General features: G+C 60.5%; 102 protein-coding genes, 3 tRNA genes, 3 rRNA genes and 2 pseudogenes (1 of these 110 cut by a window edge). 47 read left to right on the top strand and 63 right to left on the bottom strand.

The genetic code is table 11. The features are described 5' to 3' along the window. Positions 1–42: 42 nt before the first annotated feature. The 5 genes from LG409_RS02220 to LG409_RS02200 form a co-directional block, all read right to left on the bottom strand. The gene (locus LG409_RS02220; protein WP_096923341.1) at positions 43–1446 is read right to left on the bottom strand and encodes an MFS transporter; all 1404 of its coding nucleotides are present in this window, start codon (positions 1444–1446) and stop codon (positions 43–45) included. A gap of 89 nt (positions 1447–1535) precedes the next feature. After that, the gene (locus LG409_RS02215; RefSeq protein WP_227407519.1) at positions 1536–1922 is read right to left on the bottom strand and encodes a hypothetical protein; all 387 of its coding nucleotides are present in this window, start codon (positions 1920–1922) and stop codon (positions 1536–1538) included. 89 nt (positions 1923–2011) lie between these two features. Continuing rightward, positions 2012–3523, bottom strand: a complete 1512-nt coding sequence (lysS, locus tag LG409_RS02210; protein ID WP_227407518.1) for a lysine--tRNA ligase — start codon at positions 3521–3523, stop codon at positions 2012–2014. A gap of 34 nt (positions 3524–3557) precedes the next feature. Next, a protein-coding gene (prfB, locus tag LG409_RS02205) for a peptide chain release factor 2 (RefSeq protein WP_139790145.1) occupies positions 3558–4656 on the bottom strand; the annotation gives its coding sequence in 2 pieces (ribosomal slippage) (positions 3558–4580 and positions 4582–4656; 1098 coding nt in all). A 235-nt stretch (positions 4657–4891) separates the two neighbouring features. Further along, positions 4892–6247 carry an OmpP1/FadL family transporter gene (locus LG409_RS02200; RefSeq protein ID WP_144984703.1) on the bottom strand — a complete coding sequence of 452 codons (1356 nt, stop codon included), beginning with the start codon at positions 6245–6247 and terminating at the stop codon, positions 4892–4894. A 268-nt stretch (positions 6248–6515) separates the two neighbouring features. Between LG409_RS02200 and LG409_RS02195 the strand changes: the two genes are divergently transcribed. Together LG409_RS02195 and LG409_RS02190 are read left to right on the top strand one after the other, a co-directional pair. After that, on the top strand, positions 6516–6959 hold the full coding sequence (locus LG409_RS02195) for a MerR family transcriptional regulator (protein ID WP_218315029.1): 444 nt from the start codon (positions 6516–6518) through the stop codon (positions 6957–6959). Next, on the top strand, positions 6926–9487 hold the full coding sequence (locus LG409_RS02190; protein ID WP_144984706.1) for a heavy metal translocating P-type ATPase: 2562 nt from the start codon (positions 6926–6928) through the stop codon (positions 9485–9487). The genes LG409_RS02195 and LG409_RS02190 overlap by 34 nt, the downstream gene beginning before the upstream one ends. Before the next feature lie 85 nt (positions 9488–9572). Here the strand turns inward: LG409_RS02190 and LG409_RS02185 are convergent, their stop codons facing one another. The 11 genes from LG409_RS02185 to ffh form a co-directional block, all read right to left on the bottom strand. After that, the gene (locus tag LG409_RS02185; protein ID WP_227407517.1) at positions 9573–10190 is read right to left on the bottom strand and encodes a YitT family protein; all 618 of its coding nucleotides are present in this window, start codon (positions 10188–10190) and stop codon (positions 9573–9575) included. Between the two features lie 70 nt (positions 10191–10260). Next, positions 10261–11979 (bottom strand): single-stranded-DNA-specific exonuclease RecJ, encoded by a 1719-nt coding sequence (locus tag LG409_RS02180; RefSeq protein WP_422822529.1) that lies wholly within the window; start codon positions 11977–11979, stop codon positions 10261–10263. Positions 11980–12057: 78 nt separating this feature from the next. After that, positions 12058–13446, bottom strand: coding sequence for a threonine synthase (gene thrC, locus LG409_RS02175; RefSeq protein ID WP_039183383.1), 1389 nt, complete (start codon positions 13444–13446; stop codon positions 12058–12060). A gap of 2 nt (positions 13447–13448) precedes the next feature. After that, entirely contained in the window at positions 13449–14765 is a 1317-nt protein-coding gene (locus LG409_RS02170; RefSeq protein WP_039183386.1) for a homoserine dehydrogenase, read from the bottom strand. Between the two features lie 84 nt (positions 14766–14849). Then, positions 14850–15608 (bottom strand): DsbC family protein, encoded by a 759-nt coding sequence (locus LG409_RS02165; RefSeq protein WP_227407516.1) that lies wholly within the window; start codon positions 15606–15608, stop codon positions 14850–14852. Between the two features lie 7 nt (positions 15609–15615). Beyond that, a complete protein-coding gene (gene xerD / locus LG409_RS02160; RefSeq protein ID WP_016916000.1) occupies positions 15616–16497 on the bottom strand; it encodes a site-specific tyrosine recombinase XerD in 882 nt (293 codons plus the stop codon). Positions 16498–16601: 104 nt separating this feature from the next. Then, positions 16602–16958: a 50S ribosomal protein L19 gene (rplS, locus tag LG409_RS02155; RefSeq protein ID WP_039183391.1), complete on the bottom strand. Its 357-nt coding sequence runs from the start codon at positions 16956–16958 to the stop codon at positions 16602–16604. A 149-nt stretch (positions 16959–17107) separates the two neighbouring features. Beyond that, complete coding sequence (gene trmD, locus LG409_RS02150) at positions 17108–17884, bottom strand: tRNA (guanosine(37)-N1)-methyltransferase TrmD (protein ID WP_039183457.1); 777 nt, start codon at positions 17882–17884, stop codon at positions 17108–17110. A gap of 89 nt (positions 17885–17973) precedes the next feature. Next, entirely contained in the window at positions 17974–18519 is a 546-nt protein-coding gene (gene rimM / locus LG409_RS02145; protein WP_016915997.1) for a ribosome maturation factor RimM, read from the bottom strand. A 57-nt stretch (positions 18520–18576) separates the two neighbouring features. Continuing rightward, positions 18577–18825, bottom strand: a complete 249-nt coding sequence (gene rpsP, locus LG409_RS02140) for a 30S ribosomal protein S16 (RefSeq protein WP_009098555.1) — start codon at positions 18823–18825, stop codon at positions 18577–18579. Positions 18826–19126: 301 nt separating this feature from the next. After that, the gene (gene ffh / locus LG409_RS02135) at positions 19127–20554 is read right to left on the bottom strand and encodes a signal recognition particle protein (protein ID WP_039183396.1); all 1428 of its coding nucleotides are present in this window, start codon (positions 20552–20554) and stop codon (positions 19127–19129) included. A gap of 257 nt (positions 20555–20811) precedes the next feature. On the opposite strand from ffh, the gene LG409_RS02130 reads away from it, so the two are divergent. Both LG409_RS02130 and LG409_RS02125 read left to right on the top strand, forming a co-directional pair. After that, positions 20812–21609, top strand: coding sequence for a cytochrome C assembly family protein (locus tag LG409_RS02130; protein ID WP_227407515.1), 798 nt, complete (start codon positions 20812–20814; stop codon positions 21607–21609). Between the two features lie 69 nt (positions 21610–21678). Next, positions 21679–22953: an HlyC/CorC family transporter gene (locus LG409_RS02125; RefSeq protein WP_016915993.1), complete on the top strand. Its 1275-nt coding sequence runs from the start codon at positions 21679–21681 to the stop codon at positions 22951–22953. Between the two features lie 5 nt (positions 22954–22958). On the opposite strand, the gene LG409_RS02120 is transcribed toward LG409_RS02125, so the two are convergent. Together LG409_RS02120 and LG409_RS02115 are read right to left on the bottom strand one after the other, a co-directional pair. After that, positions 22959–23564 (bottom strand): 1-acyl-sn-glycerol-3-phosphate acyltransferase, encoded by a 606-nt coding sequence (locus tag LG409_RS02120; RefSeq protein WP_446719097.1) that lies wholly within the window; start codon positions 23562–23564, stop codon positions 22959–22961. A 53-nt stretch (positions 23565–23617) separates the two neighbouring features. Continuing rightward, positions 23618–24232: a TetR/AcrR family transcriptional regulator gene (locus tag LG409_RS02115; protein ID WP_081138819.1), complete on the bottom strand. Its 615-nt coding sequence runs from the start codon at positions 24230–24232 to the stop codon at positions 23618–23620. 199 nt (positions 24233–24431) lie between these two features. Here LG409_RS02115 and LG409_RS02110 point away from each other — a divergent pair, with 199 nt between their 5' ends. Further along, entirely contained in the window at positions 24432–25118 is a 687-nt protein-coding gene (locus tag LG409_RS02110) for an SOS response-associated peptidase (RefSeq protein ID WP_227407513.1), read from the top strand. Beyond that, the gene (locus tag LG409_RS02105) at positions 25118–27961 is read left to right on the top strand and encodes an insulinase family protein (RefSeq protein ID WP_227407512.1); all 2844 of its coding nucleotides are present in this window, start codon (positions 25118–25120) and stop codon (positions 27959–27961) included. Before LG409_RS02110 ends, LG409_RS02105 begins: the two co-directional genes overlap by 1 nt. A 13-nt stretch (positions 27962–27974) precedes the next feature. On the opposite strand, the gene sbcB is transcribed toward LG409_RS02105, so the two are convergent. From sbcB to minC, 4 genes are all read right to left on the bottom strand, one after another. Beyond that, positions 27975–29468, bottom strand: coding sequence for an exodeoxyribonuclease I (gene sbcB / locus LG409_RS02100; RefSeq protein ID WP_227407511.1), 1494 nt, complete (start codon positions 29466–29468; stop codon positions 27975–27977). Between the two features lie 121 nt (positions 29469–29589). Then, entirely contained in the window at positions 29590–29841 is a 252-nt protein-coding gene (minE, locus tag LG409_RS02095; protein WP_016915987.1) for a cell division topological specificity factor MinE, read from the bottom strand. Beyond that, positions 29838–30656, bottom strand: coding sequence for a septum site-determining protein MinD (gene minD, locus LG409_RS02090; protein ID WP_227407510.1), 819 nt, complete (start codon positions 30654–30656; stop codon positions 29838–29840). The genes minE and minD overlap by 4 nt, the downstream gene beginning before the upstream one ends. Before the next feature lie 158 nt (positions 30657–30814). Beyond that, on the bottom strand, positions 30815–31561 hold the full coding sequence (gene minC, locus LG409_RS02085; protein WP_227407509.1) for a septum site-determining protein MinC: 747 nt from the start codon (positions 31559–31561) through the stop codon (positions 30815–30817). Positions 31562–31742: 181 nt separating this feature from the next. On the opposite strand from minC, the gene LG409_RS02080 reads away from it, so the two are divergent. Then, positions 31743–34556 carry a DUF349 domain-containing protein gene (locus tag LG409_RS02080; protein ID WP_227407508.1) on the top strand — a complete coding sequence of 938 codons (2814 nt, stop codon included), beginning with the start codon at positions 31743–31745 and terminating at the stop codon, positions 34554–34556. A 99-nt stretch (positions 34557–34655) separates the two neighbouring features. Here LG409_RS02080 and phbB read toward each other — a convergent pair whose 3' ends face one another. Beyond that, positions 34656–35402, bottom strand: a complete 747-nt coding sequence (gene phbB / locus LG409_RS02075; RefSeq protein ID WP_039183428.1) for an acetoacetyl-CoA reductase — start codon at positions 35400–35402, stop codon at positions 34656–34658. A 276-nt stretch (positions 35403–35678) separates the two neighbouring features. Here phbB and LG409_RS02070 point away from each other — a divergent pair. Further along, positions 35679–35755 (top strand) — tRNA-Met (locus LG409_RS02070). 165 nt (positions 35756–35920) lie between these two features. Here LG409_RS02070 and LG409_RS02065 read toward each other — a convergent pair. Further along, positions 35921–36142, bottom strand: a complete 222-nt coding sequence (locus tag LG409_RS02065; protein WP_035563517.1) for a helix-turn-helix domain-containing protein — start codon at positions 36140–36142, stop codon at positions 35921–35923. Positions 36143–36293: 151 nt separating this feature from the next. Here LG409_RS02065 and LG409_RS02060 point away from each other — a divergent pair, with 151 nt between their 5' ends. Genes LG409_RS02060 through LG409_RS02050 form a run of 3 tightly spaced genes read left to right on the top strand, consistent with a single transcriptional unit; the run spans position 36294 to position 38164 of the window. Then, positions 36294–36533, top strand: a complete 240-nt coding sequence (locus LG409_RS02060; RefSeq protein ID WP_035563516.1) for a hypothetical protein — start codon at positions 36294–36296, stop codon at positions 36531–36533. After that, complete coding sequence (locus LG409_RS02055) at positions 36526–37764, top strand: tyrosine-type recombinase/integrase (RefSeq protein ID WP_227407507.1); 1239 nt, start codon at positions 36526–36528, stop codon at positions 37762–37764. Before LG409_RS02060 ends, LG409_RS02055 begins: the two co-directional genes overlap by 8 nt. Beyond that, a complete protein-coding gene (locus LG409_RS02050; protein WP_227407506.1) occupies positions 37751–38164 on the top strand; it encodes a hypothetical protein in 414 nt (137 codons plus the stop codon). The genes LG409_RS02055 and LG409_RS02050 overlap by 14 nt, the downstream gene beginning before the upstream one ends. A gap of 14 nt (positions 38165–38178) precedes the next feature. Here the strand turns inward: LG409_RS02050 and LG409_RS02045 are convergent. After that, positions 38179–38487 (bottom strand): annotated as a pseudogene (locus LG409_RS02045) (integrase core domain-containing protein); the annotation flags it as partial. A 16-nt stretch (positions 38488–38503) separates the two neighbouring features. Beyond that, positions 38504–39582: pseudogene (locus tag LG409_RS02040) on the bottom strand (IS110 family transposase). A 785-nt stretch (positions 39583–40367) separates the two neighbouring features. Between LG409_RS02040 and LG409_RS02035 the strand changes: the two are divergent. The 5 genes from LG409_RS02035 (at position 40368) to LG409_RS02015 (ending at position 45692) form a co-directional block, all read left to right on the top strand. Continuing rightward, entirely contained in the window at positions 40368–40613 is a 246-nt protein-coding gene (locus tag LG409_RS02035; protein ID WP_319799336.1) for a hypothetical protein, read from the top strand. A gap of 172 nt (positions 40614–40785) precedes the next feature. Further along, positions 40786–43335, top strand: coding sequence for a heavy metal translocating P-type ATPase (locus LG409_RS02030; RefSeq protein ID WP_227407505.1), 2550 nt, complete (start codon positions 40786–40788; stop codon positions 43333–43335). A gap of 72 nt (positions 43336–43407) precedes the next feature. Beyond that, the gene (locus tag LG409_RS02025) at positions 43408–44766 is read left to right on the top strand and encodes a 2Fe-2S iron-sulfur cluster-binding protein (protein ID WP_227407504.1); all 1359 of its coding nucleotides are present in this window, start codon (positions 43408–43410) and stop codon (positions 44764–44766) included. Between the two features lie 23 nt (positions 44767–44789). Beyond that, the gene (gene cueR / locus LG409_RS02020; protein ID WP_227407503.1) at positions 44790–45290 is read left to right on the top strand and encodes a Cu(I)-responsive transcriptional regulator; all 501 of its coding nucleotides are present in this window, start codon (positions 44790–44792) and stop codon (positions 45288–45290) included. 207 nt (positions 45291–45497) lie between these two features. Next, on the top strand, positions 45498–45692 hold the full coding sequence (locus tag LG409_RS02015) for a heavy-metal-associated domain-containing protein (RefSeq protein WP_227407502.1): 195 nt from the start codon (positions 45498–45500) through the stop codon (positions 45690–45692). Between the two features lie 526 nt (positions 45693–46218). Here the strand turns inward: LG409_RS02015 and LG409_RS02005 are convergent. Further along, positions 46219–46776: a hypothetical protein gene (locus LG409_RS02005; protein WP_227407501.1), complete on the bottom strand. Its 558-nt coding sequence runs from the start codon at positions 46774–46776 to the stop codon at positions 46219–46221. 843 nt (positions 46777–47619) lie between these two features. Here LG409_RS02005 and LG409_RS02000 point away from each other — a divergent pair. After that, positions 47620–48564, top strand: coding sequence for a tetratricopeptide repeat protein (locus LG409_RS02000; protein ID WP_227407500.1), 945 nt, complete (start codon positions 47620–47622; stop codon positions 48562–48564). Between the two features lie 23 nt (positions 48565–48587). Here LG409_RS02000 and LG409_RS01995 read toward each other — a convergent pair whose 3' ends face one another. Further along, on the bottom strand, positions 48588–49751 hold the full coding sequence (locus tag LG409_RS01995) for a MalY/PatB family protein (protein ID WP_227407499.1): 1164 nt from the start codon (positions 49749–49751) through the stop codon (positions 48588–48590). A gap of 38 nt (positions 49752–49789) precedes the next feature. Between LG409_RS01995 and LG409_RS01990 the strand changes: the two genes are divergently transcribed. Beyond that, positions 49790–50221: a hypothetical protein gene (locus LG409_RS01990; protein ID WP_227407498.1), complete on the top strand. Its 432-nt coding sequence runs from the start codon at positions 49790–49792 to the stop codon at positions 50219–50221. Between the two features lie 19 nt (positions 50222–50240). On the opposite strand, the gene LG409_RS01985 is transcribed toward LG409_RS01990, so the two are convergent. Beyond that, positions 50241–50600, bottom strand: a complete 360-nt coding sequence (locus LG409_RS01985) for a hypothetical protein (protein ID WP_096921556.1) — start codon at positions 50598–50600, stop codon at positions 50241–50243. 66 nt (positions 50601–50666) lie between these two features. Between LG409_RS01985 and LG409_RS01980 the strand changes: the two genes are divergently transcribed. The 5 genes from LG409_RS01980 to LG409_RS01960 all read left to right on the top strand — a co-directional run bounded on the left by LG409_RS01980 (position 50667) and on the right by LG409_RS01960 (position 53417). Continuing rightward, positions 50667–51473 (top strand): hypothetical protein, encoded by an 807-nt coding sequence (locus LG409_RS01980; protein ID WP_096921557.1) that lies wholly within the window; start codon positions 50667–50669, stop codon positions 51471–51473. A gap of 64 nt (positions 51474–51537) precedes the next feature. Continuing rightward, entirely contained in the window at positions 51538–51945 is a 408-nt protein-coding gene (locus LG409_RS01975) for an acyl-CoA thioesterase (RefSeq protein ID WP_096921558.1), read from the top strand. 39 nt (positions 51946–51984) lie between these two features. Next, the gene (locus LG409_RS01970; protein WP_016915962.1) at positions 51985–52287 is read left to right on the top strand and encodes a hypothetical protein; all 303 of its coding nucleotides are present in this window, start codon (positions 51985–51987) and stop codon (positions 52285–52287) included. 12 nt (positions 52288–52299) lie between these two features. Continuing rightward, a complete protein-coding gene (locus LG409_RS01965) occupies positions 52300–52821 on the top strand; it encodes a DUF501 domain-containing protein (protein WP_096921559.1) in 522 nt (173 codons plus the stop codon). Positions 52822–52871: 50 nt separating this feature from the next. Then, positions 52872–53417: an LOG family protein gene (locus LG409_RS01960; protein WP_039183446.1), complete on the top strand. Its 546-nt coding sequence runs from the start codon at positions 52872–52874 to the stop codon at positions 53415–53417. Here LG409_RS01960 and LG409_RS01955 read toward each other — a convergent pair whose 3' ends face one another. Together LG409_RS01955 and LG409_RS01950 are read right to left on the bottom strand one after the other, a co-directional pair. Continuing rightward, positions 53418–53927: a hypothetical protein gene (locus tag LG409_RS01955; RefSeq protein ID WP_039183447.1), complete on the bottom strand. Its 510-nt coding sequence runs from the start codon at positions 53925–53927 to the stop codon at positions 53418–53420. Between the two features lie 50 nt (positions 53928–53977). Beyond that, positions 53978–54475 (bottom strand): tetratricopeptide repeat protein, encoded by a 498-nt coding sequence (locus LG409_RS01950; RefSeq protein WP_039183448.1) that lies wholly within the window; start codon positions 54473–54475, stop codon positions 53978–53980. Between the two features lie 249 nt (positions 54476–54724). Here LG409_RS01950 and LG409_RS01945 point away from each other — a divergent pair, with 249 nt between their 5' ends. Both LG409_RS01945 and yaaA read left to right on the top strand, forming a co-directional pair. Beyond that, positions 54725–55756, top strand: a complete 1032-nt coding sequence (locus tag LG409_RS01945) for an NADP(H)-dependent aldo-keto reductase (protein WP_227407497.1) — start codon at positions 54725–54727, stop codon at positions 55754–55756. A gap of 150 nt (positions 55757–55906) precedes the next feature. Then, positions 55907–56692: a peroxide stress protein YaaA gene (gene yaaA, locus LG409_RS01940; protein ID WP_227407496.1), complete on the top strand. Its 786-nt coding sequence runs from the start codon at positions 55907–55909 to the stop codon at positions 56690–56692. Here yaaA and LG409_RS01935 read toward each other — a convergent pair. Then, positions 56689–57264 carry an isochorismatase family protein gene (locus tag LG409_RS01935; protein WP_227407495.1) on the bottom strand — a complete coding sequence of 192 codons (576 nt, stop codon included), beginning with the start codon at positions 57262–57264 and terminating at the stop codon, positions 56689–56691. The two genes, yaaA and LG409_RS01935, sit on opposite strands and share 4 nt — an antisense overlap. A gap of 142 nt (positions 57265–57406) precedes the next feature. On the opposite strand from LG409_RS01935, the gene LG409_RS01930 reads away from it, so the two are divergent. Next, positions 57407–58258: a Tim44 domain-containing protein gene (locus LG409_RS01930; protein WP_144984767.1), complete on the top strand. Its 852-nt coding sequence runs from the start codon at positions 57407–57409 to the stop codon at positions 58256–58258. Positions 58259–58386: 128 nt separating this feature from the next. Here the strand turns inward: LG409_RS01930 and LG409_RS01925 are convergent, their stop codons facing one another. The 5 genes from LG409_RS01925 to tyrS all read right to left on the bottom strand — a co-directional run bounded on the left by LG409_RS01925 (position 58387) and on the right by tyrS (position 65472). Beyond that, positions 58387–58575 carry a hypothetical protein gene (locus tag LG409_RS01925; RefSeq protein ID WP_016915953.1) on the bottom strand — a complete coding sequence of 63 codons (189 nt, stop codon included), beginning with the start codon at positions 58573–58575 and terminating at the stop codon, positions 58387–58389. Between the two features lie 247 nt (positions 58576–58822). Further along, positions 58823–58938: ribosomal RNA gene (gene rrf, locus LG409_RS01920) — 5S ribosomal RNA — on the bottom strand. A 153-nt stretch (positions 58939–59091) separates the two neighbouring features. After that, positions 59092–61985: ribosomal RNA gene (locus LG409_RS01915) — 23S ribosomal RNA — on the bottom strand. Between the two features lie 294 nt (positions 61986–62279). After that, positions 62280–63812 (bottom strand): 16S ribosomal RNA (locus tag LG409_RS01910). The 16S, 23S and 5S rRNA genes sit together here, the layout of an rRNA operon. A gap of 460 nt (positions 63813–64272) precedes the next feature. Further along, the gene (gene tyrS / locus LG409_RS01905) at positions 64273–65472 is read right to left on the bottom strand and encodes a tyrosine--tRNA ligase (RefSeq protein WP_227407494.1); all 1200 of its coding nucleotides are present in this window, start codon (positions 65470–65472) and stop codon (positions 64273–64275) included. A gap of 115 nt (positions 65473–65587) precedes the next feature. Here tyrS and LG409_RS01900 point away from each other — a divergent pair, with 115 nt between their 5' ends. Continuing rightward, entirely contained in the window at positions 65588–66730 is a 1143-nt protein-coding gene (locus LG409_RS01900) for an anhydro-N-acetylmuramic acid kinase (protein WP_227407493.1), read from the top strand. Positions 66731–66740: 10 nt separating this feature from the next. Here the strand turns inward: LG409_RS01900 and LG409_RS01895 are convergent, their stop codons facing one another. Next, positions 66741–67781, bottom strand: coding sequence for a type IV pilus twitching motility protein PilT (locus LG409_RS01895; protein WP_016915950.1), 1041 nt, complete (start codon positions 67779–67781; stop codon positions 66741–66743). A 34-nt stretch (positions 67782–67815) separates the two neighbouring features. On the opposite strand from LG409_RS01895, the gene LG409_RS01890 reads away from it, so the two are divergent. From LG409_RS01890 to LG409_RS01865, 6 genes are all read left to right on the top strand, one after another. After that, on the top strand, positions 67816–68514 hold the full coding sequence (locus tag LG409_RS01890) for a YggS family pyridoxal phosphate-dependent enzyme (RefSeq protein WP_227407492.1): 699 nt from the start codon (positions 67816–67818) through the stop codon (positions 68512–68514). Between the two features lie 67 nt (positions 68515–68581). Beyond that, complete coding sequence (proC, locus tag LG409_RS01885; RefSeq protein ID WP_227407491.1) at positions 68582–69409, top strand: pyrroline-5-carboxylate reductase; 828 nt, start codon at positions 68582–68584, stop codon at positions 69407–69409. Between the two features lie 87 nt (positions 69410–69496). After that, the gene (locus LG409_RS01880; RefSeq protein ID WP_144984243.1) at positions 69497–70090 is read left to right on the top strand and encodes a YggT family protein; all 594 of its coding nucleotides are present in this window, start codon (positions 69497–69499) and stop codon (positions 70088–70090) included. A 55-nt stretch (positions 70091–70145) separates the two neighbouring features. Then, the gene (metX, locus tag LG409_RS01875) at positions 70146–71342 is read left to right on the top strand and encodes a homoserine O-succinyltransferase MetX (RefSeq protein ID WP_227407490.1); all 1197 of its coding nucleotides are present in this window, start codon (positions 70146–70148) and stop codon (positions 71340–71342) included. Beyond that, positions 71342–71941, top strand: coding sequence for a methionine biosynthesis protein MetW (metW, locus tag LG409_RS01870; protein ID WP_189464092.1), 600 nt, complete (start codon positions 71342–71344; stop codon positions 71939–71941). Before metX ends, metW begins: the two co-directional genes overlap by 1 nt. A gap of 12 nt (positions 71942–71953) precedes the next feature. Beyond that, positions 71954–72415: a DUF4426 domain-containing protein gene (locus tag LG409_RS01865; protein ID WP_016915944.1), complete on the top strand. Its 462-nt coding sequence runs from the start codon at positions 71954–71956 to the stop codon at positions 72413–72415. Here LG409_RS01865 and sfsA read toward each other — a convergent pair. Continuing rightward, positions 72412–73140 carry a DNA/RNA nuclease SfsA gene (gene sfsA / locus LG409_RS01860; RefSeq protein ID WP_227407489.1) on the bottom strand — a complete coding sequence of 243 codons (729 nt, stop codon included), beginning with the start codon at positions 73138–73140 and terminating at the stop codon, positions 72412–72414. The genes LG409_RS01865 and sfsA overlap by 4 nt on opposite strands. Next, complete coding sequence (locus tag LG409_RS01855; protein ID WP_227407488.1) at positions 73137–74297, bottom strand: aminotransferase class I/II-fold pyridoxal phosphate-dependent enzyme; 1161 nt, start codon at positions 74295–74297, stop codon at positions 73137–73139. Before LG409_RS01855 ends, sfsA begins: the two co-directional genes overlap by 4 nt. A 201-nt stretch (positions 74298–74498) precedes the next feature. On the opposite strand from LG409_RS01855, the gene dksA reads away from it, so the two are divergent. The 11 genes from dksA to LG409_RS01800 all read left to right on the top strand — a co-directional run bounded on the left by dksA (position 74499) and on the right by LG409_RS01800 (position 86788). Continuing rightward, on the top strand, positions 74499–74936 hold the full coding sequence (gene dksA / locus LG409_RS01850) for an RNA polymerase-binding protein DksA (RefSeq protein ID WP_016915941.1): 438 nt from the start codon (positions 74499–74501) through the stop codon (positions 74934–74936). Positions 74937–75056: 120 nt separating this feature from the next. After that, entirely contained in the window at positions 75057–75956 is a 900-nt protein-coding gene (gene gluQRS, locus LG409_RS01845) for a tRNA glutamyl-Q(34) synthetase GluQRS (RefSeq protein WP_016915940.1), read from the top strand. Position 75957: 1 nt separating this feature from the next. Further along, the gene (locus LG409_RS01840; protein ID WP_016915939.1) at positions 75958–76134 is read left to right on the top strand and encodes a hypothetical protein; all 177 of its coding nucleotides are present in this window, start codon (positions 75958–75960) and stop codon (positions 76132–76134) included. Continuing rightward, positions 76124–79075 (top strand): ATP-binding protein, encoded by a 2952-nt coding sequence (locus tag LG409_RS01835; protein WP_227407487.1) that lies wholly within the window; start codon positions 76124–76126, stop codon positions 79073–79075. The genes LG409_RS01840 and LG409_RS01835 overlap by 11 nt, the downstream gene beginning before the upstream one ends. Further along, the gene (locus LG409_RS01830) at positions 79053–80438 is read left to right on the top strand and encodes a sigma-54-dependent transcriptional regulator (RefSeq protein ID WP_189464097.1); all 1386 of its coding nucleotides are present in this window, start codon (positions 79053–79055) and stop codon (positions 80436–80438) included. Before LG409_RS01835 ends, LG409_RS01830 begins: the two co-directional genes overlap by 23 nt. Positions 80439–81258: 820 nt before the next feature. Next, positions 81259–82644 carry a polynucleotide adenylyltransferase PcnB gene (gene pcnB, locus LG409_RS01825; RefSeq protein WP_227407486.1) on the top strand — a complete coding sequence of 462 codons (1386 nt, stop codon included), beginning with the start codon at positions 81259–81261 and terminating at the stop codon, positions 82642–82644. Then, a complete protein-coding gene (gene folK / locus LG409_RS01820; RefSeq protein ID WP_096921572.1) occupies positions 82641–83165 on the top strand; it encodes a 2-amino-4-hydroxy-6-hydroxymethyldihydropteridine diphosphokinase in 525 nt (174 codons plus the stop codon). The genes pcnB and folK overlap by 4 nt, the downstream gene beginning before the upstream one ends. A gap of 147 nt (positions 83166–83312) precedes the next feature. After that, positions 83313–84104 (top strand): 3-methyl-2-oxobutanoate hydroxymethyltransferase, encoded by a 792-nt coding sequence (panB, locus tag LG409_RS01815; RefSeq protein ID WP_096923345.1) that lies wholly within the window; start codon positions 83313–83315, stop codon positions 84102–84104. A 21-nt stretch (positions 84105–84125) separates the two neighbouring features. Next, positions 84126–84986: a pantoate--beta-alanine ligase gene (gene panC / locus LG409_RS01810; protein ID WP_227407485.1), complete on the top strand. Its 861-nt coding sequence runs from the start codon at positions 84126–84128 to the stop codon at positions 84984–84986. A gap of 32 nt (positions 84987–85018) precedes the next feature. Continuing rightward, positions 85019–85399: an aspartate 1-decarboxylase gene (gene panD, locus LG409_RS01805; RefSeq protein WP_016915932.1), complete on the top strand. Its 381-nt coding sequence runs from the start codon at positions 85019–85021 to the stop codon at positions 85397–85399. A 210-nt stretch (positions 85400–85609) separates the two neighbouring features. Further along, the gene (locus LG409_RS01800; RefSeq protein ID WP_227407484.1) at positions 85610–86788 is read left to right on the top strand and encodes an acetyl-CoA C-acetyltransferase; all 1179 of its coding nucleotides are present in this window, start codon (positions 85610–85612) and stop codon (positions 86786–86788) included. Positions 86789–86851: 63 nt separating this feature from the next. On the opposite strand, the gene LG409_RS01795 is transcribed toward LG409_RS01800, so the two are convergent. The 16 genes from LG409_RS01795 to rlmE form a co-directional block, all read right to left on the bottom strand. Further along, positions 86852–88021 carry an MFS transporter gene (locus LG409_RS01795; RefSeq protein ID WP_016915930.1) on the bottom strand — a complete coding sequence of 390 codons (1170 nt, stop codon included), beginning with the start codon at positions 88019–88021 and terminating at the stop codon, positions 86852–86854. Positions 88022–88140: 119 nt separating this feature from the next. Further along, positions 88141–90303 carry a polyribonucleotide nucleotidyltransferase gene (pnp, locus tag LG409_RS01790; protein WP_081193556.1) on the bottom strand — a complete coding sequence of 721 codons (2163 nt, stop codon included), beginning with the start codon at positions 90301–90303 and terminating at the stop codon, positions 88141–88143. Between the two features lie 137 nt (positions 90304–90440). Next, a complete protein-coding gene (rpsO, locus tag LG409_RS01785; protein WP_016915928.1) occupies positions 90441–90710 on the bottom strand; it encodes a 30S ribosomal protein S15 in 270 nt (89 codons plus the stop codon). A gap of 118 nt (positions 90711–90828) precedes the next feature. Further along, positions 90829–91749 carry a tRNA pseudouridine(55) synthase TruB gene (truB, locus tag LG409_RS01780; RefSeq protein WP_016915927.1) on the bottom strand — a complete coding sequence of 307 codons (921 nt, stop codon included), beginning with the start codon at positions 91747–91749 and terminating at the stop codon, positions 90829–90831. Continuing rightward, a complete protein-coding gene (rbfA, locus tag LG409_RS01775) occupies positions 91749–92162 on the bottom strand; it encodes a 30S ribosome-binding factor RbfA (protein ID WP_016915926.1) in 414 nt (137 codons plus the stop codon). The genes truB and rbfA overlap by 1 nt, the downstream gene beginning before the upstream one ends. A 17-nt stretch (positions 92163–92179) precedes the next feature. Beyond that, positions 92180–94720 carry a translation initiation factor IF-2 gene (gene infB / locus LG409_RS01770; RefSeq protein ID WP_227407483.1) on the bottom strand — a complete coding sequence of 847 codons (2541 nt, stop codon included), beginning with the start codon at positions 94718–94720 and terminating at the stop codon, positions 92180–92182. A gap of 27 nt (positions 94721–94747) precedes the next feature. Continuing rightward, a complete protein-coding gene (gene nusA, locus LG409_RS01765) occupies positions 94748–96262 on the bottom strand; it encodes a transcription termination factor NusA (protein ID WP_039181366.1) in 1515 nt (504 codons plus the stop codon). A 68-nt stretch (positions 96263–96330) separates the two neighbouring features. Further along, on the bottom strand, positions 96331–96792 hold the full coding sequence (rimP, locus tag LG409_RS01760; protein ID WP_081138051.1) for a ribosome maturation factor RimP: 462 nt from the start codon (positions 96790–96792) through the stop codon (positions 96331–96333). Between the two features lie 283 nt (positions 96793–97075). Beyond that, positions 97076–97152, bottom strand: a tRNA-Met gene (locus LG409_RS01755). Positions 97153–97275: 123 nt separating this feature from the next. Continuing rightward, positions 97276–97362: transfer RNA gene (locus LG409_RS01750), tRNA-Leu, on the bottom strand. 30 nt (positions 97363–97392) lie between these two features. Further along, positions 97393–97752, bottom strand: a complete 360-nt coding sequence (gene secG, locus LG409_RS01745; protein WP_016915922.1) for a preprotein translocase subunit SecG — start codon at positions 97750–97752, stop codon at positions 97393–97395. 4 nt (positions 97753–97756) lie between these two features. Beyond that, a complete protein-coding gene (tpiA, locus tag LG409_RS01740) occupies positions 97757–98506 on the bottom strand; it encodes a triose-phosphate isomerase (protein WP_227407482.1) in 750 nt (249 codons plus the stop codon). Between the two features lie 77 nt (positions 98507–98583). Beyond that, positions 98584–99948, bottom strand: a complete 1365-nt coding sequence (gene glmM / locus LG409_RS01735) for a phosphoglucosamine mutase (RefSeq protein ID WP_227407481.1) — start codon at positions 99946–99948, stop codon at positions 98584–98586. A gap of 1 nt (position 99949) precedes the next feature. Further along, the gene (gene folP / locus LG409_RS01730; protein WP_096921574.1) at positions 99950–100861 is read right to left on the bottom strand and encodes a dihydropteroate synthase; all 912 of its coding nucleotides are present in this window, start codon (positions 100859–100861) and stop codon (positions 99950–99952) included. Positions 100862–100960: 99 nt separating this feature from the next. After that, entirely contained in the window at positions 100961–102955 is a 1995-nt protein-coding gene (gene ftsH / locus LG409_RS01725) for an ATP-dependent zinc metalloprotease FtsH (protein WP_096921575.1), read from the bottom strand. A gap of 213 nt (positions 102956–103168) precedes the next feature. Further along, positions 103169–103816 (bottom strand): 23S rRNA (uridine(2552)-2'-O)-methyltransferase RlmE, encoded by a 648-nt coding sequence (gene rlmE / locus LG409_RS01720; protein ID WP_016915917.1) that lies wholly within the window; start codon positions 103814–103816, stop codon positions 103169–103171. A gap of 114 nt (positions 103817–103930) precedes the next feature. Between rlmE and yhbY the strand changes: the two genes are divergently transcribed. Continuing rightward, entirely contained in the window at positions 103931–104257 is a 327-nt protein-coding gene (gene yhbY, locus LG409_RS01715) for a ribosome assembly RNA-binding protein YhbY (protein ID WP_016915916.1), read from the top strand. Positions 104258–104386: 129 nt separating this feature from the next. On the opposite strand, the gene greA is transcribed toward yhbY, so the two are convergent. The 5 genes from greA to LG409_RS01690 form a co-directional block, all read right to left on the bottom strand. Further along, entirely contained in the window at positions 104387–104863 is a 477-nt protein-coding gene (gene greA / locus LG409_RS01710) for a transcription elongation factor GreA (protein WP_039181387.1), read from the bottom strand. After that, entirely contained in the window at positions 104860–108090 is a 3231-nt protein-coding gene (carB, locus tag LG409_RS01705; protein WP_144984279.1) for a carbamoyl-phosphate synthase large subunit, read from the bottom strand. The genes greA and carB overlap by 4 nt, the downstream gene beginning before the upstream one ends. A gap of 75 nt (positions 108091–108165) precedes the next feature. Then, on the bottom strand, positions 108166–109311 hold the full coding sequence (carA, locus tag LG409_RS01700) for a glutamine-hydrolyzing carbamoyl-phosphate synthase small subunit (RefSeq protein ID WP_193462163.1): 1146 nt from the start codon (positions 109309–109311) through the stop codon (positions 108166–108168). A 387-nt stretch (positions 109312–109698) separates the two neighbouring features. Continuing rightward, positions 109699–110505, bottom strand: coding sequence for a 4-hydroxy-tetrahydrodipicolinate reductase (gene dapB / locus LG409_RS01695; RefSeq protein WP_227407480.1), 807 nt, complete (start codon positions 110503–110505; stop codon positions 109699–109701). A gap of 113 nt (positions 110506–110618) precedes the next feature. Then, on the bottom strand, positions 110619–110900 hold the full coding sequence (locus LG409_RS01690; RefSeq protein ID WP_227407479.1) for a DUF2218 domain-containing protein: 282 nt from the start codon (positions 110898–110900) through the stop codon (positions 110619–110621). 339 nt (positions 110901–111239) lie between these two features. On the opposite strand from LG409_RS01690, the gene LG409_RS01685 reads away from it, so the two are divergent. Continuing rightward, complete coding sequence (locus LG409_RS01685) at positions 111240–112835, top strand: IS1182 family transposase (protein WP_227407478.1); 1596 nt, start codon at positions 111240–111242, stop codon at positions 112833–112835. A gap of 37 nt (positions 112836–112872) precedes the next feature. Here the strand turns inward: LG409_RS01685 and LG409_RS01680 are convergent, their stop codons facing one another. After that, the gene (locus LG409_RS01680) at positions 112873–113934 is read right to left on the bottom strand and encodes an RNA-guided endonuclease InsQ/TnpB family protein (protein WP_227407477.1); all 1062 of its coding nucleotides are present in this window, start codon (positions 113932–113934) and stop codon (positions 112873–112875) included. A gap of 21 nt (positions 113935–113955) precedes the next feature. Here LG409_RS01680 and tnpA point away from each other — a divergent pair, with 21 nt between their 5' ends. Beyond that, complete coding sequence (gene tnpA / locus LG409_RS01675) at positions 113956–114372, top strand: IS200/IS605 family transposase (protein WP_084812773.1); 417 nt, start codon at positions 113956–113958, stop codon at positions 114370–114372. Between the two features lie 192 nt (positions 114373–114564). On the opposite strand, the gene dnaJ is transcribed toward tnpA, so the two are convergent. After that, a protein-coding gene (gene dnaJ, locus LG409_RS01670) for a molecular chaperone DnaJ (RefSeq protein ID WP_227407476.1) crosses the window boundary here: on the bottom strand, positions 114565–115343 show its 3' portion. Its footprint extends 373 nt past the window's final position; the window shows 779 of its 1152 coding nt (coding positions 374–1152); its start codon lies beyond the right edge, outside the window — the gene reads right to left on this strand; it ends in the stop codon at positions 114565–114567.

Here is a 115343-nt window from a genome sequence, read left to right as displayed (position 1 = left end):
GGGGCGTTCTCCTTCTGTCCGCAACGCCACCATTGTACGCCCTTACTTGCCAGCCGACGATGCCCGCCGCGCCAATAACGCCTGCTGCGCCACGCGAATACGCGACAGGCTGGCCAGCAGCGCCAGGAGCGTGGTAGCCGCCCCCAGCCAAAGGGTCAGTTGAACGGGCGCCCCTAGCGCCAGGGCAGCCCCCACCAGGGCCACCCCGAAAGACTGCCCGACCGTGCGCATGGTGCTCATGACCCCTGACACATTGGCGCTACGCTCCGGCGGCAGGCTGCCCATCATTTCGCGGTTGTTGGGCGGCTGAAACAGGCCAAAACCGATGCCGCACAGCGCCGTGCGCCACAGGCTTCCCGCCACGCCAGTGCCTTCATCGACCTGCGCCAGCGCCACCAGCCCGATGATCAGCAGCACCAGGCCCGTGCTCGACAGCAGGCTAGGGTTGATACGATCTGCCAACCTGCCCGCCAGCGGCCCCACCAGCATGATGGCCAGCGGCCACGGGGTGAACAGCCAGGCCGTCTCCAGCGGTGAAAAGCCCATCTGCTCCTGATAGAAAAACGACAGCGCCACGAAGGTCAGCCCTTGGCCGATAAACGCCAGTCCAGAAGCCGACACGGCCAGGGTAAAACGCTTTTCGGCAAAGACGCTCAGCGGCAGCAGCGGATAAGGGGCGTGCCGCTGGCGGCGGATAAACAGCCCGCAAGCCAGCACGGCCAGCAGTGCCCATCCCCCGCTTTGCCACAGGGGCGCAGCGTGCCCAACGGCGTCCATGGCCACGAAGAAGCTGGCCAGCATCAGCATGGAGTAGAGCGCCCCTAGGGTATCGAAGGCGCCCTGCCGGGGAATGTCGCGTGGCAAGGCCCGACCCGCCAGCCAGAGCGAGCAGAGCCCCAGGGGCACGTTCAGCGCAAACAGCCACGGCCAATCGGCGAACGACAGGATGACGCCACTCAAGGTCGGGCCAGCCGCGTAGCCCCCGGCCACCACCAGCGCACTCAAGCCGAGCGCGCTGCCCAACAGCCGCGACGGGAAGATGGCTCGATAGAGCGATGGCCCTATGGAGAGGGTGGCGGCAGCGCCCAGCCCTTGCAAGGCGCGAAACACCAGCAATGACTCCCACTGGCGGGATAACGCCGCCCCCAGCGAGGCGGCCATGAAGAGCCCGATGCCGAACAGATACAGACGCCGCCGAGTGACCAGCTCGCTGATACCGGCAAACACCAGCAAAAAGGCGGCGCATACCACTTGAAACAGGTTGGTGATCCAGACGGCCCGAGACGCCGGGATATCCAGGTCGGCGGCAATCGTCGGTAACGCCAGGTTGATCATGGTGGTATCCATGACCGCCATCAAGGTACCGGTCACCAAGGCCAGCACGGCCAGCCGTCGCTCCGGCCCGGGCAGGCCGTCGTCACCAGGGCGAGTTTCGAACAGTCGCATGGTCATCACTTCCTGAACAACCCCCTCTGAAACGGCGAAACCGGCCGAAGCCGGTTTCACAGTGCGCTTACGCTAAAAATAATAGCACGCTAATCTTGTTCGTTGTCGAGCAGCAAGGCATCGTCAACGTCAGAGATCTCGAGGGCCGTCTCGTCATCCAGGTCGATGGCCAGATAGCTGTGCTCGACGCGCAGGAAATCCTCGAACAGTGCCCAGTCGAGTTTTTCGGGCCACTGGCGCTCATCCTCTTCCCAGGCGCGCAGCTCGGTTTCCAGAATCTCCACGTGCCGGTCGCGGACAAACGTCTCCAGCGCCTCCGGGGTATCCATTTCGGGAATCAGATACACCGTGCTTTCACGCTCGACGTCGGCCAGGGTCAGGTCGTCGTCTCCCATGATGGGTTCGAGCGCATTGATCCAGTCCACGAAGGTCTGGGTCGGCCTGACGCTCAAGGCAGAGCGATTTAGCAGTTTCATGGGATTCTCCTCGCCGTCGAAACGTTGACCATTATGGGCGCTAAAACGCGCCCTTACCAACTTTTCGTCCGCCCGTGCGACGTTTAACGTTAATCAACCTCGGGGCGCATCGCCGGGAACAACAACACGTCTCGAATGGAGGGACTGTCGGTAAACAGCATCACCAGCCGGTCGATCCCGATGCCTTCGCCTGCCGTGGGCGGCATGCCGTACTCCAGAGCGCGAACGTAGTCGGCATCGTAGTACATGGCTTCCAGGTCCCCGGCGTCTTTTTCGGCTGCCTGCTCACGGAAACGCTCCGCCTGGTCTTCGGCGTCGTTCAGCTCCGAGAAACCATTGGCGATTTCACGCCCACCGACAAAGAACTCGAAGCGGTCGGTGACGAACGGGTCGGCGTCGTTGCGACGCGCCAAGGGGCTCACCTCGGCGGGGTATTCGGTAATGAATGTGGGCTGGTCGAGCCTGTGCTCGGCCACTTCCTCAAAGATCTCGGTCTGCAGCTTACCCAGGCCCCAGCTCTCTTTCACCTTGATACCAAGCTTCTCGGCAGCCGCACGGGCCGCTTCCAGCGTCGCCAGGTCGGCCTCGGTAATGCCGTCGCCGTGATCCAGAATCGCCTGGCGCAGGGTCAGGCGCTTGAAGGGCTGGCCGAAGTCGTAGCTGGCCCCCTGGTAGGTAAGCGTAGTGGTGCCCAGTACTTCCTGGGCTGCCGTGCGCAGCATGGCTTCGGTCATGTCCAGCAGGTCGCGGTAATCCGCGTAGGCCCAGTAGAACTCCACCATGGTGAACTCGGGGTTGTGGCGCGTGGAGAGCCCTTCGTTGCGGAAGTTACGGTTGATCTCGAAGACCTTCTCGAAACCGCCGACCACCAGACGCTTGAGGTACAGCTCGGGCGCGATGCGCAGGTACATGTCGATGTCCAGCGCATTGTGGTGGGTAATGAAAGGGCGCGCCGCAGCTCCACCGGGGATCGGCTGCAGCATGGGCGTTTCCACTTCCATGAAGCCGCGCGCTTCGAAGAAGCGCCGCATGGAGCTGATCACCGCCGCACGGGTTTCGAATACCTTGCGCGACTGCGGGTTCATGATCAGGTCTACGTAACGCTGACGATAGCGCGCTTCCTGGTCGGTCAGGCCATGGAACTTGTCCGGCAGGGGGCGCAGGCTCTTGGTGAGCAGCTGCGCTTCCACCATCATGACGTAAAGGTCGCCCTTGCCGGATTTGTGCACCGGGCCGCGGGCCGCGACGATATCGCCGATGTCCCAGCCCTTGATGTCCTCCAGCACGTCTTCCGGCAGCCCTTTCTTGTCCACGTAGAGCTGAATCTGGCCAGCCACATCCTGAATCACGATGAAGGGGCCACGCTGGCGCATGACACGACCCGCTACCGACGCCTGATGGTCAAGCGCTTCCAGCTCGGCCTTGTCCTTGTCACCCAGCAGTTGCTGTAGCTCTACGGTCAGGCTGTCGCGGCGAAAGTCGTTTGGAAAGGCACTCTTGCCCTGCTCGGCCGCCCGCTCACGGCGAGCTGCGAGCTTGGCACGGCGCTCGGCGATCAGGTGATTTTCATTGTCGAAAGAAGACGCGTCTTGGTTGGCCATCGGGCACCCTATTCAAATTCACACGCTAAAAAGATTACAGACCCTGCTTCAGGCTGGCGACGATGAACTGGTCCAGATCGCCGTCGAGTACCTTGTCACAGTTGCTGGATTGAACGCCGGTGCGCAAATCCTTGATGCGCTGATCGTCCAGTACGTAAGAGCGAATCTGGCTACCCCAGCCGATATCGGCCTTGGAGTCTTCCGCTTCCTGCTTGGCAGCGTTGCGCTTTTGCATTTCGAATTCCCACAGCTTCGCTTTCAACTGCTTCATGGCGAAGTCGCGGTTGGCATGCTGGCTACGCTGGTTTTGACAGGCCACCACGATGCCGGTGGGCTCGTGGGTGATCCGCACCGCCGAGTCGGTGGTGTTGACGTGCTGGCCACCCGCACCGCTGGAGCGGTAGGTATCCACGCGCAGGTCCGACGGGTTGATCTCGACCTCGAAGCTGTCGTCGATTTCTGGCGACAGAAAGACGGAGGCAAACGAGGTGTGGCGACGACCACCCGAGTCGAAGGGGCTCTTGCGCACCAGACGATGGACGCCGGTTTCGGTACGCAGCCAGCCAAAGGCATGGTCACCCTGAATATGCAGCGACGCCGACTTGATACCCGCGACTTCCCCGGCAGAGATTTCGATGATCTCGGTCTTGAAGCCGTGGCTTTCGGCCCAGCGCAGGTACATGCGCAGCAGAATGTTGGCCCAATCCTGAGCTTCGGTGCCGCCCGATCCTGACTGAATATCCAGATAAGCGTTGTTCTCGTCCATTTCTCCCGAGAACATGCGGCGAAACTCGAGTTTTTCCAACGCATCTTGCAGCCCGGACAGCTCCTTGCGGACTTCCTCGACCGTGGCCTCGTCTTCTTCCATCTCGGCCAGCTCCAACAGGTCGCGGCTATCCGCCAGGCCCTGCTCCAGCTCGTCGATGGTGGCCACGATGGCTTCCAGGGAGGCCCGTTCCTTGCCCAGTTTCTGGGCGTATTCCGGGTCGTTCCAGACGTTGGGGTCTTCGAGCTCGCGGGAAACTTCTTCTAGCCGATCTTTACGCTCGGCATAGTCAAAGATACCCCCTAAGAACGTCTGTCCGCTCAGACAGGTCCTTGATCTGGTTGTGAATCGGGTTGGTTTCCAGCATGGATCGCCCTAATCTTGGTCGGTAAATAAAGCTCGCTGACGCGGGGGTCGCCTCGCGCCGCAAAAGAGACAGTCGCCGTTGGGACGGCCTGGCCACCTGAGACGGTGCCCGCCACCCCAACGGCGACATTCTGGCAGGCATTGTAACCAAACCCGCTGCCAATCGCACCCACCCTGAGAAAGCAAAAAACCCGGCCGAAGCCGGGTCAGTCGATCAGTAAGCGCGAGCCGTCACATCAGAACCGATAGGTCAGCTGAGCACCGAAGCCATGGGCTTCGTTCTTGTAGTCAGCCGAGTAGTTCACCCCGCCAATGGGCTGGCCGCCGGTTTGTGCGCTGGCCAGCAGGTCGCGCCGTTCTTGCTCGACGAAGGTGCCACGCTCGGTCAGGTAGGAGTAGGCGAAATCAAGCGTCAGGTCTGGCGTGGGGCTCCAGCCTGCGCCAATCGAGAAAATGCGCCGGTCATCTGACGGAATACGTACGCTGCGGAACTCATCGCTGGTGGGCGTGAAGTCGAGCGTGACGCCTGCACGCAGGGCAAGCTGCGGTGTCAACTGGTACTCGCCACCGGTCGCGAACGCCCAGGCGTTGGAGTAATCCTGCTGCTCCTGGGTAATGGTATCGCCCTGGCTGCCCTGGACCAGAATCTGATCGAAGCGACTCCAGCGTACCCACGAAGTGCCAAACATCAGCTTCAGCCGATCACTCATCTGTTGCGTCAACGAGAAGTTGATGGTTTCAGGCGTGGTCAAATCCAGCGTTGCATTATCATCCGCCCGCACCACGTTGCCCGCAGGGTCACGCGCCACGAAGGTGCCATCCAGGGTGTAGTCCACCTTGGAGCGATAGGTCAGGCCGAACGTGGTTTCAGGAACAGGCTGATAGATCACCCCCAGGTTGTAACCCCAGGCATCGTCATCCCCTTCCACGCGAGAATCGACATCCGTGGCCGGGTCGAACCCAGGCCCCGTGGGCAGCTGACGACGCAGCTCACCGTCGACGCGGTTATAGGTCACACCGGCACCTACCGACCACTGGTCGTTGAAGCGGTAGGAAACCGTGGGCTGTGCACTGACCACGCGGATTTCGGTGTAGTCGCCAAAGTAACGGCCCTGGAAACTATCTTCGTAGTCGGTTTTGGAACCAAAGGGAGCATACACGCCAAAGCCAAAGGCCAAGCGGTCATTGACCGGCTGAGCATAGAAAGCAAACGGTATGAGGGTGCCTGGCACCATGTCGCCATCGTTGGTACCGGGTACGCCACCAATCGGCACCTGCATACCGGCAGGTGCGCCACCCACCGCCACGCCCGCATCAAGTGTGCGGCTGGCTTCCACGTTACGAATGTCGGAGTTCACGTTCAGGTAAGTACCGCCCGCCGTCACCTGGGCGCGATCCAGGAATGACATACCCGCAGGGTTACCGAACACGATGGTGGCGTCGTTGACGTTCGAGCTACGCCCAGCATGGCCATAGCCCTGGCCACTGACGCTCTGTTCGTTGATCTGGTACCCGCCCGCCTGCGCCTGGCCAGTGAAGGCCACCGCTGCGATGGCAGCCGCAAGGGTCAGCTTCTTGAAGTTATTATTCATGGTGGGCCTCTCTCCCGATGATCCGTCGGACGGTGCGTTCCATCCGCATTGTTCTGACACCTAAGTTTTCGCCCAATGTAGGGTTTGGTTCAAGGGCAAACGAGCGTTTTATTTTGTTTTTTACTTATACATTAGTCGCACGGTCGTTTGAAATCAGTGTTTTAGTCATTTCGATGGAGATAAGGGCAGCCCTTGACCTATGGGTTACCCAAGGGTTTTACACTATCTTTTTCGAAAGCGGTGTCAAAAAGGAGGCTTCGTGAGCGCCATCAAAGTCGGTGAACTGGCCAAACGCGGTGGCGTCACGGCGGAAACGGTGCGTCACTACACCCGTGAAGGCCTCTTAACGCCGAGCAGGCATCCAGACAATGGCTATCAGCTCTACACCGCTGGGGACCTGGAGCGCCTGCACTTCATTCAGCGCGCCCGCAAACTGGGTTTTAGCGTAGCCGAAATACGCGACATTCTGGCCCATGCCGACCAGGGCGACTCGCCCTGCCCGCTGGTACGCGACCTGCTGGCCCATCGCCTGCCGCAAATCAGGGCGCGCATTGCCGAGCTGGAAGCGCTGGCGCACCGCATGGAGCAGGCGCTGGAGAGCTGGCAGGCCATGCCCGACGGCACCCCCGATGGCCACAGCCTGTGCCGCTTGATCGAAAGTTTTCCCGAGGATGCAGCATGCCCCAACGCCCCGCACCGCCCACAACGCTGACCCGCACCGTGCCCGGCATGAACTGCCAGGGCTGCGTCAAGCGCATGCGGGAAGCAATTCTCGCCGAGGACGCCACTGCCGAGGTAATCGGCTTCCCAGCCGACAAACGCCTGGAGGTTGCCACCACCCTGAGCATGACGGCTCTGGATGACGCCCTCGCACAGGCAGGCTACCCCCCCAGCGAGCTGGCCCCGCCAGCTGTTGACGACACCAAAACCGAGGTCGAAGGTAACGACTCGACGGCAGCGACCCACACGGCTGACACGCCACGCTCCCGCCAAGGCAGCCAGCGAATACGCTTGGCCATCACCGGCATGACCTGCGCCAGCTGCGTCAAAAGCGTCCAGAAAGCCTTGGAACGCGCACAAGGCGTGGATACGGCCAGCGTCAATTTCGCGACCCATACCGCCCAGGTATTTGGCCATGTCGATGCAGCAACGCTGCTGGCCGCCGTCGATGCCGCAGGCTATAGCGCCGAACCGATTGTCGATATGCGCGCCGCCGAAGAGACGCGTGCAGAACAAGAAGCGCGGCTCTATCAAACGCGCCTGAAGGGTAGTGCGTACTCACTCGCCTTGGCGCTACCGCTCATGCTCAGTATGTTTTTCTATCACCCACACCCGGTGGGGATGGGGCGCTTGTTCTGGCTGGTGATTGGCCTGCTCACCCTGGCCATCCTGGTCTTTCCTGGTCGCCATTTCTTTGTGAATGCATGGAAGAACCTCAAGCATCATCAAGCCAACATGGACACCCTGGTGGCCATGGGCACCGGCACCGCCTGGCTCTACTCCATGGTGGTAGTGGCCTTTGCCCCCTGGTTGCCTGATGTGGCGCACGGCATCTATTTTGAAGCCTCTGCCATGGTGATCGGCCTGATTCTGTTGGGCAATGCGCTGGAGCTCAAGGCCCGCGGTCGCACCAGCAACGCCTTGAAACGCCTGCTGGATCTGCAAAGCCGCACGGCGCGGGTGGTGCGCGATGGTAAAGAGCAAGAAGTCGACATCGACGCAGTCCGTCAAGGCGACCACATCCGCGTACGCCCCGGCGAGCGCCTGCCGGTGGACGGCAAAGTGCTGGAAGGCGAGAGCCATATTGATGAGTCCATGCTCACCGGTGAGCCGCTGCCCATCAAAAAGCGCATGGGAGACGACGTCAGCGCTGGCACCGTGAACGGCAAAGGCAGCCTGGTCTACCAGGCCACCCGCGTCGGGGCCGATACACGCCTGGGGCAGATCACCGAGCAGGTGGCCAGTGCACAGAACTCGCGCCCGCCGATTGGCGAGCTGGCCGACAGGATTTCGAGTATCTTCGTGCCCTCGGTGATGATCATTGCCGTGCTCACTGCGCTGGCCTGGTTCAACCTGGGCGCCGAGCCTCGGGTGATCCACATGCTGGTCACCGCCACCAGCGTGCTGATCATCGCCTGCCCCTGCGCGCTGGGCCTGGCCACACCGATATCCACCATGATCGGCGTGGGCAAGGCCGCTGAACAGGGAGTGCTGGTCAGAAACGGTGAGGCCCTGCAAACCGCCAGCAAACTCACCACCCTGGTGGTGGACAAAACCGGTACGCTGACCGAGGGCAAGCCCCGCGTGACAGACGCCGAGATACTGCACGGCGATGCCAACACCGCACTCGGCTATGTCCTGGCACTAGAGCGCCGCTCGGAGCACCCGCTCGCCGCAGCATTGACCAACTATAGCGAAGCAGCGGGTGCCAAGGCTGCTGAGATTCGCGGCTTCGATAGCGTGACCGGGGGCGGAGTCAAGGCGCGTACCGAGGATGGCCGAACGTTGCTGCTGGGTAACGCACTGCTGCTCGTCAACGAAGGCGTCGACCTGACGGCTGGGCAGGCCATTGCCGGCCCACTGGAACACAAAGCACGCACGCTGGTGTATCTGGCGGTGGACGGCCAATTGATCGCCCTCTTCGGCATCAGCGACCCGCTGCGCAGCGACGCCAAAGCGGCCGTCGCGCGACTGCAGCAAGAAGGCGTCAACGTCATCATGCTGACAGGAGACCATTCCCACGCCGCTGCTGCCATTGCCCGGGAAGTGGGCATCGAGGAGTACCGTGCGGGGCTATTACCAGAAGACAAACACGCCGAAATCGAGCGCTTGCAGCAAGCGGGAGAGATCGTTGGCATGGTGGGCGATGGCATCAACGACGCCCCGGCTCTGGCGCGCGCCAACGTGGGCTTTGCCATCGGCCAAGGCACCGATGTCGCCATCGAGAGTGCGGGAATTACCTTGATGCGCGGCTCGCTGCACGGGGTCGCGGACGCCATCGCCATCAGCCGGGCAACGCTCACCAATATCAAGCAGAACCTGGTGGGCGCGTTCGGTTACAACGTGCTGTGCATTCCTGTCGCCGCCGGTGTGCTGTACCCGTTCACCGGCATGCTACTCTCGCCCATGATTGCCGGGGCCGCCATGTCGCTCTCTTCCATCACCGTGGTGAGCAACGCCAACCGCTTGAGGCGCTGGCGCCCGGCCACTGCCCTATCGCCACAGGAGCCACGATCATGAACCTACTGGTGAACCTGATAGGCCTTGCGCTGATCGCGGCCATCGTCTGGTGGTTCTGGGGCGGCACGCCACGCTGAGCAAGGCATCAGCTCACGCCGATGTAACGCCCTGGTTTATGGTTCAATGCAATGATCAGGTTGAGCGTCAGCGCGCCGAGTACCGAGTACCCCACCCGGTCCAGCGGAAGCTGGGTCAGGGCGATGAGCAGAATGACGGCGTCGATTCCCAGCTGCACAAATCCTGCCCGCAGGCCATGCTTGTCCTGCAGGTAGAGCGCTAGAATGTTGATGCCGCCGAGGCTGGTACGGTGGCGAAACAGCATCAGCATGCCGATGCCCATCAGCGCGCCGCCCATCACGGCGGCGTACAGCGAAGGGACGCTTTCAAAGCTAACCCAGCGCTGGGTCAACTCGGAGAATAGCGAGACCAGACCAATGGCGGCAAAGGTACGCAGCGTAAAGCTCCAGCCCATGCGCTTGATCGCCAGATAGTAGAACGGCAGGTTGATGGCAAAGAACCACACGCCGAACCCCCATCCGCTCAGGTAATTCAGCAGCAGCGCCATCCCGGCGGTGCTGCCTGTCAGCAGCACCGCGTGGGTATACAGGGTGACTCCCAGCGACACGAACAGCGTGCCCAGCAGCATCGCCATCACGTCCTCGTAGGGCTTGTGGGGGTCCTTGGGAAGATCTTCCATACGCATCGATGCGTCCTTTTTAGGATTGTTGGAGCGGCCGGGGCATCGGCCAGGGACGCGAGGATAGCGGAGCGCGTCAAACGGGGCTAGCGTGCTCCACCATCAATTGCAGTGCCTCGCGACCGCGCCAGCGGTTGCGGTTGAGCTTGTAGGCGCAGTGCAGGGTGTCGCCCACCCCAAACGAGGGCAGCTCGCCCGGCGTCAGGGCGCGAAACCAGATCGCCTTGCTGGTCACCGCTCCCATGGAAAGCTCCATCATCAGATGCGAGCCTTCGGCCCCCACCGGGCGCAGCGCCTCCACGATGAAGCGCCCTTCGAACAGCGGAGGTTCGAACTCCCGGCCATAGGGGCCCAGGGTCTCGATCTCTTCCAGCGTGGCCAGGCTAAGCTGGGCCGTCGACAGCTCGCCATCGGTCCATAGGCGAGGGTAGAGCGGCATGTTGCCCAGTTGCTCGCCAACGGCCTGCAGAAAAGCCGCCTTGAAGGCCGCCAACTGCTCCCTAGGCACACCGACCCCTGCGGCACCGCTGTGCCCGCCAAAGCGCGGCAGCGCCTCTGGTGCCAGCTCGAAGGTTCTTTGCAGCGCGTCGCGCAGATGCAGGCCGTCGATAGAGCGGCCAGAACCGGTCAGCATGTTGGGCGCAGCGGCCCGCGTCAGTATCAGCGCCGGACGGCCATAGGCCTGTACCAGGCGGGAAGCGACGATCCCCTGCACGCCGGGGTGTCCATCTTCCAGCAGCACCACGATAGCGGGCTCGTTGGCCTCCAGAGCCGCGACCGCCAGCGCCTTGGCTTCCTCGGTCATGTCGGCTTCGATGGCCTTGCGCGACTGATTATCCTGATCCAGCACCTCCAACTGCCGATTGGCGACGCCGTCGCTCTCGGCCAGCATGAAGTGCAACGCTGCATAGGGGTCGTCCAGCCGCGAGCGGGCATTGATGCGCGGGCCCATCTGAAACGCCAGGGTTTCGGCGTTGAACGGGACGCTGTCGGCTCCCAGCCGCGCGGCCATGGCGCGCCAGCAGGCGGCATCCATGCGGTTGATCAGGGTCAGCCCATGACTGACCACCGCTCGGTTGGCAGGGCTGCCCCCCAACGAGACGCAATCGGCCACCGTGCCCAGGGCCACGTAGGAGAGCCAGGGCGAGAGCTTGGGGGTGGCATCCGGCAGCGCGCCCCACTCCACCAGCACGCTACGGGCCAGTGACATCAGTAGCCACGCCACCATGCAGCCTGCGATGGTTTTATCCGGATAGCGACAGTCGCTGCGGGTGGGGTTGACGCAGGCGTAGGCCGAGGGCGGCGGGCCTTCCAAGGGCAGCGCATGGTGGTCGCTGACCACCACGTCGATCCCCGCCGCTTTCAAGCGCGCGATACGCGGCTCATCGGAGCTGCCACAGTCGGCGGTAATCACCAGCGTGGGCAGCGGCTTCAAGCCGAGCGTACGCTCCACCAGCGGTAGGCTGATGCCATAGCCGTCGTGAATACGGTGGCCAATCAGGCTGTGCAGCTTATGCTCGGGCACGCCAAACAGCTCAACCAGAGTGCGCCGGATAACCACATGGGAAGTGATGCCATCGACATCGTAATCGGTCAGGATGCCGATGGACTCGCCTTCGGCGACGGCCTGGGCGATACGCTCCGCGGCGCGCCGACCATCGGCCAGCTTCTCAGGATGCACCAGATAGCGCAGGCTGGGCGACACCAGCGGCGTTAGCTCGCCGGTATAGCCGGGCAGCCGCGACGCCAACAGGCGTGCCTGCAGCTCGCTTAGCCCTTGCGCCTGGGCGCGCATGTAAACAGCCTCGTCCAGGGGACGAGGCTCGAGGCGAGGGTGACTGGCTGAGAGGGGTGACACTGTCGTCATGCCACCTCAGCGACGGTTGTCGGCAACGAACTGCTGCACCGCACCCAGCTCCGCCGGCAGCACGGTGTAGCGCTCTTCACGCTCCAGCAGGTCGTTCATGTGCGTGGGTAGCGGCACGCCCTGGAAGCCCGCCTTGACCACGGCTTCGGCAAATTTCGCCGGGTGGGCCGTGGCCAGGGTGATCATTGGCGTGGTGGTATCCAGACGCGCCCGCTCCGCCGCGCGATAACCGGTGGCGGTGTGGGGGTCGAGAATCTCACCCGTGCGGTGATGGGCTTCGCGAATGACTTCCAGAATCGTGGCGTCATCCACGCTGTAGCTGGCGAATTTCTCCCGCAGCTTGGCCAGCGGCGCATCGGCCAGCGCCGTGGGCTCCTGCTGGAAGCGCTCCAGCAGGGCGGCCACGGCGTCGCCATCGCGCTCGTAGGCATCGAACAGCAGACGCTCGAAGTTGGACGACACGACGATGTCCATGGAGGGCGCCAGCGTGGCAGCCAGCTCCTTTTTGGAGAAGTCGTTGGCCGCCAGGGTGCGATGCAGAATGTCGTTGGCATTGGTGGCTATGATGAACTGCTTCACTGGCAGCCCCATCTTGTAGGCCATGTAGCCCGCAAAGACGTTGCCGAAGTTGGCCGACGGCACACAGAAGCTCACTTCCCGCTGCGGTGCGCCCAGCGCCACCCCGGCGGCCACGTAGTAGACGATCTGGGCCATGATGCGCGCCCAGTTGATCGAATTCACCGCCACCAGCCGGGTGCCGTTCAGGAAGCCCTGGTTGGCAAAGCTGGCCTTGACCATGGCCTGGGCATCGTCGAAGTTGCCCTCGATGGCCACGTTGAACACGTTGTCTGCCAGTACCGTGGTCATCTGGCGACGCTGCACTTCCGACACGCGGTTGTGGGGGTGCAGAATGAAGATATCCAGGTTGTCGCAGTGGCGGCAGCCTTCGATGGCCGCCGAGCCGGTATCCCCGGACGTGGCGCCCATGATCACCGCACGCTCGTCACGCTTTTTCAGGAAATGATCCAGCAGCCGCCCCAGCAGTTGTAGTGCCACGTCCTTGAACGCCAGCGTGGGACCGTGGAACTGCTCCAGCAGGAAGTGGTTGGCGTCCAGCTGCTTCAGCGGCAGCACCGCGTCGTGGTTGAACGTGGCGTAGGCATCGGTGACCAGGCCATGGAACGTCTCGTCGTCGATCTCGCCGTTGACGAAGGGCTTCATGACCCGGAAGGCGATCTCGGCATAAGAGAGCCCGGCCATGCTGGCCAGCTCTTCACGACTGAAGGTCGGAACGGTTTCCGGCACGTAGAGGCCACCGTCGCTGGCCATGCCGGTGAGCACGACTTCCTCGAACGAGAGCGCGGGGGCCTGACCGCGAGTACTGACGTAGCGCATGCTCACTCTCCTTCGTCCAGGGCTTCCACACGAATGCGGGTGACGGGGCCTGCGATATCGGCCATGGCCTCGATTTCGCGGATCGCTGCGTTCATCTGGCGCTCTTTGGTGCGGTGGGTCAGCAGAATGATCGGCACCAGCTCGCCTTCGGTGGCTTCTTTCTGGATCAGCGCTTCGATGGAGATGCCCTGCTCGGCAAGAATCGTCGCCACACGCGCCAGCACACCAGGACGGTCCACTGCCAGCAAGCGCAGGTAGTAGGCCGTGGTGATCTCTTCCATGGGCATGATCGGCAGCTGGCTGACGTCTTCGTCGATGCCGCTGAACGCCAGGTAAGGCACTCGATAGTGGTGGTCGGTGGCGATATCACGCGCCACGTCCAGCAGGTCGGCCACCACGGCCGAAGCCGTTGGCTCGGCACCGGCACCGGCGCCGTAATAGAGCGTCGGGCCGACGGCATCGCCCATGACCGCGATGGCATTTTTCACCCCGTGGACATTGGCCAGCAAACGCTCTTTTGGAATCAGCGTGGGATGCACCCGCAGCTCCAGCCCTTGATCGGTACGCTTTGAGATGCCCAGGTGCTTGATCACATAACCGAGGTTGTCGGCTTGCTCCACGTCTTCGGCGGTGATCCGCGAGATGCCTTCGGTAAAGGCTTTTTCAAACTGCAGCGGCACGCCATAGGCGATGGAGGCCAGAATGGTCAGCTTGTGGGCCGCATCGATGCCTTCCACGTCGAAGGTGGGGTCGGCTTCCGCGTAGCCCAGCGCCTGGGCTTCGGCCAGCACGTCTTCAAAGGCACGGCCCTCGTCCCGCATGTGAGTCAGGATGAAGTTGCCGGTGCCGTTGATGATACCGGCCACCCACTCGATACGGTTGGCACCCAGCCCCTCACGCAGGGACTTGATGACGGGAATGCCGCCAGCAACCGCCGCCTCGAACGCCACGATCACGCCCTTTTCGTGGGCCGCGCGGAAGATCTCGTTGCCGTGCACCGCGATCAGCGCCTTGTTGGCCGTCACCACGTGCTTGCCATTGGCAATGGCCGTCAGCACCAGCTCACGGGCGATGTCGTAGCCACCGATCAGCTCGACGAGCACGTCCACATTGGGGTTGTTGGCCACTTCGAACACGTCGGTGGTGGCGTTGATGCCGGTAATATCGCAGTCAGCATGAATACTGCGGTGAGCGACCTGTTCGATGACGATGGGACGGCCCGCACGGCGACTGATATCGTCCGCATTACGCGTCAGCACGTTGAACGTGCCACCACCGACCGTACCTAGCCCACAAATGCCTACTCTTACCGGTTTCAAAATACTTCCCCTTTCGTGTTGGGTGCCCTTGGGCACCGCCTCGTGATTCAGTGTCTCAGCGCTATGTTCGTCACTCGGGTGACGTTATTCATCTTCCAAGCCTAACATGGCCACCAGCCGCTCGGCAGGCACAAAACCCGGCACCATCTGGCCGCTGGGCAGCACGATGGCAGGGGTGCCTTGAACCCCGAGCGCCTGGCCCAGCGCATACTGCTCGGCCACCGGGTTGTCGCACCGCGCACTGGCGCCAATGGCCAGCCGCTCCTTGGCCTGATTCATCGCTTCGCTGCGATTGTCGGAGCACCATACCTGCTGAAGCGTTTCCGCAGCGGCACTGCTCATGCCCGCGCGCGGGAAGGCCAGATAGTGTACCGCAATCCCGCGCTCGTTGAGCTCTGGAATCGTCTCGTGAAGACGCTCGCAGTAGGGGCAGGTAGGGTCGGTAAACACGATGACCGTTGCCTTGGGCTCACCGACGCCGCGAAAGATGACACGTTCGTCTTCGGGGATGGCGGCCAGCGCCTCCGCCCGCTGCTGATTGCGCGACTGCTCGGTCAGGTTGACCAGCCCATTATCGGCGTTTTCAAACAGATCCCCCACCAGAAAGTGGCTGCCATCAGCATTGGAGTAGAACGACTCACCGCTCTCCAGGCGCACATGGTAGATGCCCTCCATCGGCGTGACGCTGACCTGCTCCACCGGCATCGGCTGGCCATTGACACTCAGGCTTTCGGCCAGGCGGTCGGCCGTGGCGTCCGCCAGGGCCAGCGAGGGCAGCAGGCTGATTGCCAGCACCCACCAGGGGGCACGGGACGCTACACATTCAGGCATACGTTGACGCATTCTTTTCTCAACCTCTTGGATGGTGGTCGGCATGCAGCTGCTCCAGGCGCGCCTGGGCGACGTGCGTATAAATTTGCGTGGTCGATAGATCGCTATGACCCAGCAGCAGCTGTACGACACGTAAATTGGCACCATGATTCAATAAGTGGGTGGCAAACGCATGACGCAGCGTATGCGGCGACAGTGGCCTCGAGATACCGGCCGTGATGGCGTGGGCCTTGATACGGTGCCAAAAGGTCTGGCGGGTCATGGCACGGTCACCCCGACCGGGAAACAGTGCAGGCCGCGTTGGGTCCTGCATCAAGGCAGGACGCGCCGTGCGCAGGTAGCGCTCCAGCCACTCGGCAGCCTCTTCTCCCATGGGCACCAGGCGATCCTTGTCGCCCTTGCCTCGCACCCGCACCACCCCTTGGCGCAGGTTCACCGCATCGCCGGTCAAACCCACCAGCTCGGAAACCCGCAGCCCACAGGCGTACAGCAACTCCAGCATGGCGCGGTCACGCACGCCCAGCGGCGTTTCGATGTCCGGCGCCAGCAGCAGCCGCTCCACTTCGTCTTCTTCCAGCGTGTTGGGCAGGCTGGGGCGCACCCGTGGCAGCGCCACGCGGGCCAACGGGTCGGCATCGATATGCCCGTACAGCCGCGCCCAGCGATAGAAGCTGCGCAGCGACGACACCAGGCGCGCATTGCTGCGCAGCTGATACCCCTGCTCACGGCGCTGGTCGAGCCACACGCCCAGGCGGTCCGGCGAGGCCGTCAACAGCGTCTCGCCCTCCTCCGCCAGCCACTGCTGCCAGGCCGTCAAGTCTCGACGGTAGGCCGCTAGCGTATGGTCACTGGCGCCCTGTTCCAGCCAAAGGGCGTCCAGATAGGCATCGATCATGCTCATACGCAAACGGTCTCACGGTAGAACGATAAACAAAAACCCCGCTCCGCAAAGCGGTAACGGGGTTTTCCGTATCCGAGCGCCAGGCGCCCGTGAAAGCGTGGCGATTAAACCAGCTTTTCCTTGATACGTGCAGATTTACCGCTACGCTCACGCAGGTAGTAAAGCTTGGCTTGACGAACGTCACCGCGACGCTTGACTTCGATGGAGTCAACCAGCGGGCTGTAGGTCTGGAAAGTACGCTCAACGCCAACACCGTGAGAAATCTTGCGCACGGTGAAAGCGGAGTTCAGGCCACGGTTACGCTTGCCGATGACCACACCTTCAAACGCCTGCAGACGCTCACGAGTACCTTCTTTTACTTTAACCTGAACGACGATGGTGTCGCCCGGTGCAAAAGCAGGAATCTCTTTGCTCATTTGCTCGGCTTCGATCGCCTGGATCACCTTGTTCTTGCTGCTCATCTTCATGCTCCTAAATAACGTAGTGGCTTGCCGCGCAGTTGTGGAAGGGGCAAACCGTGATCCCGGCGCTCGAAGCGAGCCACGCGGGAGTCGTTATGGGTGACACAGGTGCGTTGGCCAACGCCTTCGCCCTGCACCGCCGCCATCCTCTAAGGTGTCGTTGTCGACACGACAGACGAGGCGTGTTCCTCGATGAACTCATCCAGCAGCCGTTGCTGCTCGGCATCCAGGGTACGTCCGCTCAGCAGGTCAGGTCGACGCTGCCAGGTACGCCCCAGAGACTGCTTCAACCGCCAGCGCTTGATGGCGGCATGGTTACCGCTCAACAGCACGTCCGGCACTTTGCGCCCATCGATCACTTCCGGGCGAGTATAGTGCGGGCAGTCCAGCAGGCCGTCGTTAAACGAGTCCTCGATAGCGGAGTCCTGATGACCCAGTACACCGGGTATCAACCTTGCCGCTGCGTCGATCAGTACCATGGCCGGCAGTTCGCCGCCACTGAGCACATAATCACCGATCGACCACTCTTCATCGATGTCACTCTCCACCACACGCTCGTCGATACCTTCATAGCGTCCGGCAACCACCACCAGGGGTCCTGCGGCGGCCAGCGCCTGAACTCCCTGCTGATCGAGCTTGCGCCCCTGGGGCGACAAGTAGATCACGGTGGGCGTCAAACCGGTTGCCTGCTCCGCGCGCTGGCGGGCATCGGCAATCGCAGCCCTGAGGGTATCGACCTTCATCAGCATGCCGGGGCCACCCCCGTAAGGGCGATCATCGACACTGCGATGGCGGTCGGTGGCGTAGTCGCGTGGATTCCAGAACTCCAGGGCAATCTGCTGCTTCTCGACGGCTCGACCGATCACACCCTGCTGGGTAATCGCATCGAACATGTCAGGGAACAGCGATACCACGCCAATCCACATGGCGGGCGCGTCTGTCGCACTTTCCACGGGTGCCGGTGAAGTCATCGTCGCATCCGTTTCCGTTCGTTCCGTCAAAGCGTTCTGGCTCATCAAAACTCGGGGTCCCAGTCGACGACCATACGGCCCTCTTCCAGGTGGATCTCAACGATCACGTCATCGGGCAGGAAAGGCAACAATCGCTCTCGCTTGTCGATTGCGTCGTCGTCTCCACGTACCACCATGACATCGTTTGCGCCGGTCTCGAACAGGTAGCTGACCCGTCCCAGCCGCTCGCCTGACTGAGTAAAGACCGCGAGGCCCTCGAGCTCATGCCAGTAATACTCATCGTCGGAAAGCTCGGGCAGTGCGTCCTTGGGCATCAGAATGTCCGCCTGGGCCAGCGCTTCGGCCGCCGTACGGTCATCGACCCCTTTCAGTTGCACAACCAGTCCCTTGCCTTGCCGACTGCCCTGAACGACGCGCATGGGGGTCAACGTATTACCTTGACGCACCCACCACTCAGGGTATTCCAGAATGCTGTCCATGGGATTGGTATAGGAGTAGACCTTCAGCCAACCTTTGATCCCGTGAGGGCTGGTCAGCTTACCAAGCACAACGTGCGTGTCGTCAGTCGGGCTGGTTTCAAAACGCGTCATTGACGACCACTCCACAACAGCATTGATGAACGGCGATATCTCACACAACGCTCAGGCTTACGCCTGCTTGCGTGCTTCCTTGACCAGCTCGGCAACACGACCAGACAGCTGGGCGCCTTGGCTCTGCCAGTGAGTCACACGGTCCAGATCAACGCGCAGACGCTCTTCCTGACCACGGGCAACCGGGTTGAAGAAACCGATACGCTCGATGAAACGGCCGTCACGGGCGTTGCGAGAGTCGGTCACGGTCAGGTGATAAAAGGGACGCTTCTTGGCGCCACCACGTGCCAAACGAATGGTAACCATACGATAACTATCCTTCGGTTGAGGTTACGCGAGTGGGGCATAGCGCCAATGCGCTATCAGAACACTCGTCATACTGTTTTCTTGGTGCTCCTGCCTCACCAGGGCTTGCGAAACGCTTGCCTGGCCCAGCAGAGGGCACCTTCAGGACCTTCATCCATGGAATATCGCCCAGTGCCAGAGCACTTTTCAGCAACACCCAAACATGAAGAGGCCGCATTCTACGCAAATGCGACCTGCTTGGAAAGCCTGACAGCCAGAAAACTCACAGGCCGTCAACCTTGCAAAGAAGCATCAGGCGGGCTCAGCGCCAGGGCAAACCACCCGGGCCACCCATTCCGCCCATGCCTCCCATACCGCCGGGGCCACCTGGGCCGCCGGGGCCTTTACCGCCCATCAGGCCAGACATGCCACGCATCATCTTCTGCATGCCGCCCTTCTGCCCGGCTTTCTTCATCATTTTCTGCATCTGCTTGTGCTGCTTCAGCAGCCGGTTCAGGTCCGGCACCTGAAGTCCGGCACCTGCCGCGATGCGGCGCTTGCGCGAACCGTTGATGATATCGGGCTTGCGGCGCTCTTTGGGCGTCATGGAGTTGATCAGCGCCTCCAGCTTGCCCAGCTCCTTTTCTGGCCCGGGGCCTTGGGCCATCTCTGCCATCTGACCCATACCCGGCAGCTTGCCCAACAGGCCGCCCATGCCACCCATTTTCTTGAGCTGCTGGAGCTGGTCGCGGAAGTCTTCCAGGTCGAAGCCATCGCCTTTCTTGACCTTGCTGGCCAGCTTCGCGGCCTTGTCCTTGTCGACGGTGCGCTCGGCTTCTTCGATCAGCGACAGCATGTCGCCCATGCCCAGAATGCGCGAGGCTACCCGATCAGGATGGAAGGGCTCCAGGGCATCGACCTTTTCACCCACCCCCATGAACTTGATCGGCTTGCCGGTCACGTGGCGCACCGACAGCGCGGCACCGCCACGGGCGTCACCGTCGGCCTTGGTCAGAATGACACCTGTCAGCGGCAGCGCTTCATGGAAGGCCTTGGCGGTATTCACCGCATCCTGGCCGGTCATGGCGTCGACGACGAACAGCGTTTCCTGAGGAGCAATGGCTTTATGCAGCGCCTGAATTTCGGCCATCATGGCGTCGTCGATGGCCAGGCGGCCAGCGGTATCTACCAGTACGACGTCATGGAACTGGATTTTGGCATGCTTGATGGCTGCTGTGGCGATATCGACCGGCTTCTCGTCGGAGCGCGATGGATAGAAGTCGACCTGCACCTCTTTGGCGAGGGTTTCCAGCTGGTCGATGGCCGCAGGGCGATAGACGTCTGCCGAAACCACCAGCACTTTCTTCTTTTCGCGCTCGCGCAGGTAACGGGCCAGCTTGGCCACCGAGGTGGTCTTGCCCGCGCCCTGCAAACCGGCCATCAGCACCACGGCAGGAGAGCCTTTCAGGGAGAGACCTTCATTGGCCTCGCCCATGATGGCTTCCAGCTCCTGCTGGACGATCTTGACGAACTGCTGACCCGGCGACAGGCTCTTGGAGACCTCCTGGCCTACCGCACGCTCACGCACCCGCTCGATGAACGCCTTGACCACGGGCAGCGCCACGTCGGCTTCGAGCAATGCCTTGCGCACTTCTCGCAGCGTGTCCTTGATGTTGTCGTCGGTCAGGCGCGCCTGACCCTTGATAGACTTCAGCGTCTGGGATAGACGCTCACTCAAATTCTGAAACATGGGGCCTCTGCCTCCGTCGCTGTCGCCGGGTGTCTTCACCGGACGAATGTGGCATTGATTATACGCGCTCACGCCGCGAGTCTCCATGGCCGCAAGCGTTGGCTAGCCATGACTGTGCGACGCTGCCATGATTCGTTATAGTAGCAGTACCGCTCTGGAAGGAGCGGCAGTGACCGGGCCCTGCGGCGTTTTGCAGAAACGTTTGGCCGGTCGCCACGTTTACCCCATGACGCGCTGCCAGGCGCACGGATAGCATCATGCAGGCGCTACCTTTCGCCACGATTGCCTTTGTACTCTACGTTGCTGCTGCCATCTGGCAGGGCATGACGCTGTTTCGCCGCGTGCCGCCACGCCAGGGCATGGTGCGCCTGTTGGGCGCCCTTGGCCTGCTGCTGCATATTACCGTGGTGGTCAAGCTGGTGGGCGCCGCCCCCGGCCTGCTGCTGGGCTTCACCACCAGCGCCACGCTATTGATGGCCGTGGCGGTCAACGTGGTGCTGGTGGCCAGCCTGTTCAAGCCCGTCTTGAACGCCGGTATCGTGCTGTTTCCGCTGGCGGGCATCGCGCTGATCGTCGCCACCTGGCTGCCCAGCCAGGGTAGCCACAGCGGCTTGACCCCCGGCATCCTGCTGCACGCGGTCAGCTCGGCCCTGGCCTTCGCCGTGCTGGCCATCGCCGCCGTGCAGGCGGTATTGGTGGGGCTACAAAACCAGGCCCTGCGCCATCACCACATACGCGGCATCGTGCAGTCACTGCCACCGCTGACCACCATGGAGCGGGTGCTGTTCGAGCTGGTGTGGGCGGGCATTCTGCTGCTCACGGTATCCATCGCCAGCGGCCTGATCTTCCTGGACAACCTGTTTGCCCAGCACCTGGCCCACAAGACCGTGCTGTCGCTGGGGGCCTGGATCATCTTCACGACGCTGCTGGTGGGCCGCTACCGTTTCGGCTGGCGTGGTATGCGCGCGGTGCGCTGGACCCTCGGGGGATGCGCCCTGCTGCTGCTGGCGTATTTTGGCAGCAAGTTCGTGCTGGAAATCCTGCTGAATCGCTAAGCGCTCCTTGACACGCTACCCGCATGACTCTACAAATCGAGCCTGACACGCCATAAAGGAACATTCGACTTGAGCGACGACTTCCCCCTGGGGTTACTGTTCGGCCTGCTAGCCTTGCTGATTTTACTGTCTGCCTTCTTCTCCAGCTCCGAAACGGGCATGATGTCGATCAACCGCTATCGACTCAGCCACCAGGCAAACAGCGGCGACCGCCGCGCCAAACGGGTCATGCGCCTGCTGACACGTCCCGACCGCCTGATTGGCGTCATCCTGATTGGCAACAACTTCGTCAACAACCTGGCCGCATCCATCGCGACCATCATCGCCATTCACTTTTTTGGCGATGTCACAGGGCCAGCCGTCGCGACGGCGTTACTGACCATCACCATCCTGGTCTTTGCCGAGGTCACGCCCAAGACCTACGCAGCCATCAAGCCCGAGCGCATCGCCTACCCCACGTCGGTAGCACTGGAGCCGCTGCTCAAGCTGCTCTACCCGCTGGTATGGCTGGTCAATATGGTCTCCAATGGACTGCTGAGGCTCGTTGGCGTGAAAAGCGTCGACAACGGCGGTGACAGCCTGACCCGCGACGAGCTGCGTACCGTGGTGCATGAAGCAGGCACCCTGATTCCTTACCGCCACCGGGCCATGCTGCTGTCGATTCTGGATCTCGAAAACGTCACGGTGAACGACATCATGGTGCCGCGGCATGAAGTGCTGGGCATCGATCTGGATGACTCCCTGGAAGAGATCCTGACCCAGATCCGCACCAGCCAGCATACTCGCTTGCCAGTCTACAAAGGTGATATCAACAACATCATCGGCATGCTGCATCTTCGTAACGCAGCGCGCTTTTTATCCCGCGACGCAGTCACCAAGGCCGCCATCGTTCAGGAAGCACGCGAGCCCTATTTCATTCCCGAGTCGACACCGCTGCATACCCAACTGCTGAATTTCCAGAAACAGAAACGGCGCATCGGCATTGTCGTCGACGAGTATGGCGATGTGGAAGGACTGGTCACTCTGGAAGACATTCTGGAAGAGATCGTCGGCGAGTTCACCACCGACGTGTCCGAAGACGAAGAGATTCATCAGCAGGACGATGGCAGCCACGTTATAGAAGGCACGGCCAATATCCGCGAGATCAACAAGATGCTGGGCTGGCAACTGCCCACTGACGGCCCGAAAACCCTCAACGGGCTGATTCTCGAACATCTGGAATCTTTCCCGGACGGTCCGGCCTGCCTGCAGATAGGCAATACGCGGATGGAAATTCTCGAGATTCGCGACAACCTGATCACTTCCGCCCGCTGTTGGCAGAAGCACCGCCTGCCGCGTCGTTGACGCGGCTAACGGTGCGCGATGTCGCTATCGGCCGCGGCCTTGAGCGCCCTTACCCGGGTCTCCAGGTAGCGCCGCAGGGCAACGCCCTCCACCTCTTGTACGGTAATGGGCGGGCCAAAGTGCAGGCTGACCGGCGCTCTGAACCGCGACGGCCACTTCTTCAAGGCTTTGCCGCCGTGATGTGACGTCCAGGAACCCCATAGCCCGGCCAGCCCGGCAGGGATCACCGGCACGTTGTCACGGGCCAGAATGGTCTCCAGCCCACGCCGAAAGGTGTGAATCTCGCCATCGGGGGTCAAGCGCCCTTCCGGAAACACCATGACCACGTCGCCATCGCGCAGCGCCTTGCTGACTTCGTCCAGCGTGCGCCGCAGCGCGCCGGGGCTATGGCGCTCCGACTCGATGGGAATGGCACCTACCAGTTGAAACCACCACTTGAGCCAGCGGGACTCGAAGATGGGCTGGTCCATCACGAACCGCAGCGGTCGGGGGCTGGCGCCTCCCAGTACCAGAGCGTCCATGAAACTGACATGGTTGCACACCACCAGCGCAGCGCCTTGTTTCGGCACATGCCCTTGCCCATGCACCGTCAGCCGATAGCAGCCACGCATGGCGAGATAGATCAATCGACGTAGCAGGCGGCGCAGCGCCTTCACCCCTGCTGTCACGTCACCGCCTCCCGGTGCCGCAATCCGGCCAATACCGTGCTCATCAACTGCTCCAACAGCTCATCGACCTTCAACTGCTGCCCCTGCCAGTAGCCCAATCGCTCGTTCAATCCCAGTTGCACCAGGCCATGCACACTCCCCCACAGCGTACGCCCCAGACGGCGCGCTTCGAGGTCGTCCAGCGCAGGCTGGTACTCTTTCAGTGAGGTTTCCACCTGAGTAAACAGCGCCTCGATGAGAGCGCTTTGGCGCTGATCCAGCTCACCCTCCTGGGCCAGCGGATAGTCGAACAACAGCTGCCAGCGGTAACAATCCTGCTCGGCAAAGCGCCAATAGGCATGCGCCAGAGCACGCAACCAAGGTTCAGGGTCATCGGCCGCCAAGCCGGTAATGGTCTGCTGCAACCGGGCCAGGGTCTCAACGTTGACATGCTGCAACAGGTTATTGAAGCTGCCATATAACTTGAGCAGGGTACTGGGCGCACAGCCCACTTCTCGGGCCAGGGCACGCAGTGATAGGCCATGAACTGGCTGCTGAGCCAACCACTCATCACAAGCGTGCATGACCTGCGTATGGAGGGCGTCGGGCGCATGCTGTCTGGGACGGGCCATGGCGATCTCTTAGGGTCAACGGCAAACAGGAAAGATTGCCTCATCGCGCTTTAGCGAGAGCAAGGACTACGATAGGATACCTTACATCGAACACTGTTTTCGACACTAAAACACGACATTTAACGTATTCACACCGCTTACCCCGTTTTGACCTTGCCCCGTGGCAGTCAAGCGACCGCGTTGCACTCGAGGAGACCGCATGACGGGACGCCTACACGTACAGCGCTTACCGCTCGCTCGTCTATTGCCAGCGCTGGCCTCGGCGGCGCCGCTGATCGAGTCGCCGAACATGGCCCCGCGCCAGCCTGTCTCTGCCATTCGCATGGCGCAGGGCCGCATGACGCTGTCACCGCTGTTCTGGGGTCTCACTCCCCCATGGCTGAAAGTGCTCGACCACGCCCCCCACTGCGCCAGGGCCGAAACCTTGAGCAAACGCGCCATGTTTCAGGAGGCGTTCAACGCCCGGCGCTGCGTGATCCCGGTGAGCGGCTTTTATGTCTGGAAGCCTCAGGCGCGCAACAAGCAGCCTTATCTGGTGACCCACGTGCAGCGCGCGCCCCTTCTGCTGGGCGCCCTCTGGTGCCGCTATCACACCACCTTGACGACCTTTACCGACTCGACGGCCTTGATCAGCGTGCCGGCCAATGCCTGCCTGTCACCGCTGACCGACCGCCTGCCGGTGGTGATCGCCCCCGAAGACGTCACGACATGGCTGGACCCGAACACCGACCCCGACCAACTGACACCGCTATTGATGCCGGCCCCTCTGGAACTGTTGGGCGCTTTTCCGGTATCAAGGCATGTGAACAACCCTGCCTTTCAGTCACCCTCCTGCGCGCATCCCGTTGGGCCCATGCTGCGCTGGACCGTGCCACAGGAGCTGTAATGCTGCGACTCATCCCTGCTTACCCGCCGCGCCTTGCTGCGCGGCACATCGCCCTTGGCCTGTCTACAGGGCTACTTTGGGGGGCTCTGCCCGGTGCCTGGGCCGAAGAGAGCCCCATTGCCGACGTGGTAACCCCCACCGTCAGCCCCTTCGACGAGCGTGACTACCGGGTACTGACGCTGGAAAATGGCCTGCAGGCGCTGCTGGTCAGCGATCCCAATGCCGACAAGGCGGCGGCCTCCATGAACGTGCGGGTCGGCAGTGCACAAGACCCGGAAGACCTGCAGGGGCTGGCGCACTTCCTGGAGCACATGCTGTTTCTGGGCACCGAGCCCTACCCCCAGTCGGATGCCTACCAGCGTTTCATTTCCGAAAATGCGGGCTCCCACAACGCCTTCACTGCCCAGCAGGACACCAACTACTTCTTCGATGTCGCGCCCTCGGCACTGCCCGGCGCCCTGGATCGTTTCAGCGAATTTTTCCTCTCACCGCTGTTCAATGCCGACCAGCTGGAGAGCGAACGCAATATCGTCCACTCCGAGTACATGGCGCGCATCCGTGATGAGTCGCGGCGCGAGAACGACGTCCTGAACCAGTTGCTCAACCCAGCGAACGCCACCACCGGCTTTGCCGTGGGCAGCCGTGACACCCTGGCCAATCCGCCAGAGGGCGAGGCCACGCTACGCGAAAGGGTGATCGACTTCTATCATCGCTACTACGATGCCAATGTGATGAACCTGGCCGTGGTCGCTCCCCAGCCGCTGGACGAGCTGGAAAGCCTGGTGGTCGAGCGCTTTGCCGAGATCCCGGATCGCGGTCTCAGCGTGCCGGTAATCGATGCACCGCTGGTGGATTCGGACACGCTCCCCCGCTATATCGAGCGTCAGTCACTGCAGGATCGCCGCCAGCTGCGCTTTTATTTTCCCATCCCAGACCCCACGGACGAATACCGCACCAAGCCTACCCAGCTCATGTCTCATCTGCTGGGTGACGAGAGCGACGGCAGCTTACTGGCCGTGCTCCGCCAGGCAGGATTGGCCGATGGGCTGTCAGCCGGCGTGGGCCGCGGTGACGGCAACGACGCCCTGTTCACCGTCTCCATCAGCCTGACACCCGCCGGGGCCGAGCGGCTGGACGATATCGAGGCTACCCTCTTTGCCGCCATCGAACAGGTTCGCGAAGAGGGCCTGGCCGAATGGCGCTATGAGGAACAGCAGCGGTTGAGCGAGCAAGCCTTCCGCTTCCAGCAGCACGGCGCGCCCCAACAGGAAGCCACGCGCCTGGCCATGAGCCTTTCGCGCTACCCTGTGGAAGACGTGCAGTACGCGCCGTATCGTATGGATGGCATGGATAGCGAGCGCCAGCAGGAGTACCTGGATGCGCTGACGCCTCAGAACATGCTGCGTTTCTACTCCGCCCCGGATATCGAAAGCGAACAGGTCTCGCCCTGGTTCAACACCCAGTGGCGCGAGCAGACGCCCGCCCAGCCGGGCCGGGCCCTGGAGGGCCTGGCGCTGGCAGAACCCAACCCCTTCATTGCCGAAGACCTGACGCTGCAGCCCGGCCAGGACGAGCGCCCCTCCTCGCTCATCGACACGGAGACCTTTGCCGCCTGGCACATGCAGGACAGCCGATTCAACACGCCCAGCGTCGAATGGCGGGTCAGCCTGCAGCACCCCAGCGCCAGCTACTCAGCCGAAGAAGCGGTGCTGACACGTCTGCTGGCCAGCTGGCTGAACGACAGCCTCAATGAATCGCTCTACCCCGCCTGGCTGGCAGGGCAAGCCTTCAGCGCCTACCCCCATGCACGCGGCATCACGCTGTCGTTCTCGGGCTGGCGGGATGGGCAAACGCCGCTGATCGAGCAGGCCATTGTGCAGCTCCAGCAGGCCGACATTTCGGCAAGTGCCTTCGAGCGCGTGCGCTACCAGCTGCAACGCGAGTGGCGTAATGCACCGCAGGCATCGCTCACCGGACAGGCCAGCCGCGCGCTGGGCGAAGCCCTGCTGACCCCGCAGTGGTCCAGTGCCGAGCTGCTGGAAGCAAGCCAGCGCCTGGAGAAACAGCACCTGGACAACTTCCGACGCCGCTTCCTGGGCAATCTGTACATCGACGCCATGGCCGTGGGTAACCTGACCGCCGACCAGGCACGGGAGCAGGCCAGTCTGATCCGCGGCGCCCTGACGCCACGTCTGAGCCGTGACGACATTCCCACCCTGCAGCCGCTGCGGGTGGCCAATGACGCCACCACGCTACAGCCTCACAGCACCCGTGAAGAGTCGCTGGTACTCCGCTACCTGCAAGGGCGCGATCAGAGCCTCGAAGAGCAGGCACGACTCAGCGTCCTGGCGCAGTGGCTGGATACGCCGTTCTACCAGCAGCTGCGTACCGAAGAGCAGCTGGGCTATATCGTCAATGCAGGCTACTCGCCGCTACTGGAAGCACCGGGGGTTGCGCTGATCGTTCAGTCGCCCGATGTGGATAGCGCCACGATCGCCGAGCGCATGGATGACTTCTTGCACCAGGCGCAAGCGCGCCTCGAAGCGCTGAGCGATGAGGAGCTGGCCGCGCACCGTCAGGCCGTGCACGACCGGCTGCGCCAGCGGGACACCAGCCTGCAGGGCATGGCCAACCGCTACTGGCAGGCCACGGCGCTGGAAGAGATTCGGTTTGACCGCCGCGAGCGGCTGGCCGAGCTGGCTCTGGACGTTACCCCGGAAGCGCTGCAGACACTGTGGCCCGAGCTGCTCGGCCATCGTCTGGACATCCGCTTCGACCCAGGTGACGCGCCCAGCGACATCACTGCCTACCGCAACGCACGCGCCTCCTTCAAGGAGCGCTAGCCTGCCACCCCGCTCAGGCGTCGAACGCCTGGGCGGGCATCATGGCCTCCACGTACATCACCAGCTCTTCCAGTATCTGCCGCTCATGGTCACTCAGCGACTGCTGATTGTACCGTTCGATTTCTCGGGCAAACGCTTTCAAGGTAAACCCGGATAACGCCGGATCGTTCATGCGCATCCAGCGAAAAGCTTCCCACTGCTCACGCTCATCGCCTTCCAGCGTTTCCGGATAGCTACGGGCGCGGAAACGGAACAGCATCTCTTCCAGACGCGGATCCTGAAAGGCAAAGCGCTGGCCCACCAGATCCCATGGTTCCATGGCTAGCACGCTTTCCATCTGCTGGCGGTCTGCCGCCGAGAAAAAGCTGCCGGCGTACAGCATCAGGTCAGGATCCTGGGGCGATGCGTCATGCTTGGCATCAAACACCTCTCTGACCTTCTGGGCCACCCCGGCGGCAGCGCGCAGGGTTTTCCAGTGGCCTCGGCAGGCCTCGATATCCACACCCAGCCGGGCAGCAATCGCCCCGTACTCTCCCTTGTGCTCACCCTCGATATCCTTGAGCACCGTGGCTGGAAAGACCACCGGGCAGCGGTTGATGTGAATCACCTTGAGGGGAATACGCGCCTCGCCTTCAGAAAGATCCTGCTGGCTGACGAACACCCGCTCACGAATCTGCTCGGCACTCAATGACAGTAGATCATCTGGAGCCACGCTCAGGTCATAGACGATCACCCCGTTGGGGTTGGTGGGATGCTCGGCCAAGGGCATGACCAGGGCGCTACAGCCACGACTGGCCGGGTAGCGGCGCGAAATATGCAGCAGCGGCTTGGCATTCGGCAAATCCAGCTGCTGGGCCACCGCCCGTTTGCCACGCAGGCCCAGCAAGTAGTCGAACAGCCTGGGGTTGCGCGTCTTGAGCAGCCTTGCCAGGGCAATGGTGGCACGCACATCGGCCACCGCATCGTGGGCACCTTCATGGGCAATGCCGTTGGCCGCCGTCAGATGCTCCAGTTTGAAGCTGGGTGCGCCATCGTCACGAAGCGGCCACTCGATACCCTCCGGGCGCAGCGCGTAAAAAGCCCGCACGACGTCGATCAGGTCCCAGCGAGAATTGCCGTTCTGCCACTCACGGGCATAGGGGTCGAGCAGGTTGCGGTAAAAAAGGTGGCGGGAGACTTCATCGTCAAAGCGCAGGCTGTTGTAACCCGCGACACAAGTGCCCGGCTCGCTCATGGCGCGCTGTACCTGCTGGGCAAACTGGGCTTCCGGCAGCCCTTTGCGACGGGCTTTCTGAGGCGTGATGCCGGTAATCAGACAGGCTGCCGGATGCGGCAGGTAGTCATCGGCGGGCTTGCAGTAGAGCTCGATGGGGTCGCCGATTTCGTTGAGTTCGGCGTCGGTGCGCAGTGCCGCAAACTGGGCAGGCCGATCACGGCGTGGGTCAGCACCGAAGGTCTCGTAGTCGTGCCATAGAAAACTGGCCGGGGCGGCATGGGATGGAGCCATGAGTGCATACTCCCTTGAGCGAAACCCCCTACCCACAGGCAACGCCCATGTGGGTCGGGTGGGAACAAAAGCTCAAGACTAGCACACCCACGACGCCTATCGCCGCTACATCGCCCAGCCTCTAGCTCTTGGGCAACGTCACGTTCAGCTCCAGTACCGAACAGTTGTCTTCACTGTCCAGCGAGATTTGAATGGCATCGTCATCCACGTGCACATAGCGGCGGATGACTTCCAGCAGTTCGCGCTCAAGCAGCGGCATGTAGTCTGGCTGACCACGCTGGCTACGCTGATGCGCCACGATGATTTGCAATCGTTCCTTGGCCACCGAGGCGGATTTCTTGCGCTCACGCTTCAAGAATTCCAGCAGTTTCATCGACGACTACCCCCAAACATCCGGCTCAGCAATCCCTTACGCTGAAGCTCATGAAAACGCAGCGGCACCTCTTCACCCAGCAGCCGAGACACAGTGTCGGTGTAGGCTTGCCCAGCATCACTGGCCGCATCGTGGGTCACCGGCACCCCCTGGTTGGAAGCGCGCAGCACCGCTTCGGATTCCGGAATCAACCCCAACAGGTTGATGGCCAGAATCTCACGAATGTCTTCCAGTGTGAGCATGTCGCCCGAGGTTACCCGTGACGGGTTGTAACGGGTGATCAGCAGGTGCTCCTTGACCGGCTCCCCGCCCTGCTCGGCGCGCTGGGTTTTCGAACCCAGCAGGCCCAGAATACGATCCGAATCGCGTACCGACGACACCTCGGGGTTGGTCACCACGATGGCCTCGTCGGCAAAGTACATGGCCAACTGGGCACCGCGCTCGATACCTGCCGGGGAGTCACACAGGATGAAGTCAAAATCCTCTTTCAACTGCTCAAGGATCTTTTCCACACCTTCCTGGGTCAGCGCATCCTTGTCGCGGGTTTGCGAGGCGGGGAGGATAAACAGGTTTTCTACCCGCTTGTCACGAATCAGCGCCTGGTTCAGACCAGCCTCTCCCTGGATCACGTTGACCAGATCGTAGACCACCCGGCGCTCGCACCCCATGATCAAATCCAGGTTACGCAGCCCCACATCGAAATCGATCACGACGGTTTTCTTGCCGCGTAGCGCCAGCCCCGTCGAAATTGCCGCGGCGCTGGTAGTTTTACCGACCCCCCCTTTACCAGAGGTCACCACAATAATCTTGGCCAAGAGTCACTTCCTTCTTGAAGTCGTTTATGGCGAGCGCCGTAGCGCTATTCGCCTAACGGGAACATCAATGTCGTCAAAAGCGGTACTGTAACGGATCGCGAGGGCGGCGTCGCTAGGCAGAAAACATCAGCCTCTGCCCGGCGGTTCAGCCACTCGGCTCAGTCCAATGGTTTGATATCCAGCTGTTCCGCAATGAAATGCACCTCAGCTGACCGCCCCAGCAGCTGAGAGTCGATATCTTCCAGGCGCTTGTAGTTGCCCGCCACGGACAGCAGCTCGGCTTCCAGTTCCCGGCAGTAGATGCCGGCATCGGTATTGCCATGGATGCCCGCCAGAGCGCGCCCTCGCAAAGCGCCGTAAATATGAATACTGCCTGCCGCCAGCACTTCGGCGCCCGCATTCACCGCACCAATCACGATCAGGTCGCCTGCGGCAGAGCTTACCTGCTGCCCAGAACGCACGGTGCCACGGTAGAGACGCGTCACCCCCGACGGCTGGGCGGGAGGGAGCGCTTCCTCATCGGCCGCTGGGGTCGGTTCAGCCAGCGGCGCGACACTTTCCAACGCCCTTGCGCGCCCCTCTTCTACTGGGGCAAACCAGCCCAACCCCAGCGCCCAGGCAGACTGGCGTATTGGCTCGGCGCCTCCGCGTACGGCCACGGGCAACAGCTTGTGATCGCGACATACGGCACAGATACGCTCCAGCGCCAGGTGCGGCTCATCGAGTTTTTCCACGCTCAACACAACCGGTGTATGCTGAAAGAACGCGGGGGATTGCGACAACTTGCCAGCCAACTGCCGCCGGATGCGCTCCGGGTCAGCACTGGTCAACTCCATGACGGTCATCGGCAGCATGCCGCCTTTGAAGGTGAAGGCTATGTCGGCACTGTTGGCGTTGAGGCTCATGGCCGAACTCCATGTCTTGTTCAGGTAAAATAAGGGTAGCGCAATCTCGCGCCTTGGGTTGTGATTGACTGGAAAACTCACAACCATAGGGCAAAGCTAAGCGACAGCGACGATGACTGCAACCGCCTACTCATCGATGGCTGATTTTTTTCATGTTACGCACCTCTTGGCAGGATGATCCATGCACGGACTGTTACGACGCCTGTTCGCTCCTCGGTGGCAACACCCCGATCCCGAGGTGCGTCTCAAGGCACTTCACACGCTGGACCCGCAGCATCCTGAGCAGCGCACCGCGCTTGTCACGCTCGCCCGGGACGACAACGCCGACGTCGCACTGGCCGCTTTGCTGGCGCTGGATGACCTGAAAGGCTTGATGGCAGGCTACTCCGGGCAAGCCGCTAATGAGGCGTGGTTCAACGCGCTTTGCCAGCGACTTGCCGGGGCCGAGGGCCGCACCGACCTCACCACGCGCCAAACCCTGGTGGCCGAGCTGAGCGACCCACGAGTGTTGAACGCGTTGGCTGGCCAAGGTGACAACCTGAGCTTGCGCCTGGCCGCCCTGGAACGGATGACCGATGAGCAGATGCTGGTGGAGCACGCCTGCCATAACAGCGTGGCGGCCGTGCGTCAGCAGGCGGCCGAGCGTATCACCGACGAAAACAACCTCAAGCGCCTCCTGAAAGAAGCCCGGCGTGACCGGCAAGTGGTCCGGCTGGCCAGGGAAAGGCTCACCCAGCGACGTGACGATGCCGAGTGGCTGGCCGGGCAGCAGGCTCAACGCGAGCACCTTCTGGCACAAATGGAAAAGCATGCCCACGCCCCCTGGGAACCACTCTATGGCGGTCGCTTTCGCCACCTCGAGCGGGAATGGCGTCAGTTGGATCACCCGGCCACTGCCGAACAGGAGCAACGCTTCCAGCAGGCCGTACTGGGTTGCCGCAAAACGCTGCAAGACCATGAAGCACAGGAGCAGGCACGCCAGCAAAGCCTGGCTCGCCGGGCCGAAGTCGAGAACACTCGCGATCAGCTTTTGAGCGGGCTCGAAGAAACGCTGGAAGGCCTGACCCACGGCACCGACCTGACGGCTCAGGATATCGATAGCCTGCGCGCCCAGCGACAGCTGCTGGACCAGCGTTGGCAAGCACTCTCCGATCAACACGCCCCTCACGAGACTGCCCAGCAGCGCTATTTCCATGTGCTGCAGCAGTACGAACACTGCCTGGAGGCCTGGCAGCGCTGGCTGGCGGTACGCAGCGCGCTGGAGCAAGCGGTGGTCCAGCACGACACGGCGGCGCTCAGCGCACTGATGACCCAGTGCGATTGGCCAGCCACCTTGACGCCTCCCGCCCTGCTGGCACAGGCGCAAACACAGCTGGCACATACGCCCCAAACCAGCACCACACCACCCTCGGGGCCTTCGCTCGAGGCCCTGGCCGCCGACCTGGACAGCTTCGAGCATCTGCTGGAGCGCGGCTCGTTCAAAAGCGCCAGCCGCCAGCACCAGCGTCTCAAACCGCTGATAGAAGCGCTGTCCGGCGACGAGGCCCAGCCCCTCAAGCGGCGGCTCAAGCAGCTAGGCGCCCGGTTGGCCGAACTACGTGACTGGCGTGGTTTCGTGGCAGGTCCCAAACGTGAACAGCTGTGCGCCAGCATCGAGGCCCTGGCCGATGACCAGCACATGGCCGAAGCGGCACTGGATCGCCATCACCGCCAACTGGTCAAGGAATGGAAAGCACTGGGAGATGCCGCCGCCAATCGCGAGCAATCCGCACGCTTTCGCCACGCCTCCGACCGGATTCACGAGCGCCTGGCCCCTTGGCGCGCTCAGCTCGACGCCGAGCGCGACGCCAATCTGCGTGGCCGTGAAGCGCTCTGCGAACAGCTCGAAACCCTGTTGGCCCAGCCGGCCGAGGATGCCGACCCGGACGCGCTACGAGAAATTCGTGACAAGGCACGTCTTCAGTGGCGCCACTACTCCCCCGTGCCACGCGAGCATGGCGAAGCGATTGGCCGACGATTTGGCGCCATTCGCCATCGCCTCCAGGCCTTGATCGATCAGCGTGCGGAGCAGATTGCCAACCAAAAGCGCGATCTGATCGAACAGGTCAATGCTCTGCAAAGCGATGACGCCCAGCCGCTGGAAGCGCGCATTGCGCGCACCAAACAGCTGCAACAGCAGTGGCGAACCCTGGGACGTGCGCCAAAAGGTGAAGAACAGACCCTCTGGAAAGCCTTCCGCAGCGCCTGCGACCAGCTGTTTGCACAGCGGGAAGCACGCAAGCAGGCCCAAGCCACGCGACAACAGCAGTCCCTGGACCAGTTGCAGGAGATCATCGATGAAATGGAAAGCTGGCAGCCCACCCGTGCCAGCGATACCCGCACCCTCGAAGAGTATCTCTCTCGTATCGAGCAGTGGGAACCCCTGCCCAGGCATCGGCGCAGCGAGGGCATGCAGCGCCGTTTGGGCGGCATCGTGCGCGCCAAACGCGAGCGTCTGAACCGGCTGGCCATGACCGAGGCCGTGCATCAATGGCAAGCGCTGATGCCACTCGTCCATGCGCACCTGCAGGCCGATCAGCAAGCGTTGCAAGGCGGGCCTGCTGCTGACGTCGAGTTGCCCGACATGCATGACAGGCCGCTACCCGAGCCCTTTGCACACGCTCATCAACAGCGCAATCAGGCGCGACAAGCACTGCTTGCCGCCGGCACGCCCGCGCAGGATAACGCTCTGGAAGAGCCACTGGCCCGCCTGAGGGTGCATCTTTCGTTGCTGGCGCTAGGAACCGTCAATCAACGTGACGAGCCGCTGCGCCTGGCCATTCAGGTCGAGCGGCTCAACAGCGGTATCCATCAAACGCGCAGCCCCGTCGATGAGCTGAATGACGTCTTGGCCGAACTGCTCGCCCTGGGGCCGTTACCCAGCCCGTTGTGGCAAAAAGAAGCGTCTGAAATCGACCGCATGCTTCAGCGGCTGGCCAGACCGCCCCAGCCTTGAACTAACCGCACACGTCGTTCGGCACGCATGCAAACGGGAGGCGCATGGCCTCCCGTTTTCCACGTCGCTCTTGTGGAGCGCCGCGCTTGGCAGCAGGGCTTAACCCATGAACTGACCGCCGTTGATGTCGATATTGGCGCCGGTAATGAACCCTGACTCCTTGTCCGCCAGGAACGTCACCAGGCGACCAATCTCTTCCGGTGTGCCGTAGCGCTTCACCGGAATGGTTTCGCGGATCGCCTCGCGCACCGACTCGGGGATCTTCATGATCATATCGGTGGCGATATAGCCCGGCGACACGGTATTGACCGTAATCCCCTTGGTGGCCGTTTCCTGCGCCAGCGACATGGTCAAACCATGCATACCGGCCTTGGCCGCCGCATAGTTCACCTGGCCAAACTGGCCTTTACGTCCGTTGATGGAAGAGATGTTGATGATCCGGCCGTAGCCATTCTCCAGCATCATCTCGATCACGCTGCGACACGTGTTGAATACCGTATTGAGGTTGGTATCAATGACTTGATACCACTGTTCGTAGGACATCTTTTTCATGGTGCCATCGCGAGTGATACCGGCACAATTGACCAGCACACTGATGGGCCCATGCTTTTCGTGGATCTCGCGGGCACCTTCGACACAGGCATTGTGGTCGGACAAATCCACACCGGACAATGCAATATTGTCATAGCCATCGGCCTGCTGCGCTTCCAGCCACGTCTTGGCCTTGTCAGGGTTGTGATACCCCGCCACTACCAAATAACCCGCATCTGCCAACGCGCGGCAGATTGCCGTTCCGATTCCACCAGTTCCACCAGTTACCCAGGCGACGGGGGCTTGATTGGCCATTGACTACCTCCCTGATAAGACAAATGGCTTGGACCTTAATCGCTGTTATGGCGTCGCAAGCCACTCTGAATAAACGCATTCGCGCCTCTTTCACTCACAGCACGCCGCTTGTTCTATTGGGCGACACACCGACAGTAAGCTTTTTGTTATGCTGATTGAAAGCATAGCTTTACTCTCTCAATGTTGCAGCACGATGAAGATGACTACCAGCAAGGAAGCGTTTTATATTAGGGGTTGACTTAACGTCAAAAATACGTAGAATACGCCACACGTTGATGCGGGGTGGAGCAGTCTGGTAGCTCGTCGGGCTCATAACCCGAAGGTCATCGGTTCAAATCCGGTCCCCGCTACCAATATTTTGAAAGGCAGATCAGTTACTTACTGGTCTGCCTTTTTTTGTTTCTGTTCGTCTGCAAACTTCCTGTGACACATCTGTGACGTATATGTGACACATTCGCTCCGTTGCTTGCGTCAGTAATTTATTCTTACGACCTTCAGTCAACGACTGGCAGTATTAATCACCTCTCATTTTTCTCATGATTTTCTTGAATTTCTAACAAATCCCCCACTTCACAACTGAAAAGCTTGCATAGCTTATCCAGTGCATCAAGCTCGATTCGCTGAGCAGTTTCTTTATAAAGAAGCGTAACAGTATTGCGGTTAAGCCCTGTTTCACGCGCAACATCCACGATCTTCATTTTGTGCTCACCCATCAAGCGCGCGAGATGACAACGAACCATCAAAACCTCCTGTGAATGCTTTTTGTCATCCTGAATGGCAAAAAATGCTTGCAAATGGCATTTTGCTGCCTAAAATGTCATTCAGGGTGACATTCTGATATTTGGAATGCCTTTTAGTCATGCAGAATACCACTCCTTTTGGAGGTTTTCGATGGAATCATCTTATACCTATCTCACGACCGAAGAGCTTGCCCAGCGCATCAAGTACGACTCCCGGACTATCCGACAGCAGTTAAAAGACAGCGTCCTTATCGAGGGCACCCACTACATCAAGCCATTTGGCCGACGGAAAATTTTATTCTTGTGGGAAGCCGTTGAAAAGGAAATGCTTAAAGCCGCTCATGGCACTATTTCCATTCCGATGGCACATGGAGGCTATAGCCATGGGTAAGGTTCGCCAACGAAAAGAGACGGGTAAGCTCTATCTGGATTTTTTCTACCAAGGCCTGCGGTTACGTGAGCAAACTGCACTGAAAGACACGCCTACTAACAGAAAAAAGGTGGAGCAATTACTGGCAAAAGTAGAAGCAAAGATTTTACTAGATGATCTCGACTATGCTGAGTTTTTCCTAGGCAGTAAAAATTTGCAGAAGCTGGGGTTAAATAAGGCCGCTAAAAATCAATCTCTTCAACCTGCACAGATCGAGAACACTCAACCAGCTGTGGAAACACCACTCTTCAACGACTTTGCGGAACAGTGGTTTGAGGAAAGCAAAATCCAGTGGCGAGCCTCCCATGTACGCAATGTGCGCTCAATTCTTGATAGCTCGCTTAAGACTGCATTTGGAAAAAAGCCCATCGGAGACATTTCCAAGGCCGACATCCTGGCGTTCCGCGCCAAGCTCGCTAAACGCAGGGGACGCGGTGCGACTGGGGTTGTTGCGCCCAAGACGATCAATAGCCATATGACCATTCTGCGCATGGTGCTTGATGAAGCAGCCGAACGTTTCGATTTCGAGACGCCGTACAAGAATATTAAGCCGTTAAAGCTACAGAAGACGCATATCGAACCGTTTTCGCTACATGAGGTGCAACGCATCATCGATAACGTCCGCGCAGACTATTGCAACTATTACACAGTGCGGTTCTTTACCGGCATGCGCACCGGTGAAGTCGATGGGTTGAAGTGGAAAAACGTTGATTTTGCTAAGCGGGAAATTTTGGTACGCGAAACATTGATCAACGGCGAAACAGAATACACCAAGACCGATGGCTCGCAGCGTGAAATCCCCATGTTTGGTCAAGTGTACGACGCCCTCAAAACGCAGTACGCCGCCACTGGGCATATGAGCCAATATGTGTTCTGCAATCAGTTGGGGCAGCCGCTTGATCACAATAATGTGACGAAGCGCGTGTGGTATCCCTTGCTCAAGTCTCTTGGGCTGACCAAACGCCGCCCTTATCAAACACGCCATACTGCCGCGACACTCTTTTTGGCTTCTGGCGAAAATCCAGAATGGGTGGCGCGAATGCTGGGCCACAGCTCCACCGAGATGCTGTTCAAGGTCTATTCCCGTTACGTCCCCAATGCCACCCGTATGGATGGCTCAGCCTTTGAGCGTTTGCTCGGCAATACCACGCCTACCAAGCCCCAGAAGGAGCATCGTCATGAAACGGCTTGATAACGTCCCTACTCACCTGTCTCGCACCTTCACGGGCACTTACCGCCTTACCGGACGCGTAGTGGAGTTTGATAACGCGAAGACCCCCTTCTTAAAGCTGCGGCTGAGCGATTGCATGGGGGACCATATTGCGATGCTCAACCTGGATAAATCGCTTGTACCTGAGCGCATCGGTCATTTGGACTTTGTTACCGCTTCCGGAGTGAAGTGCTTGTCAGGCCAATTCGTTCTTGATGAATTCCGCAAGGCGCACCGTGAGGAAGTGGCTTCACTGGATACGCTACAGTCACTGCCACGTGTATATTGCCCGGTACCGGAAGCATTTGACCGGCTGGTTGGCACCGCGCAATCGTTAACCTCTCATCACCTGCGTACTGAACCGCCCCGGTTATTCCGGTGACCGGTTTGTTTGAGTCAGGCAGCTTCACCCGACTCCTCCAGTTGACGATAATACGTTCTTTCTCGTTCTGCTGGTGGAACGTTTCCGATGGGTTCAAGCAGTCGGCGATTGTTAAACCAGTCAACCCCCTCCAGCGTGGCATATTCAACGGCATCTAGCCCCTTCCTTGAACCACGATGGTGAATCACCTCCGTTTTGAATAGGCCGATTATGGTCTCGGCCAGCGCATTGTCGTAGGAGTCGCCGGTGGTGCCGACTGAGGCATCGATACCCTCTTCAGCCATACGCTCTGTGTAGCGGATCGAGAGATATTGGCTTCCTCGGGCGCCCTTCTAAGTGTCAAGTGGCGATTTGCGTCTGGTTGATCTCCCGATGACGGCTGCGCATCACATAATAGAGCTCCCGTGCAATATAGCGTTTCAGGCATCGAATGGCTTCCAGCTTGGAGTGGCCCTCTGCTACCCGCCGGGCAATGTATGCCTGAGTGTCGGCATCCAAGCGTAGTCACCCGATGGCGATGATATGCAGCGCACTATTGGCGGCCCGATCGCCACCCCGGTTGAGCCGGTGCCGCTGCGTCTTGCCTGACGAGGCAGGAATAGGACTAACGCCACATAGCGCCGCAAAGCTGGCTTCTTAGCGAAGACGGTCCGGATTGTCGCCTGCTGTGATCAGTAGCTGTGCCGCCGACTCGTAGCCTACTGCCGTTCGCGACACCAACTTTGGTGCCAGATCATCGACGATAGCCTTGATCATGACGTCCAAATCGGCAATCTCGTCGTGTAGCTCCAGGTAGCGGCGCGCGAGGGATTTCAAAGCGATGCGGTAGGCCATTGTGACTTCCCGACATCCAATCAGTCAGGGCGCCATGCGGCCGGCGTTCGGATCAACTTCATCCGCGACATGTTGCTCAACTGATCGCGCAGCTCCTCTAGTGCGGAGATAACCTGGGTCTGGATCATCTGAAGCGCCACACGGCGAGCTGCCACGGTAGTCTTCCGGCAGACCTTGAGTGCGCGCAAGGCCTCGATCATGCCATCACGGGTCTTTGGAGTGACGGTGCAAACGCCCGCATAGGCTACGTGAGCGGCATTCTCTGCATCGATGGCGTCATCCTTGCCACGCTTGCGCCGTACGGTCTTATCGGGTGTCGTGACCTCCAGGATAGTGATACCGGTGCGCTGCAAGCAGCGCAGCAGTCCAGCTCCATAGGTGCCGGTGCATTCGATCCCTACCCGGCTGACCTCGCCGAAGGAGCGCATCCAGGTCAGCATGGTCTTGTAGCCATGCCGGGTGGTCGGAAAGCTGGCGGTGCCAAGCACGCGGCCATGGGCATCCACGACGGCGGCCACATGCAGCTCCTTGTGGGTATCAGCACCGCCGATAATGACAGAGCGATCACTGGGTTGCTGACTCATGGTGGGTCTCCAAGCTATTGATTCAGGATGGCTTCACCGAGTTCGATAGCCTGGACACGACAGTAATGAAAGGCTGTCAGGCCCTTCTTGAGTCACACGCTTCGACGAGGTGAGCCCTCGCTGCCAGATGTTCCCGGGTCACCGACAGGTCCGTGGAAAGACACACTACCCGGTCGATCAGAGTGAGGGTCAGGAGACCCTAGAACCCTGGCGGCACCAGGTCTTTCAGCATAGGTCGATCGCTGTGTGAGTCAGGTCGACCCTGAAACACCCGGCATCTCTCAGTATTACTGCGCCCTTCTCAATATCACTACACGGGGCCAGGACGATAACGGTAAATCCATTACTAAATCCGCTATCAAGCTAGTAACGCCGTTTCAAGCGGGACAGATCCAGCGACTGATTAGCCAATGGCCCGCCACGACCCAGGAGTGGTTCAGCGGTAAATACGGTTCAGCCGTGCAAGTCCCCCAGGCTGACTTCGACAAGCTACGTGCATCGCTCGTGAAACGTGCCGTTCAATAACGTGCCAATGCCCCCGTTAAAAAGGAAGCCCTATGCAACTGCTGACAGTGGCGCAAGGCTCCCCCGAACGGCCGTCTTCGTGCTGGTCCCGTCCTCCTTGGCCTAGGTCATGCCGCCAACGCACTGGTCATCCTCCTTGGCGAAGCGCTCCAAGTCTTCCGGTTACCTGCGGTTACGCCTAAGCGTGTATTGCTGGCCGTTAGAACAATCACCGCTAGCGAGCCGCGCACCCAAGAGGCCTTGATCGTCTAGACCGAACCGTGTTGCGAGCACTGCAGGAAACCGACAATGCCTTCAAAGTCTATGGCACAGCGGGCAGCACGCTTGGACTGTATTTGCTTGAGTCAGCAGTAAATCGCGAGGTGGCTCGTCTTGCCCGCGTGCGGTTCTCAGCAGGTGAAAGCATCTACATGGATGTGCTCAAAGCCGAACGGTCCGACTTTGTAAGTCGGCGCGCACCACCAGTCTTTCGCACCAAGCAATGGCTTGCGATTGTCAGTATCTAAAAAGCGCAGGACGGCTGCTGGGAGATTTGCTGGCAAACGGATTACGACTGCGGCTAAGCCGACGGAGGCCCAAACCAGTGCTTCACAAAATAAATTCGCCCAGGGCTTGACCTTCCCATTGTGGGAAGGTCCAAGCTCTTTTTTTCAACAGAAACATTACAGGAGTAGTTCCATGGCTACCGTCACACACCAACAAGATACTAAATCATCAATATCCTTCGACACTCGTCTGAGCCTGCCGGTCGAAGGCATGACGTGCGCATCGTGTGTCGGCCGTGTAGAAGCGGCATTGAAAGCTATACACGGCGTCGAAGGCGCAAACGTTAACCTAGCAACAGAAAAAGCGGAGATAACATTGACGGCCCCGGTCGCGCGTGAGGTGTTGGCAAAAGCGGTTCGGGAGGCTGGCTATGATGTTCCGAAAGCGTCGATTGATCTGGCGATCACCGGCATGACCTGCGCCTCCTGCGTCGGCCGGGTCGAAAAAGCACTGAAGGCGGTGCCCGGAGTAACCACGGCCACAGTCAACCTCGCAACCGAGAGTGCTCATATAACAGGCGGCGCAGACCTAGCCACACTGATTGAGGCGGTCGCACAAACCGGCTATGAAGCCAAACCGATCGATCGGAGCAGCGACGAACATGCTGAAACGGCCGCTCGCAAGGATGCAGAGGAAGCCGCTCTCAAGCGCGACTTGACGCTGGCAGCTGCATTAACGTTCCCTGTTTTCATCCTTGAAATGGGCAGTCACCTCATTCCCGGCATGCATGAGCTGATCATGAACACAATCGGCATGCAGACCAACTGGTATATTCAGTTCGGCTTTACGCTTCTGGTGCTCAGCATTCCTGGCCTTCGTTTCTATACCCACGGCTTTCCGATGCTGCTGCGCGGCACGCCAGACATGAATAGTCTCGTCGCGGTGGGCACGTCCGCCGCGTTTCTCTATTCGGTCGTGGCAACTTTCACACCGTCACTGCTCCCAGCAGGCACCGTGAACATCTATTTTGAGGCGGCCGCGGTCATCGTCACCCTTATTCTGCTGGGTCGGTATCTCGAAGCGCGCGCTAAGGGCCGTACATCGGAGGCGATCAAGCGTCTCGTCGGTCTCCAGCCCAAGATGGCTCGGGTGCGCCGTGACGGCCAGACCACCGAGATTGCCGTCGCCGATGTCGCACCTGGCGATATCATTGAGGTGCGACCCGGCGAGCGTGTGCCGGTCGATGGCACGGTGATCGAAGGAAAAAGCTACATAGACGAATCCATGATCACCGGCGAGCCGGTTCCGGTCGCCAAGTCGAAAAGCTCGGAGGTAGTGGCTGGCACGGTCAACCAGACCGGAGCGCTAGTCTTCGAGGCGACCGCCGTCGGAGCCAATACGATGCTCGCGCAGATCATCCGTATGGTCGAGGAGGCGCAGGGATCTAAGCTGCCAATCCAGGCCGTGGTTGACCGGGTGACTATGTGGTTCGTGCCGGCCGTCATGCTGGCTGCCGCGGCAACCTTTATCGTCTGGATGATCTGGGGTCCCGACCCTGCTCTCACCTTTGGCCTCGTCAACGCAGTGGCCGTGCTGATCATAGCCTGCCCTTGTGCCATGGGTCTCGCTACGCCGACCTCAATCATGGTAGGCACCGGGCGCGGGGCTGAGATGGGCGTACTCTTCCGCAGAGGCGAAGCCTTACAGCTTCTTAAAGAAGCGAAGGTCGTTGCACTCGACAAGACCGGCACCCTCACTGAGGGCAAACCGGCTCTGACGGATCTCCACCTAGCCGAAGGCTTCGACCGACAAGACGTTCTTGCCAAGATTGCGGCTGTTGAAGTCCAGTCCGAGCATCCCATCGCACGTGCCATCGTCGAAGCGGCCAAGGCCGAAGGGCTGGATCTACCGCAAGTGAAGGGGTTCGATTCCGTAACCGGTTTGGGCGTCGAGGCCGAGGTAGAAGGCGTACGTGTCGAGATTGGCGCCGACCGCTTCATGACCAAGCTTGGTCTCGATACGGCCCTGTTCACCGAGACTGCCCACAGGCTCGGTGACGAAGGCAAGACCCCGCTTTATGCGGCGATCGACGGAAAGCTCGCCGCCATCGTGGCGGTCGCCGATCCGATCAAGGAAACGACGCCCGAGGCGATCAGAGCGCTGCATGATCTGGGGCTTAAGGTCGTGATGATCACCGGCGACAACCGCCGCACGGCCGAGGCCATCGCACGCCACCTTGGCATCGATGAGGTCGTGGCTGAGGTGCTGCCCGGTGGAAAGGTGGACGCGGTCAAGCGGTTGAAAGCTGAGTATGGTCGACTCGCCTTCGTGGGCGACGGCATCAATGATGCACCGGCATTGGCAGAGGCCGATGTCGGCCTTGCCATCGGCACCGGCACCGACGTGGCCATCGAAGCGGCCGATGTCGTTCTGATGTCCGGCAGCCTGAAAGGGGTGCCTAACGCAATCGCGATCAGCCAAGCGACGATCCGCAATATCAAGCAGAACCTGTTCTGGGCCTTCGCCTACAACACAGCGCTGATCCCAGTAGCGGCGGGAGTGCTCTATCCTACCTTCGGCCTGCTGCTGTCGCCGATCTTTGCAGCCGGCGCCATGGCCCTCTCCAGCGTTTTCGTCCTTGGTAATGCCCTGCGGCTGCGCCGGTTCAAGGCGCCGATGCACGGCGATGTGGCCTCCCATAGCACTAGTGTCAAACAGCCGCGCCTCGCCGCAGCGGAGTAAGCGCTCAAAAATAAGCGGGCTCCATGTTCTTTTAGATCCGGAGCCTGCCCAACAAACACAATGGAGGACATCATGGTCTTCGAAACAAATGCAGTCATACCCACTCTACTCACGATCTATACAACGCCGACCTGCCCAGATTGCCACGCCCTAAAGGCATGGCTCCATCGCGAAGGTATTCTCTACGATGAACGCAATCTGACCGAGCAGGCCGTCATGCAGGAGGCGCTGGAGCGCTACGGCGTGCGGGTTGCTCCGATTACCGCCGGAGAAGGCTGGTTCACTTTCGGTAGTTTCGCAAAGCAGAAACCCGAGATCGAAGCAGTACTTCAGGCACGGGCGCGAGTCATCACACAAAATCAAGCACCCCCCTCCCCCTCAAGCAAGGTTTGGATACAACAAGCGAACCGAACCATTCAGGTTCTCGCAACCCAGACCGTTTTGGACGCAGCGCTCGAACAAGGTATCGACTATCCGCATGGATGCCGATCTGGACGATGTGGCACTTGTAAATCGCGTCTGATCGACGGCAAGGTCGATTTTCTTGAACATAGCCGTTTCGCGCTCACGGATGCAGAGAAAGCGCAGGGGCTGATTCTCGCCTGCTGCGCGATTCCGACAACAGATGTGGTTGTCGCGTGGCTAGGCGCCGATGAGGAGTTCCCATCCCATCCACATCGCCGTCTAAACTGTCGAGTGACCGCAATCAAAGACGCTACACACGACATCAAGGATATCCGGCTTGCCAACGACGGCGTCGAACCACTCGCCTTTACGGCCGGACAATACGCTCGGCTTACCTTCCCTGGCGCTCCCTCCCGAGATTATTCAATGGCCTGCCAGCCAGGCGGTAGAGAACTCGAATTCCATATCCGCCAGGTGCCGGGTGGGGCCGCGACCCAGCACATCCATGCGCAGTTGAAGGTCGGTGATCCGGTAAAGGTCGAAGGGCCATTCGGCTCTTCCTACCTGCGCGAGCAGCATACAGGGCCGATCCTTTGCGTCGCCGGCGGCTCGGGCCTTGCGCCGATCAAAGGGATCGTCGAGTCGGCAATCGCTCGCGGTATGAAGCAACCTATCCATGTTTATTTCGGTGTTCGCAGCGTCTGCGATCTCTATCTCGTAGACCATTTTGAGAGTCTGGCGGAACGGCACCCCAACCTCGCTTTCACCCCCGTCCTTTCCTATGCTTCTTTGGATGCCGATGCCCCTTGGCGCACAGGCCTCGTGACCGATGTCATTGCCACGGATCTGGAGGATTTCGACGGCTGGAAAGTCTATGTCGCTGGCCCGCCACCGATGGTCGAAGCCGCTATACAGATCGTTACGGAACGCGGGTTGCAGTCCTCCAACCTGCATGCCGATGTGTTCTTCACGCCTGGAGAGACATCGGCACGCCGGTACGTCCCTGGTTCTTCGTGTGCTAGTTAATCAGTTCTTAGAAGGTGAGAATTATGAATATCGGTGAAGCTGCCAAAATGTCCGGCGTCTCAGCGAAAATGATTCGCTATTACGAACAGATTGGCTTAATCCCGAAAGCTATTCGTTCTGATGCCGGCTACCGACATTACAGCTCGGCGGACGCGCATAGCCTTCTCTTTATCCGTCGCGCACGCGACCTTGGTTTTTCTGTCGAACAGATCTCAGCACTACTGGTCTTGTGGCACGACCGTGGCCGCGCGAGCGCCGACGTCAAGGCGATGGCGCTGTCCCATGCCGCCGGACTGAAGGCGAAGATCGCCGAACTGCAAGCGATGGTGCAAACGCTCGAGCACCTGGCCGATCACTGCCACGGCAATGACCGTCCGGATTGCCCGATCCTTGCAGATTTGGCCGAGCCGACTGCCGCAGAGGTGGCAGAGCAACGATTACAGACTCCACATAAGACGCCTCGGTTTGGGGTCGATACACCTGCCTCGTCACGCCATCGCGCTGCCAAGGGGACTTTTTCGTGAGCTGAGGTGAACGCGCACCCACTTGCTCAGGTTCTTACCCACCAGAGTTTAGCGTTCTTCGATAGTCCTCTCTTCTCGGATTCGCTAAGACGCTGGCGCAAGAATTCGCCATTGAAACCAAAGTAAAAAAATTGCTGAAAAGCGGTTGACCTTACCACGCTGTCAAACCTCATATTAGTCAGACACATTACCCACCAGGAGAACAAGATGCTTCATTTCGATATTCCAAGCATGACTTGCGGCGGCTGCGCCAAGTCCGTCACCAAGGCGCTGCTGAGCGTCGACCCGCAAGCCCGCATCGAAACCGACCCGCCCATGCGTAAAGTTCGGGTCGATAGCGCCTTGGACGAGAGCGCTTTCCTCGCGGCACTCCGCGAAGCCGGATACCCCGACAAGCGATGACCGATTGATCGGGGAGCGGGGCTCATGCACATCAAGCACTTTTTTCCGGGAGACGGGTCTGTTCCCACGTGAGTTGCTGATCGCTTTTGCCGACAAGGCGACGGGTCAAGCTTAAGTCTGGTGTATGGGAGGAGGAAGGAAGGATGGCGTATCCTGTTGATTGATCACGACCAAGACCTCAAAAAACATGAGTGGATACGCCATGCTCAATCCTAATGTGTGGGTTCTTTCACAACCAGAACCCCAGACTGCTGACCCGCTGTACCAAGGCCGTCGAGGCTGAGCTAGCCACCTTTCTGATGCAACTTGTCGATCAACGGCTCGACGATGGACGCCAAGTTGTTGTCTGCAAAACTACCTGTCCGACGCTCTGCCTAGACCGGAATCGTCGATGTCAGCGTGTAGGTTCAAGGTGCGTGACTGCAGTGGCCGTGCCGTTCGCTTTAACAGTCGCCTGCTACCGCCCTACCTGAAGCGCTCCCTCAGCATCGATGAACTGATCCCTTGGTTCTACTTGAACTGGCGATTACCACGAGGCCTTGGCAACGCTGCTGTAATGCTTGCGTTTCCTGGTCATTATCAATTCTCCTATCGGAATGAACAGAGCATAACGTCTGGTCCGAAAGTTGGTGACCACTTCATAGCCTTCGGTCGCCTTCACTTTACTATCAGCCAACGGGTTAGTGATCAGCGTAATCAAAAACGTTTTATTCTTTACGCCCCCTTCCTGAAACTGACGTTTGTTTTGTTCTACGGTGCCGACATGAGGTACCTGTGAGTAGTCACGAGAGATGTCTGGCGATGCATTAAAATGGTTAACAAACCGCTGAAGTTCATCGACTATCGAGTCGCCCGCCCAAAGCGAGAGAATCTCGACCGATTCAGGGTGAGAGCACTCCCTTACAAGATTGGCAATCGCGTCATTGCGGGGGCTTAGTCCTAGGGCGTGATAAATGACCTGTAGCACATCAAGTAAATTCTCCTCGTGCGCCCATGCTATTAGCTTGCGGTACCGCTTCCCGAGACTTACGGTCACTGCTTCAAGTTGCTGGCTGTGACAATCCCCAATGTCTTCTCGTGTCATTAATAACCCTTACGTCCAGAAGCGGTATTTGCCGAAAACCGCTCTATCATAAGGTTTAAAGCCATTTTTCACCATTTAAGGACAAAATAAATGTCCTTATATCATCAGTCTCATAACCGTCATCGGTTCAAATCCGGTCCCCGCTACCAAACATAGAAAAAGCCGATTCTTTCGAGGATCGGCTTTTTGTGCCTGTGCGGTAAGTGCACAGGGAGGCAGCTCGTCGGGCTCAGCTCTTGGTCACCCCGGGAAGGTCATCGGTTCAAATCCGGTCCCCGCTACCCAACATAGAAAAGCCGATTCTTTCGAGGATCGGCTTTTTTGTGCCTGTGCGGTAAGTGCACAGGGAGGTAGCTCGTCGGGCTCAGCTCTTGATCACCCCGGGAAGGTCATCGGTTCAAATCCGGTCCCCGCTACCAAACATAGAAAAGCCGATCCTTTCGAGGATCGGCTTTTTTGTGCCTGCACGGTAAGTGCACAGGGAGGTAGCTCGTCGGGCTCAGCTCTTGATCACCCCGGGAAGGTCATCGGTTCAAATCCGCTTCCCGCTACCCAACATAGAAAAGCCGATTCTTTAGAGGATCGGCTTTTTTTGTGCCTGCACGGTAAGTGCACAGGGAGGTAGCTCGTCGGGCTCAGCTCTTGATCACCCCGGGAAGATCATCGGTTCAAATCCGCTTCCCGCTACCCAACATTGAAAAAGCCGATTCTTTCGAGGATCGGCTTTTTTGTGCGCATCACTTTTGCAGCCAACGTTTTATTTCCAACGCATTGCTTGAATCCTCCGCCTCGCGCCTGCATATCCAAGGGTAATCCCTTTTTCACGCGATGCAGAGTTTACCCATGTCGATTATCGATCCACGCACCGGCAACCCTTTGACGGCCGACCCCGCGACCAGCCAGAGTGCTACTGCACAGGGCGAGCGCCCCTCCGTTACTCGCGAAGAGGTCATCATCGAACTGAACGCGGGCAATATTCAGCAGGTGCTGGAAGCGTCCATGCAGGTACCGGTACTCCTGGATTGCTGGGCACCCTGGTGCGAGCCGTGCAAAAACCTGATGCCGGTGCTCGAGAAGCTGGCCGTCGAGTATGCCGGGGCGTTTCTGCTGGCCACGCTGGACGTGGAAGCCAACCCGGAAATTGCCAGCCAGCTTGGCGTGCGCTCGGTGCCAGACGTGAAGCTGGTGAGCCAGGGTGGCCTGGTGGATAGCTTCCAGGGGGCGTTGCCAGAGAAAGAAGTCCGCGAGTGGCTCAATCGCTACTTCCCTGCTCCCGGTGATGCACCGCTCAGCCCCGAAGAGCAGGCAGAGGAAGCCTTGGGGGCTGGCGACGCCGCTGGCGCACGGGAGATCTACCAAACGCTGATGGGCCAATATCCCGAGCACTACGCGTATCAGGTGGGGTTGGCCAAAGCGCTGGTCGCCGAAGGCCGCGGTGAAGAGGCGCGCAGTGTGTTGGACAATTTGCCCCCCGAAGAGCGCGATGCCGCGCCCGCGCGCGGCGTGCGCGCCAGCATCGAGTTCAGCGAACAGGCGCTACCTGCCGAAGAGATCGCTGCACTGGGCGAGCGCACGGATAGCGAAGCTCAATACCAGCGGGCGCTGCGCCAGGTGGCCGATGGCCAGTACGACGCAGGCCTGGAAGCCCTGCTGGCGCTGATGAAGCAGGACCGCGCCTATAACGACGACGCGGCCCGCAAAACGCTACTGCAGGTATTCGATGCGCTGGGAGCCGACCACCCGTTGACGGTCACCTACCGCCGCAAGCTGTTCGCCCTGCTTTATTGATGCTGTACAACCAGCACAGCGCATCACGCGTTTAGCAGCGTATCCATCCGCGATAACGCCGCTTCCAGCTGGGAAGCGGTGGTTCCAAAATTGAGCCGTACGAACCCCGGGCAGCCAAACGCGGCACCGTCCGACAACGCGACGCCTGCCTGCTCCAACAGCACCTGAGCGGGAGACGCCCCCAGACCCGCCTCACGCATATCCAGCCACGCCAGATAGGTGGACTCTGGCGCGCTCAGCGAGACACCGGGCCACGTGGCCACGCGTGCTTCCAGCGTTGCCCGATGGCTGCGTAGCACCTCCAGCAACGCCTGCCGCCACGGCTCCCCGTCACGGTAGGCAGCCTCGGCAGCCACCAGTCCCAGCACATTGCCATCGGGCAAGAACCCTTTGGTGGCCGTGGCAAAGCGCTCTCTCAGTTCGGCATCGGCGATGACGGCACAGGCGCTGGTCAACCCGGCCAGGTTGAAGGTTTTGGACGGTGCCCACAGCGTGATGGTGCGCTTGGCCAGGGTGGGAAACATGGCCGCCAACGGGCGATGCTTGTCGCCCTCTCCCAATAGCAGGTCACAGTGCAGTTCATCCGAGACCACCCACAGGTCATGGCGCTCCACCAACGCTGCCAGGGCTGTCAGTTCCTCTGTGGACCAGACGCGCCCCGTTGGGTTGTGGGGATGGCACCATAGCAGCAGCCGCGTTTGTGGGGTAATGGCCGCTTCCAGCGCGGCAATATCCAGCGTCCAGGGCTCGCCAGGGGCGGCGGGCTCGGCTAACATCGCCTGCTGCGCCACGCGCCCTGTACGGGCAGCCACCGCCATGAAGGGGGGATAGATCGGGGCGACCGTCAAGATGCCTTCGCCTGGCTGGGTCAGCGCCATGGCGGCAAAGTGCAGCGCCGGCACCACGCCTGGCAGCCACTGCTGCCAGCTCGGCTCAATCGTCCAGCCATAGTGCTGGGCGCTCCATTGGCAGAGAGTATCGGCCAAACTGGCGGGCACTTCGCCGTACCCGTAGACGCCATGATCGACCCGTGCCCGCAGCGCGTCTATCACGGCAGGGGGCGAGCGAAAGTCCATGTCGGCCACCCACAGCGGCAACACGTCGGCACCAAAGCGGTGCCATTTTTGGGATGCATAACCTCCAGCAGGGGCGCGTCGCTCAACAGGCGTGGCAAAATCGAATGCCATGATCGGTCTCACTTATGTTTACGAGGTAGTCACGCAGCATGCCGCAAGATGACTTTTATACCAAGGTGCGCAGGGGGCTCCCGGCGCTGCTGCATCAGTGGCTGTCGCTAGGCAGAGCCGATGGAGACCAGTTGGCGCTGATTCTGGCGGAAACGGCTCGCGTCGCGAAGTTGGGCACGCCGGAATCGCCCCCCAATGGCGCGACACTCCGGCAGTGGAGCCTAGAGAAGAGCGCTGAAATACCGCTCTGGGCGCCTCGTACGGCGGTGTTTCTGCTCAACCAGATGCCTGCCCGCCCTGCGCCGCAAAGCGAAGAAGAGGCGTGCGCCTGGGCCTACTGCTGGCTGCGCAACCGTGACTTCTTATCGCTGAACGATGCCCATGCCGCACTGCCCGAGCACCTCAAGGCGCCGCTCGAGCAAGCGCTGGAGGCGGCCTGGCAAGACCAGCAGGGGCTGCGCCTGGTTTAGGCTCCGGATGAACACGGGTTCAGCGGCGCTTGCGCACCGGCGATTTGGGCTTGAAACCAGCAGGTTTGGTAGCCAGCCACGTCACGAAGGCGTGAATCTCCGGGTCTGCCTGCAGCGCTTCCAAGCTGGAAAAGCGGTCGGCCAATTCACGCTCGCTATAGAGGCGGTGGATATGCTTATGGCAGGGGTGGCAGATCCAGACGATCGCCGTCAGCCGCTCTTCACGGCTATGCCGCTTCTGGTAACGCGGCTTGTCATGCAGCGTGCGGGGGATCAGGTGATGCTTGGTCAATGCGGTGTCGCGCTGACATAGCTCACAGCACGGCGGCTTGGGGGGCGGTGAAAGCGCATGCTGTTTTGAGGGGGTCGTCCGCGTCACGGTCTGGAGCCTCGTACGTTTGTCACACCACTAATAAATCACATAATAAAGCAAGGAAAACGCCGCATGATAGAAGTTCCGCTCACCTGGCAACTGGCCAAACTGGGGTTGTCAGTCAGCATGGTATTGGGGCTGGGGGCGGTCGCCGTTCGCGCCAGCCCACGCGTGGCTGGACTGCTCTCGGGCTATCCGCTGGGCACGGCACTGGCGCTGTTTTTCATCGGTTTGGAAATCTCACCCGCCTTTGCCAGCGAAAGTGCCGTTCACACCCTGGCGGGCTTTACCGCCACCATGGCCCTTGGGGCTGGTTATATCGTGGCGGGGCGCCGACCCGGCATGCCGGGCGTACTCGGCGGCGTACTCGGCGGTTTCGCTGCCTGGCTGGCCGTCAGTACGCTGCTGGCACAATTCAGCTTCACGCGGGTCACTGGTACGCTGGTCACGCTGTGTGCCATCGTGCTGTTCAGCTGGCTATTTCGCACGGTGCCCGATGTCAAAAGCTCGGCAGGCAGAGCGTTTTCCTGGTCAGCGTTATTGGCACGCGCCACGCTGGCCACCGTCATCATCTTCACCATCACTCGGATTGCCCATTGGGTGCCCCCTCAGTGGGCGGGAACCTTGGCGGCTTTCCCCGTCACCATGCTGCCTTTTTTGCTCATCCTGCACTTGAATCACGGACATGCGCCGGTGGCCACGGTCATCAAACACTACCCCATGGGCTTGGGCTCACTGCTGTGCTATGCGCTGTGCGTTTCCTATACCTATGACACGCTGGGGCTTTTCTGGGGCACACTGGCCGGGTTTGCCGTGGCGACGCTCTGGCTGCTGGGCTGGATGCAGCTCACTGCCTGGTATCATCGACGCCGCGCTTGACCAAGCGCTCGCTTGGGTGAATGCTGACAAGGTGTTTTGACGCCTCCATAACAAGGATAAAACGATGTTTACACGTATCATCGAGCCTGCCTTTTACGACACCGACGCTCTGGGCCATATCAACAATACCCGCCTGCCCGCCTGGTTCGAGCTGGCACGCAACGATCTGTTCAAGCTTTTCACCCCCAACCTGAACCCACGCCAGTGGCGGCTGATCATGGCCCGAATGGAAATCGATTATCGTGCTGAACTGTTTTATGGCCACGATATCGAAATACGTACCTACCTGACTCGGCTGGGCAACAGCTCCTTCACCGTGACACAGGAAGCACGCCAGCGCGAAACGTTGACGAACCTGGGACACACGGTCATGGTGCACTATGACCATCATGCCAAGCGTGCCGTCCCCCTCGAAGGAGAGCTGCGTCGGGCACTTTCCACCCATTTAGTCGCCGAGCCCGCAACAGCCTGATCCGCTTGGGCCACCCAGGGCAGGGCATCAGGAGTCCTTATGGCTATCCGCTACAATCTCTGGATCGATCCCGACAATACGGCGCAGCACCGCGCCGTCGAGGCCGACCTGGAGCGCTATTTCATGGAGCGTTTTGCCGATTACCCGCACATCCGCTTGTTTGGCGCAGACCCCTACGATTATGATGCCCCGTTCAATCGGCTCTACGACGCCCTGATGGCCCGTGCGGCGGAATACTGTGAAGAGAAATGGCGCTACGTGGCGTCACCGGAACAGCTGAACCGCTGCTTTTTCAGAGCCGTAGGCCGTTCGACCAAATTCGTCCAAGACGACCAACAGTGAGACCCCTCAGCAATGGTTATTCGTACCGACCAAGCACCCGACGAACGCCAACTGGCGATTATCACCCAGCAGCTCGGGCGTGCCCCACGCGGTATCGAAGCCGTTGCAGCCACCGATGCGCATGGCACCCCTCTCGTGCTGCGCATGGCCCCCATCGTTGACGACAAACCGTTTCCTACCCTGTACTGGCTCTGCTCGGACCTGCTCAAGATCGAGATCTCGCGTATCGAGGCCGTGGGCGTCATCAAGTCGCTGGAGCAGCGCCTGCAGGAGGAACCCGAGTTTCTCGCCGCCTATCGACAAAGCCATGAGGATTACGTGGCCACGCGTTGGCATTTCATGAGCGAGGCCCAGCGGGAAGCAGTCGCGCGGCTTGGCTATACCGATGTGCTCACCGAGCGTGGCGTTGGCGGCATCAGCAACTGGCAGCAGGTACGCTGCCTGCACACGCAGTATGCACACCACTTGTGCGGCCACAATGTGATCGGCCAATGGATGGATGAGCATTACGACGTGCAACGCTGCCTGGCTTGATACGGCAGCAAAATATCGCCCCTACCCGTTTACGATAAGGACTCGTCACCATGTCACGGATATGTGTCTACCTCGGTTCACGCGAGGGCAGCAGCCCCGCCTTTCGTCACGCTGCGAATACGCTGGGAAGCGCACTGGCACAGCGCGGCCACACCCTGGTATATGGTGGCGCACGGGTTGGTCTGATGGGGGAGCTGGCCAATGCAGCCCTGGCTGCGGGCGGTGACGTCATCGGCGTCATGCCGGACCACCTGGTGGAGCGCGAACAGGCGCACTTCGGGCTGACCGAATTGATTCGCGTACCCAACATGCACGAACGCAAGGCGACCATGGCGGCCAACGCCGATGCATTCATCGCCCTGCCCGGCGGCATTGGCACGTTTGAAGAGCTGTTCGAGATATGGACGTGGGGCTATCTGGGTCTCCATGACAAGCCCATGGGCCTGCTGGACACCGACGGTTTCTATGCCCCGCTACTGACCTTCCTGGATGGCACCGTTGGCCACGGATTCATGGCCCAGGCAACGCGGGACATGCTGCTGGACGCGCCCACGCCTGCTCACTTGCTGGACATGCTGGAAGCGCAGCTCCGCTAATCAGGACGCGCGAACCAGCTGGGCGAGGGTGCGCTGATACGTCAGTTGCAACAGGCGCGCATCCTCGCCTGCCCGATGGCGATGGATACTGCGTTCGGCCACGATGGCTTCCTTGGTGGCACTCCAGATCGCCTGCTGCTCTTCGCTCATCAGAATGCGTAGCGCCTCCAGACGAAACCGAGGCAGCATGCCCGCATGATGGAACAGCAGCGACAGCCAGGTATTGTCGTAGCCCCAGCTATCACTGTATGCCTTGCCAAGCCCGCGCAGCTCGTCGTTGAGCCAGTGGGCCACCTGGCGCACCGGGTAGCCCTCCTTGATCAAGCGATCACGGGAAATACCATGCAGCAGTTCGGCCTTCGGATCCCAGTGGGTCCACTCTTCGAGGGGCTGAATCAGAAACGCGCAGCAGCTGCCGTCGGCACGCGCGATGCCAACCTCGATCGGGTAGCTGCCACGTCCAAATCCGGACGCTTCAATATCCAGCACTGTTGGTAGCGTCTCGGACACTGCATTCCTCATCAGTCTATCGTCGGGCAAACGACCTGCTGCAAGCGCACTCACGCCGCAGCCCTGCGCCCTGCCAGTAAAGGCTGTTCAGCCAGGCGCAGCCAGTAGGCTGCCTGAGCCTGGTCCACCACCAGCCCTAGTTCACCTCGGCTGTAAGCACGTGCCAAACGCTGTGCCGCTAGATAATGGCCTGCTTGAGCCGCTCGTGCATACCAGGTCACCGCGTAATCCTCGCGCCGCGGATACTGCACGCAGCCATGCTCGTAGATATGCGCAACCTGATACTGTGACTTTACATCACCCGCCTGGGCAGCTTCCAATACATAGCGAGCCCCGCGCGCTTTATCCTGAGGCGACACGCTACGGTGAAACAGCATGTGTCCGTACAGCGACTGCGCATCGGGGTGGCCCGCTTCGGCACAACGCTTGAAAAGACGCATCGTCAGCCGTTGGGTACGCGGCGAGCGCGGCAACAGCCAACGCGTGTGAAACAGCTGCTCGGCCAGACGAAACTCCAGCCGAGTCAACAGCGATGATACTTGCGGCATGGCAAACCACCCTGCCTCTTTTGCTTGGAAAACTTCGGCTAGCGCCGTTCAGGAGCCGCTAACCACGCGATAAATCAGCGCTGGGCCGATCAATGGGCTGGCAAGCATACGCTTGCCTTGGCGCCGACTCAACCCTATTGATTTGCTGCTTTTGTAGCGCCTCGTTAACATGGCTGCCAGTGGTCGAATATGGCGCTTCTCAGCGCCTTGCCACCCGAGCACATCACGTCTCAATTAAGGAGAGAGTCAATGCAAACGCGCCCCTTGGGTAGAACGGGCATCGACGTCAGTCGTCTGTGTTTAGGCACCATGACCTTTGGTGAGCAAAACAGCGAAGCCGAAGCTCACGAACAGTTGGATCGCGCCGTTGCGTTTGGCATCAACTTCATCGACACGGCGGAAATGTATCCGGTTCCCCCCAAGGCAGAGACGCAGGGGCTCACCGAACGCTACATTGGCACATGGCTGCGGGCGCGCGGCGCCCGTGATGACGTGATCATCGCCACCAAGGCAGCCGGCCCGGGCCTGGATCATATTCGCGGCGGGCCCAAGATGAGCCGGGAGCACCTTCATCAGGCCATCGACACCAGTCTCGAGCGGCTCCAGACCGACTACGTGGATCTTTATCAACTGCACTGGCCCGAGCGCAGCACCAACTTCTTTGGCAAGCTGGGCTATGTGCACGATGCCCAGGAAGAGACCACATCGCTCGAAGAAACACTGTCGGCACTGAAGGAACTCGTCGATGCAGGCAAAATTCGTGCCGTGGGCCTTTCCAACGAGACCCCCTGGGGCGTCATGCGCATGCTGCATCTGTCGGAGCAGTTGGGCCTGCCCCGGGTCGCCTCCATTCAGAACCCCTACAACTTGCTGAACCGCTCCTTCGAGGTCGGACTGGCGGAAATCGCTCATCGTGAAGACGTCGGGCTGCTGGCCTATTCTCCACTGGGTTTTGGCGTTCTGTCAGGCAAATACCTCAACGGCGCCCAGCCTCCCAAGGGCCGCCTGACGCTGTATGAGCGTTTCAAGCGCTACACCTCGCCCGAAGCGGAAGCAGCGACACAGGCTTACGTGGACCTGGCCCGAGAGCACGACCTGGACCCCGCGCAGATGGCGCTGGCCTTCGTCAACTCGCGCAGCTTCTTGACCAGCAACATCATCGGCGCGACGACCATGGACCAGCTGGAAAGCAACCTCGCCAGCGAAGGGCTCAAACTGGACGAAGACGTGCTCACGGCCATCGATGACATTCATCGCCGCATGCCGAACCCCTGCCCCTGATGCCCCTGCGCCCGATAGCCCTGCCGCTATCACCCCGATAGCCTTGGCACACCCCAAGGCTTGATATAATAGCTGCACGATTTCTCGTCACTGCCCGCACGTTAGCGTAGGGCAGTGGCTTATCCTTGGTCACGGCAAAAGGAGCCCGCCATGCTGAGCGTCATTTCCCCGGCCAAAACGCTGGATTTCGAAACGCCATCCACTACCGACCAGGTGACACAGCCTGATTTTCTGGAGCATGGCCAGCCGCTGATCGATATCTTGCGTGGTTATTCACCGCAACAGCTGAGCGATTTGATGGGCATCAGCGACAAGCTGGCCGGGCTCAATGCCGCGCGCTTTGCCGAATGGCAGCCCCCCTTCTCCCTCGACAACGCCAAGCCCGCCGTTCAGGCATTTCAAGGGGACGTGTATACCGGCCTGCAGGCCGAGACCTTCAGCGAGGCAGACAACCGCTTTGCGCAGCAGCACCTGCGTATCCTCTCAGGTCTCTACGGCTTGCTGCGCCCGCTGGATCTCATTCAGGCCTACCGTCTGGAAATGGGCACCAAACTACCCAACGATGCTGGCAAGGACCTTTATGCCTACTGGAAACCTGTGGTGACTCCCGCGCTCGACCAGGCAATGGAAGAAAGTGGTTCCAGGGTACTGGTCAACCTGGCCTCGAACGAATACTTCAAGGCCATCGACACTCGGAAGCTGGATGCACGCATCATTACGCCAGTGTTCAAGGATGAAAAGAACGGTATGTTCAAGATTATCAGCTTCTATGCCAAGAAAGCCCGTGGCTTGATGAGCGCGTGGATCATCCAGCAACAGATCAACGACCCCGATGCCCTGGCATCGTTCGATGTGGCAGGTTATCGCTTCGACTCGGCTGCATCGGAAGGCGATACGCTGGTCTTTACACGCAAGGAAGCCGACCGGGACCGCTAGAAAAAGGTCACCGGCTGTGCTGAGCGTGGTTTGAGGAATCGCTGGTGCACCTCCTTGAAAAGCGGGGTGTCACAGCGGTGCAGCCATTCATACGCCACCATGTCGGCGCTGACGGCCACCGCGCCTGCCGCACAGGCACGCGCTTTGGCCAGTTGCGCCTCTTCGCGGCGACGGCTAGCCGTTGCTTCGCTCAGCCAGAACACCTCGTAGCCCGCCTCTCGCAGGCCCAACACACTTTGCAGTACGCAAATATGGGCTTCCGTGCCACACACGATGATCTGATGTCGCCCCAGCGCTTTGAGTGCCTGTGCAAAATCTGGCTCTTCCATGGCGCTGAAATGCGTTTTTTGCCATCGTTCATGTGTGCCCACGGCCTTTACCAGCCCCGCCTCCGTGCCGCCTAAACGCTCCGGGTACTGTTCGGTCAGCCAGCGTGGCACCTGCAGCATCTCGGCTACTCCAGCCAGCCAGGCCGCTTCGCGAATGGCCAGTTCGCCACCCTCGATGACGGGCAGCAATCCGGCCTGGAAATCGATCAGCAGCAGCAGACTATCTGTCTTTTGAATACGCACTTTTTCACCCTACTTTTGTCTTTATAGTGAGTGTCAGCATAACCCAGACAGGACGTTACACGGTACACTGGCCATCGCTTATGGATTGGGAGCTGGGTTCCCAGCGCCTTCCGTTTTCTGCATCCTGAAGGGAGAAACCTCAATGTTACGACAGTTTTTTGTCATGCTGCTGGTCAGCGTGATGGGTATGAGTGCTGCCATCGAGCATGCCGAAGCACGACGCATGGGCGGTGGTGGTAACGTGGGCAGCATGTCTCGCTCGGCGGACCGCCCTGCCAGCACGCCCGCACAGCAACAGGCACAGCCTGCCCAGCAGGGCCAGGCAGGCGCTGCCGCAGCACGCCGTGGCGGTATGGGAGGCATGATGGGCGGCTTGCTGGCCGGTGGCTTGCTGGCAGCGCTGTTCTTTGGCGGTGCCTTCGATGAGCTGCGCATGATGGACCTGCTGGTCATGGTAGGTGTTGCGGCGCTCGCCATCTTTGCGTTCCGCGCCTTCATGCGCCAACGTCGTCCTGCCACGCAAGCGGGTTACCAGCGCGAGCAGCATGGTAACGCTGCCCCCGCTCCCACCAGCTTCTCTTCGTCTGCGGCTCCCGGCAGTTTAGCCAGCGGCCTGCAAAGCACGCCTGACTGGTTCGACAAAGAGCGCTTTCTCGGCGGCGCCAAGGAGCACTTCATGACGCTGCAGCGCGCCTGGGACAATAACGACTTCAGCCAGATTCAGGAGTACGTGACCCCCGAGCTCTACAACCTGCTGCGCGAAGAGCGCGCACAGGAGCCTGCCAACAACCGCACGGAGGTCGTGCGCCTGTTCGCCGAGCTTGGCGATATCAATGAGTACGACGGCGTTGCCGAAGCCACGGTCATCTTCCATGGCCTACTGGAAGAGAACGGCGAACAGACCGAGTTCAACGAAACCTGGCACCTCACACGCGCCATGCGTGACCAGGCTCCCTGGTACCTGCAAGGCATCGAGCAGAACCCGGGTGCCTGATACGCGGGTCATTGACCGCTGCAACGCAAAACAGCCGCTGATTCAGCGGCTGTTTTTTTATGCTTGACCCGTCATGTTCGGATAGCGGGTAGTGCATTGCCTAGTTTTTCAGATTTAGTTTTTCAAATTTAGTTTTCGGCAGACTCTTCGATGCTCTCGCCCATCTCTTCCAGGCTTTCACCGGCGCTTTCGATGCTGTTATCAATGCTTTCGCCAGCCTCCTCGGCGGGGCCCTGATTATCACAGGCCGCCAGACCACCTACCATCAGCGCAATGAAAAGCGCAGTCGCCAGCTTCTTGATGATCGTCGTATTCATGTAGTTCTCCTCCTGAGCCATAACTCCAGATCGTTCAGTCATATCCTAAAAGAGCACAGGGTTGTACACCAGATGAGAAGGGTAAGGAGTTGTTATAAATTATGTTAAGCCAGCCAGCTTTGAGCAAATATCGTGCATTGATCTGCGATACATTGATCAGCGATAAGACGTATTCAGCACCTGAGGTATGCAACGCACAGCAAAAAGCCCCGAACACAGTGTGCTCGGGGCTTTCTACGATATAAGTGCCTGACGATGACCTACTCTCACATGGGGAGACCCCACACTACCATCGGCGCTAAGCGGTTTCACTTCTGAGTTCGGCATGGGATCAGGTGGTTCACGCGTGCTATGGTCGTCAGGCGTAACAGGTAATGCATATCATGCTGAGATGTTTTTGACGTGTATTGTGTGCGTCTCTTGTCAGCAAGCCCTTGGGCTCACTGCCGCGTATCCGGTGTTGCGAGTGCGTTCACACTCTTCGTTATCATCACGACCAGACCCCTTGGGTGTTATAGGGTCAAGCCTCACGGGCCATTAGTACACGTTAGCTCAACGCCTTGCAGCGCTTCCACACCGTGCCTATCAACCAGCTGGTCTCGCTGGGCCCTTCAGGAGGCTCTAGGCCTCAGGGATGTCTCATCTTGAAGGGGGCTTCCCGCTTAGATGCTTTCAGCGGTTATCCCGTCCGACCATAGCTACCCGGCAATGCCACTGGCGTGACAACCGGAACACCAGAGGGTCGTCCACTCCGGTCCTCTCGTACTAGGAGCAGCTCTTCTCAAACATCCAACGCCCACGGCAGATAGGGACCGAACTGTCTCACGACGTTCTAAACCCAGCTCGCGTACCACTTTAAATGGCGAACAGCCATACCCTTGGGACCGACTTCAGCCCCAGGATGTGATGAGCCGACATCGAGGTGCCAAACACCGCCGTCGATGTGAACTCTTGGGCGGTATCAGCCTGTTATCCCCGGAGTACCTTTTATCCGTTGAGCGATGGCCCTTCCATACAGAACCACCGGATCACTAGAACCTGCTTTCGCACCTGCTCGACGTGTCTGTCTCGCAGTCAAGCACCCTTATGCTCTTGCACTCATTGCACGATGTCCGACCGTGCTGAGGGTACCTTCGTGCTCCTCCGTTACGCTTTGGGAGGAGACCGCCCCAGTCAAACTACCCACCACACACTGTCCTCGATCCGGATAACGGACCTGAGTGAGAACGCCAATGATGCCAGGCTGGTATTTCAAGGTTGGCTCCCCTCGAACTGGCGTCCGAGGTTCAAAGCCTCCCAGCTATCCTACACAGGCAACATCAGCGTCCAGTGTGAAGCTATAGTAAAGGTTCACGGGGTCTTTCCGTCTAGCCGCGGGTACACCGCATCTTCACGGCGATTTCAATTTCACTGAGTCTCGGGTGGAGACAGCGTGGCCATCATTACGCCATTCGTGCAGGTCGGAACTTACCCGACAAGGAATTTCGCTACCTTAGGACCGTTATAGTTACGGCCGCCGTTTACCGGGGCTTCGATCAAGAGCTTCGGACGAATCCTAACACCATCACTTAACCTTCCGGCACCGGGCAGGCGTCACACCCTATACGTCCTCTTGCGAGTTGGCAGAGTGCTGTGTTTTTACTAAACAGTTGCAGCCACCTGGTATCTTCGACCGGTTCGGGCTTGGAGAGCAAGTCTCGTCACCCTACGCCGGCGTGCCTTCTCCCGAAGTTACGGCACCATTTTGCCTAGTTCCTTCACCCGAGTTCTCTCAAGCGCCTTGGGATTCTCACCCTGACCACCTGTGTCGGTTTGGGGTACGGTCGCACATGATCTGAAGCTTAGAGGCTTTTCCTGGAAGCGTGGCATCAATGACTTCGACACCGTAGTGTCTTCGTTTCGTGTCTCGGCCTTGGAGGGTCCCGGATTTACCTGAGACCCAAGCCTACTCACTTTCACCAGGACAACCAACGCCTGGCTCACCTAGCCTTCTCCGTCCCCCCATCGCAATCATGTCCGGTACGGGAATATTGACCCGTTTCCCATCGACTACGCCTTTCGGCCTCGCCTTAGGGGCCGACTCACTCTGCTCCGATTAGCGTCGAACAGAAACCCTTGGTCTTCCGGCGAGGGAGTTTTTCACTCCCTTTATCGTTACTCATGTCAGCATTCGCACTCGTGATACCTCCAGCATGCTTCTCAACACACCTTCATCGGCTTACACGACGCTCCTCTACCGCTCATCCGTAAGGATGAACCCGTAGCTTCGGTACCTGGTTTAGCCCCGTTACATCTTCCGCGCAGGCCGACTCGACTAGTGAGCTATTACGCTTTCTTTAAAGGATGGCTGCTTCTAAGCCAACCTCCTAGCTGTCTGAGCCTTCCCACATCGTTTCCCACTTAACCAGGATTTGGGGACCTTAGCTGACGGTCTGGGTTGTTTCCCTTTTCACGACGGACGTTAGCACCCGCCGTGTGTCTCCCACGCTTGCACTCACCGGTATTCGGAGTTTGCCTCGGGTTGGTAAGTCGGGATGACCCCCTAGCCGAAACAGTGCTCTACCCCCGGCGGTGATACGTGAGGCGCTACCTAAATAGCTTTCGAGGAGAACCAGCTATCTCCGAGCTTGATTAGCCTTTCACTCCGATCCACAAGTCATCCAAATCTTTTTCAACAGATCCTGGTTCGGGCCTCCAGTTGATGTTACTCAACCTTCACCCTGCTCATGGATAGATCGCTCGGTTTCGGGTCTATATCCAGCGACTGTGTCGCCCAGTTAAGACTCGGTTTCCCTACGGCTCCCCTATACGGTTAACCTCGCCACTGAATATAAGTCGCTGACCCATTATACAAAAGGTACGCAGTCACCCAACAAGTGGGCTCCTACTGCTTGTACGCACACGGTTTCAGGATCTATTTCACTCCCCTCTCCGGGGTTCTTTTCGCCTTTCCCTCACGGTACTGGTTCACTATCGGTCAGCCAGGAGTATTTAGCCTTGGAGGATGGTCCCCCCGTCTTCAGTCAAGGTTTCTCGTGCCCCGACCTACTCGATTTCACGTGATCAGATTTTCGACTACGGGGCTATCACCCGCTATGGCCAGACTTCCCAATCTGTTCGTCTAATCAGTCACACGCTTAAGGGCTGGTCCCCGTTCGCTCGCCGCTACTAGGGGAATCTCGGTTGATTTCTTTTCCTCAGGGTACTTAGATGTTTCAGTTCCCCTGGTTCGCCTCTTACGCCTATGTATTCAGCGCAAGATACTCATCTTGTGATGAGTGGGTTTCCCCATTCAGAGATGTCCGGGTCGCAGGTCGTTTGCCACCTCACCGAACCTTATCGCAGGCTACCACGTCTTTCATCGCCTCTGGCTGCCTAGGCATCCACCGTGTGCGCTTCATTGCTTGACCCTATAACCCGAAGGAGTCTGGGGTTCGCAATGATAACGATTGCCGGATACGCTTGAGACGTATCACAATACAATTTACGTAGAAACGTGTTAAACACGTTTCTGTCAGCATGATATACATTGTTAAAGAGCGACTGCCATAAGCAGTGATAAACACGCTGTTCCTTTCATTTTAAAAGAAAAAAGAAGGTCTTTCTTTTTCTTTCAACGTGAAAGCGCGTTTATCACTGCGCATCAACAGCATTCTGATCAGGTAATTCATTGTGAGCGCTTGTCGCGAGGGGAAGACATCGTTTAAGGAGGTGATCCAGCCGCAGGTTCCCCTACGGCTACCTTGTTACGACTTCACCCCAGTCATGAACCACACCGTGGTGATCGCCCTCTTGCGTTAGGCTAACCACTTCTGGTGCAGTCCACTCCCATGGTGTGACGGGCGGTGTGTACAAGGCCCGGGAACGTATTCACCGTGGCATTCTGATCCACGATTACTAGCGATTCCGACTTCACGGAGTCGAGTTGCAGACTCCGATCCGGACTGAGATCGGCTTTTCGGGATTGGCTCACTCTCGCGAGTTGGCAACCCTTTGTACCGACCATTGTAGCACGTGTGTAGCCCTACTCGTAAGGGCCATGATGACTTGACGTCGTCCCCACCTTCCTCCGGTTTGTCACCGGCAGTCTCCTTAGAGTTCCCGCCATTACGCGCTGGCAAATAAGGACAAGGGTTGCGCTCGTTACGGGACTTAACCCAACATTTCACAACACGAGCTGACGACAGCCATGCAGCACCTGTCTCTGCGTTCCCGAAGGCACTAAGGTATCTCTACCGAATTCGCAGGATGTCAAGAGTAGGTAAGGTTCTTCGCGTTGCATCGAATTAAACCACATGCTCCACCGCTTGTGCGGGCCCCCGTCAATTCATTTGAGTTTTAACCTTGCGGCCGTACTCCCCAGGCGGTCGACTTATCGCGTTAACTTCGCCACAAAGTGCGCTAGGCACCCAACGGCTGGTCGACATCGTTTACGGCGTGGACTACCAGGGTATCTAATCCTGTTTGCTACCCACGCTTTCGCACCTCAGTGTCAGTGTCAGTCCAGAAGGCCGCCTTCGCCACTGGTATTCCTCCCGATCTCTACGCATTTCACCGCTACACCGGGAATTCTACCTTCCTCTCCTGCACTCTAGCTTGACAGTTCCGGATGCCGTTCCCAGGTTGAGCCCGGGGCTTTCACAACCGGCTTATCAAGCCACCTACGCGCGCTTTACGCCCAGTAATTCCGATTAACGCTCGCACCCTCCGTATTACCGCGGCTGCTGGCACGGAGTTAGCCGGTGCTTCTTCTGTGAGTGATGTCTTTCCTGATGGGTATTAACCACCAGGCGTTCTTCCTCACTGAAAGTGCTTTACAACCCGAGGGCCTTCTTCACACACGCGGCATGGCTGGATCAGGGTTCCCCCCATTGTCCAATATTCCCCACTGCTGCCTCCCGTAGGAGTTCGGGCCGTGTCTCAGTCCCGATGTGGCTGATCATCCTCTCAGACCAGCTACGGATCGTCGCCTTGGTGAGCCTTTACCTCACCAACTAGCTAATCCGACATAGGCTCATCCGATAGCGCGAGCCGAAGCCCCCTTTCTCCCGTAGGACGTATGCGGTATTAGCCTGGGTTTCCCCAGGTTATCCCCCACTATCGGGCAGATTCCTATGCATTACTCACCCGTCCGCCGCTCGTCAGCGGGTAGCAAGCTACCCCTGTTACCGCTCGACTTGCATGTGTTAGGCCTGCCGCCAGCGTTCAATCTGAGCCATGATCAAACTCTTCAGTTTAAGATCAATGCGATCCTTACTCGCTGCTCGAAAGCAACAAAAGCGGATCAAACTTGGCTCAAGGTTCAAACGAATTCACTGCGATACTCCGAAGAGTATCTTGGTGTTCGCTTGCCTTGATATTAGGTGATGATTCACCCTCATCGGCAAGCGCCCACATGAATTACCTGATCAAATTGTTAAAGAGCGATTTCGCTGTGGCTGGCTCGGTGACCTGAACCGTGTTGCCTCAGCGAGGAAGGCGTATTCTACGCATTCCGTGGTGTTTGTCAAGGACTGTTTTCAGCGAGTGAAGCGAGCGATCAATCCAACCAGCAGATGACGCTAACCTCCTGACAAACCGAAGGTTTTTCAACCTTCTGCACCGCTGGTAACGCTTGGCGTCCCCGGCAGCGGATGCGTACTTTACGGATTCGCTGCCGGGTTGGCAAGGGCTATTTTGAAAAAGTTTTCAAAAAGTTCAAGCAAGCGTCACACGGGCGTAACGTTTCTTGCCTGCCTGGATGACGTACACCTTACCGGTGGCCAGCATGGCATCTTGAGCAACGACCTCGCCATCGACCTTGACGCTGCCATTTTTCAGCATGTCCTTGGCCTGGGCGCTGTTCTTTGTCAGGCCGGAGCGATTCAGAACAGCGGCGATGGGCGCTTGCTCGCTGCCTTCGAAATCCACCGTCACTTCCGGCAGATCTTCCGGCAGCTCACCCTCGGCCAGCTGGTTGCCCGCCGATTTATGCGCATTCGCGGCTGCTTCATCGCCGTGGTAACGGGCGATGAGCTCACGCGCCAGCTCCATCTTCACATCCCGAGGATTGGCACCCTGCTTCACGCTGAGCTTCAGCGCGGCGATCTCTTCGTTGGTTTTCAACGAGAGCAATTCAAAGTAGCGCCACATCAAGCTGTCAGGCATGGAGACCAGCTTGTTGAACATCGACCCCGGCGCTTCGTCCACGCCGACGTAGTTGCCCAGCGATTTGGACATCTTCTGGACGCCGTCCAGCCCTTCCAGCAGCGGCATGGTAATGACGACCTGTGGCTCTTGGCCAAAATGCTTCTGGATTTCACGCCCCATCAGCAAGTTGAACTTCTGGTCGGTACCGCCCAGCTCGATGTCGGCTTCCAGCGCAACCGAATCGTAGCCCTGCACCAGCGGGTAGAGGAACTCATGGATGGCGATGGGCTGGTTGGCCTTGTAACGCTTCTCGAAGTCGTCACGCTCCAGCATGCGGGCCACGGTGCTTTGGGCGGCCAGCTCGATCATCTTCGCGGCGGTCAGCTCACCGAACCATTCCGCATTGAAACGGACTTCGGTCTTTTCAGGATCGAGGATCTTGAAAACCTGCTCTTTATAGGTTTCCGCATTCGCTTTGACATCGGCTTCGGTCAGCGGCTTGCGGGTGACGTTCTTGCCGGTGGGATCACCGATCCGACCGGTGAAGTCACCAATCAGGAAGATCACCGTGTGCCCCAGGTCCTGGAACTGGCGCATTTTGGTGAGCAGTACGCTGTGGCCGAGGTGCAGGTCAGGGGCGGTAGGATCGAATCCAGCCTTGATGCGCAGCTTGCGGCCCGACGCCAGTTTCTTGCGCAGCTCGTCTTCTACCAGGATTTCATGCGTACCTCGCGACAGCAGCGCTAACGCCTGATCCACCTCACTCATTGCCTCTCTCCATGTACTATATGCCGTATATAGGCGATTAACCGTGATAGCGGGCGATATTACCACGCCCCAAGGCACTGGTTGAGCCTTCACCCCGTTTTGGATGCATGGCGATATGAAAACTTCACCTCTCGCGTTACCGGCCTTGTATGTCGGGCTGATGTCGGGCACCAGCCTGGACGGCATCGATGCCGCCCTCGTCGAAATAACGCCCCATACCCCTCCGACCCTGATCGGTACCACGGCGGTTGCCATGCCCGATGCGCTGCATGGGCAGCTGCTGCATTTATGCCACTCGTCGTCGGTGACGTTTGCCGAGCTGGCCGCTGCCGAAGATGCCTTCTGCCGCTTGCAAGCACAAGCCGTCAACACCCTGTTGGCAGAGCATGGCGTCGCTCACCACCAGATAGCGGCCATCGGCAGCCACGGCCAGACCATCGAACATGCCCCCGAGGGGCACCAGGGCGGGCCACGCTATACCTGGCAACTGGACAACCCGAGCCTGCTGGCAGAACTGACCGGCTGCGCCGTCGTGGCGGATTTTCGCCGTCGAGACCTGGCCGCAGGAGGCCAAGCGGCGCCCCTGGCTCCGGCGTTTCATCAGGCACTGTTCGGAGCACGGGCAGGTGAACAGCTGGTGCTCAACCTGGGCGGCTTTGCCAACCTTACCTGGCTATCGAGCCAACCGGGGCAGGCGGTGGTGGGGTTCGATACGGGGCCGGCCAATGTGCTGCTGGATGCCTGGTTTGGCCAGCATCATGTCGGCCGATTTGACCAACAGGGTGCCTGGGCAGCCAGTGGCTGCGTGGACACCGCCCTGCTGGAGCGACTGCTGCAAGAGCCCTTCTTTCAGCAGCCACCGCCGCGCAGCACGGGCCGTGAGCTCTTTCACCTGGATTGGCTACAGCGCCACCTCACCGGCCACGAAGCGCCCTGCGACATTCAGGCAACGCTGGCGGAACTCACGGTGGCCAGTATCGCGCAAGGCATCGCCCAACTGCCGCTGGGCGATCAAAAAGCGACCCTGCTGGTCTGCGGAGGAGGCGCCCATAACGGCCATTTGATGGAGAGGCTGGCGGCTCGCCTACCGCACATGACGCTGGTATCACCGGCCACGCTGGGCTGGCCGGAAGATTGGATCGAAGCGGGTGCCTTTGCCTGGCTGGCCCATCAGCGCCTGCATGGGCTCCCCGGCAATCTGCCTTCCGTGACGGGTGCCAGCGGCCCGCGTGTACTGGGCGGTATTTACGCCGCCTGATACCGCGCCGCTACTCCTTGACCGACAGCGTTCCCTTGGCTCGGGCCTGAGCGTCGCCTAGTGTGACCACCCCCTCCTTGACCAACCGCGCCAAGGAGGCATCCAGCGTTTGCATGCCCAGCGCGCCACCGGTCTGAATGGCGGAGTAGATCTGAGCCACCTTGTCTTCGCGGATCAGGTTGCGCACCGCTGCCGTGGCAATCAGAATTTCGTGAGCTGCCACACGTCCGCCCCCCTGTCGCTTGAGGAGCGTCTGCGAGATGACCGCCTGCAGCGACTCGGACAGCATCGAGCGCACCATGGACTTCTCTTCCCCGGGGAACACGTCGATGATCCGGTCGATGGTCTTGGCCGCCGACGTGGTATGCAGGGTGCCAAACACCAGATGGCCGGTTTCGGCGGCGGTCAGCGCCAGCCGAATCGTCTCCAGGTCCCGCAGCTCGCCCACCAGAATCACGTCCGGGTCTTCCCGCAGCGCACTGCGCAGCGCGCCTGCAAAGCTGTGGGTGTCACGATGCACCTCGCGCTGATTGATCAGGCAGCGCTTGCTGGTATGCACAAACTCCACCGGGTCTTCGATGGTCAGGATATGCTCGAAGCGGTGGTCATTGATGTAATCGATCATGGCCGCCAGCGTCGTGCTCTTGCCCGACCCCGTTGGCCCTGTCACCAGCACCAATCCCCGCGGCAGCATGGCAAGACGCTCGAACACCTCACCCATGCCCAGGGTCTGCATCGACAGCACTTCATTGGGAATGGTACGGAACACCGCCCCGGCCCCCCGCGCCTGATTGAAGGCATTGACCCTGAAACGCGCAACGCCGGGCACCTCGAAAGAGAAGTCGGCTTCCAGATGCTCTTCATAGTCGCGGCGCTGGCGGTCGTTCATGATGTCGTAGATCAATCGCCGAACGTCACTGTTTTCCATGGCGGGCACATTAAGCCGACGGATATCGCCATCAACACGTATCATGGGAGGCAAGCCTGCAGAAAGATGCAGGTCGGACGCATTCTGCTTTGCCGAGAATGCCAGCAGTTCGGTAATATCCATCTCTCTTTTCCCAGCTGCGGTAAGGTGTTTGAGTATGACAGACAACGCGCTTCCCGAGTCACTGGCCGCTGCGCGCGAACGCCTGGGCCAGGCGCTCGTCCAGGCCGGGCGACCCGCGAACGGTGCAACGCTGCTGGCGGTGAGCAAAACCAAGCCCGCCAGCAGCGTGCGCCTGGCCTGGCAGCACGGCCAGCGGGCGTTTGGCGAAAACTACCTGCAGGAAGCGCTGGACAAGCAGGCGCAGTTGGCCGACCTGGAAGACATTGTCTGGCACTTCATTGGCCCGTTGCAATCCAACAAGACCCGGCCCGTGGCCGAACAGTTTGCCTGGGTGCACAGCGTCGACCGCCTCAAGATTGCCAAGCGCCTGAGCGAACAGCGCCCGGCCCACCTGCCACCGCTGAATATCTGCCTGCAGGTCAATATCAGTCGCGAAGCCAGCAAATCCGGGGTACTGCCGGAAGATACGCTGGCCCTGGCCCGGGAAATCGCGCCCCTGCCCTGCCTCGCCTTGCGGGGCCTCATGGCGATTCCTGCCCCGGCGGAAACGCTGGAAGCGCAGCGCAAACCGTTGGCTGAGCTACGGGCGCTGCTGGAAACGCTGCAGGCAGCCCTGCCCGATGCCCCCTTGGATACGCTCTCGATGGGCATGAGCGACGACCTCGAAGCCGCGATTCTGGAAGGTGCCACGCTGGTGCGGCTGGGCACCGCCATTTTTGGCGCTCGGAGTTGACGGCAACCACCCGAACACGGCTTATTTTCTGCGGCACGCCGCAGCCATTTGCGAAAAAGGATCCCCCATGGCGAACAAGATCACCTTCATTGGCGCAGGCAACATGGCCAGCGCCATTATCGGCGGCCTGATCGACAGCGGTGTCGCGCCTGGCGACATCACCGCCACGGCCCCCAACGAGAGCGAGCTTTCAGCCCTGGCCTCGCGCCTGGGCATTCATACCCATACCGATAACAACGCGGCGGTGAGTGGTGCCGACGTGGTCGTTCTGGCCGTCAAGCCGCAAATCATGCGCGGCGTTTGTGAGGCCCTGCGCGATAGCGTCCAGCAGCAGGCACCGCTGGTCGTCTCGATTGCGGCAGGTCTGGACGCTGACACTATCGACCAGTGGCTAGGGGGTGGTAACGCCCTGGTACGCTGCATGCCCAACACGCCCTCCCTGGTCGGCATGGGCGCCAGTGGCCTCTATGCCAATCAGGCCGTCAGCGCGGCTCAGCGCGAACTGGCCACTCAGATGATGGAAGCCGTAGGCATCGTCGAGTGGGTCGAAGAAGAGCACCTGCTGAATGCCGTCACCGCCGTGTCCGGCAGTGCACCGGCCTATTTCTTCCTGATGTTCGAAGCCATGGAAGCAGCCGCCGTGGCACAGGGGCTTTCGGCCGCCACGGCGCGACGGCTGGCTATCCAGACCGCGCTGGGTGCCGCCACCATGGCCAAGCACAGCGACAAAGACCCCGCCACGCTGAAACAGAACGTGATGTCGCCGGGCGGCACCACCGAACGCGCCATTGCCCACATGGAAGAGGCCAAACTGAGAACCATCATCGCCGATGCCATGCAAGCGTGCGCTCAGCGTGCCGATGCCATGGCCAAAGAGCTCGGCCAACACACATAATGCCTGCGTTACACACAGGATGACGTGCCTGATACGCCTTTAGCGTTTATTTTGCACACCAATACCAAGATCGAAGGAGAGGCAGTAATGGGAAGCCAACTGGGCAGCGCGGGGCTAATGCTCGTCAACACACTGATCAATATCTATCTGTTTCTGTTGATGCTGCGTTTCTTGCTGCAGGCGTCACGGGCCGATTACTACAACCCCCTGAGCCAGTCGGTGGTCAAGATCACCCAGCCGGTGGTAGGGCTATTCCAGGGCTTCCTGGGCCCCGTGGCAGGTCGCTTCGACCTGGCCACCCTTGCGGCAGGGTTCGTCTTGAAGGTCGTCAGCATCGTGGCCATCTTCATGGTCATTGGTCTGGGCATGCCGCCGATTCCCGGCCTGTTGATTGCCGGAGTAGCGGCCCTGGCCAATGCCATCCTGAAGATTTACTTCTTTGCCATGATCGTCATGATCATCCTGAGCTGGGTGGCTCCCAATGCCAGTCATCCAGGCGCGCTGCTGGTCATGCAGCTGGTAGAGCCCATCATGGCTCCCGTGCGCAAGGTCATCCCGCCGCTGGGCATGATCGACCTGTCACCCATCGTGGTGTTCATCGCCATCAACCTGGTCGATGGGCTGGTGGTTGGCGCGCTGATCCGCGCGGCGGGAATCTCGGGCGCGCTGGTCGGCCTCTGAGGCTGGTCGTCGCGTCTTTTTGAGCAGGATCCATTTTGCAGGACTAGCGCTTTCGATGCCTGATTCAGACACTCTTGCTTTTGCTGACCGGCCAGCGGACTCCGTGGGTCTGGTCACACCACACGTTGCCAAATTTGATACGCCGCTACCGCTTGCCTGCGGCAAGACGCTGCCAGAATACGAGCTGATCTATGAAACCTACGGCACGCTCAACGCCGAGCGCTCCAACGCGGTACTGATCTGTCACGCACTCTCCGGCCACCACCATGCGGCGGGCTACCACTCTGCCGAGGACCGCAAGCCCGGCTGGTGGGATGCCCATATCGGCCCGGGCAAATCCATCGACACCAACCGTTTCTTCGTGGTGTCGTTGAACAACCTGGGCGGCTGCCACGGCAGTACCGGCCCCGTCAGCCATAACCCAGACACTGGCCGCCAGTGGGGGCCTGACTTCCCCGTGATCACGGTCAACGACTGGGTGGCCAGCCAGGCGCGCCTGGCCGACCACCTGGGCATCGAGCGCTGGGCCGCGGCCGTGGGTGGCAGCCTGGGCGGCATGCAGGTACTGCAGTGGAGCATCACATACCCGGAGCGGGTGGCCAATGCGGTGATCATTGCCGCCACGCCACGCCTGTCGGCCCAGAACATCGCCTTCAACGAGGTGGCTCGACAGGCCATTCGCTCCGACCCGGAGTTCTTCGACGGCTGGTACGCAGAGCACGACACGGTGCCCAGGCGGGGCCTGAAGCTGGCGCGGATGGTCGGTCATATTACTTACCTCTCCGAAGACGCCATGGGCAGCAAGTTTGGCCGCGACCTGCGCAGCGACGACCTGAATTTCGGCTTCGATGTCGAGTTTCAGGTGGAGTCCTACCTGCGTTATCAGGGCGATACCTTCTCCACCGCCTTCGATGCCAATACCTATCTGCTGATGACCAAGGCGCTGGACTACTTCGACCCTGCCGCCCGCCACGGGGGCGACCTTGCCCAAGCGCTGGCCCCGGCCCAATGCCCTTTCCTGATCGTCAGCTTCACCACCGACTGGCGCTTCCCGCCCTCGCGTTCCCGTGAGCTGGTGGATGCCCTGACCCAGGCGGGCAAATCGGTCAGCTATGCCAATATCGACTCCCCTCACGGCCACGACGCCTTTCTGCTGTCTGAACCCCGCTACCACGCGCTGTTCAGTGCCTTCATGGGTCGCGTCGCTCGCGAGCTGAAGATCGACGCCGTCGCCAAGAAGGAGGCTCGTTAATGCGCACCGATCTGGAATTGATCTATGACTGGGTGCCCCACGGCGCCCGTATCCTCGACCTGGCCTGCGGCGACGGCACGCTGCTGGAGCGGCTGGCCAACGAGAAACAGGTCTCCGGTTACGGGCTGGAGATCGACCCGGAGGGCATCACCCAGTGTGTGGCCAAGGGGGTCAGCGTGATCGAACACAACCTGGACGACGGCCTGGCCAGCTTCAGCGACAACAGCTATGACCAGGTCATCATGACGCAGGCCTTGCAGGCACTGCGCCGCCCGGACAAGATGCTCGATGAGATGCTGCGGGTGGCGGAGGAAGGCATCATTACCTTCCCCAACTTTGCCTACTGGCGTCACCGCGTCCACCTTGGGGTGCGCGGTTACATGCCGGTATCGAAGTCGCTGCCCCACGCCTGGTACGACACGCCCAACATTCACCTGTCGACCTTCAATGACTTCGAGCATCTCTGTGGCGAGAAGGGGCTGGTGATCGTGGACCGCGCCGTGGGCGTGGGCGACCACAAAGGGCACTGGACATCCAAATGGTGGCCGAATCTGTTTGGCGAAATTGCCATTTTCAGGGTTCGCCGCCGCCCATCGTAGAGGAGAACCGCCATGGCGATGGCAAGACTGCGCCGCAGCCTCGCGCTACTGACACTATTGGGTCTGCTGCTGATGTCGACCCAGGCCACGGCAGAACAGTGGGTCGAAGTGGGCGATTATGAAATTCACTACAGCGCCATCGCCACGCGGCACCTGAGCCCGGAAGTCGCTCAAGCCCACCGCATCCAGCGCAGCGCCGGGCACGGGCTGGTCAACGTGGCCGTGCGCCAGCGCCAGCCCGATGGCACGACGCGCCCGGTCATGGCCAACGTCCAGGGCAGCGTCGGAGGACTGAATGACGCCGGGGAGTCTCTCGGCTTTCGCAATGTCCGCGACGGCGATGCCACCTACCACATCGCGCTGTTCACCCTGCGCCATGACGAACCCATGCGCTTCGACCTGGAAGTGCGCCACGACCGCAATGCGCCCCCGCAGCCGGTCAGCTTTATCCAGCGTTTCTACATCGAGCGTTAGGCCCGCACCGTCAGCGCCCGGTTCAAACGTGCAGTGAACGGCGCTGCGTCGCGCCACTCGAGACGAATGCCGTAGGCCAGCACATCGACGCCCGCCGCCATGGCCTCGGCCAGCGCGGTCGCGTAAACGGGGTCGATGTGGGCCGCTGGAGCCACGTCCTCGATCCCTTCATGGGCCACGCAAAACAGCAGCACCGCCCGTTCGCCCTGCTGGGCCAGCGCCGTCAGATGATGCAAATGCCGCGTGCCACGCTCACTGACCGAATCCGGGAAATAGCCATGGCCATCGTCCTCCTTGAGCGTTACCTGCTTGACCTCGACATAGGCCGCCCCCTTCACCGGGTCGTCGAGGCGAAAATCGAGCCGCGCATCGGCCACTTTTACCTCACGCTTCAGCGTGGCGTAGCCTGCCAGAGGGGGGATGTCTCCCGCCTGTATGGCCGACTCGACCAACCGATTGGCCCGCCCGGTGTGCACCGAGGCCAGCGCCAGCGCGCCGTCCGTCTGGGGCAGCGCAATCCACTCCCAGGTCCAGGCCAGCTTGCGTTTGGGGTTGTCGCTGGGCGATAGCCATACCCGAGCCCCCGGCACGTTGACCGCCTTCATCGAACCGGTATTGGGGCAGTGCGCCACCACCTCTTCGCCGCTGTCCAGCCGCACATCGGCCAGAAAACGCTTGTAGCGGCGCAGCAGCGTACCCGGCACCAGCGTGGGGTAGTGCATCATAAGCGACCTACGAAGCGGGCCAGGCGCTCCATGGCTTCCTGAAGCCTGGGCACTTCATTGGTGAACGCGATTCGCACATGGTGCTCTCCGCCCTGGACGGCAAAGTCGATCCCCGGAGTGATGGCCACGTTCTCCTCTTGCAGTAGGCGTTCGCAAAAGGTCTGGCTGTCGCGGCTGTAGCGAGAAATATCCAACCATACATAAAACGCCCCCTGAGGTGGCAGGTCCGGCGCCAGCCCCAGCGCCGCTAGGCCATCCAGCAACACCTGACGCCGCTGCTTGAGGGTGGCCCGACGGGTTTCGAGAATATCGCGACACTCCGGCGTGAAGGCCGCCAGCGCCGCATACTGGGAGGGCGTCGGCGCAGCCAGAAACACATTCTGCGCCAGCCGCGTGAGTGGCTCGACCGCCTGCTCGGGCGCCACCAGCCACCCCAGCCGCCAGCCCGTCATGCCGAAGTACTTGGAAAAGCTGTTCACCACAAATGCATTCTCCGACAGCGACAAAGCCGACAGCGGGGCATCGTCGTAATTCAGCCCCTGATAGATTTCGTCGACGATGAGATCGCCGCCCTTGGCGGCCACCGTCTGCATGACCTCCCTTAGCGCGGTAGCGCTGAGCGTATGCCCGGTAGGGTTGGAAGGCGTGGCCAGCATCGCCAGCCGCGTATCGGGCTGCCAGTGACGTTCGACCAGCGATGCGGTCAGCTGCCAGCCGCTGTCACGGCCCACCGGTACGCTGTCGATGTGGGCACCGGCCAGCGCCATGAAGTGGCGATTGCACGGGTAATTGGGGTCGGCCATCAGCACGCGCTGACCGCTTTCCACCAGCAGCTGGCTGGCCAGCAGCAGGGCACCGGACGCGCCGGGGGTCACCAGAATCCGCGCCGGGTCCACCGTTGCCCCAAAGTGCTGGGCATAATGGTCGGCAATCGCTTCACGCAGTGAGGCCAGCCCCGCCGCCGGTGTATAGCGTGTACGGCCTTCCGCCAGCGCCTGCTGCCCTGCCGCCACGATGGGGGCTGGCGTGGCAAAATCGGGCTCTCCTACCTCCAGGTGGATGACATCATGACCCGCCGCCTCACGCGCCTGTGCCATTTCCAATAAGTGCATCACGCGAAAAGGTGCGACGTGTTCCACACGCGTATTCCAGGCCATAACGGTTCCTTTTCCTAGCAGTAGTCAAAACATGACCCATGGCGTACAAGATGTAGGACCATGGTCGAAAACGCACTATTATGCTTGCATCGCAGCTAATTTTCAGCTAAACAAGCACCCCTTTGGCGTGCGATCGTGACACACGCACATGGTCGATCAGCAGTCACAACGTTCAGTAGTCACAACGTAAGGGGCACTCCCATGCCAGTAGCGGAAAAGAAATCGGAAGCGTCCAAGTCCTTCATCCCGTACGAGCCGGCACCGGGTGAAGAGTATATGAACGAGAAGCAGCTCGCGCACTTCCGCCAGCTGCTTCTGGACTGGAAACAGGACCTCATGGAAGAGGTGGATCGTACCGTACGCCACCTGCAGGAAGACGCCAATAACTACGCCGACCCCGCCGACCGCGCGACCCAGGAAGAAGGCTTCAGCCTGGAATTGCGCACTCGGGATCGTGAGCGCAAGTTGCTGAAAAAGATCAACGAAACCATCGAAAAGATCGATGAAGACGACTATGGCTTCTGCGAGGCCTGCGGGGTCGAGATCGGTATTCGCCGCCTCGAAGCACGCCCGACGGCCACGCTGTGCGTCGACTGCAAAACGCTGGCCGAGCTGAAAGAGAAGCAGCTGGGCGGTTGACACCGCGGCCACCGCAACATGAGTGACGGCCGCTGACGGGCACCCTTGAGGTGCCCGTTTTTGTTTGTCATCTTGTGTCTTTCCACGCTTGTGCTCTTTGATTGCCAGAAACGGGTTGCCATGACCGCTACCGCTTCCTATCGCGGGCGTTTTGCCCCTACGCCCTCCGGCCCTTTGCATCTGGGCTCACTGGTGGCCGCCCTGGGTAGCTATCTGGACGCCCGTGCCGCCGGTGGTCAATGGCTGGTGCGCATAGAAGACATCGACCCGCCACGCTGCCCAGACGGCGCCGACCGCACTATCCTGCAGCAGCTGGAAAGGTTCGGCTTGTATTGGGACGAAGCGGTCTGCTGGCAGCACACCCGCTCAGACGCCTATCAGCGGGCGCTGGAGCAGCTGATCACCCAGCGCCTCGCCTACCCCTGCAGCTGTTCGAGAAAGCAGTGGCAGGATTTCGACGTCTATCCTGGCTGGTGCCGAGACGGCGTGCGCGACGCAACCAAACCTATTGCCTGGCGGCTGCGCAGCGACCTCGGCCAGCGCCCTGTCGTCTGGCAGGACCGCCTGTTTGGTCGCCAGCAGTTCGACCCGGCGGCGCTGGGCGACGTGGTGCTCAAGCGCAAGGATGCCTTGTGGGCCTATCAGCTGGCGGTCGTGGTCGATGATGCAGACCAGGCCATCACCGATATCGTGCGCGGCTACGACCTGCTCGACAACACCCCCTGGCAGCGCCAGCTGCAAGCGGCACTGGGCTATGCCACGCCGCGCTACTTGCACCTGCCGCTGGTGGTATCTGCGGATGGTCAGAAGCTCTCCAAGCAGAACCTGGCCCCGCCGCTGGCCGATGCACCAGACGCCGTGCGCCGCCAGCTGCACCAGGCGCTCACGCTGCTCGACCAGGCGCCCCCGGCAACCCTGGCAAGCGAGCCAGTCGACACTCAACTGCAGTGGGCCATTGCCCACTGGTCGCCCGAGCGCCTGACGCCCCACGCCCATCGGCCCACGCCCGAGGAGCCCTGACATGTACGTTTACCGCATCATGCTGTTTCTGGTGTTTGGCGGCTATCTGCTATCGCCTCTGTTCATGAACGGCTGGGGCGACCCGGACACGGCCTGGTATCGCCCTTTCGCCATCTGGGGTGGCCTGATCGCCCTGACCCTATGGCTCGAACAGAAGAGGAAGCTGGATGAGCGTTGAGCTAGCGGGGGTTGCCCTGCTGGGCCTGGGCTACCTCGGCCTGCTGCTGGCATGCGGCATGGCCGTCGAGCGCGGCTGGGTACCTATTCGGGTCACTCGTCACCCCATGGTCTACACTCTGGCGCTAGGGGTCTATGCCAGCGCCTGGGCGGTCTACGGCAGCGTCGAGATGGCTTCCAAGGCCGGTTTCGGCTACCTGGCCTACTACCTGGGCGCGGCCGGTGCCTTCTTGCTGGCACCGGTACTGCTGGTGCCCATCCAGCGTATCACCCGCACTTACCAGCTCTCCTCTCTGGCCGACCTGTTTGCGTTCCGCTATCGGTCACGCTGGGCCGGTACGCTGGTCACGCTGCTGAGCCTGGCGGCCGTCCTGCCCTTGCTGGGCATTCAGGTACAGACTCTCAGCGACACCATTGCGCTGCTCTCGGGCAGCCATTACAGCGGGGCCGTCACGCTGCTGCTCTGTGCCGCTATCGCTGCCTGCGCGGTGCGGTTTGGCGCCCGCCACAGCCACCGCCAGCGCCAGCGCCACGATACGCTGCTGACCGTGATTGCCTTCGAATCGGTGATCAAGCTGCTGGCCATGCTGGGGCTTGGCGTGATTGCGCTGTGGTGGGTGTTCGATGGCCCCCAGGACCTGCAGCGCTGGCTGGAAGGCCCCGGGGCCGCTGTGCAGGCCGCTACCCCGCAGCTGGACGCGCCCCAATGGAGAACCCTGCTGCTGCTGTTTTTTGCCGCCGCCTTCCTGATGCCGCACCTGTTTCAGATCACCTTCGCCGAAAGCCTCTCACGGCACACCCTGCTTCAGGCCAGCTGGTCACTGCCACTGTTTCTGCTGCTGATGGCGCTGCCCGTCCCGCTGATCTTATGGGCAGCCCAATCGACCCAGCCCGACGTTCCTGTCGCGGCCTACGCCGCCTATCTGATGACCGAGCACTGGTGGGTCGGTGCGCTGGCCTTCATCGGCGGCCTGGCCGCAGCCAGCGGCACCATGATGATGATTGCGCTGGCGCTATCGGGCATGGTGCTGAATCACCTGGTGCTCGTAGCCCGGCCGCCGGAAGCACGCAGCGACCTCTATGGCTGGCTGCTGTGGCTACGTCGCGCGCTGGTGGTTGCGGTGATTGCCGGTGGCTGGCTGTTCGCCGAAAGCCTGGGCCGCTATCACTCCCTCACCAGCCTGGGGCTGGCCGCCTTCGTGGGCATGGCCCAGTGCCTGCCGGGCATGCTGGCGCTGCTCTACTGGCCCGGCGCCAATCGCAAGGGCACCCTGGCGGGATTGGTCGGCGGCATCGTCATCTGGCTGTGGGGGCTGTGGCTGCCCCTGCTGCTCAACACCCCGCTGCCCGCCCTGCCCTTCACCCCGCTGATGAGCGCCGATGACCCTGCCTGGTTCAGCGTCACGCTGATCTCGCTGGCCATCAATATCGTTCTGCTGATGGTGGTATCGCTGTTCACGCGCATGTCCGAAGGCGAAAGCTCGTCTGCCGAGGCCTGCTCGGTGGACGCGGTCATCCGTTCCAAGCGCCTGCCGCTGGAGGCCGCCACCGCCGGTGATTTCACCGCACACCTGGCCCAGGCGCTGGGCGAGGAAGCCGCTGGCCGTGAGGTCAGTCGCGCCCTGAAGGCGCTCAACCTGACACCTCAGGAGCGCCGCCCCTACGCACTGCGCCGCCTGCGTGATCGTATCCAGGCCAACTTGTCCGGGCTCATGGGGCCTTCGGTGGCGCGCGACATCGTGGACCGCTACCTGCCCTATCGCCACGACGATGCGCCGGTCACCGACGACATTCACTTCGTCGAAAGCCGCCTGGAAGCCTATCGTTCACGGCTGACCGGGCTGGCCCGCGAACTGGATGGTTTACGCCGCCACCACCGCCAGACGCTGGCGTATCTCCCCGTCGGGCTTTGCGTACTGGGTGACGACGACGAACTCCTGATGTGGAATCAGGCGCTGTCGCAGCTCTCGGGTATCAGTGGAGACAGCGTGATCGGCTCACGCCGCGACAGCCTGCCCGCACCCTGGCCGGAACTGCTGGGCAGCGTACTGGAAGCAGACCAGACCCCGCTTTACAAACAGGCCGTCTCGCTGCACGGCAAGGATTACTTTCTCACCCTGCATAAAGCGGTTCTGAGTGGCCATGACAGCCGTGGCGGCAGCGTAGTGCTGGTCGAAGACCACACCGAAATGAAGTGGCTGGAAGAGGAACTCGTGCACGCTGCGCGGCTGGCCTCGATTGGCCAACTGGCTGCCGGCGTGGCCCATGAGATCGGCAATCCGATTACCGGCATCTCATCGTTGGCCCAAAACCTGCGCTATGACACCGAAGACCCAGCACTGCTGGAAACCGCCGACCAGATCCAACAGCTGACCCAGCGCGTGACCCGCATCGTCAACTCGCTGGTCGGCTTTGCCCATGGCGGCCGAGCGGCCCTGCCTCAGCCCGCCGCCCCGGTCGCCCTGGCCAGCGTCAGCGACGATGCCTTGCACTTGATCCATCTGGCCCGCTCAGGGGAGGATGTGCGCTTTACCAATGCGTGCGCGGATGACATTGTGGTGCGTGGTGACGCCCAGCGACTGACCCAGGTGATGGTCAACCTGCTGAGCAATGCCAAGGATGCCTGTGCCCCGCAAGGCAGCGTGGTGATCGAGGCTGGCCGCCAGGCCAACCACGCCTGGTGGCGCGTGACCGACGACGGTCACGGCATCGACGACAGCGTCAAACACCGGCTGTTCGAACCGTTCACCACCACGAAACCGGCAGGCGAAGGTACCGGGCTTGGGTTATCGTTGGCGTATCAAATCATCAATGAGCACCAAGGCAACATAGAAGTGGCTTCGCCACCTCCCGGACAGCCTCGCGGCACGGCCATCACGCTATGGCTCCCGCTTTACCGACAGGATGATCACTTGCCCCATGCCCCGGATACTGATTGTTGAAGATGAAGCGATTATTCGCAGCGCCCTCAAGCGCCTGCTGGAGCGGCATGACTATCGCGTCAGCGAGGCCGCCAGCGTCGAGGAAGCCCGCGAGCTCCCCCCCAGCGACTTCGATCTGGTGATCAGCGATCTGCGCCTGCCAGGGGAACCAGGCACGGCGCTGATCGCCCTGGCCGCCCCGGCCCCGGTGCTCATCATGACCAGCTATGCCAGCATGCGCTCGGCGGTGGATGCCTTGAAGCAGGGCGCCGTGGATTACGTGGCCAAGCCCTTTGACCATACCGAACTGCTGGAAACCGTCGAGCGCATTCTGCACAAGCAATCCATGCAGCAAGGTACTCCCCCGGACATCACCGACGATGGCGGTGGCAGGCAGACGATGATCGGTGATTGCAGCGCCATGCAGCAGGTCTATACGCGCATTCGCAAAACGGCGCCCGCCGATGTCACCGTGCTGATCCAGGGCGAGTCCGGCACCGGCAAGGAGCTGGTCGCCCGCGCCATTCATCAACAAAGCAAGCGTGCCAAGGCACCGTTGATCTGCGTGAACTGTGCGGCGATCCCCGAAACGCTGATCGAGTCCGAGCTGTTCGGCCATGAAAAGGGAGCCTTTACCGGCGCCAGCGCCGCCCGCACCGGGTTAGTGGAAGCCGCGGACGGCGGGACGCTGTTTCTGGATGAAATTGGTGAACTGCCGCTGGACGCCCAGGCCAGGCTCTTGCGGGTGCTGCAAGAGGGCGAAATCCGCAAGATTGGCTCGGTCGAAACACGCCATGTGGATGTGCGCCTGATTGCCGCCACCCACCGGGACCTGCGCGCCCTCTCCAAGAGCGGCGAATTCCGGCTCGACCTCTACTACCGCCTGAACGTCATGCAGATCGCGCTGCCGCCGCTGCGGGAGCGCGAGGATGACGTGCTGAAGATTGCCGACATTCTGCTGGAGAAAGCTTGCAAGCGACATGAGCGGCCGGGGCTGCGGCTTTCACGGGCGGCACGCCAGGACCTGCGCGACTACCCATGGCCCGGTAACGTCCGCGAGCTGGAAAATGCCCTGGAGCGCGGTGTCATTCTGGCCGAGGGGCATCTGATCCACCCTGACGACCTGGGCCTTGGTCCAGTGACCAATCGCCCGGCGCCGCCCCCCACCGCCAGCGTCACACCCACGGCTCCTGCCAGCGACGGCGAACCGGAACCCAACGAGGACGACCTCTCTCTGGAGGACTATTTTCAGCACTTCGTGCTGGAGCATCAGGACCAGATGAGCGAAACGGAGCTGGCCCAGAAGCTGGGCATCAGCCGCAAGAACCTCTGGGAAAGGCGTCAACGGCTAGGGATTCCCCGTAAAAAAACGACACGCCGATAAACTTAAGTCGATAATAAGACTAACGTCCAATAGATTGATTTGCATAAGAATTATCCAAAAACCGTTACCCCTTCACTGTTACCTTCCCACACAACGACTCGGCAAAAAGGGCAATTTCGGGGTAACACTTCCTGTGCGGATAAGTTCCCCGATCCGCCTGAAAATTGCCAAGCTCATGAAAACTAAAAGTTATCTGATAGGTGGCACAGCGAGTGCAATATTACTCAGCAAGAAGAACAAACTGGGCCACGCGGCAGTCGCCAACAAAAACAACATGACGCCGCCCCGACCTGAGCCACAACAAGAACAACAGGGCCAGGCAGAGATAACGGTACTAACAAGAACAACAGGCTTGAGTCTCACTACTTGTAAGCACAGGGTTTGCAAACACGGCGCAGCCCCTGATGCGACAACAAAAACAACAGCAATCTACAAGTGCCCAAAAAGGACGCGACGTACACAACAAGCTGCACCCAAACAACAATAACAGCAGCATAGGTGTACACCCCCGGAGCCAATAACAATTCGCCGGGAGAGAAAAGTTCGCGGTTGGATTATTGTTTTGAATACGAGGCGGTCGGAATCAGAGTGGTTCTTACGCCTACCGACTGCGGTGCGTATTCAGGGCGATGTGCCATCATGAATAAAAACAGCAGCATGGATGCTGATTGTCTGCTTAGTAGGGGGAGGCTCATGTAGCCTCCCCTTTCCGCATTTGTCACCTGTTACCGTCCAAACGCCGCCTCGGCGCTTTGCAAGCTATCGGGGGTCGGATACACTCAACGCCTTGATCGATACCCCTGCGAGTCGATATCGCCGCATGTTTAAAGGATTTACCCGTTTATTACATAGTCCGGGAGAGCACTTGAAATCACTGCTCGATTCCCCAGAGAGCGCTGACAACGCGCTCAGCCCACGCATTATTCCGCGCTCCGAGCACCCCGTTTCTCGTAAACAAATCAGTGAAGCCGCGCTGAAGGTGCTCTATCGCCTCAATGGTGCTGGCTACGATGCCTACCTGGTGGGTGGCTGCATTCGTGATGCGCTGCTGGGCAAGATGCCCAAGGATTTCGACGTGGCCACCAACGCCACGCCGGAGCAGGTGCGTGACCTGTTTCGCAACTCACGTCTGATCGGCCGTCGCTTCCGTATCGTGCATGTGCGCTTTGGTCGTGAGGTCATCGAGGTGACTACCTTCCGCGGCAAGCCGCAGGACGAGCACGGCGATCACATTGCCCATCAGTCCGACGATGGCTTGCTGCTGCGCGACAACGTATGGGGCAGTATCGAGGAGGATGCGCTACGGCGTGACTTCACGGTCAATGCGCTCTATTACAACATTGCCGACTTCACCATTCACGACTTCGCCAACGGCGCGCAGGACATCGATTCACGCACTCTGCGCCTGATCGGAGACCCTGCCACGCGCTATCGGGAAGACCCGGTGCGCATGCTGCGGGCGGTCCGCTTTGCTGCCAAGCTCGACTTCACCATCGAACCGGCCACCGAAGCGCCGATGTACGACCTGGCGCCGCTGCTGCTGAACATTCCTCCGGCACGCTTGTTCGACGAAGTGCTCAAGCTGTTCATGTCCGGCCATGGGCTGATTACCTTCCGCCTGCTGAGCCACTACAACCTGTTCGGCATGCTCTTCCCGGAAGCCGAAGAGGCCATGGCCGATGCCGCCTGGGCAGAGGAGTTGATCGAGCAGGCGCTGATCAATACCGACAAACGCATTGCCGAAGACCGCCCGGTCACACCGGCCTTTTTGCTGGCGGCGTTTCTCTGGGCACCGGTGGTACATCGCCAGGCAGAGCTCGAACGCGAGGGCATGCCTTCAGTACCCGCCCTGCAAACCGCCGCCCAGCAGGTCGTTTCTCGTCAGTTGCAGCATACGTCGATTCCCAAGCGCTTCGGTATTCCCATGCGGGAAATCTGGGAGCTGCAATCGCGCCTGCCCATGCGGCGGGGCAAGCGCGCCTTCCAGACCCGCGAGCACCCACGTTTTCGGGCAGCCTACGACCTGCTGTTGCTCCGTGAGCAGGCGGGCGAGATCCCGCGTGGCCTGGGCGACTGGTGGACGGCCTTCCAAAAAGGGGACGAGCACGAACAGCTGCGCCTGCTGCAAAAAGTCGGCAGCGACCCGGCAAGCCAGGGCGACCGGCGGCGCAAGAAAAAGCGTAAATCTCGCAAGGGCGAAGCGTGAGCCCGGTACGCGCTTATATTGGCCTGGGCAGCAATCTGGACGACCCCAAGGGGCAGCTCACTCGGGCCCTGGAGGCGCTGGCAACGCTGCCCCTGTGCCAGATGCTGGGCCACTCTTCGCTCTACGCCACCCCGCCGATAGGCCCCCAGGACCAGCCTGACTTCATCAATGCCGTGGCCTGCCTGGAAACCCGCCTCTCGCCGCTGGCTCTGCTGGATCAGCTACAGGCGCTCGAGCAGCGCCATCGGCGGCGGCGCTTGCGCCACTGGGGCCCCCGCACTCTGGACCTGGACCTGCTGCTCTACGGGTCGCAGCACTGCCAGTGGCCGCGCCTGACCGTGCCCCATGCACAGATGCACCTGCGCGCCTTCGTACTGGTGCCACTGGCGGAGCTTGCCGGCACGCTGGAGCAACCACTCACCTTGCATGGGCAGCCGCTCGATCACTGGGCATCGACCCTCCCACTGGACGACATCCGCCGCTTACCCAACACGGCCACCCTCTCGACGGCTACCGTCTGACACAAATCTCGACACCATGCCCGCATTCAGGTAACAATTGCCGGTTACACCCCTTCGCACACGCAGGGATGCCGCGATAATAATGGTCGAGCAGCGCTGACGTTCAGCCATGCCATCGACCCCATGAAGAAACAACGAGAGCACGCCATGAAAACCGTTACCCTGAGCACGCTGCAAGCCTATAAGCGCGCCGGCGAAACGTTCAGTTGCCTGACCGCCTACGATGCCTCTTTTGCCCATGCCGCCAGCGCCGCTGGTGTCGATGTGCTGCTGGTCGGTGATTCGTTGGGCATGGTGCTGCAAGGTCACAGCAGCACGCTCCCCGTCACCATCGACGACATCTGTTACCACACCCGCTGTGCCGCGCGGGGCAAGGGACACAGCCTGCTCATGGTCGACCTGCCCTTCATGAGCAATGCCACCACCACGCAACTGCTGCAGGATGGCGCGGCGCTGATGCGCGCCGGTGCCGAGCTGGTCAAGGTGGAAGGCGAAGCCTGGATGGCCGACGGCATTCGCGAGCTGACACGCCGGGGCGTTCCGGTATGCGCCCACCTGGGCCTGACCCCGCAAACCGTCTATCAGTTGGGCGGCTACAAGGTGCAGGGCCGCGAAGCCGAACAGGCGGCGCAGATCATCGAGGATGCCAAGGTGCTGGTAGAGGCCGGTGCCTCGGTCATTTTGCTCGAGTGCGTGCCTGCCAGCCTTGGCAAAGCCGTCACCGAGGCGCTGGATGTACCCGTCATCGGCATTGGCGCAGGGCCGGACACCGATGGTCAGATTCTGGTGATGCACGATGTACTGGGGGTTACCCATGGCCGCACGCCGCGTTTCGTGAAGAATTTCATGAGCGAGGCCAGCTCCATTCAAGGGGCCTTCGAAGCGTACCATCAGGCGGTCAAGCACCGCACCTTCCCCGCCACGGAACACTGCTTCTAAGCGAGTCATTGCGAATTTCCTATGCGCACTTTGCGAGATATCAACGAGCTACGCGCCATGCTGCGCGAATACCGGCGCCAGGGGCAGCGTATTGCGCTGGTGCCCACCATGGGCAACCTGCATGCCGGTCACCTGGCCCTGGTGGCCACTGCCCGGCAGCACGCGGACGTGGTGGTCTCCAGCCTGTTCGTCAACCCGATGCAGTTTGGCCCGGGTGAAGACCTGGATGCCTACCCGCGCACCTTCGAAGCGGACCAGACCCAGCTCACCGAGGCAGGCTGCCATGTTCTGTTCGCCCCCACGGTGAGCGCGCTCTACCCCAATGGTCTGGCGGCACAAACCCGTGTCCACGTACCGGTGGTAGGCGAAGGGCTATGCGGCGGGTCACGCCCTGGCCACTTCGATGGTGTCTCGACGGTGGTCAGCATGCTGTTCCACCTGGTTCAGCCCGATGTCGCCTGCTTTGGCGAAAAGGACTATCAGCAGCTGGCGGTGATCCGCAAGCTGGTCGCCGACCTGCACATGCCCATCGAGATTCTGGGCGTGCCCATCGTGCGTGCCGAGGACGGTCTGGCCCTGTCATCGCGCAATGGCTATCTCAGTGCCGAAGAGCGCACCCAGGCGCCTGCGCTATATCGCACGCTGTGCGCATTACGCGAGGCGCTGGAGCAAGGCGAGCCTATCGAACAGGTACTACAACGCGGCAAGGCTGCGCTGTATGATGCCGGCTTTACGCCCGACTATCTGGAGCTGCGTGACCCCGAACTCGGCCCAGTCACGCCGTCCACCCACCAGGCCGTTCTGCTGGCAGCTGCCAAACTCGGCCCGGCAAGGCTTATCGACAACATCAGTGTGCAGCTACCCAAAGCTGCCCAGGGCTAGCCGTCGGGCTGGCTCGTCATCCAGGAGTTTTCATGCACACCATCATGCTCAAGGCCAAGCTGCACATGGCCCGCGTCACCCACGCCGTGCTCAACTACGAAGGCTCCTGTGCCATCGACGGCGAGCTGCTGGACATGGCCGGGATCCGCGAAAACGAACAGATCCAGATCTACAACGTGGAGAACGGCGAGCGCTTCACCACCTACGCCATTCGCGGCGAGGAAGGCTCACGGCTGATCTCCATCAACGGCGCGGCGGCGCATCTGGCCTCGCCTGGGCACCGCATCATCATCTGCAGCTACGCCCACTACTCCGAAGCCGAAGTGGAGCAGCACCAGCCCGCGCTGGTCTACCTGCAGGAAGGCAACCACGTCAGCCACACCAGCAATGCCATTCCGGTACAGCTGGCGTAAGACGCACGCGTTGCAAACACGCCGTTTCCAGCGGGCCGTTGATCGGCCCGTTTTTATTTGCAAAAAAAGCGTATTGCCGCAACGCACAACCTTCCCCTATGCTGGTAGCCAAGCCTGACACGACATGCAGTAACGTCGCTAATAACAAGAGATAGGCGACACGTCTATCTGCCATAGGAACGATGCAACACTCACTCAAGGAGTCAATGTATGCAAGACGTGGTCATTGTGGCGGCTCGCCGCACTGCTGTAGGCTCATTTGGCGGTTCACTTGCCGGTATTCCTGCCAGCGACCTGGGCGCGCTGGTCATCAAAGACATCATGGCATCGACGGGCGTGGCTCCTGAACAGATCGATGAAGTGCTGCTGGGTCAGGTACTGACCGCAGGCGCCGGCCAGAACCCCGCTCGCCAGGCCGCCATCAAGGCAGGCCTGCCAGAGAGCGTGCCAGCCATGACCATCAACAAGGTCTGTGGCTCCGGCCTCAAGGCGCTGCACCTGGCCACTCAGGCCATTCGCTGTGGCGATGCCGAGATCATTCTGGCAGGCGGCCAGGAAAACATGTCGGCCTCCCCGCACATCCTGCCGAATTCGCGTAACGGCCAGCGCATGGGCGACTGGAAAGCCATCGACTCCATGGTCCACGACGGCCTGTGGGACGCGTTCAACAACTACCACATGGGCATCACCGCCGAAAACCTGGCCGAAAAATACGCCATCACCCGGGAAGAGATGGACGAATTTGCCGCCGCTTCGCAGCAAAAAGCCGCGGCTGCCATCAAAGAGGGCAAGTTCAAAGGCCAGATCGTGCCGGTGGAAGTCCCCCAGCGCAAAGGCGACCCGGTGGTTTTTGATACTGACGAAAACCCGCGCGAAGTGTCTGCCGACAAGCTGGGCGGCATGCGCCCTGCCTTCAAGAAAGATGGCACCGTGACAGCAGGCAACGCTTCATCGCTCAACGACGGTGCTGCCGTGGTCATGCTGTGCTCCGCTGAAAAAGCCAAAGAGCTGGGCCTGGAGCCGCTGGCACGCATTGCCGCATATGCCAATGCAGGGGTCGATCCGGCCATCATGGGCATTGGCCCGGCACCGGCTACCCGCCGCTGCCTGGAAAAAGCGGGCTGGAGCCTGGATGACCTGGACCTGGTCGAAGCCAACGAAGCCTTCGCGGCTCAGGCGCTGTCGGTCAACAAGGAGCTGGGCTGGGATACCTCGAAGGTCAACGTCAACGGCGGCGCCATTGCCATTGGCCACCCCATCGGTGCCTCCGGCTGCCGCGTGCTGGTCACGCTGCTCCACGAAATGATCGCCCGCGATGCCAAGAAAGGCTTGGCCACGCTATGTATCGGTGGTGGGCAAGGGGTGGCGCTGGCCATCGAGCGCCCCTGATACCGTGCTCTCGCGCCGTGATGACTGCCCCCGCACACGCGGGGGCATTTTTTTGCCTGACGGCTAGCGGTGCTTTTCTCCCACGATGCGCGCGGGGGTGCGCCATACCAGCAGCATCCCCAGCAGGAACAGCCCTGCCGATGCCCACATGGTCACCGGCAGGCTGGTGCTGTCCACCACCTGACCACCCACCATGGCGCCCAGGCCAATCGACATATTGAAGACAAACGCCATCAGCGCCGTGGCGGCTTCGGTATTGGGGGCCGTGCGCAGAATCCAGGTCTGGATACTGACCGAGACGCTGCCAAACACGGCGCCCCACAGCATCAGCAGCAGCACACCGCTGGTCGGTTGCACGCCCAGCAGCGGAAACAGCCCGACCACCACCAGCAGCAGGCTGGGGATGACCAACACCGCCCGATAAGGATGGCGCCCGGCAAAGGCCCCAGCGGCGATATTGCCCAGAATGCCTGCCGCCCCATAGAGCAGCAGCAGGCTGCCCACATGCCGCTGGGCCACGCCGCTGATCTCCTGCAGGATCGGGCTGATAAAGGTGTACGCCACGAAGTGCCCGACCACCACCAGCCCGGTGGTCAGCACGGCGACCCGAACGCCTCGGTTTTGCAACTGCTGCGCCAGCATGCGCAAGCGCACCGGCTCACGGGGTGGAAGCGGCGGCAACCACACCCATAGCGCCACGGCGGTGAGCAGGCTCAAGCCGCCAAGGGCGCCGAAGGCCACCCGCCAGTGGCTGGCATCCCCCAGCAGTGTCCCCAAAGGCACGCCCAGCACCGAGGCTGCCGCCACGCCCCCGAAGATGATGGTCATGGCACGGGCCACCTGATGCGCCGGCACCAGGCGCGGCGCAATGCTGCCAGCAATGGCCCAGAAACCGCCAATACTCATCCCCACCAGCACCCTGGCGGCCAGGAGAAAGATGAAGGTCGTGGCCAGGGCCGACAGCAGGCTGCCAATGACCATCACCACCATCATCAGCGTCAGCATGATGCGGCGGTCCAGACGGCCGACGGCCACCGGCAGCAAGGGGGCGGAAAACGCCGCCACCACTCCCGGCACGGTGACCATCAACCCGGCCATGCCGGGGGTCACGCCCATGTCTGCAGCAACCTGCGAGAGCAGCCCAATGGGCAGCTGCTCGGCGGTTACCAGTAAAAAGATGCCGATCATCACGGCGACCACCGCCCACCAGCGCGGTGACTCCTGCTGCTCCATGCTGCTTCCTCTGTATGGGTCTATCAAAATACGTGGGGCTTCAAATATGCGGGGCTACCAAACGACACCGCCCCCACAGCCAGGGGCTGCAGGGGCGGTGGTCATACGCGGGTGGCCGATTAGCCTGCGATATCCGCCTCGGCAGCGGCAAACGCGGCCTTCTCTTCCTCGGTGATCTCTTTGATCGAGAGCTTCACGCGGTTGCGGTTGTCGATATCCAGCACCTTCACGACGACGTCGTCACCTTCGTTGAGGAAATCGCGCACGTTGTTGACGCGCTCGGCGACGATTTGCGAAATATGCACCAGGCCATCGGTACCCGGCATGATGTTCACGAAAGCACCGAAGTCGGCGATGCGCACGACCTTGCCCTGGTAGAGCTTGCCGATTTCCGCTTCTGCCGTGATGGCCAGTACGGTATCGATGGCCTTCTTGGCCGCAGCCTTGTCTTCGGCATAGATGCGCACGGTGCCGTCGTCATCGAGGTCGATGGACGCGCCGGTGTCTTCGCAAATCTTGCGGATGGTAGCGCCGCCCTTGCCGATGACGTCACGGATCTTGTCCGGATCGATCTTGATGGTGGCCATGGAAGGCGCATTCTCGGAGACGTCGGTACGGCTTTGGCTGATCACGGCGTTCATCTGCGCCAGGATACCGATACGCGCATCGTGAGCCTGCTGCAGCGCGGTTTCCATGATCTCTTCGTTGATGCCTTCGATCTTGATGTCCATCTGCAGGGCAGTAACACCCTCTTCAGAACCCGCCACCTTGAAATCCATGTCGCCCAGATGGTCTTCGTCACCCAGGATGTCGGTCAGCACCGCGTAGCCGTCTTCGTCCTTGACGAGACCCATGGCAATACCCGCCACCGGGGCTTTCAGCGGAACGCCTGCGTCCATCAGCGCCAGCGAGGAGCCACAGACCGAGGCCATGGAGCTGGAACCATTGGATTCGGTGATTTCCGACACCACGCGAATGGTGTAGGGGAAATCTTCTTCGGAGGGCAGCATGGCCTGGACGCCACGACGAGCCAAACGACCGTGACCGATTTCACGACGCTTCGGGCCACCCATGAAGCCTGCTTCACCCACCGAGTAGGGAGGGAAGTTGTAGTGCAGCATGAAGCGGTCTTTACGCTCGCCTTCCAGCGACTCGATCAGCTGCGAGTCGCGCAGCGTGCCCAGTGTCGCCACGGCGATGGCCTGGGTTTCACCACGGGTGAAGATGGCCGAGCCGTGAGTCTTGGGCAGCACGCCGACTTCGATGGCCAGCGGGCGCACGGTGACGTTGTCGCGGCCATCGATGCGCGGCTCGCCCTTGACGACGCGAGAGCGCACCACGCGCTTCTCCAGCGCCGCAAAGGCCCCCTTGACGTCATCGGCACTGAACTTGCCTTCCGAGGAGTCACCTTCTTCAGCCACCAGCTGGGCCAAAGCAGCCTCTTTCAGCTCGGCCAGCGCATCCTGACGCGCCATCTTGTCGGTAATGCGGTACGCATCGCCCACTTTGGCTTCGAACGCATCGGCCATGGCGGTTTTCAGCGCCACGTTTTCGGCGGGCGGCTGCCAGTCCCAGCGCGGCTTGCCTGCTTCAGCGGCCAGTTCCTTGATGGCGTTGACCGCCACCTGCATCTCCTGGTGGCCGAACAGTACGGCACCCAGCATTTCGTCTTCCAGCAGCTCCTGAGCTTCCGACTCCACCATCAGCACGGCGTTTTCGGTACCGGCCACCACCATGTCCAGCTCGGAGGTGGTCAGCTCTTCGACGGTGGGGTTCAGGAAGTAGCCCTGCTCTTCGTTGAAGCCAACGCGCGCAGCGCCGATCGGGCCATTGAACGGAACGCCTGAGATGCTCAGCGCTGCCGAGGTGCCCAGCATGGCCGCAATATCCGGGTCATGGTTGCGGTCAGTCGACAGAACGGTACAGATCACCTGCACTTCGTTCATGAAGCCCTTGGGGAACAGCGGGCGAATGGGGCGGTCGATCAGCCGTGACGTGAGGGTCTCTTTCTCGGTGGGGCGACCTTCACGCTTGAAGAAGCCGCCAGGAATCTTGCCGACCGCGTAGGTCTTTTCCTGGTAGTGCACCGAAAGCGGGAAGAAGGATTGGGCGGGATTGACGTCTTTCTTCGCCACCACCGTACACAGTACGACGGTCTCGTCCATGGTGACCATGACGGCACCAGTGGCCTGGCGAGCGATACGCCCAGTTTCGAGGGTGACGGTGCTACGACCGTATTGGAACGTTTTTTTGACCGGATTCACGGCGACTTCCTTTAACATTAATAGCTACTTGTCTTTTCGCTTGGGTCGTTTTGACTCGCCACCATTCTAGGCGTTGACGCGGCTGACGGCTACCTCAAACAAAAAAACGGGCAGCTCGCAAGGAGCTGCCCGTTTTGAATCGTTGCCGTTACTGCTTAGCGACGCAGACCCAGTTTCTGGATCAGAGACTGATAGCGCTCGAAATCCTTACGCTTCAGGTAGTCCAGCAGCTTACGACGCTGGTTTACCATGCGGATCAGACCACGACGAGAGTGGTGATCCTGCTTGTTGGTCTTGAAGTGGTCCTGCAGGCCATTGATGTTGGCGCTCAGCAGTGCAACCTGCACTTCAGGGGAACCGGTGTCGTTGTCGCCGCGGCCGTATTCGTTGACGATTTCGGCCTTTTTCTCAGCGGTTAATGCCATCTGTCTCTCCAGTAAGCAATATGCCTAAAAATGAATGGGTGAGACCACGCATATTTGCAGTCTCAAGCTACTATTTTCGCGCAAATCGCCGCATCCTTGCAACGTTTTCACGGCGAAATTACGAACGAGCGACCGTACTCAACAGTCGCTTGGGAGCCACTTCCTGCGGCCCTTTTACAACGCCAAGACCGATAAAGGTCTCGGCGTGATAAAGTCGTGCCAGCGCATCCGCTGCCAACTCGCCACTGGCCAATTGCACCGACTGCCCGTGGGCCAGCCTGTCATAGGCAGCATCGTCCACGCTGAGCGATGGCAGATGATCCACCAGCACATCGACGGGCATCAGTTCCGCCTCGCGATGGGCCTGGCTTGCCAGCGCTTCCAGCGCCTCCAGGGTCCACATGGCGTCGCCACCGAAGGGGCCGGTCTTGAGCCTGCGCAGTTGACTGATGTGGGCACCACACCCCAGCGCCAGGCCAATGTCTTCGGCCAGGGTTCGGATGTAGGTTCCCTTGCTGCAACTGACTTCCAGCTCGAAGGCATGACCCTCGAACGCCAGCAGGCGCGCATCATACACGCTAACCCGCCGTGCTGCACGTTCAACCTGCTTGCCCTCGCGCGCTAGCTCGTAGAGCTTCTTGCCCTGGTGCTTCAACGCCGAATACATGGGCGGCACCTGGTCGATCTCGCCACGAAAGCGGACCAGCACGGCCTCCACATCCTCGGCGGTGAGGCTTGGCACCTCACGCCGCTCGATGACGTTACCCTCGGCATCGCCGGTGTCGGTGATCACGCCCAGTTCGACCCGGGTGCGATACATCTTGTCGGCTTCCAGCAGGTGTGCGGAAAACTTGGTGGCCTCCCCCAGGCAAATGGGCAGCAGGCCCGTTGCCATGGGGTCCAGCGTGCCGGTATGCCCGGCTTTCTGCGCCTCGAACAGACGGCGCACACGCTGGAGTGCATGGTTGCTGGAAATACCCTTGGGCTTATCCAGCAGCACCACGCCATTCACCGGTAATCCGCGACGGCGACGAGCCATTAGCGCGTCTCCTCACCCTGGGCGTCGGTGTCGTCCTCGTCATCTGATTGGCGGGCACGGTCGGTAGAGACCGCCTCGTCGATCAGCGATGAGAGGTGCTGGCCACGCACCACGCTTTCATCGTAATGAAAACGCAGCTCGGGCACGTGGCGCAGCTTGATGCGCTTGGCAATCTGGCTTCTCAGAAACCCAGAGGCGCGCTTGAGCACCTGCAGGTTTTCCTTGATACGCTCGGGCTCCTGTTCACCCAGCAGGGTGACATAGATATCGGCGTAGCCCAGGTCACGGCTGACGGCAGCGCCGCTCACCGTGATCATGCCAAGACGCGGGTCTTTTACTTCCCGCTGGATCAGTACCGCCAGCTCCTTCTGGAGCTGGTCGGCTACCCGGTCGGTACGCTTGAATTCGCGCATGTTGACTCCTCGCTGCCTTACAGGCTGCGCTCGACCTTCACTTGGTCAAAGACTTCGATCTTGTCGCCGACCTGAACATCGTTGTAGTTCTTCACGCCGATGCCACACTCCATGCCGTTACGCACTTCCTGTACGTCGTCCTTGAAGCGGCGCAGCGATTCGAGTTCGCCTTCGTAGATGACCACGTTGTCACGCAGAACGCGGATACGCTTGCTGCGGGAAACCGTGCCTTCGACGACCATACAGCCGGCCACCGCACCGATCTTCGGCGCGCGGAAGACGTCGCGTACTTCGGCCACACCCACGATCTCTTCTTTCCACTCGGGGGCAAGCATACCGCTCATCGCCTGCTTGACCTCGTCGATCAGCTGGTAGATGACGCTGTAGTAGCGCAGATCCAGACCTTCACGCTCGATGATCTCACGGGCTGCGGCATCGGCACGTACGTTGAAGCCGACCACGATGGCTTCAGACGCCAGCGCCAGGTTGGCGTCGGTTCCGGTGATACCACCCACGCCGGAGGAGACCACTGCCACTTGCACTTCGTCGGTGGAGAGCTCTTCCAGAGCGCCCTTGATGGCTTCCAGTGACCCCTGAACGTCGGCTTTGAGGACGATGTTGACCTTGGCCACTTCGTCCTGGCCCATCTGGCTGAACATGTTCTCCAGCTTGGCTTTCTGCTGACGCGCCAGGCGCACTTCGCGGTATTTGCCTTGACGGAAGTTGGCCACTTCACGGGCTTTCTTCTCGTCGGCCACGACCATGAAGTCGTCACCGGCATCCGGCGTGCCGTCGAGACCCTGGATCTCGACCGGCATGGCGGGGCCAGCGGTATCGACCTGTTGACCCAGCTCATTGGTCAGCGCACGAACGCGACCGTAGTGCAGGCCTGCCAGCACGATATCACCCTTCTTCAGCGTACCGTTCTGAACCAGCACGGTAGCCACCGGGCCACGGCCTTTGTCCAGGCGAGACTCGACAACGACACCTTTGCCAGGCGCCGACGGAACGGCCGTCAGCTCAAGCACTTCGGAGGCCAGCTGGATCGCTTCCAGCAGGTCTTCCATGCCTTCGCCGGTTTTGGCGGACACGTGAACAAACTGCGTGTCACCGCCCCACTCTTCGGAGATCACGCCGTGCTGTGACAGCTCGTTACGAATGCGGTCAAAGTCCGCGCCCGTTTTATCGATCTTGTTCACCGCCACGACCATGGGCACTTCAGCCGCTTTGGAGTGCTCGATCGCTTCAACGGTTTGCGGCATCACGCCATCGTCGGCGGCCACGACCAGGATGACCACGTCGGTGGCTTTGGCACCACGAGCACGCATGGCGGTAAACGCCGCGTGACCGGGGGTATCCAGGAAGGTGACGCCGCCGTGGTTGTCTTCCACGTGGTAAGCACCGATGTGCTGGGTAATACCGCCCGCTTCGCCAGTGGCGACCTTGGCACGACGGATGTAATCCAGCAGCGAGGTCTTGCCGTGGTCAACGTGACCCATGACCGTCACGACGGGTGAGCGGGTGATCTCTTCGCCTTCGTAGGAGATGCCTTCCAGCATTTCCGTTTCCAGCGCGTCGTCCTTCACCAGCTTGACCTTGTGGCCCATCTCTTCCACGACGATCGCCGCAGTATCCTGGTCGATGGTCTGGTTGATGGTCACCGCCGCGCCCATGGTGAACATGGCCTTGATGACTTCGTTGGCCTTGATCGACATCTTGTCGGCCAGCTCGGCAACGCTGATCGATTCAGGGATCGAGACTTCACGCACGATCGGCTGAGTCGGCTTCTGGAAGCCGTGCTTGCCGTTGCCGCTCTGGCTTGCGCCGCCACGACGGCCACCACGGCGCTCGGCACGCTTGACCTTCTTGCCGCCACCGCCACGCTTGCGCTCTTCGCGATCACCGCGATCGTCGTCATCGTCGCGGCCTTTTTTCTTGGCAGCCGTCTTCTTGGGCGGTGCCGTGCGACGGTCGGTACGGCCTTCCTTCGGCGGTGCAGGCGGCAGGTCTTCACCCGTCGGTGCATCGTCGATTTCCAGGTCAGGCACGTCGATGTCCGGCACTTCTGCCGCCTTGGCCTTGGCTTGCTCTTCCGCCGCCTTGCGTGCAGCTTCTTCAGCCGCCTTGGCTTTTGCGGCTACGGCTTTCTCTTCCGCCGCCTGGGCTTCCTGCGCCTTGCGCTCGGCTTCCGCTTCGGCCATGTCGCCTACCAGCTGGCGCGGGCCAGAGTGCTGGGGCTCGGCAACCTTGGGCTTCTCTTCTTCACGCTTGACGTAGGTCTTCTTCTTGCGCACCTGAACTTCGATGGTTTTACCGCGCTCGCCGGTCTTGATGCGGCTACGGGTTTTACGCGTCAGGGTGATGCGGTTCTTGCTCGGCTCGTTGTCGCTGCCGCCGTGGCTCTTCTTCAGAAAGCTCAGCAGCGTCTGCTTGTCTTCTTCAGACACGGCGTCGCTTTCCGAGGCGTGCTGCAAACCGGCTTCTTTCATCTGTTCCAATAGGCGGGGCACATCGCGGCCCACCTTCACTGCAAAATCTTTAACTGTCATATCCGACATAGTGACCCTCCTCAGCCCGTGACCTGTTTACTGTGTGTTCGAATCCGATGTGTCGTCGGTTTCGAACCAGGGCGCACGGGCAGTCATGATCAGTGCCGCTGCGCGCGCTTCGTCCAACTCCTCGATATCGACCAGATCGTCGACAGACTGCTCGGCGAGATCTTCCATTGTGACAATGCCGCGGCTGGCGAGAATGAAGGCCAGGTGGCGCTCCATACCGTCCATTTCCAGCAGATCATCCGCTGGTTGGGCACCGTCCAGCGCTTCTTCCGAGGCAATCGCCATCGTCAGCAGCTCGTCTTTTGCGCGTGCACGCAGCTCTTCCACCAGCTCTTCGTCGAACTCTTCGATTTCGAGCATCTCTTCCAGCGGCACGTAAGCAACTTCTTCCAGGGTGGTGAACCCTTCTTCAACCAGCAGGCGGGCAACGTCTTCGTCCACTTCCAGGTGCTGAACGAAAGAGTCCACCAGGCTGTCGATCTCCTGCTCGCGCTTGGATTCCGCCTCGTCTTCGGTCATGACGTTGATACGCCAGCCGGTCAACTCGGACGCCAGGCGCACGTTTTGGCCGCTGCGACCAATGGCCTGGGCCAGGTTGTCCTGGGCGACCGCCACGTCCATCGCGTGGGCGTCTTCGTCCACCAGAATAGACGCCACATCGGCAGGCGCCATGGCATTGATGACCAGTTGCGCCGGGTTGTCATCCCACAGCACGATATCGACGCGCTCGTTCTGCAGCTCGGAAGAGACCGCCTGCACCCGAGAACCACGCATACCCACACAAGCGCCCACCGGGTCGATACGGCGGTCGTTGGTTTTCACCGCGATCTTGGCCCGAGAGCCGGGGTCGCGAGCCGCCCCTTTGATTTCGATCAGCTGCTCGGCAATTTCCGGCACCTCGATCTTGAACAGTTCGATGATGAACTCCGGGCAGGTACGCGACAGCTGCAGCTGTGCACCACGGGCATCCGGGTCCACCTTGACCAGCAGCGCACGCACTCGCTCGTTCATGCGGTAGCGCTCGCCGTGAATCATCTCGTTGCGCGGCAGGAACGCTTCGGCGTTCTCGCCCAGGTCGATGATCAGGCCATCACGGGTGGTCTTCTTGACGATACCGGCCACCAGCTCGCCTTCACGGTCTGCGTATTGACGCACGACTTCAGCGCGCTCGGCTTCGCGCACTTTCTGGACGATGACCTGTTTGGCGGTTTGTGCGGCAATACGGCCGAACATGGCGTTTTCGATCTTCTGCTCGACCACATCGCCCAACGCCAGCGGCGGATCCCGCTGCTCGGCGATGCTCTGCTTGATTTCGTAGTCAGGCGTCTCGAACTCGTCGTCTTCCACGACGGTCCAGTAGCGGAAGGTGTCGTAGTCGCCGGTTTTACGGTCGATACGCACCCGCACATTGGCTTCTTCGTGCTCGAAACGCTTGCGCGACGCGCTGGCCAGCGCGGCTTCAACCGCTTCGAAAATTACATCACGGGGGACGCCTTTTTCGTTGGAGATCGCGTCCACGACCATTAAGATTTCTTTACTCATGCGTATGCCTCGCCAGAAAACCTGTCCTTTTGTGCGTCGACCCGGCATCTACCGGAAGCCGCCACCCGTTATTCTTCGAACTGCGGGACAACGTGCGCAGCATCAATGCTTTCAATGGGAAAGCAGTACTCTTCGCCTTCCATTTGCAGCAGCACTTCGTCTCCTTCGACCCCAGCCAACAACCCCTGGAACTTGCGTCGGCCATCGAAAGCGAGGCGTAGCTTCAGCGCCACCTGATGGCCCTGGTAGCGAGTGAAGTGATCCAGAGAATAAAGGGGGCGTGCCATACCGGGTGACGAGACCTCCAGGCGATACTCGCCAGGAATCGGATCTTCCACATCCATCACGGCACTGACTTGACGGCTGATATCGGCGCAGTCTTCCACGCTGACGCCGCTCTCACGCTCGATATAAATGACCAGCCGCGAATGCTTGCCCTGGGAAACATGCTCGATGCCCCAAAGCTCGAAGCCCATGGCGGCAACGATGGGTTCGATCAGCGCATGAAGCGCAGCGTGTTTTGTGGCCACAGACAAAGCTCCTATAGCCGTTGCATCAGGCGCCTGGCCAGGAGTCTTGATAAAAGCCAGGAGGCTGATTGGCATTACCTGGGAATGTGTCTCTGGCTACTGAACAACGTCCGCGCGTGAGACACTCTTGGCTCGCAAAAAAGCTACTAACAAAAAGCCCCTTCACAGGAAGGGGCTTTTCGAAAGAAACCTGTAATACCATTTTAGCAACATGTTGCGATCTTTTCGCTGCCTTGAAACAAATTGCGAACTGCTTCACGACACTGCAATGTTGCTAAATAAATGGTAGCGGGGACCGGATTTGAACCGATGACCTTCGGGTTATGAGCCCGACGAGCTACCAGACTGCTCCACCCCGCATCAATCTAGGTCGACGATAATAGACACTTAAACTACTGACGTCAAGTGCTGTTTTCGTCTCAGGTGCCAACCCTGACTTTCTTTGGCAAATACTCTGGGAAGCTGGCGAGCCAGCGAAACAGATGGTGCCGAAGGCGGGACTTGAACCCGCACGACCATACGGTCACTACCCCCTCAAGATAGCGTGTCTACCAATTCCACCACTTCGGCATCAGGGGAGGCCAAAGAAAACGCGGCTGATTACTCTCCGCTTTCCTCAAGCACTGGCGCGGTATTATCCATACTTGCAGGGCTGTCGTCAAGCGTAGGAATGCTGCGCTGCTGCTCGATCAGGCGTGCGTCGGGAATGCCCGCTTCCGGTGCCTGGCCTGCCTGGGTAGCAAAGTACGCCAGCGCCATGGAGGTGACGAAAAAGCCCGCCGCCAGCACACCCGTGGTGCGAGAAAGGAAGTTACCGCTACCCCGCGAACCAAACACCGTTTGCGATGCGCCGCCACCGAAGGCAGCCCCCGCTTCAGCGCCTTTACCCTGCTGAAGCAGGATGAGTACTACCAGGGCGACCGCAATCACCACATGAACCATAAGAATTGCAACTTGCATGGCGTTATCCTGCTGACTGACAAATGGCGTAGAAATCGTCGGTTTTAAGCGAGGCACCGCCCACCAAACCGCCGTCGATATCCGGCTGAGCAAGCAGCTCTGCCGCATTACTTGCATTCATGCTGCCGCCGTAAAGCAGCTTCAACTGCTCGGCCAGCGACGCATCGAACCCTGCCTGGTAGGCACGAATACCTGCCATCACTTCTTGTGCCTGCTCCGGCGAGGCCGTGCGCCCGGTGCCGATGGCCCAGACAGGCTCGTAGGCAATCACCACCTGACGACGCTGCTCTGGCTCCAGCCGCGCCATGACGTAGCCTACCTGGCGCAAGACGACGTCCATGGTCTGGCCGGCATCACGCTCCTCGAGGGTCTCGCCGACACACAGAATCGGCGTCAAGCCGACATCCAGCGCGGCTACCAACCGGTTGAATACCTGCTCGTCGCTTTCACGATAGAGCTGGCGACGCTCGGAGTGGCCCACCAGCACGTAGCCAACGCCAAACTCCTTGAGCATGCGTCCACTGACTTCACCGGTGTGGGCGCCGGAATGCTGAGGATTGAGCGTTTGCGCGCCCAGCGCCAAAGGCGTATCACCAAAGGCATGACGCGCCATGTCCAGGTACGGAAAAGGCAGAATAATGACCACCTCGACACCTTTCGGCAGCGTGGCGGAGGCAAACGTTTTACCAAACGACTCGATCAATGCCGCCGAACCGTTCATTTTCCAGTTACCGGCAATCAAGGGCGTGCGCATGGGTGATCCTCAATCCAGGTGGAGCGAAATGGTATAGGAGCCGCCTTGTCAAGACAACCGCTGTGACGAGTCCTGCGTTATTTGCCGGCGTCGTCACCCAGCAGCGCCTGCACCTGCTGTGCCAGCCGATTCGCCAGACGGTCGACATCCAGATGGGCACGGCCTTCCACCATGACCCGAATCAGTGGCTCCGTCCCCGAGGCGCGCAGCAGCACGCGCCCCTGATCGCCCAGCTCGGTTTCCAGCGCCGCCACGGCGGCCTGCAAGGGCGGAGCTGCCATTACCTGGCGGGCATCGGAGCCTGCCGGTAGCCGCACGTTGACCAGCGACTGAGGGACTTTTTCGAGCCCCTTGAGCAGGGCAGGCAGCGGCTTCTGCTCGCGAACCATCAAGGCCAGCACCTGCAGCGCAGACACGATGCCGTCGCCGGTGCTCTGCACATGACCACACACGATATGCCCCGAAGCCTCGCCCCCCAGCTCCCAACCGTTGGCAGCCATCATCTCCATGACAAAGCGGTCGCCCACTTTGGCGCGCTGGAAGGGAATACCCAGCCGCTCCAGCGCCATGGCCAGCCCAAAATTGCTCATCAGGGTGCCCACCACGCCACCTTCCAGCAGGCCACGCTCGAAACGGTCACGGGCGATCAGGTAAAGGATGTCATCGCCATCTACTTCCCGGCCGTCGGCATCCACCAGCAGCACGCGGTCGCCGTCGCCATCGAAGGCTACGCCCAGGTCGGCCCCTTGCTGAATGACCGCGGCACGTAGCGCAGCGGGATGGGTGGACCCCACCTGTTGGTTGATATTCAATCCGTCGGGGGACGCCCCAATCACGCTGACATCGGCCCCCAGCTCGCGGAATACGCTGGGGGCGATATGGTAAGTGGCCCCATGGGCGCAATCCAGCACCACTTTCAGGCCATGCAGGCTCAGCCTGTCCGGCAGCGTGGATTTACAGAACTCGATATAGCGGCCCGCTGCATCGTCGATACGCGTCGCCTTGCCCAGCTGCGCGGCCTCGGCCGTGGTCAGCGGCGCTTCCAGCATGGCTTCGATACGGTCTTCGATCTCATCGGGCAACTTCTTACCTTCGGCAGAGAAAAACTTGATGCCGTTGTCATCGAAGGGGTTGTGCGAGGCCGAAATGACGATCCCGGCATCCGCCCGGAAAGTGCGCGTCAGGTAGGCAATACCCGGCGTGGGCATCGGCCCCAGCAGCGACACGTCCACCCCGGCGGCAGACAGCCCCGCCTCCAGCGCCGACTCGAACATATAGCCGGAAATACGCGTATCCTTGCCGATCAACACCCGGGTGCGGCCCTTTTCGCGACGCAACACCTGCCCGGCAGCCCAACCCAGTTTGAGCATGAAATCAGCCGTAATCGGCGCCTGCCCAACCGTGCCACGAATACCATCGGTACCAAAATAACGACGCGTCATGTCAAGACTCCTTCTTCACGAGCGGCTCACAGCCTTCTTGCAGCACGGCCCAGGCCATATTCACGGCATCCACCGTGGGCCCTACATCGTGCACCCGAATCACTTTGGCTCCGCGCTCCACCGCCATGGCAGCTAGCGCCAGCCCTCCCGCCAGTCGCTCTTCCACAGGACGGCCCAGCACCTTACCAATCATGCTCTTGCGCGACATGCCCACCAGCAGCGGCAAGCCCAGCTCGTTCAGCGAGGCCATGTGCTTCAACAGCTGCAGGTTGTGCTCGACGGTTTTGCCAAAGCCAAAACCGGGGTCCAGCAGCAGCCGATGACGACGCAGCCCCACCGCTTCGCAGGCCGCGACCCGCTCCGCCAGGTAGGCCGCCACGGCCTGCTCCACCGGCACATCGTAGCCAGGCGAGTGCTGCATGTCCTGCGGCTCACCCTGGCGATGCATCAGACATACCGGCAGGCCACTGCTGGCCGCCGCCATCAGAGCGCCATCGCGCTCCAGGGCACGTACATCGTTGATCATGCCCGCTCCCAGCGCGCTCACCTCACGCATGACCAGGGCACTGCTGGTGTCCACCGACACCAGCGCATCCAGCTCACGCACCAGCGCCTCCACCACCGGAGCCACCCGGTCCAGCTCCTGCTGTTCGGTGACCGGCGTGGCACCTGGGCGGGTCGACTCTCCCCCCACATCGATCATCGCCGCGCCTTCCGCCAGCATACGCTCGGCATGGCGCAGCGCATCATCGAGGGCCACATGCTGCCCACCGTCGGAAAACGAGTCCGGAGTAACGTTCAATATGCCCATCACCCGTGGAAACGAGAGATCGAGCGAATGGCGACCACAGCGCAGGTGAAACGCATCTTCCGGGACGTGCGGAGCCGAGATAGGGTCAACGATCGGGTTCATCTTGCCGCCTGAAATCAAAAAAATTCACTGTCATTGGCCACAGGATAACAAAAAGGCGCCCCGCTGGGGCGCCTTTGCTGGTTGGCGTGATGGCCTAGCTCACGAGCCCGCCGACCCACCCAGCGGGTCCGAAGGGCGACGACGCGGCTCGTCATCGTCTTCTTCACTATCGCCTTCCGAGGAAGCTTCAGGCTCTTCTGATTTCACTTCCGACTTGTCGCCACCTACCGGAGAGCCGCCACCCGAAGAGTCACCGTCACCCCAGCCTTCCGGCGGGCGAGGGTCACGCCCTTCCATGATGTCTTTCAGCTGATGCGCATCGATGGTCTCGTACTTCATCAGCGCTTCGGCCATGGCATCCAGCTTGTCGCGGTTGTCATGCAAAATCTGGCGCGCCTGCTCGTAGCACGAGTCGATGATCTTGCGCACTTCCTTATCGAGGCGCGTGGTGGTTTCGCCGGACTTCAGCTTGCCGCCACCCTGGCCCGGGCCACCGAGGAACTGGTGAGACTCGTCCTCGTCGTACATGATCGGACCCATTTCATCGGATAGGCCCCACTTGGCCACCATGTTATGGGCCAGCTCCGTGGCGCGTTTGATGTCGTTGGAAGCACCCGTGGTGACACCGTTGGGCCCCAGCGTCATCTCTTCGGCAATACGACCACCGAACAGTGAGCAGAGCTGACTGATGATCTGCTGGCGCGACAGGCTGTAACGATCCTCTTCCGGCAGGAACATCGTCACACCCAGAGCGCGGCCACGGGGAATAATCGTGACCTTGTAGACCGGGTCGTGCTCGGGCATGACCAGACCAATGATCGCGTGACCTGCCTCGTGGTAAGCGGTATTGAGCTTCTCTTTATCGGTCATGACCATGGATTTGCGCTCGGCGCCCATCATGATCTTGTCCTTGGCCAGCTCAAGCTCTTCCATGCCTACCAGGCGCTTGTTACGACGCGCCGCAAACAGGGCAGCCTCGTTCACCAGGTTGGCCAGGTCGGCACCGGAGAAGCCAGGCGTACCACGGGCAATCAGCTGCGGCTTCACGTCATCGGCCAGCGGCACCTTGCGCAGGTGAACGCCCAGAATATGCTCACGGCCACGGATATCCGGCAAGCCCACGGTTACCTGACGGTCGAAGCGGCCCGGGCGCAGCAGCGCGGGGTCGAGTACGTCCGGACGGTTGGTGGCCGCAATCACGATGATGCCTTCATTGGCTTCGAAACCGTCCATCTCGACCAGCAGCTGGTTCAGCGTCTGCTCGCGTTCATCGTTACCGCCGCCCATGCCAGTGCCGCGCGAGCGACCCACGGCATCGATCTCGTCGATGAAGATGATGCAGGGCGCCTGCTTCTTGGCCTGCTCGAACATGTCGCGCACGCGGGACGCACCCACGCCCACGAACATTTCGACGAAGTCGGAACCCGAGATGGAGAAGAACGGTACCTTGGCCTCACCGGCAATGGACTTGGCCAGCAGCGTCTTACCGGTACCGGGAGGACCGACCATCAGCACGCCACGGGGAATGGTGCCCCCCAGGCGCTGGAATTTGGTGGGGTCGCGCAGGAAGTCGACCAGCTCTTCCACCTCTTCCTTGGCCTCGTCACAGCCCGCCACGTCAGCAAAGGTGGTCTTGATCTGGTCTTGCGAGAGCAGCTTGGCCTTCGACTTGCCGAAGCTCATCGGGCCACCCTTGCCGCCACCGGCACCGCCTTGCATCTGGCGCATGAAGAACATGAAGATCGCCAGGATCAGCAGGATCGGGAAACTGGCAATCAGCAGCCGCGTCCAGATGCTTTGCTGCTCAGGCTCCTTGCCGACCACCGTGACATTGTTGCTCAGCAGGTCATCGATCAGCTTGGGATCTTCTGCGGCAGGGCGGATGGTCTGGAACTGCGAACCATCGGTCCGCTCACCGGTGATGGTATACCCATCGATGGTGACGCTGCGGATCTGCTGATTTTGCACCTGCTGCACAAACTGGGAGTAGTTGGTGGTTTGCGGCGCGCTTTCCGTACTGAAATTGTTGAACACTGTCAGCAGAACGGCCGCGATGACCAACCACAGAATCAGGTTCTTCGCCATATCGTTCAAGGGGCTACCCTCATTACAAGAATCCGTCAGTTAACCGTCAGTACTCAGACCTTACACTAGAGTTTAACGTTCAACCATTGCCAAAGCGCATAACGCCTTGGGCCATCTGTGTCACGCTCGTCCAATGTGCATAATGTGACACACCTTACGCCTGCCTGTCTGGCAATCGTGGTGATAAATCTTCGCTATCGCGGCCATGCACGCGGCCACTTGCTAACCGCGAAAACCTTCGGCCAGAAAATAGACTTCTCGTGAACGGGCCCGTGAAGCATCCGGCTTACGGGTCACGACGCGCTGAAAGCTGCCGCGCAGCTCCTTCAAATAGGTGTCGAAGCCCTCCCCCTGAAACACTTTGACCAGAAAGCGCCCCTTGGGCGAGAGCGTTTCACGCGCCAGCTCCAGAGCAAGCTCGACAAGGTACATGGCCTGTGGCTGGTCGATGGCGGCCATACCACTCATATTGGGGGCCATGTCGGACATAACAAGGTCTACCGGTCGATTTCCCAACCGCTCGAGAATCGCATTGAGTACACGTTCTTCGGTAAAGTCGCCCTGAATGAAGTCGACCCCTGCCAGGGCGTCCATCTCCAGAATGTCGGAGGCGATCACGACACCTTCCGGGCCAACCTTTTCGGCGGCGATCTGACTCCACCCGCCAGGCGCTGCACCCAGGTCGATCACCGTCATGCCATTGCGAAACAGCTTGTCCTTCTCATCCAGCTCCAGCAGCTTGTAGCTTGCCCGGGAGCGATAGCCATCCTGCCAGCTCTGTTTCACGTACTGGTCGTCGAAATGTTCTTTCTTCCAGTTGTTGCTGGTTTTGCTCACTGAATGTTTACGGCTTGGAGGCTTTTGCTGCATAGGGGCATCTGACGCTGGAATAAGAGATGGGCGCATTGACGGGATTGCTTTCACTTGACGGCATTTCACCGTAAGATGGAACGTTAAGCGCTAACCGGGATACCGCAAGATACCATGAGCTTGTCACAGGCACAAAAGAAAGCATTTCGTAGCATTGGCCACCATTTGAACCCCGTGGTCACCGTTTCTGAGAACGGCGTCTCCGAAAACCTGCTCGCAGAACTCAGCCGCGCGCTCAACGACCACGAGCTGATCAAAGTGAAGCTCGCCCTGCCCGAGCGGGATGATCGCGCCGCAATGATCAACGAGCTGCTGGCTGACAGCAAGGCCGAGCTGGTGCAAACCATCGGCAAGATGGCGCTGCTGTACCGTCGTAACCCCAAGGCCAACCCCAAGCTCTCCAATGTGACCCGCTTCGAGAACCACCACGGGCGGCACTGACGCAGGGCCGTTTGGCTGAGCGGACGCTTGGCTGAACGGATTTGGCGCCCATCATAAAGCAGCGCCAGACGAAAAGGCCCGGTGCAGGAAACTGCACCGGGCCTTTTTCATGGCGCTAGCGGAACGTGATCAGAGGTGCTCGACGCTCTCGATTTCGTACTCCACGTCGCCACCGGGGGTTTTCACCACCACTACGTCGCCCTCTTCCTTGCCGATCAGCGCGCGGGCAATGGGCGATGTCACGGAAATGCGCCCGGCCTTGATGTCCGCTTCGTCTTCGCCCACGATGCGGTACGTCACGCTGGCGTCGCTGTCCAGGTTCAGCAGTGACACGGTGACGCCAAAGATCACCTTGCCGGTTTTCGGCAGCTTGGTGACGTCGATCACCTGGGCACCGGAGAGTTTGCTCTCGATTTCCTGAATACGGCCTTCGATGAAGCCTTGCTGTTCGCGCGCAGCGTGGTACTCGGCGTTCTCCTTGAGATCGCCGTGCTCACGCGCTTCGGCGATGGCGGCAATCACCTGAGGGCGAGCTTCGCTCTTCAGATGGTTGAGCTCATCGCGAAGGCTCTTCTCTCCCGCAACCGTCATCGGGACCTTGTTCATTGCGTTGCTCCTGCGTGCAGATCCTGAAGGCGCCGCACCGTAATCTCCCTACCGTACTCCAGCGCCATGCAAACAGCATTAGCGCCCGCCAAGGTGGTCGCATAGGGCACCTTGCGCGCAAGAGCAGTACGGCGAATGATCGAAGAGTCGTTGATTGCCTGACGACCTTCGGTGGTATTCACGATGTAGGCGATTTCGTCGTTCTTCAGCAGATCGACGATATGGGGACGGCCTTCATTGACTTTATTGACGTGCTCCACGGGCAGCCCGGCGGCTTCGAGGGCCGCAGCGGTACCGCGTGTTGCACATAGCGTGAAGCCCAATGTTAGCAGAGAACGAGCCACTTCGATAATCCCCTGCTTGTCCGGCTCGCGTACCGACAGGAACGCCTTGCGGTCGCCTTCCAGCGCCGGAATCGCCTCACCCGCGCCCAGCTGCGCCTTGAAGAAGGCTTCGGCGAAGGTATCGCCCGAGCCCATGACTTCACCGGTGGACTTCATTTCCGGCGAGAGGATCGGGTCCACGCCCTGGAACTTGTTGAACGGGAAAACGGCTTCCTTGACGCTATAGAAGTGCGGCACGATTTCACGCTCGAAGCCCTGCTCCGCCAGGGTCTTGCCTGCCATGCAGCGGGCAGCAATCTGCGCCAGCGAGGTGCCGATGCACTTGGAAACGAAAGGCACGGTACGCGAAGCACGCGGGTTGACCTCGATCACGTAGATCTCGCCATCCTGCCAGGCCAGCTGCACGTTCATCAGGCCTTTCACGCCCAGCTCGACGGCCATTTTCTTGACCTGTGCGCGCATCTCGTCCTGCACGTCGGCGGGCAGCGAGTAGGGTGGCAGCGCACAGGCAGAGTCGCCAGAGTGAACGCCTGCCTGCTCGACGTGCTGCATGATGCCGCCGATGACCACCTGATGACCATCGGAGACCGCGTCGATGTCCACTTCCACTGCCGCGCTGAGGAAGTGATCCAGCAGTACCGGCGAGTCGTTGGAGACCTTGACCGCGTTGGTCATGTAGTTTTCGAGCTCGGAGGCATCGTAGACGATCTCCATGGCACGGCCACCCAGTACATAGCTGGGACGCACGACCAGCGGGTAGCCGATTTTCTCGGCCTTGGTGAAGGCTTCTTCGAAGCTGCGAGCCGTGGCGTTGGGCGGCTGCTTCAGACCGAGCTTGTCGATCATCACCTGGAAGCGCTCGCGGTCTTCGGCGCGATCGATGGCATCCGGCGTGGTACCGATGATCGGCACGCCTGCCGCTTCCAGCTCACGGGCCAGCTTCAGCGGCGTTTGGCCGCCGAACTGGACGATGACGCCCACCGGCTTCTCCTTGTCGGCGATTTCCAGCACGTCTTCCAGCGTCACCGGCTCGAAGTAGAGGCGGTCGGAGGTATCGTAGTCGGTGGAGACGGTTTCCGGGTTGCAGTTGACCATGATGGTTTCATAGCCGTCGTCGCGCATGGCGAAGGCGGCGTGCACGCAGCAGTAGTCGAACTCGATACCCTGTCCGATACGGTTCGGGCCACCGCCCAGCACCATGATCTTCTGGCGATCCGACACGTCCGCTTCGCACTCCTCTTCATAGGTGGAGTACATGTAGGCGGTATCGGAAGCAAACTCGGCGGCACAGGTGTCGACGCGCTTATAGACAGGACGAATCCCTGCTGCCTGACGCGTCTTGCGGAACTCCTTCTCGGAGACGCCCAGCAGCTTCGCCAGCCGCGCATCGGAGAAGCCCTTGCGCTTGAGCTGGAACAGCTCACGCGCCGAGAACTCTGCCAGGGCGCGCTTGGACACGGCGGCTTCGGTGAGAATCAGGTCTTCCATTTGCACCAGGAACCAGCGGTCGATGTTGGTCAGCGCAAAGATCTCATCCACGCTCATGCCCGCACGCATGGCGTCGGCGACGAAGAAGATGCGCTCGGCACCCGCTGCCTGCAGCTCGCCCTTGATCTGGGCCATGGCTTCGTCGGTGAACTCGGTGATGATCGGGTCGAGGCCATCGTTGCCGGTTTCCATGCCGCGCAGCGCTTTCTGCAGCGACTCCTGGAAGGTACGGCCAATGGCCATCACCTCGCCCACCGACTTCATCTGGGTGGTCAGACGGTCGTTGGCCTGGGGGAACTTCTCGAAGGTAAAACGCGGAATCTTGGTGACCACGTAATCGATGGAGGGCTCGAACGAGGCCGGGGTCTGGCCGCCGGTGATGTCGTTCTGCAGCTCGTCCAGGGTGTAACCCACCGCCAGCTTGGCAGCGATCTTGGCAATCGGGAAACCGGTAGCCTTGGACGCCAGCGCCGAGGAACGCGACACCCGCGGGTTCATCTCGATCACCACCATGCGACCGGTTTTCGGGTCCATACCGAACTGCACGTTCGACCCCCCGGTTTCCACGCCGATCTCGCGCAGCACGGCCAGAGAGGCGTCGCGCATGATCTGGTACTCTTTATCGGTCAGCGTCTGGGCAGGCGCGACGGTAATCGAGTCGCCGGTGTGTACGCCCATGGGGTCGAAGTTTTCGATGGCGCAGACGATGATGCAGTTGTCGTTGCGGTCACGCACCACTTCCATCTCGTACTCTTTCCAGCCCAGCAGCGACTCGTCGATGAGCAGCTCGTGGTTGTTGGAAAGCTCGAACCCACGGGTACAGATCTCTTCGAACTCTTCCTTGTTGTACGCCACGCCGCCGCCGGAGCCGCCCATGGTGTAGGAAGGACGAATGATGGTCGGAAAGCCCAGCTCTGCCTGAATTTCCCAGGCCTCGTCCATGGTGTGCGCCACTTTGGCCTTGGGGCACTCCAGGCCGATGTTCTTCATCGCCTTGTCGAACAGGTCGCGGTCTTCGGCCTTGTTGATGGCATCGGCGTTGGCACCGATCATCTCGACGCCGTACTTGGCCAGCACGCCGTGCTTGTCGAGGTCCAGCGCGCAGTTCAGCGCCGTCTGGCCGCCCATGGTGGGCAGAATCACATCCGGGCGCTCGGCTTCGATGATCTTCTCTACCGCCTGCCAGGTGATCGGCTCGATGTAGGTGGCATCGGCCATGGCCGGGTCGGTCATGATGGTGGCCGGGTTGGAGTTCACCAGAATGACCCGGTAGCCCTCCTCGCGCAGCGCTTTACAAGCCTGGGCGCCGGAGTAGTCGAATTCGCAGGCCTGGCCGATGACGATCGGACCAGCGCCAATGATGAGAATGCTGTTGATATCGGTACGCTTAGGCATAACGGTTCCCGCAAAAAGTGGTGGCGATGAGCATCGAGGCGACGTAACTGGGCAATGAGCGGCAGCGCGGCTGACTTAGCGGCGCGCCTGCATCATCGCGATGAAGCGATCGAACAGCGGCGCTACATCGCGCGGGCCGGGGCTGGCTTCCGGGTGGCCCTGGAAGCTGAAGGCCGGGCGGTCGGTGCGCTCGATTCCCTGCAAGGTGCCGTCGAACAGCGAACGGTGCGTGGCGCGCACGTTGCTGGGCAGGGAGGCTTCATCGGCGGCAAAGCCATGGTTCTGGCTGGTGATCATCACCGTACCGGTGTCCAGGTCTTGAACCGGGTGGTTGGCGCCGTGGTGGCCGTGGCCCATCTTGACGGTTTTCGCGCCAGAGGCCAGCGCCAGCAGCTGGTGGCCCAGGCAGATACCAAACACCGGAGTGTCGGTTTCCAGCACTTCCTGGATCGCCTTGATGGCGTAATCGCAGGGCTCGGGGTCGCCGGGGCCGTTGGCCAGGAAGACACCGTCCGGGTTCATGGCCAGCACGTCTGCTGCAGGGGTTTGCGCAGGCACCACCGTCAAGCGGCAGCCACGGGCCGCCAGCATGCGCAGGATGTTGAATTTCACGCCGTAATCGAAGGCCACCACATGGTAGGGGCGCTCACCCTGGCTGGCATCCGCGTAACCTTCGCCCAGGGTCCACTCGCCTTCCGACCACTCATAGGCCTCCTTGCAGGAGACTTCTTTCGCCAGGTCCATGCCCTTCAGGCCCGGAAACGCCTTCGCCGCCGCCAGCGCACGCTCGACGGCATCATCACATTCGGCCTCGGCACCTGCCAGAATCGCCCCGTTCTGGGCGCCCTTGTCACGCAGAATGCGCGTCAGGCGGCGGGTATCGATATCGGCAATGCCCAGCACATTCTGGCTGACCAGATAATCGGCAAGGCTCTGTTCGGAACGGAAGCTGCTGGCCAGCAGGGGGAGATCGCGAATCACCAGGCCCGCCGCCGCAATGGACGCGGACTCGATGTCTTCGGAATTGATGCCGGTATTGCCGATATGCGGGTAGGTCAGGGTGACGATCTGGCGGGTATAAGAGGGGTCGGTGAGAATTTCCTGATAGCCGGTCATGGCTGTATTGAACACCACCTCACCGCTCGTGATTCCCTCCGCGCCGATGGCCGTTCCATGAAACACACTGCCATCTTCCAGGGCCAATATCGCGGGTTTGCTCAATGCGGGGTTATTCAAAACACGTTCTCCCATGCTGGTGGGAGCCTGTGGGCGCAGGCTCGGCGATCCGGTTACGGCGTTTGCGTACAAACGTCGGGTCGTAAAAAAGCGGGACGAAGCCGACAATAAAAAAATCGGTTTCATCCCGCTTGTTGTTCTCTTTCCGTGGCCTTCATAACGGTGTTGGCCATGGCGCAGCATGTCGCTGACTACTTTTCCCACTTGACGACCAGTGCAACAAGCGCGGTGCTCTCTCGACAGCCGTGTGTTCGACAGCCGATATGGTGCTGCTTTTTGCAGCCACTGGGCCAAAATTTTTGGAATGTTACAGCATTTAGCGTATCAGGGCCAGCATTTTATACCGACCCTGGTCTAACAAAAGCCCACGGCTCAGCTCAGCGCCAGCACGTCCTGCATGTCATAACGACCATGCGGCTGAGCGGCCACCCAGCGCGCCGCCCGCACGGCCCCTTTGGCGAAGGTCATGCGGCTGGACGCCTTGTGAGTGATTTCGATGCGCTCGCCTTCGGTGGCGAACATCACCGTGTGCTCACCGACGATATCGCCTGCCCGCACGGTAGCAAAACCGATCTCTTTATCGGTGCGCGGGCCGCACTGCCCCACGCGCTCGAAAACGCCGTGCTCTTTCAAGGTGCGCCCCAGGCTCTCCGCCACCACTTCGCCCATCTTGATGGCCGTTCCGGACGGCGCATCGACCTTATGACGGTGGTGAGACTCGATCACTTCGATGTCGTAGCCTTCATCGCCCAACGCCTTGGCCGCCGTTTCCAGCAGTTTCAGGGTCAGGTTCACGCCAACGCTCATGTTGGGTGCAAATACCATCGCTACGCGGTCGCGGTAGCTGTCCAGCTCGGCCAGCTCGTCATCGTTCATGCCGGTTGTGCCGATCACGATGCGCTTGCCGTGCTCGGCACAAAACGCCAGGTTCGCCAGCGTCACCTTGGGTGCCGTGAAGTCGATCAGCACGTCGAAGTCGTCCACAATGGCCGCCAGCGAGTCCACCGCTGCCACTCCCCGCTTGCCTACGCCTGCCAGTTCGCCGATATCCGCCCCCGCCAGCGAACTGCCCGGCTCGACGATTCCCCCGGCCAGTTGGGCACCGGCATCCTGTTCTATGGCGTTGACTAACGTGCGGCCCATACGGCCAGCTACGCCCACAATGGCAATTCGGGTCATGGGAACTCCTGTGCGTGTGCCGTCCGGCATCAGCGAGAAACAAAAAAGGTGGCCGCGATTATAGCAGACCACCTGACGGGATGCGGTGCTAACGGAAGCACGGCAGATGGCGCTCAGTTCTCCCAGACGATCTCCAGCGGCTCATCTTTCGCCATGCGCACCAGATGGCTTTCCACCACGCCTTCCAGCTGGTCCAGATGCTCTTCTTCGAGGGTTTCGATGGAGACGACCAGGCGCTCGAGCTCCGCGTGCATCAGGCAGGTGCCGCTGGCAAACACGATCCTGGCATGCTGCTCGCCCTGCTCCACCTCCAGCTTGTGGGCCCAGTGCTTGCACAACCGGTTGATCAATCGTGCCCCAGACGGGGTGGCAATCTCGGCGCGAGATAACGGCATACGCTCTACTCCTGTTCGATGACGGCTCAGCTCCCAAGCCTAAAGCCCGCCCTGCCAACCGCCAAGTGACCAATGAGAATTTGCTGCAACGATACGTTCGCTTTCCTGCAAGCGCTGCCGACGCTTCGCGCCTCGGCGACCCATGGCCTCCGTGGTCATCCGGCTATATTCCTTTTTCGTTAGGCTGGCGGCAAACATCTTCGTTTGAGCCATTCTGACCCAACCCACCATTAGCTGCCTATTGACGTCCTCCCCGCCCTAAAGAGGGTGTCGCGAAAGGGGCAAAGCCGTAAAATGAACCTTCTATCTGTCTGAGAGCTTACCGTGTCGACAGCATGCATGCCCACACCCGATGACAGGCAGTTCGCGCTTTTTCAGGCATCGCCTGCTTCGCCCCCTCCATCCTCCCGCGTAACGGCTGGCTCGTCAGGGCGGCGTTTTCTACGAGGTGACGCCACGGCGATTTTCCTGGGCATGACACCGCTTGAAGATCATCTGCGGCAGTCAGGGATTCGTGCCCCTTTAGTGGTGGCCGAACTGCTGGATGCCCAGGACTGGACACCCTTCGAGGATCGATATGCCACCACAGGGCGCGCACCCTATGCGCCACGAGCTATGATGGGGTTGATTCTCTACGGGATCATGCAGGGGGTCTCATCGCTGCGCGCGTTGGAGCGGCTGGCACGTGTGGATTTGGGTGCCATGTGGGTGACCGGAGGCATTGCCCCCGATCATGCCAACATCGGACGCTTCATCTGCTTGCATGAACAGGCGCTGTCACAGACATTTTTCGAAGCGCTGACACGCACCGTTCTCGCCAGGTCCGGAGCATCGACAGCCTGCCTGGCGGGTGACGGAACCGTGATCGAAGCGGCCTGCTCTCACTATCGTCTGCTCAAGGAGGAGGCCGTGCGTGCTCGAGTCAGTAAGGCCCGGATCGGCCATCAGCAGGCTCTTCCGGAGCAACAGGACGAGACTCAGCAGCAGCTGGATAGAGCGCACGCCTGTGAGCAGGTGCTTGATGCGAGGATCGCGGCACGACGTCGCCATGGCAAGCGTACCGATACGGTTCGTGTCAGCCTGACGGAGCCAGAGGCCGCCATGCAGCGACAGAAGCGTGGACGCGGTTTTGCGCCGGCTTATACGCCCTCCGTCCTGGCCAATGAGGCACGCATCATCGTGGCACACGCTGTGGATCCCACAAGCGAGACGCGAGTGGTGGGTGAGCTGATCGATCAGAGCGAGCGCGTGGAACCCAAGATCCCACGCGAGCTTCTGCTGGATGCCGGCTATTTTGATGATGGCGTTATTAACGCGACACTGGCGCGTGATGTCAGCCTGCTTTGCCCGCCCAGGCCCAGTACCACTGACAAAGCGAAGGGCCTGTATCATAAAAACCTATTCACTTACGATGCCGAACAGGATGTTTACTACTGCCCAGCGGGGCAGCGGCTTCAGCGCATCAGTCATATAAACGCGTCGGTACGCTCGCGTGAGCAAACGGTTTATGCCTGCAATGCCTGCGAGGGCTGTCCGCAACGGATTGCTTGTACCCGTTCGGTCCGGGGGCGCCGAATCAAACATTACCCGGAGGACGAGGCACGCCTGGCATTGCAACAAATCATGACCCACCCAGGAGCCCAAGCGGTCTTCCGGCAGCGAAAGGCCATGGTCGAGCCAGTGTTTTCAGCGCTACGTCAGCAACAGGGACTATCTCGCTTCCGGCGCCGTGGGCTGGCGGGTGTCAAACGCGAGTTTTCCTTGCATGCCTTGGCTTACAACTTGGCTCGCGCTGTAGCGCTGAGCCTTTGTCATCATCTCTGGGAGTGGTTGTGGGGATGCCTGGGATTACCTTACCTAGCAACAAAGAAAAAGATCGCGCCTCCCAGGGCGTGCGTGATGATGTCGTCCAGCCATCGACATCGTTGTGTATAGGTTTAGTTTTGAGTCGTTAGGAGATTTGCGACAACCTCTAAAGGACGGGGATTCCAACTTCTTGAGGGCAACGTCCTGCCCCGAGGCTGAGGATATTCCGGGCCGCATTCACGTCCCGGTCGTGGAGTACACCACACTCCACGCACTCCCAGACCCTTACTCGCAACCCGTTGACGCCCTGCGGCCCGCTAAGCGAGCCGCACGACGAACAGGCGCGGGTGGTGTTGGTTTCGCGAACGACCTTGAAGACGATGCCTGCGTGAGCGCATTTATATTCCAGCATCGTTTTCAGTTGTGACCAGCCAGCGTCGTAGACGCTTTTGGCCATCCTGGTCTTCGCGAGCCTGGTTGAGGAAACATCGCCCACGACGATTTCGCCGTACTGGTTGACGAGTTTCCGGGAAAACTTGTGCTGCGCGTCCTGGCGACGGTTCTTGATCTTGGCGTGAATAGCTTTTACCCGCCGCTTGTTGCAGGCACGTTGGGCTGTCGCCAACTGGTCTTCCATGCGGCGGTAGAAGCGGCTGTTTTCCAGCCTTCCTCCATCGCTACAGGTGGCCACATCCTTGAGCCCAAGGTCGATGCCAACGGCGCCCTGCCCAAGCGTCGGCTGCACGTCCACCTCGACCGCAACATTGAAATACCACCGGCCCCGGCTATCTTCGTTGAAACTGCCGGCACGGAACTTGTATGTCGACAGGCCGTAGCTATCCCACACCTTGAAGTAGGTGCCGTTGTGAAATACCTGCCCGTTCTTCCACTTGGCCGCGCCGGTATTGACCGGAATCCAGCCAAGTGAGCGGCGTACACCGCCGGACTTGCGCCAATTCAAGCGGGGCTTTTTGAACTGCTTGCGGCGGGCAACGTATTCAGCAGCGATGCATTGCAGCGTTTGGCTGTGCAGGCCGAGGTCCTTGCCAGCACCCTTGGTATAGGGGTGCATGTCGTAGGCAGACAGAAACAGACCTTTCTCCCGAATGGCTCGGGAAGACAGTTCGTTGAGGTAGTTCCAAACAAAATTCACGCTGCGGGCCATGCGGTTAAGCTCGGCGGCGTGTTTGTCCTTCACTCGAACCTTGAGGGTCTTGGTCTGCTTCATGGCTTCGAATATACTTGGTCTATGGAAACCAAACAAGCTATCAGAACAGGAAGACACTGCGTTTTTAAACTCCATGCCCATTTGGTCTTTGTCACCAAGTATCGGGGCAAGGTGTTCACCGGCGCGCATCTCAACTCCCTCGAATTGCTTTTCGACCGAGTGTGTCGGGACTTCGAGGCGGAGCTACAGGAGTTCAACGGTGAAACCGATCACGTCCATTTGCTTGTCAACTTTCCACCCAAAGTGGCGGTATCCAAGCTGGTGAATAGTTTGAAGGGGGTATCCAGCCGGCGGATGAAGTTACTACACCCTGAACTGGTGCAGCCCGCCTACCGGAAGAACTCGCTGTGGAGTCCAAGCTACTTTGCGGGAAGTGTCGGAGGCGCCCCCCTGAGCATGGTCAAGCAGTATATTGAGCAACAATCGAGGCCGGACTAGGGGCGCTCTCGCGCCCCTCGCTATCCATCCTCGCACTAGAAGTACGAGGTTTTTCGCGATGTTCGATAAAAATACCGCGCGCTCAAGGCATGCAAAAGAGCCAGCGCGAACGCTTCCGAAGCCAGATGCTGATACAAAGACGCCCCAGCACGTTACCGTGCCGGGGCGTCCCTGGTCGTCAGGCCGTAACCTTTACGGCTTCATCTCTTCGAAGAACTTCTTCACGCTGTCGAAGAAGCCGGTCTTCTTCGGTGAGTGGCTGTGGCTGTTGCTGCCATCGAAGCTCTCTTGCAGCTGGCGAAGCAGGTCTTTCTGCTCGTCGTTGAGATTGACGGGCGTTTCCACCACTACCCTGCACAGCAGGTCGCCGGGGGTGCCGCCACGAACGGGCTTCACGCCTTTGCCGCGCAGGCGGAAGAGCTTGCCGGTTTGGGTTTCCGGTGGGATCTTCAGCTTCACGCGTCCATCCAGCGTCGGCACTTCCAGCTCGCCTCCCAGCGCGGCGTCCACGAAATTGATCGGCACGTCGCACTGCAGGTGTTTGCCGTCGCGGCGGAAGATATGGTGAGGCTTGATGGACACCTGTACGTACAGGTCGCCCGCTGGGCCGCCATTCACGCCGCTTTCGCCTTCGCCATTGAGGCGAATGCGATCACCGGTATCGACACCCGGCGGAATTTTCACCGAGAGAGTGCGGGTTTCGCGTACACGCCCTTCGCCATTACATTTGTGGCACGGCACTTTGATGTGCTGGCCGCTACCATGGCACGTGGGGCAGGTCTGCTGAACCGCAAAGAAGCCCTGCTGCATGCGTACCTGGCCATGGCCGTGGCACGTGGGGCAGCTTTCCTTGGAGGAGCCTGGCTCGGCACCGCCACCGTCACAGCGGTCACATTCGATATGGCGCGGAACGCGAATATCCACCGTGGTACCGGCCACGGCGCTTTCGAGGTCCAGCTCCAGGTTGTAGC

Source organism: Halomonas sp. NyZ770 (genome assembly GCF_020616575.1).
Lineage (GTDB): Bacteria > Pseudomonadota > Gammaproteobacteria > Pseudomonadales > Halomonadaceae > Vreelandella > Vreelandella hamiltonii.
This window is presented reverse-complemented; position numbering and strand designations above follow the sequence as displayed.

Bases quoted from the DNA above. Each gene is read 5' to 3' on its own strand.
- LG409_RS02220 (WP_096923341.1), bottom strand. From the start codon at position 1,446: ATGCGACTGTTCGAAACTCGCCCTGGTGACGACGGCCTGCCCGGGCCG.
- LG409_RS02215 (WP_227407519.1), bottom strand. From the start codon at position 1,922: ATGAAACTGCTAAATCGCTCTGCCTTGAGCGTCAGGCCGACCCAGACC.
- lysS (WP_227407518.1), bottom strand. From the start codon at position 3,523: ATGGCCAACCAAGACGCGTCTTCTTTCGACAATGAAAATCACCTGATC.
- LG409_RS02200 (WP_144984703.1), bottom strand. From the start codon at position 6,247: ATGAATAATAACTTCAAGAAGCTGACCCTTGCGGCTGCCATCGCAGCG.
- LG409_RS02190 (WP_144984706.1), top strand. From the start codon at position 6,926: ATGCCCCAACGCCCCGCACCGCCCACAACGCTGACCCGCACCGTGCCC.
- LG409_RS02185 (WP_227407517.1), bottom strand. From the start codon at position 10,190: ATGCGTATGGAAGATCTTCCCAAGGACCCCCACAAGCCCTACGAGGAC.
- LG409_RS02180 (WP_422822529.1), bottom strand. From the start codon at position 11,979: ATGCGCGCCCAGGCGCAAGGGCTAAGCGAGCTGCAGGCACGCCTGTTG.
- thrC (WP_039183383.1), bottom strand. From the start codon at position 13,446: ATGCGCTACGTCAGTACTCGCGGTCAGGCCCCCGCGCTCTCGTTCGAG.
- LG409_RS02165 (WP_227407516.1), bottom strand. From the start codon at position 15,608: ATGCGTCAACGTATGCCTGAATGTGTAGCGTCCCGTGCCCCCTGGTGG.
- xerD (WP_016916000.1), bottom strand. From the start codon at position 16,497: ATGAGCATGATCGATGCCTATCTGGACGCCCTTTGGCTGGAACAGGGC.
- rplS (WP_039183391.1), bottom strand. From the start codon at position 16,958: ATGAGCAGCAAGAACAAGGTGATCCAGGCGATCGAAGCCGAGCAAATG.
- trmD (WP_039183457.1), bottom strand. From the start codon at position 17,884: ATGTGGATTGGCGTGGTATCGCTGTTCCCTGACATGTTCGATGCGATT.
- rimM (WP_016915997.1), bottom strand. From the start codon at position 18,519: ATGACGCGTTTTGAAACCAGCCCGACTGACGACACGCACGTTGTGCTT.
- rpsP (WP_009098555.1), bottom strand. From the start codon at position 18,825: ATGGTTACCATTCGTTTGGCACGTGGTGGCGCCAAGAAGCGTCCCTTT.
- ffh (WP_039183396.1), bottom strand. From the start codon at position 20,554: ATGTTTCAGAATTTGAGTGAGCGTCTATCCCAGACGCTGAAGTCTATC.
- LG409_RS02130 (WP_227407515.1), top strand. From the start codon at position 20,812: ATGCAGGCGCTACCTTTCGCCACGATTGCCTTTGTACTCTACGTTGCT.
- LG409_RS02120 (WP_446719097.1), bottom strand. From the start codon at position 23,564: ATGCGTGGCTGCTATCGGCTGACGGTGCATGGGCAAGGGCATGTGCCG.
- LG409_RS02115 (WP_081138819.1), bottom strand. From the start codon at position 24,232: ATGGCCCGTCCCAGACAGCATGCGCCCGACGCCCTCCATACGCAGGTC.
- LG409_RS02110 (WP_227407513.1), top strand. From the start codon at position 24,432: ATGACGGGACGCCTACACGTACAGCGCTTACCGCTCGCTCGTCTATTG.
- LG409_RS02105 (WP_227407512.1), top strand. From the start codon at position 25,118: ATGCTGCGACTCATCCCTGCTTACCCGCCGCGCCTTGCTGCGCGGCAC.
- sbcB (WP_227407511.1), bottom strand. From the start codon at position 29,468: ATGGCTCCATCCCATGCCGCCCCGGCCAGTTTTCTATGGCACGACTAC.
- minE (WP_016915987.1), bottom strand. From the start codon at position 29,841: ATGAAACTGCTGGAATTCTTGAAGCGTGAGCGCAAGAAATCCGCCTCG.
- minC (WP_227407509.1), bottom strand. From the start codon at position 31,561: ATGAGCCTCAACGCCAACAGTGCCGACATAGCCTTCACCTTCAAAGGC.
- LG409_RS02080 (WP_227407508.1), top strand. From the start codon at position 31,743: ATGCACGGACTGTTACGACGCCTGTTCGCTCCTCGGTGGCAACACCCC.
- phbB (WP_039183428.1), bottom strand. From the start codon at position 35,402: ATGGCCAATCAAGCCCCCGTCGCCTGGGTAACTGGTGGAACTGGTGGA.
- LG409_RS02065 (WP_035563517.1), bottom strand. From the start codon at position 36,142: ATGGTTCGTTGTCATCTCGCGCGCTTGATGGGTGAGCACAAAATGAAG.
- LG409_RS02060 (WP_035563516.1), top strand. From the start codon at position 36,294: ATGGAATCATCTTATACCTATCTCACGACCGAAGAGCTTGCCCAGCGC.
- LG409_RS02055 (WP_227407507.1), top strand. From the start codon at position 36,526: ATGGGTAAGGTTCGCCAACGAAAAGAGACGGGTAAGCTCTATCTGGAT.
- LG409_RS02050 (WP_227407506.1), top strand. From the start codon at position 37,751: ATGAAACGGCTTGATAACGTCCCTACTCACCTGTCTCGCACCTTCACG.
- LG409_RS02030 (WP_227407505.1), top strand. From the start codon at position 40,786: ATGGCTACCGTCACACACCAACAAGATACTAAATCATCAATATCCTTC.
- LG409_RS02025 (WP_227407504.1), top strand. From the start codon at position 43,408: ATGGTCTTCGAAACAAATGCAGTCATACCCACTCTACTCACGATCTAT.
- cueR (WP_227407503.1), top strand. From the start codon at position 44,790: ATGAATATCGGTGAAGCTGCCAAAATGTCCGGCGTCTCAGCGAAAATG.
- LG409_RS02015 (WP_227407502.1), top strand. From the start codon at position 45,498: ATGCTTCATTTCGATATTCCAAGCATGACTTGCGGCGGCTGCGCCAAG.
- LG409_RS02005 (WP_227407501.1), bottom strand. From the start codon at position 46,776: ATGACACGAGAAGACATTGGGGATTGTCACAGCCAGCAACTTGAAGCA.
- LG409_RS02000 (WP_227407500.1), top strand. From the start codon at position 47,620: ATGTCGATTATCGATCCACGCACCGGCAACCCTTTGACGGCCGACCCC.
- LG409_RS01995 (WP_227407499.1), bottom strand. From the start codon at position 49,751: ATGGCATTCGATTTTGCCACGCCTGTTGAGCGACGCGCCCCTGCTGGA.
- LG409_RS01990 (WP_227407498.1), top strand. From the start codon at position 49,790: ATGCCGCAAGATGACTTTTATACCAAGGTGCGCAGGGGGCTCCCGGCG.
- LG409_RS01980 (WP_096921557.1), top strand. From the start codon at position 50,667: ATGATAGAAGTTCCGCTCACCTGGCAACTGGCCAAACTGGGGTTGTCA.
- LG409_RS01975 (WP_096921558.1), top strand. From the start codon at position 51,538: ATGTTTACACGTATCATCGAGCCTGCCTTTTACGACACCGACGCTCTG.
- LG409_RS01970 (WP_016915962.1), top strand. From the start codon at position 51,985: ATGGCTATCCGCTACAATCTCTGGATCGATCCCGACAATACGGCGCAG.
- LG409_RS01965 (WP_096921559.1), top strand. From the start codon at position 52,300: ATGGTTATTCGTACCGACCAAGCACCCGACGAACGCCAACTGGCGATT.
- LG409_RS01960 (WP_039183446.1), top strand. From the start codon at position 52,872: ATGTCACGGATATGTGTCTACCTCGGTTCACGCGAGGGCAGCAGCCCC.
- LG409_RS01950 (WP_039183448.1), bottom strand. From the start codon at position 54,475: ATGCCGCAAGTATCATCGCTGTTGACTCGGCTGGAGTTTCGTCTGGCC.
- LG409_RS01945 (WP_227407497.1), top strand. From the start codon at position 54,725: ATGCAAACGCGCCCCTTGGGTAGAACGGGCATCGACGTCAGTCGTCTG.
- yaaA (WP_227407496.1), top strand. From the start codon at position 55,907: ATGCTGAGCGTCATTTCCCCGGCCAAAACGCTGGATTTCGAAACGCCA.
- LG409_RS01930 (WP_144984767.1), top strand. From the start codon at position 57,407: ATGTTACGACAGTTTTTTGTCATGCTGCTGGTCAGCGTGATGGGTATG.
- LG409_RS01925 (WP_016915953.1), bottom strand. From the start codon at position 58,575: ATGAATACGACGATCATCAAGAAGCTGGCGACTGCGCTTTTCATTGCG.
- tyrS (WP_227407494.1), bottom strand. From the start codon at position 65,472: ATGAGTGAGGTGGATCAGGCGTTAGCGCTGCTGTCGCGAGGTACGCAT.
- LG409_RS01900 (WP_227407493.1), top strand. From the start codon at position 65,588: ATGAAAACTTCACCTCTCGCGTTACCGGCCTTGTATGTCGGGCTGATG.
- LG409_RS01895 (WP_016915950.1), bottom strand. From the start codon at position 67,781: ATGGATATTACCGAACTGCTGGCATTCTCGGCAAAGCAGAATGCGTCC.
- LG409_RS01890 (WP_227407492.1), top strand. From the start codon at position 67,816: ATGACAGACAACGCGCTTCCCGAGTCACTGGCCGCTGCGCGCGAACGC.
- proC (WP_227407491.1), top strand. From the start codon at position 68,582: ATGGCGAACAAGATCACCTTCATTGGCGCAGGCAACATGGCCAGCGCC.
- LG409_RS01880 (WP_144984243.1), top strand. From the start codon at position 69,497: ATGGGAAGCCAACTGGGCAGCGCGGGGCTAATGCTCGTCAACACACTG.
- metX (WP_227407490.1), top strand. From the start codon at position 70,146: ATGCCTGATTCAGACACTCTTGCTTTTGCTGACCGGCCAGCGGACTCC.
- metW (WP_189464092.1), top strand. From the start codon at position 71,342: ATGCGCACCGATCTGGAATTGATCTATGACTGGGTGCCCCACGGCGCC.
- LG409_RS01865 (WP_016915944.1), top strand. From the start codon at position 71,954: ATGGCGATGGCAAGACTGCGCCGCAGCCTCGCGCTACTGACACTATTG.
- sfsA (WP_227407489.1), bottom strand. From the start codon at position 73,140: ATGATGCACTACCCCACGCTGGTGCCGGGTACGCTGCTGCGCCGCTAC.
- LG409_RS01855 (WP_227407488.1), bottom strand. From the start codon at position 74,297: ATGGCCTGGAATACGCGTGTGGAACACGTCGCACCTTTTCGCGTGATG.
- dksA (WP_016915941.1), top strand. From the start codon at position 74,499: ATGCCAGTAGCGGAAAAGAAATCGGAAGCGTCCAAGTCCTTCATCCCG.
- gluQRS (WP_016915940.1), top strand. From the start codon at position 75,057: ATGACCGCTACCGCTTCCTATCGCGGGCGTTTTGCCCCTACGCCCTCC.
- LG409_RS01840 (WP_016915939.1), top strand. From the start codon at position 75,958: ATGTACGTTTACCGCATCATGCTGTTTCTGGTGTTTGGCGGCTATCTG.
- LG409_RS01835 (WP_227407487.1), top strand. From the start codon at position 76,124: ATGAGCGTTGAGCTAGCGGGGGTTGCCCTGCTGGGCCTGGGCTACCTC.
- LG409_RS01830 (WP_189464097.1), top strand. From the start codon at position 79,053: ATGCCCCGGATACTGATTGTTGAAGATGAAGCGATTATTCGCAGCGCC.
- pcnB (WP_227407486.1), top strand. From the start codon at position 81,259: ATGTTTAAAGGATTTACCCGTTTATTACATAGTCCGGGAGAGCACTTG.
- panB (WP_096923345.1), top strand. From the start codon at position 83,313: ATGAAAACCGTTACCCTGAGCACGCTGCAAGCCTATAAGCGCGCCGGC.
- panC (WP_227407485.1), top strand. From the start codon at position 84,126: ATGCGCACTTTGCGAGATATCAACGAGCTACGCGCCATGCTGCGCGAA.
- panD (WP_016915932.1), top strand. From the start codon at position 85,019: ATGCACACCATCATGCTCAAGGCCAAGCTGCACATGGCCCGCGTCACC.
- LG409_RS01800 (WP_227407484.1), top strand. From the start codon at position 85,610: ATGCAAGACGTGGTCATTGTGGCGGCTCGCCGCACTGCTGTAGGCTCA.
- LG409_RS01795 (WP_016915930.1), bottom strand. From the start codon at position 88,021: ATGGAGCAGCAGGAGTCACCGCGCTGGTGGGCGGTGGTCGCCGTGATG.
- pnp (WP_081193556.1), bottom strand. From the start codon at position 90,303: ATGTTAAAGGAAGTCGCCGTGAATCCGGTCAAAAAAACGTTCCAATAC.
- rpsO (WP_016915928.1), bottom strand. From the start codon at position 90,710: ATGGCATTAACCGCTGAGAAAAAGGCCGAAATCGTCAACGAATACGGC.
- truB (WP_016915927.1), bottom strand. From the start codon at position 91,749: ATGGCTCGTCGCCGTCGCGGATTACCGGTGAATGGCGTGGTGCTGCTG.
- rbfA (WP_016915926.1), bottom strand. From the start codon at position 92,162: ATGCGCGAATTCAAGCGTACCGACCGGGTAGCCGACCAGCTCCAGAAG.
- infB (WP_227407483.1), bottom strand. From the start codon at position 94,720: ATGTCGGATATGACAGTTAAAGATTTTGCAGTGAAGGTGGGCCGCGAT.
- nusA (WP_039181366.1), bottom strand. From the start codon at position 96,262: ATGAGTAAAGAAATCTTAATGGTCGTGGACGCGATCTCCAACGAAAAA.
- secG (WP_016915922.1), bottom strand. From the start codon at position 97,752: ATGCAAGTTGCAATTCTTATGGTTCATGTGGTGATTGCGGTCGCCCTG.
- tpiA (WP_227407482.1), bottom strand. From the start codon at position 98,506: ATGCGCACGCCCTTGATTGCCGGTAACTGGAAAATGAACGGTTCGGCG.
- glmM (WP_227407481.1), bottom strand. From the start codon at position 99,948: ATGACGCGTCGTTATTTTGGTACCGATGGTATTCGTGGCACGGTTGGG.
- folP (WP_096921574.1), bottom strand. From the start codon at position 100,861: ATGAACCCGATCGTTGACCCTATCTCGGCTCCGCACGTCCCGGAAGAT.
- rlmE (WP_016915917.1), bottom strand. From the start codon at position 103,816: ATGCAGCAAAAGCCTCCAAGCCGTAAACATTCAGTGAGCAAAACCAGC.
- yhbY (WP_016915916.1), top strand. From the start codon at position 103,931: ATGAGCTTGTCACAGGCACAAAAGAAAGCATTTCGTAGCATTGGCCAC.
- greA (WP_039181387.1), bottom strand. From the start codon at position 104,863: ATGAACAAGGTCCCGATGACGGTTGCGGGAGAGAAGAGCCTTCGCGAT.
- carB (WP_144984279.1), bottom strand. From the start codon at position 108,090: ATGCCTAAGCGTACCGATATCAACAGCATTCTCATCATTGGCGCTGGT.
- dapB (WP_227407480.1), bottom strand. From the start codon at position 110,505: ATGACCCGAATTGCCATTGTGGGCGTAGCTGGCCGTATGGGCCGCACG.
- LG409_RS01690 (WP_227407479.1), bottom strand. From the start codon at position 110,900: ATGCCGTTATCTCGCGCCGAGATTGCCACCCCGTCTGGGGCACGATTG.
- LG409_RS01685 (WP_227407478.1), top strand. From the start codon at position 111,240: ATGCCCACACCCGATGACAGGCAGTTCGCGCTTTTTCAGGCATCGCCT.
- LG409_RS01680 (WP_227407477.1), bottom strand. From the start codon at position 113,934: ATGAAGCAGACCAAGACCCTCAAGGTTCGAGTGAAGGACAAACACGCC.
- tnpA (WP_084812773.1), top strand. From the start codon at position 113,956: ATGGAAACCAAACAAGCTATCAGAACAGGAAGACACTGCGTTTTTAAA.